The 115,343-nt window shown below is 35.1% G+C and carries 93 protein-coding genes and 1 pseudogene (2 of these 94 cut by a window edge); 74 read left to right on the forward strand and 20 right to left on the reverse strand.

Annotated elements, in window-relative coordinates:
* The 6 genes from HND39_07015 to HND39_07040 all read left to right on the forward strand — a co-directional run.
* A protein-coding gene (locus tag HND39_07015; GenBank protein QKJ96054.1) for a hypothetical protein crosses the window boundary here: on the forward strand, positions 1-1,039 show its 3' portion. Its footprint begins 236 nt before the window's first position; the window shows 1,039 of its 1,275 coding nt (coding positions 237-1,275); the start codon falls outside the window, past its left edge; it ends in the stop codon at positions 1,037-1,039.
* Positions 1,039-2,475 carry a hypothetical protein gene (locus HND39_07020; protein ID QKJ96055.1) on the forward strand — a complete coding sequence of 479 codons (1,437 nt, stop codon included), beginning with the start codon at positions 1,039-1,041 and terminating at the stop codon, positions 2,473-2,475. The genes HND39_07015 and HND39_07020 overlap by 1 nt, the downstream gene beginning before the upstream one ends.
* Positions 2,460-3,800, forward strand: a complete 1,341-nt coding sequence (locus tag HND39_07025; GenBank protein QKJ97914.1) for a hypothetical protein — start codon at positions 2,460-2,462, stop codon at positions 3,798-3,800. The genes HND39_07020 and HND39_07025 overlap by 16 nt, the downstream gene beginning before the upstream one ends.
* A gap of 634 nt (positions 3,801-4,434) precedes the next feature.
* Positions 4,435-5,025, forward strand: coding sequence for a flavodoxin (locus HND39_07030; protein QKJ96056.1), 591 nt, complete (start codon positions 4,435-4,437; stop codon positions 5,023-5,025).
* Positions 5,026-5,036: 11 nt separating this feature from the next.
* Positions 5,037-5,879: an SDR family oxidoreductase gene (locus tag HND39_07035; GenBank protein ID QKJ96057.1), complete on the forward strand. Its 843-nt coding sequence runs from the start codon at positions 5,037-5,039 to the stop codon at positions 5,877-5,879.
* A gap of 4 nt (positions 5,880-5,883) precedes the next feature.
* Complete coding sequence (locus tag HND39_07040) at positions 5,884-7,122, forward strand: MFS transporter (GenBank protein ID QKJ96058.1); 1,239 nt, start codon at positions 5,884-5,886, stop codon at positions 7,120-7,122.
* 4 nt (positions 7,123-7,126) lie between these two features.
* Here the strand turns inward: HND39_07040 and HND39_07045 are convergent.
* A pseudogene (locus HND39_07045) lies at positions 7,127-7,415 on the reverse strand (AraC family transcriptional regulator).
* 317 nt (positions 7,416-7,732) lie between these two features.
* Between HND39_07045 and HND39_07050 the strand changes: the two are divergent.
* From HND39_07050 to HND39_07100, 11 genes are all read left to right on the forward strand, one after another.
* Positions 7,733-10,417 carry a beta-glucosidase gene (locus HND39_07050; GenBank protein ID QKJ96059.1) on the forward strand — a complete coding sequence of 895 codons (2,685 nt, stop codon included), beginning with the start codon at positions 7,733-7,735 and terminating at the stop codon, positions 10,415-10,417.
* A gap of 246 nt (positions 10,418-10,663) precedes the next feature.
* Positions 10,664-11,536 carry an MFS transporter gene (locus tag HND39_07055; GenBank protein QKJ96060.1) on the forward strand — a complete coding sequence of 291 codons (873 nt, stop codon included), beginning with the start codon at positions 10,664-10,666 and terminating at the stop codon, positions 11,534-11,536.
* Positions 11,537-11,651: 115 nt separating this feature from the next.
* Positions 11,652-12,158, forward strand: coding sequence for a cupin domain-containing protein (locus HND39_07060; protein QKJ96061.1), 507 nt, complete (start codon positions 11,652-11,654; stop codon positions 12,156-12,158).
* 17 nt (positions 12,159-12,175) lie between these two features.
* Positions 12,176-12,550: a DUF2255 family protein gene (locus HND39_07065; GenBank protein QKJ96062.1), complete on the forward strand. Its 375-nt coding sequence runs from the start codon at positions 12,176-12,178 to the stop codon at positions 12,548-12,550.
* A 24-nt stretch (positions 12,551-12,574) separates the two neighbouring features.
* Complete coding sequence (locus tag HND39_07070; protein ID QKJ96063.1) at positions 12,575-13,756, forward strand: NAD(P)-dependent alcohol dehydrogenase; 1,182 nt, start codon at positions 12,575-12,577, stop codon at positions 13,754-13,756.
* Between the two features lie 5 nt (positions 13,757-13,761).
* Positions 13,762-14,361, forward strand: a complete 600-nt coding sequence (locus HND39_07075) for an NAD(P)H-binding protein (protein QKJ96064.1) — start codon at positions 13,762-13,764, stop codon at positions 14,359-14,361.
* Positions 14,362-14,471: 110 nt separating this feature from the next.
* Positions 14,472-15,443, forward strand: coding sequence for a DUF362 domain-containing protein (locus HND39_07080; GenBank protein QKJ96065.1), 972 nt, complete (start codon positions 14,472-14,474; stop codon positions 15,441-15,443).
* 27 nt (positions 15,444-15,470) lie between these two features.
* A complete protein-coding gene (locus HND39_07085) occupies positions 15,471-16,364 on the forward strand; it encodes a helix-turn-helix transcriptional regulator (protein QKJ96066.1) in 894 nt (297 codons plus the stop codon).
* 575 nt (positions 16,365-16,939) lie between these two features.
* Positions 16,940-18,967, forward strand: coding sequence for a transketolase (tkt, locus tag HND39_07090; protein ID QKJ96067.1), 2,028 nt, complete (start codon positions 16,940-16,942; stop codon positions 18,965-18,967).
* Between the two features lie 183 nt (positions 18,968-19,150).
* A complete protein-coding gene (locus HND39_07095) occupies positions 19,151-20,272 on the forward strand; it encodes an NAD(P)H-binding protein (GenBank protein QKJ96068.1) in 1,122 nt (373 codons plus the stop codon).
* A gap of 22 nt (positions 20,273-20,294) precedes the next feature.
* A complete protein-coding gene (locus tag HND39_07100; GenBank protein QKJ96069.1) occupies positions 20,295-20,729 on the forward strand; it encodes a hypothetical protein in 435 nt (144 codons plus the stop codon).
* A 38-nt stretch (positions 20,730-20,767) separates the two neighbouring features.
* Here HND39_07100 and HND39_07105 read toward each other — a convergent pair whose 3' ends face one another.
* Positions 20,768-21,226, reverse strand: coding sequence for a hypothetical protein (locus HND39_07105; GenBank protein QKJ96070.1), 459 nt, complete (start codon positions 21,224-21,226; stop codon positions 20,768-20,770).
* Positions 21,227-21,545: 319 nt separating this feature from the next.
* Here HND39_07105 and HND39_07110 point away from each other — a divergent pair, with 319 nt between their 5' ends.
* From HND39_07110 to HND39_07130, 5 genes are all read left to right on the forward strand, one after another.
* Positions 21,546-22,190, forward strand: a complete 645-nt coding sequence (locus tag HND39_07110; GenBank protein ID QKJ96071.1) for a hypothetical protein — start codon at positions 21,546-21,548, stop codon at positions 22,188-22,190.
* Between the two features lie 134 nt (positions 22,191-22,324).
* Positions 22,325-23,584 (forward strand): NAD(P)/FAD-dependent oxidoreductase, encoded by a 1,260-nt coding sequence (locus HND39_07115; protein ID QKJ97915.1) that lies wholly within the window; start codon positions 22,325-22,327, stop codon positions 23,582-23,584.
* A gap of 164 nt (positions 23,585-23,748) precedes the next feature.
* Positions 23,749-24,066 (forward strand): RNA-binding protein, encoded by a 318-nt coding sequence (locus tag HND39_07120; protein ID QKJ96072.1) that lies wholly within the window; start codon positions 23,749-23,751, stop codon positions 24,064-24,066.
* 222 nt (positions 24,067-24,288) lie between these two features.
* The gene (locus HND39_07125; protein ID QKJ96073.1) at positions 24,289-24,741 is read left to right on the forward strand and encodes a hypothetical protein; all 453 of its coding nucleotides are present in this window, start codon (positions 24,289-24,291) and stop codon (positions 24,739-24,741) included.
* Complete coding sequence (locus HND39_07130; protein ID QKJ96074.1) at positions 24,738-25,988, forward strand: hypothetical protein; 1,251 nt, start codon at positions 24,738-24,740, stop codon at positions 25,986-25,988. Before HND39_07125 ends, HND39_07130 begins: the two co-directional genes overlap by 4 nt.
* A gap of 414 nt (positions 25,989-26,402) precedes the next feature.
* On the opposite strand, the gene HND39_07135 is transcribed toward HND39_07130, so the two are convergent.
* Complete coding sequence (locus tag HND39_07135; protein QKJ96075.1) at positions 26,403-27,584, reverse strand: MFS transporter; 1,182 nt, start codon at positions 27,582-27,584, stop codon at positions 26,403-26,405.
* A gap of 262 nt (positions 27,585-27,846) precedes the next feature.
* On the opposite strand from HND39_07135, the gene HND39_07140 reads away from it, so the two are divergent.
* Both HND39_07140 and HND39_07145 read left to right on the forward strand, forming a co-directional pair.
* Positions 27,847-29,166, forward strand: coding sequence for a hypothetical protein (locus tag HND39_07140; GenBank protein QKJ96076.1), 1,320 nt, complete (start codon positions 27,847-27,849; stop codon positions 29,164-29,166).
* A 5-nt stretch (positions 29,167-29,171) separates the two neighbouring features.
* The gene (locus HND39_07145; GenBank protein ID QKJ96077.1) at positions 29,172-30,314 is read left to right on the forward strand and encodes a hypothetical protein; all 1,143 of its coding nucleotides are present in this window, start codon (positions 29,172-29,174) and stop codon (positions 30,312-30,314) included.
* Positions 30,315-30,347: 33 nt separating this feature from the next.
* Here HND39_07145 and HND39_07150 read toward each other — a convergent pair whose 3' ends face one another.
* Positions 30,348-31,499, reverse strand: a complete 1,152-nt coding sequence (locus tag HND39_07150; protein ID QKJ96078.1) for a T9SS type A sorting domain-containing protein — start codon at positions 31,497-31,499, stop codon at positions 30,348-30,350.
* Between the two features lie 220 nt (positions 31,500-31,719).
* Between HND39_07150 and HND39_07155 the strand changes: the two genes are divergently transcribed.
* Positions 31,720-32,559 (forward strand): alpha/beta hydrolase, encoded by an 840-nt coding sequence (locus HND39_07155; GenBank protein ID QKJ96079.1) that lies wholly within the window; start codon positions 31,720-31,722, stop codon positions 32,557-32,559.
* A 122-nt stretch (positions 32,560-32,681) separates the two neighbouring features.
* On the opposite strand, the gene HND39_07160 is transcribed toward HND39_07155, so the two are convergent.
* The 3 genes from HND39_07160 to HND39_07170 all read right to left on the reverse strand — a co-directional run bounded on the left by HND39_07160 (position 32,682) and on the right by HND39_07170 (position 36,084).
* Entirely contained in the window at positions 32,682-33,596 is a 915-nt protein-coding gene (locus HND39_07160; protein ID QKJ96080.1) for a DUF1684 domain-containing protein, read from the reverse strand.
* Between the two features lie 110 nt (positions 33,597-33,706).
* The gene (locus HND39_07165; protein QKJ96081.1) at positions 33,707-34,972 is read right to left on the reverse strand and encodes a T9SS type A sorting domain-containing protein; all 1,266 of its coding nucleotides are present in this window, start codon (positions 34,970-34,972) and stop codon (positions 33,707-33,709) included.
* A 137-nt stretch (positions 34,973-35,109) separates the two neighbouring features.
* A complete protein-coding gene (locus tag HND39_07170; protein QKJ96082.1) occupies positions 35,110-36,084 on the reverse strand; it encodes a site-specific DNA-methyltransferase in 975 nt (324 codons plus the stop codon).
* A gap of 144 nt (positions 36,085-36,228) precedes the next feature.
* Here HND39_07170 and HND39_07175 point away from each other — a divergent pair, with 144 nt between their 5' ends.
* The 3 genes from HND39_07175 to HND39_07185 are packed head-to-tail and all read left to right on the forward strand — an operon-like array spanning position 36,229 to position 39,717.
* Positions 36,229-37,263 (forward strand): glycosyltransferase family 9 protein, encoded by a 1,035-nt coding sequence (locus tag HND39_07175; GenBank protein ID QKJ96083.1) that lies wholly within the window; start codon positions 36,229-36,231, stop codon positions 37,261-37,263.
* A gap of 16 nt (positions 37,264-37,279) precedes the next feature.
* On the forward strand, positions 37,280-38,812 hold the full coding sequence (locus tag HND39_07180) for a glycosyltransferase family 39 protein (protein ID QKJ96084.1): 1,533 nt from the start codon (positions 37,280-37,282) through the stop codon (positions 38,810-38,812).
* Positions 38,809-39,717 carry an EamA family transporter gene (locus tag HND39_07185; protein ID QKJ96085.1) on the forward strand — a complete coding sequence of 303 codons (909 nt, stop codon included), beginning with the start codon at positions 38,809-38,811 and terminating at the stop codon, positions 39,715-39,717. The genes HND39_07180 and HND39_07185 overlap by 4 nt, the downstream gene beginning before the upstream one ends.
* A 32-nt stretch (positions 39,718-39,749) precedes the next feature.
* Here the strand turns inward: HND39_07185 and HND39_07190 are convergent, their stop codons facing one another.
* Positions 39,750-40,508, reverse strand: a complete 759-nt coding sequence (locus HND39_07190) for a PEGA domain-containing protein (protein ID QKJ96086.1) — start codon at positions 40,506-40,508, stop codon at positions 39,750-39,752.
* Between the two features lie 585 nt (positions 40,509-41,093).
* Between HND39_07190 and HND39_07195 the strand changes: the two genes are divergently transcribed.
* Entirely contained in the window at positions 41,094-41,690 is a 597-nt protein-coding gene (locus tag HND39_07195) for a diheme cytochrome c-553 (GenBank protein QKJ96087.1), read from the forward strand.
* A 70-nt stretch (positions 41,691-41,760) separates the two neighbouring features.
* On the opposite strand, the gene HND39_07200 is transcribed toward HND39_07195, so the two are convergent.
* The gene (locus HND39_07200; protein ID QKJ96088.1) at positions 41,761-42,180 is read right to left on the reverse strand and encodes a hypothetical protein; all 420 of its coding nucleotides are present in this window, start codon (positions 42,178-42,180) and stop codon (positions 41,761-41,763) included.
* A 184-nt stretch (positions 42,181-42,364) separates the two neighbouring features.
* On the opposite strand from HND39_07200, the gene HND39_07205 reads away from it, so the two are divergent.
* The 4 genes from HND39_07205 (at position 42,365) to HND39_07220 (ending at position 47,274) form a co-directional block, all read left to right on the forward strand.
* The gene (locus HND39_07205) at positions 42,365-43,669 is read left to right on the forward strand and encodes an insulinase family protein (protein ID QKJ96089.1); all 1,305 of its coding nucleotides are present in this window, start codon (positions 42,365-42,367) and stop codon (positions 43,667-43,669) included.
* Between the two features lie 44 nt (positions 43,670-43,713).
* Positions 43,714-45,117, forward strand: a complete 1,404-nt coding sequence (locus HND39_07210; GenBank protein ID QKJ97916.1) for an insulinase family protein — start codon at positions 43,714-43,716, stop codon at positions 45,115-45,117.
* A 166-nt stretch (positions 45,118-45,283) separates the two neighbouring features.
* A complete protein-coding gene (locus HND39_07215; protein ID QKJ96090.1) occupies positions 45,284-46,690 on the forward strand; it encodes an amino acid permease in 1,407 nt (468 codons plus the stop codon).
* Positions 46,690-47,274: an isoprenylcysteine carboxylmethyltransferase family protein gene (locus HND39_07220; protein QKJ96091.1), complete on the forward strand. Its 585-nt coding sequence runs from the start codon at positions 46,690-46,692 to the stop codon at positions 47,272-47,274. Before HND39_07215 ends, HND39_07220 begins: the two co-directional genes overlap by 1 nt.
* Positions 47,275-47,276: 2 nt before the next feature.
* Here the strand turns inward: HND39_07220 and HND39_07225 are convergent, their stop codons facing one another.
* From HND39_07225 to HND39_07260, 8 genes are all read right to left on the reverse strand, one after another.
* Complete coding sequence (locus tag HND39_07225) at positions 47,277-49,316, reverse strand: T9SS type A sorting domain-containing protein (GenBank protein ID QKJ96092.1); 2,040 nt, start codon at positions 49,314-49,316, stop codon at positions 47,277-47,279.
* Between the two features lie 182 nt (positions 49,317-49,498).
* Positions 49,499-51,160 (reverse strand): T9SS type A sorting domain-containing protein, encoded by a 1,662-nt coding sequence (locus HND39_07230; protein ID QKJ96093.1) that lies wholly within the window; start codon positions 51,158-51,160, stop codon positions 49,499-49,501.
* Between the two features lie 274 nt (positions 51,161-51,434).
* Positions 51,435-52,106, reverse strand: coding sequence for a hypothetical protein (locus HND39_07235; GenBank protein ID QKJ96094.1), 672 nt, complete (start codon positions 52,104-52,106; stop codon positions 51,435-51,437).
* Between the two features lie 210 nt (positions 52,107-52,316).
* Positions 52,317-53,657: an alpha-amylase gene (locus tag HND39_07240; GenBank protein ID QKJ96095.1), complete on the reverse strand. Its 1,341-nt coding sequence runs from the start codon at positions 53,655-53,657 to the stop codon at positions 52,317-52,319.
* Between the two features lie 78 nt (positions 53,658-53,735).
* On the reverse strand, positions 53,736-55,733 hold the full coding sequence (locus tag HND39_07245) for a hypothetical protein (GenBank protein ID QKJ96096.1): 1,998 nt from the start codon (positions 55,731-55,733) through the stop codon (positions 53,736-53,738).
* Positions 55,734-55,973: 240 nt separating this feature from the next.
* Positions 55,974-56,306 carry a hypothetical protein gene (locus tag HND39_07250; protein QKJ96097.1) on the reverse strand — a complete coding sequence of 111 codons (333 nt, stop codon included), beginning with the start codon at positions 56,304-56,306 and terminating at the stop codon, positions 55,974-55,976.
* A gap of 16 nt (positions 56,307-56,322) precedes the next feature.
* A complete protein-coding gene (locus HND39_07255; GenBank protein QKJ96098.1) occupies positions 56,323-56,943 on the reverse strand; it encodes a hypothetical protein in 621 nt (206 codons plus the stop codon).
* A 27-nt stretch (positions 56,944-56,970) separates the two neighbouring features.
* A complete protein-coding gene (locus HND39_07260; protein ID QKJ96099.1) occupies positions 56,971-57,699 on the reverse strand; it encodes an esterase family protein in 729 nt (242 codons plus the stop codon).
* A gap of 201 nt (positions 57,700-57,900) precedes the next feature.
* Between HND39_07260 and HND39_07265 the strand changes: the two genes are divergently transcribed.
* Complete coding sequence (locus HND39_07265; protein ID QKJ96100.1) at positions 57,901-59,424, forward strand: DUF1565 domain-containing protein; 1,524 nt, start codon at positions 57,901-57,903, stop codon at positions 59,422-59,424.
* Positions 59,425-59,461: 37 nt separating this feature from the next.
* Here HND39_07265 and HND39_07270 read toward each other — a convergent pair whose 3' ends face one another.
* Positions 59,462-64,297, reverse strand: a complete 4,836-nt coding sequence (locus HND39_07270) for a GNAT family N-acetyltransferase (protein ID QKJ96101.1) — start codon at positions 64,295-64,297, stop codon at positions 59,462-59,464.
* Between the two features lie 346 nt (positions 64,298-64,643).
* Between HND39_07270 and HND39_07275 the strand changes: the two genes are divergently transcribed.
* The 34 genes from HND39_07275 to HND39_07440 all read left to right on the forward strand — a co-directional run bounded on the left by HND39_07275 (position 64,644) and on the right by HND39_07440 (position 102,459).
* Positions 64,644-65,990, forward strand: coding sequence for a DUF1800 domain-containing protein (locus HND39_07275; GenBank protein ID QKJ97917.1), 1,347 nt, complete (start codon positions 64,644-64,646; stop codon positions 65,988-65,990).
* A gap of 14 nt (positions 65,991-66,004) precedes the next feature.
* A complete protein-coding gene (locus tag HND39_07280) occupies positions 66,005-67,531 on the forward strand; it encodes a DUF1501 domain-containing protein (protein QKJ96102.1) in 1,527 nt (508 codons plus the stop codon).
* A 131-nt stretch (positions 67,532-67,662) separates the two neighbouring features.
* A complete protein-coding gene (locus HND39_07285; protein ID QKJ96103.1) occupies positions 67,663-67,932 on the forward strand; it encodes a DUF1049 domain-containing protein in 270 nt (89 codons plus the stop codon).
* 87 nt (positions 67,933-68,019) lie between these two features.
* A complete protein-coding gene (locus HND39_07290; protein QKJ96104.1) occupies positions 68,020-68,469 on the forward strand; it encodes a ribosome maturation factor RimP in 450 nt (149 codons plus the stop codon).
* 15 nt (positions 68,470-68,484) lie between these two features.
* The gene (gene nusA, locus HND39_07295; GenBank protein QKJ96105.1) at positions 68,485-69,732 is read left to right on the forward strand and encodes a transcription termination factor NusA; all 1,248 of its coding nucleotides are present in this window, start codon (positions 68,485-68,487) and stop codon (positions 69,730-69,732) included.
* Positions 69,733-69,750: 18 nt separating this feature from the next.
* The gene (gene infB / locus HND39_07300) at positions 69,751-72,339 is read left to right on the forward strand and encodes a translation initiation factor IF-2 (protein ID QKJ96106.1); all 2,589 of its coding nucleotides are present in this window, start codon (positions 69,751-69,753) and stop codon (positions 72,337-72,339) included.
* A 31-nt stretch (positions 72,340-72,370) separates the two neighbouring features.
* A complete protein-coding gene (gene rbfA, locus HND39_07305) occupies positions 72,371-72,733 on the forward strand; it encodes a 30S ribosome-binding factor RbfA (GenBank protein QKJ96107.1) in 363 nt (120 codons plus the stop codon).
* Positions 72,693-73,421, forward strand: a complete 729-nt coding sequence (gene truB, locus HND39_07310; protein QKJ96108.1) for a tRNA pseudouridine(55) synthase TruB — start codon at positions 72,693-72,695, stop codon at positions 73,419-73,421. The genes rbfA and truB overlap by 41 nt, the downstream gene beginning before the upstream one ends.
* 90 nt (positions 73,422-73,511) lie before the next feature.
* Entirely contained in the window at positions 73,512-74,450 is a 939-nt protein-coding gene (locus tag HND39_07315; GenBank protein ID QKJ96109.1) for a bifunctional riboflavin kinase/FAD synthetase, read from the forward strand.
* Positions 74,451-74,520: 70 nt separating this feature from the next.
* Positions 74,521-74,784 (forward strand): 30S ribosomal protein S15, encoded by a 264-nt coding sequence (gene rpsO, locus HND39_07320; GenBank protein ID QKJ96110.1) that lies wholly within the window; start codon positions 74,521-74,523, stop codon positions 74,782-74,784.
* A 10-nt stretch (positions 74,785-74,794) separates the two neighbouring features.
* Positions 74,795-76,903 (forward strand): polyribonucleotide nucleotidyltransferase, encoded by a 2,109-nt coding sequence (pnp, locus tag HND39_07325; protein QKJ96111.1) that lies wholly within the window; start codon positions 74,795-74,797, stop codon positions 76,901-76,903.
* A 217-nt stretch (positions 76,904-77,120) separates the two neighbouring features.
* Positions 77,121-78,695, forward strand: coding sequence for an Rne/Rng family ribonuclease (locus HND39_07330; protein QKJ96112.1), 1,575 nt, complete (start codon positions 77,121-77,123; stop codon positions 78,693-78,695).
* Between the two features lie 75 nt (positions 78,696-78,770).
* On the forward strand, positions 78,771-79,853 hold the full coding sequence (gene gcvT / locus HND39_07335; GenBank protein ID QKJ96113.1) for a glycine cleavage system aminomethyltransferase GcvT: 1,083 nt from the start codon (positions 78,771-78,773) through the stop codon (positions 79,851-79,853).
* Between the two features lie 7 nt (positions 79,854-79,860).
* Positions 79,861-80,595 carry a 2-phosphosulfolactate phosphatase gene (locus HND39_07340; GenBank protein ID QKJ96114.1) on the forward strand — a complete coding sequence of 245 codons (735 nt, stop codon included), beginning with the start codon at positions 79,861-79,863 and terminating at the stop codon, positions 80,593-80,595.
* Positions 80,596-83,022, forward strand: a complete 2,427-nt coding sequence (locus HND39_07345; protein QKJ96115.1) for a DNA translocase FtsK — start codon at positions 80,596-80,598, stop codon at positions 83,020-83,022.
* Positions 83,023-83,035: 13 nt separating this feature from the next.
* Complete coding sequence (locus HND39_07350; protein QKJ96116.1) at positions 83,036-83,644, forward strand: outer membrane lipoprotein carrier protein LolA; 609 nt, start codon at positions 83,036-83,038, stop codon at positions 83,642-83,644.
* Positions 83,631-84,686, forward strand: coding sequence for a flippase-like domain-containing protein (locus HND39_07355; GenBank protein ID QKJ96117.1), 1,056 nt, complete (start codon positions 83,631-83,633; stop codon positions 84,684-84,686). Before HND39_07350 ends, HND39_07355 begins: the two co-directional genes overlap by 14 nt.
* A 74-nt stretch (positions 84,687-84,760) precedes the next feature.
* Positions 84,761-85,345 (forward strand): hypothetical protein, encoded by a 585-nt coding sequence (locus tag HND39_07360; protein ID QKJ96118.1) that lies wholly within the window; start codon positions 84,761-84,763, stop codon positions 85,343-85,345.
* A complete protein-coding gene (gene uppP / locus HND39_07365; protein ID QKJ96119.1) occupies positions 85,342-86,190 on the forward strand; it encodes an undecaprenyl-diphosphatase UppP in 849 nt (282 codons plus the stop codon). Before HND39_07360 ends, uppP begins: the two co-directional genes overlap by 4 nt.
* Before the next feature lie 187 nt (positions 86,191-86,377).
* Positions 86,378-86,872 (forward strand): peptidyl-prolyl cis-trans isomerase, encoded by a 495-nt coding sequence (locus tag HND39_07370; GenBank protein ID QKJ97918.1) that lies wholly within the window; start codon positions 86,378-86,380, stop codon positions 86,870-86,872.
* 177 nt (positions 86,873-87,049) lie between these two features.
* Positions 87,050-88,558: a sodium-dependent transporter gene (locus HND39_07375; protein ID QKJ96120.1), complete on the forward strand. Its 1,509-nt coding sequence runs from the start codon at positions 87,050-87,052 to the stop codon at positions 88,556-88,558.
* A 119-nt stretch (positions 88,559-88,677) separates the two neighbouring features.
* A complete protein-coding gene (locus HND39_07380; protein QKJ96121.1) occupies positions 88,678-88,800 on the forward strand; it encodes a MetS family NSS transporter small subunit in 123 nt (40 codons plus the stop codon).
* Entirely contained in the window at positions 88,787-89,797 is a 1,011-nt protein-coding gene (holA, locus tag HND39_07385) for a DNA polymerase III subunit delta (protein ID QKJ96122.1), read from the forward strand. The genes HND39_07380 and holA overlap by 14 nt, the downstream gene beginning before the upstream one ends.
* Positions 89,798-89,890: 93 nt before the next feature.
* Positions 89,891-90,475, forward strand: a complete 585-nt coding sequence (locus HND39_07390) for a sigma-70 family RNA polymerase sigma factor (protein ID QKJ96123.1) — start codon at positions 89,891-89,893, stop codon at positions 90,473-90,475.
* An 8-nt stretch (positions 90,476-90,483) separates the two neighbouring features.
* Positions 90,484-91,212, forward strand: coding sequence for a hypothetical protein (locus HND39_07395; GenBank protein ID QKJ96124.1), 729 nt, complete (start codon positions 90,484-90,486; stop codon positions 91,210-91,212).
* A 129-nt stretch (positions 91,213-91,341) separates the two neighbouring features.
* Entirely contained in the window at positions 91,342-91,602 is a 261-nt protein-coding gene (locus HND39_07400) for a type B 50S ribosomal protein L31 (GenBank protein ID QKJ96125.1), read from the forward strand.
* Positions 91,603-91,715: 113 nt separating this feature from the next.
* Positions 91,716-92,786, forward strand: coding sequence for an efflux RND transporter periplasmic adaptor subunit (locus HND39_07405; GenBank protein QKJ96126.1), 1,071 nt, complete (start codon positions 91,716-91,718; stop codon positions 92,784-92,786).
* A gap of 80 nt (positions 92,787-92,866) precedes the next feature.
* Positions 92,867-95,962, forward strand: coding sequence for an efflux RND transporter permease subunit (locus tag HND39_07410; GenBank protein QKJ96127.1), 3,096 nt, complete (start codon positions 92,867-92,869; stop codon positions 95,960-95,962).
* Between the two features lie 42 nt (positions 95,963-96,004).
* Positions 96,005-97,252, forward strand: coding sequence for a transferase (locus HND39_07415; GenBank protein ID QKJ96128.1), 1,248 nt, complete (start codon positions 96,005-96,007; stop codon positions 97,250-97,252).
* Positions 97,246-98,640 carry a 16S rRNA (cytosine(967)-C(5))-methyltransferase RsmB gene (gene rsmB, locus HND39_07420; protein ID QKJ97919.1) on the forward strand — a complete coding sequence of 465 codons (1,395 nt, stop codon included), beginning with the start codon at positions 97,246-97,248 and terminating at the stop codon, positions 98,638-98,640. Before HND39_07415 ends, rsmB begins: the two co-directional genes overlap by 7 nt.
* Before the next feature lie 20 nt (positions 98,641-98,660).
* Complete coding sequence (locus HND39_07425) at positions 98,661-99,548, forward strand: hypothetical protein (protein ID QKJ96129.1); 888 nt, start codon at positions 98,661-98,663, stop codon at positions 99,546-99,548.
* A complete protein-coding gene (gene ligA / locus HND39_07430; protein ID QKJ96130.1) occupies positions 99,532-101,571 on the forward strand; it encodes an NAD-dependent DNA ligase LigA in 2,040 nt (679 codons plus the stop codon). The genes HND39_07425 and ligA overlap by 17 nt, the downstream gene beginning before the upstream one ends.
* Positions 101,568-102,107, forward strand: a complete 540-nt coding sequence (locus tag HND39_07435; GenBank protein ID QKJ96131.1) for a hypothetical protein — start codon at positions 101,568-101,570, stop codon at positions 102,105-102,107. The genes ligA and HND39_07435 overlap by 4 nt, the downstream gene beginning before the upstream one ends.
* A 1-nt stretch (position 102,108) precedes the next feature.
* Positions 102,109-102,459, forward strand: a complete 351-nt coding sequence (locus HND39_07440; GenBank protein ID QKJ96132.1) for an STAS domain-containing protein — start codon at positions 102,109-102,111, stop codon at positions 102,457-102,459.
* 13 nt (positions 102,460-102,472) lie between these two features.
* On the opposite strand, the gene HND39_07445 is transcribed toward HND39_07440, so the two are convergent.
* A complete protein-coding gene (locus tag HND39_07445) occupies positions 102,473-103,336 on the reverse strand; it encodes a tetratricopeptide repeat protein (protein ID QKJ96133.1) in 864 nt (287 codons plus the stop codon).
* A gap of 273 nt (positions 103,337-103,609) precedes the next feature.
* Here HND39_07445 and HND39_07450 point away from each other — a divergent pair, with 273 nt between their 5' ends.
* The 6 genes from HND39_07450 to HND39_07475 all read left to right on the forward strand — a co-directional run bounded on the left by HND39_07450 (position 103,610) and on the right by HND39_07475 (position 114,511).
* Positions 103,610-104,476 carry an HAD family hydrolase gene (locus tag HND39_07450; protein ID QKJ96134.1) on the forward strand — a complete coding sequence of 289 codons (867 nt, stop codon included), beginning with the start codon at positions 103,610-103,612 and terminating at the stop codon, positions 104,474-104,476.
* Entirely contained in the window at positions 104,469-106,670 is a 2,202-nt protein-coding gene (locus HND39_07455; protein ID QKJ96135.1) for an HDIG domain-containing protein, read from the forward strand. The genes HND39_07450 and HND39_07455 overlap by 8 nt, the downstream gene beginning before the upstream one ends.
* Entirely contained in the window at positions 106,670-107,560 is an 891-nt protein-coding gene (xerD, locus tag HND39_07460; protein QKJ96136.1) for a site-specific tyrosine recombinase XerD, read from the forward strand. Before HND39_07455 ends, xerD begins: the two co-directional genes overlap by 1 nt.
* A 150-nt stretch (positions 107,561-107,710) precedes the next feature.
* A complete protein-coding gene (locus tag HND39_07465; protein ID QKJ96137.1) occupies positions 107,711-109,957 on the forward strand; it encodes a T9SS type A sorting domain-containing protein in 2,247 nt (748 codons plus the stop codon).
* A gap of 2,205 nt (positions 109,958-112,162) precedes the next feature.
* On the forward strand, positions 112,163-113,293 hold the full coding sequence (locus HND39_07470) for a T9SS type A sorting domain-containing protein (GenBank protein QKJ97920.1): 1,131 nt from the start codon (positions 112,163-112,165) through the stop codon (positions 113,291-113,293).
* Between the two features lie 189 nt (positions 113,294-113,482).
* On the forward strand, positions 113,483-114,511 hold the full coding sequence (locus tag HND39_07475; protein ID QKJ96138.1) for a hypothetical protein: 1,029 nt from the start codon (positions 113,483-113,485) through the stop codon (positions 114,509-114,511).
* Here HND39_07475 and HND39_07480 read toward each other — a convergent pair whose 3' ends face one another.
* Positions 114,512-115,343, reverse strand: the 3' portion of a protein-coding gene (locus HND39_07480; protein QKJ96139.1) for a glycosyltransferase family 2 protein. Its footprint extends 26 nt past the window's final position; only the last 832 of its 858 coding nucleotides appear in the window; the start codon falls outside the window, past its right edge; its stop codon occupies positions 114,512-114,514.

Raw genomic sequence — 115,343 nt, forward strand, 5'->3', positions numbered from 1 at the left:
CGGGAATGTTTGCCCATTATTTTGGACGAGAATGGGCAGTTTGTGGAACGACCTATATACCGTGGGAAATTTCTCGGCTGCAAAACAAATTTATGAATTGATACTTTCTATTTCGCTAGCGATTTATGCTTTCAACAATACACAAGCACAGTTCAGCATGAACCCAGCGAATGGTGAAATGCCATTGAAATTTTTACTAAACAACCTTGATGGAAACAATTCTATTTCATTGCAAGAATTTACCTCACTTATTGACGGTAATACAACAAGAGTTGGTAATAACACTTCATATTGGAAAAGAGATTTACTCAATTCGGGTTTATTCCAACAAGCTGGAGAAAATTTAATTTATACAAATAGATACGTTGCTTTTGTGAATGAAATTAGAAACTTCGTTCCTAATCCTATATTAACAGATGCGGACTGGGACACTATCAGGGAAAACCCATTGATTGAAATTTCACCTTTCAAAGATTCACTCCGTGAAATCTTTGAAAGCATCACACAAGAACAGAACATTGAGGAACAAATAACAGACGGAATCTTCACGGCACCGCTTGTTGATGTAATTTCAGAGCAAGAAGAAATTGCAATACCAGAGTTAGATATTTTAAGCACTGATTTGCGTTTTGCAAACAGCACAAGGAGAATTAGAAATCAAACTTGGGCAATAAGGATAAAAAAGAAATACAACTATTTGTGTGCTGTTCCGAATTGTGATGTAAATGGACAAATGTTTTTAGAATCAGCACACATTAAACCCGACAATGTTGCGGAAGATGGAACGCCACACAGGACACATATTCTAAACGGACTTTGTCTTTGTAGACATTGCCATATTGCATTTGACAAGGGATATTTTTCATTAACAGACGACTATAGAATAATTATATCCACAAAGTTTACTGACATCGTAAACCAAAACTTGAAAACCGTAATTATTTCAAGTGCAGATGCTCAAATCAAAAACAGAGTTGATGGCAGGTTCCCTATGGTTGAGTTTATTCAATATCATCGAACAGTTAAATTCAAAAATTAATGACGACAACCGATTTAACATACAAAACTTACTTCGGAGGTTTTGAAGTTGAGCAAATTGCTTCTGAGCCAACTGTCAACTATGGTTTGTTCCAGGAGGAAATCAGAGACACACAAGCTGAACAACTAAAAACTTTTTCAGACCTTGAATCAGGACTAAAAATGCTTAACGCATCTTCATTCGGAAGTCAAGTTCATTTTCAAAACGCTTATCAAACACCTGTGCAAAGATGGTTTCCATATCGTGAAGGATATTCAACACGACTTGTAAATACTTTTCTCAAAGAACTACAAATAACAGGCAATGTCTTTGATCCTTTTTCAGGAAGTGGAACAACGTTGTTAGCATCACGACACAACAACCTCAATTCATTCGGTATTGATGTAAACCCAATTTCAGTTTTGGTTGCAAAAGCAGAAAATGAAAATTACAGTATCATAGATATTGAAAACTTGAATGCAGAAATTATGAAACTGAAATCAGTTTTAAAATCAAAAGTAGTATTTCAAACTTCTTTTGACCTTGCTGACAAAGTTTTCAATTCTGAAATTCTGCAAACGCTTATACAGTTGAAGTTTCATATCAAGGAAATTCAAGACGAGAAAATTCAAAATCTTTTTTTCGTTGCGTGGCTTTCAATTATTGAAGAAGTTTCCAACATCAAGAAAGAAGGAAACGGAATCAAATACAAGAACAGAAAGAGAACTCCAAACGGCTACATTAACATTGAAAAAGATATTTGGGAAAAACAAGTTTTTCCAGAGGACAAATTCAATTTCGTAAAATCAAAACTTGTCAATCATCTTGAAATTATTTTGACTGACATTAAAAACTATTTCGGAGCAAATGAAAAGCAACCGATAATTTTCAAGGGAAGTTGTTTAGAGTTTGACAAACTTTTTTCAAACGAGATTCAATTTACTTTTTTCTCCCCACCCTACTGCAATTGCTTTGACTACTTTGAAATTCATAAAGTGGATTTGTGGCTTGGAGATTTTGTCCACGACAAAGAAGAATTTAGGTTGCTTCGCAATACTGGTTTCCGTTCAAATACAAATTCACTGAACCACAAACCCATAGTTTACAAGAATGAGAATCTTGAAAACTTGATTTCTCTTTTTAACAGCGATAAACTTTGGAACGTAAGAATTCCAAGTGTGGTTAGAGGTTACTTTGACGATACACACTCTTTATTGAATAAACTTTATCAGCAAACGACTCAAGGCGGTTATGTTGGAATTGTGGTTGGTAATTCTGCATATTCAGGGGTGATAATTCCGAGTGATGTTTTGATTGCAGACATTGCAAAAGAGATAGGGTTCAAGATAAAAAATATTTTTGTTACACGACACTTAACAACAAGTTCACAGCAAAAGCAAGAGTTAGAAATACTGAAAAATTATTTACGAGAAAGCATAGTATTACTTCAAAAATGATTGAAACTCCAGAATACAAATTTATAAAAGACACTATCCCTACAGAGATTGAGCAAGACACAATTCTCAATATAGTAACCCGTGATGTGAATACATATACACACGGGTTTCACAAGTATCCTGCGAAGTTCATACCTCATATTCCAAAGTGGGCAATTACAAAATATTTGAACGGCAACAAAAATAAATTTGTATTTGACCCGTTTTGTGGCAGTGGGACAACTTTAGTTGAAAGTGTTTTAGCAGGTTACAATGCAATCGGAGTTGACATTGACCCATTGTCTGCAATGATTTCAAAAGTAAAAACGACAAGAATTGATGAAAGCGAGTTGAAAAATATTTCCAGTTGGTTAGTTAAGGAAATTAAAGCGAAACGAAAAGGCACTTTCAAACCAGATTGCGAAACGATTGAACATTGGTTTACAAATGATGCAATCAAAAAGCTTTCTGCGATTAGAAGTTTGATAAATCAAATTCCAAAAAAATTTGGTGATAGCAAGAAAGTGAAAGACATCCAAGACCTTTTGCTGATTTGCTTTTCATCAATCATTCGCAGAGTTTCAAATGCTGACAATGAATCACAGAAAACTTATGTGTCACATACCAAAGTTAAAGAACCAGATGAAGTGAATTCACTTTTTTTTTCTCAGCTTGATTTATTTGTTGAGAGAGCAACGAAGTTTTCAGAGATTACTTCTGCAAAAGTAAAGAGTAAAATTGTTATTTCATCAAGTGCAACCTCGTTGGAAAAAAAGCTGAATGGACAGCAAATAGATTTAGCAATCACTTCGCCACCTTACATCAAAGCTATTGATTACATCTACAATCAAATGGTAGAATTGTTTTGGATTGGTGATTTGTTTGCGATGCAAACACAAACGAAACAGAACGAAAAGAAGATTAAATACATCGGTAACAAACAGATTTCTAAAATTGAGTTCAGCAACTACACTCCTTACAACACGATTTTAAGTATTGACAAGTTGGATGAAAAACTTCAAGAAGTTTACGACACCGACAAGAAGAATGGACACAAACATTCGTATGTGACTTTCAAATATTTTGCAGAGATGGAAAAACATTTTGCAGAAATGGCAAAATGCTTAAGCAATAAAACTCATTATGTAATGGTGGTTGGCGACAGTAATGTGAGTGAAGTTTTCTTTGACACAGCAGAATTTCTAATTGACATTGCAGAACGAAATGGATTTATGATTACAAATAAGTGGGGCTATAAAATCAAAAATCGTTTTATGCGATTTGACAGAAAAGGTAGAGGAGGAATAATTGAAATTGATTGGGTTCTTGACTTTGAAAGGAAATGACCAACGCACAAAAAAAATACACACTTGTAAGTCACACAAGGCAACGCTAAAACCAAAGTTTGCAAAAGAGCCACCAAGCCAACGCACGCCAGACAAACACGACAGAAATAAAAACGGCTGGTAACAAGGTTTGGCGTAATGCGGGGCGAAGTGCTTCGTATGAAAGTTATTTCTATCTTCCCAGTGTTCGGCTTCGAAGAAAGTGTGTGCTAAAAAGTCCACCCTTCGCAACACACGAACTCTTATCCAAGCGCTTTCTCAACATCCTTTATTAAACTTACCTGTCGGCAGGCTGGTCTTAAACATCTTCAATCCCAGCATAGAAGTAAACTAATACCGTTTGTCTGTTTCACACTCCGGACAAATACAGAAGACAAAACTTAAGAATCAATAAACCAAATTCACAATAATATCCTGAGCAAAACTAAACCGTAATCTGTATCAATCTTCCCGCCTTTTGTATACGTGCTGACAGTATAGCTATAGTATATTTCACTTGTTAATTTTAATCATCAACCTAAAAAATGAAAATTGGTAGTATGAAGTAAATTGAGATAGTTATTTCACGTTGCAATTTATATACAGTATGGTAAACAAAAAGAATTGGATAAAGCAAATAGCATTTTTAATATTTATGTTGTCAGTGTCTTGTACACATACACAGCAGAATGAAATACATACAGGCATTCATTCGAACACAAATCCTGAACGTACACTAATTGTTTACTTATCCCGAACCAATAACACAAAGGTAGTAGCCCAAATCATTCAAAAAAATATTGGCGGTACATTGGTAGCATTAGAATTAGAAAATCATTATCCCGAAGATTATCAGGCAACTGTCGAGCAGGTAAGTAATGAAAACGAAACAGGATATTTGCCACCACTTAAAACAAAGATAGACAGCATACAAAAATACGATGTTGTGTTTATTGGTTTTCCAACTTGGGGAATGCAGTTACCTCCACCGATGAAAAGTTTTTTAAACGAATACGATTTAAGTGGAAAAAAAATAATTCCATTCAACACCAATGCAGGCTATGGTATTGGTAGCAGCTTTCAAACAGTAAAAGAACTTTGCCCCAATAGCAATGTATTGGAGGGCTATTCAACAAAAGGTGGAATAGAAAGAGACGGAATTTTATTTGTAATGGAAGGCGACAAAGAAATACAGGTACAGGCAGAAGTAATAAAGTGGTTGCAGAAAATTAATTTAATTAAATAAATAAAATAAAAATGAAAACTAAAAAAAATATTATCGTATTAACCGGAGCCGGACAGCTCGGAATGGCCATTGTAAGAAGAATGGCGTATGGCAATAAAATATTTGTTGCCGATTGGAAATTGGAAAACGCCCAAGCCATCAGCAGAACATTGGTGGAAGCAGGTTTTGATGCCGTTCCTTTTAAAACAGATATTTCATCAAGAACTTCTGTTTTAGAATTGATCGCAGCAGCAAAAAAAGAAGGTGAAATTTCAATGTTTGTCAATGCTGCTGGACTATCACCAAGTCAATCTACTAAAGAGCATATTTTGGCAGTTGACCTTTACGGCACGGCTATCTTATTAGAGGAGTTTGGTAAAGTCATTAAAGATGGAGGGACTTGTGTTACCATTTCCAGTCAATCAGGTTATCGAATGCCTGCATTAACTGCCGATGAAGACCGATTGTTAGCTACTACACCAACAGAAGAATTATTAAAATTGAAAATGTTGCAACCCGAGAATATCAAAGACACTTTACATGCTTACCAAATGGCAAAGCGTTGCAATGTAAAAAGAGTAATGGCTGAAGCGGTAAAATGGGGTGAAAAAGGTGCAAGGGTAAATTCCATTTCTCCGGGTATCATTATTACACCATTGGCATTGGACGAAATCAACGGACCTAGAGGCGATTTTTACAAAAATATGTTTGCAAAATGTCCGGCTGGTCGTCCTGGAATGGCAGACGAGGTAGCGAATGTTGCTGAGCTTTTATTGTCAGACAAAGGGTCATTCATCACTGGTTCAGATTTTTTAATTGACGGTGGTGTAACGGCTTCTTATTTCTACGGACCCCTTCAACCCGAAAAAAAATAAAACTATGGCTATAGCAAATTCTTTTAAATTTCATTACGGCTACATCATCGTCTTTTGTTGCTGTCTGATAATGGGTGTCATTATTGGTTTGGTAATGAGTTGTGCCGGAATTTTTTATACACCTGTAAGTACCGACCTTGGCGTTTCAAAAGGTAATTTCGGATTGTATATGACTTTTGTATATGCCTGTTCGTTTTTGATGCTTTCCGTTGCCGGAAAAATGATGGACAAATACAGCGCAAGGTGGTTGCTCACGAATTGTTCAGGTGTTGTTGGGTTAGTATATCTGGCAATGACGCAGTTTACATCAGTCTGGCATTTTTATATTGCAGGTGCGGTTATCGGTATTGCGTTGGCATTTCTTCTTTATCTGAGTTATCCTGTTTTAATCAATCGCTGGTTTAATACAAGGGTTGGTTTTTTTATTGGATTATGTAGCGCGGCTTCGGGCATTGGTGGTGTACTGTTCAATCCTTTTGGTGGATATTTAATTGAAACCTATGGATGGAGAAACACTTATTTAATTTTTGGCATCATCATTCTTATAGTAGCTACTCCTTTACTCGGTATCTTGTTGAGAAATTATCCATCGGATAAAGGTGTGAAGTCTTTTGGAGAAAAAGCCGAAACTGCGGAAGTTCAAAAAACCGGAATGGATTATACTGTTGCCATTAAATCACCTGTCTTTTACGTCTTACTGGTTTTTGCCTTTTTTATGATTGCAGTTTCTACCCTCAATTTATTTTTGCCCACTTATGTTACCAGCGTTGGCTTTAGTGTAGAACAATCAGCATTTGTCGCTTCAGCCATTATGCTCGGGGTTACCATTGGTAAAGTTGCTTTGGGTTCAATCAATGATAGAAGCTCGCTGGCAGGGGTGCTTACTTCAACAGGTTTAGGAATTTTAGGTTTTATATTTCTGTTAATGGGAAAAGAAGGAATGGCATGGATGACTATTGGTGGATTTTTATTCGGATGGGCTTATGCTGGTGTTACGGTGGAGACTGCTTTATTGGTACGAACAGTTTTTGGCACAAAAGACTATTCGAAAATATTTTCCAACATCTCAATTGCCCTGGCGCTTGGCGGAGCCATAATGGCTGGTGCTTGGGGTTATCTCGCAGATTTTTTGAATTTCGAAATCATACTGTCAACAGGTATCGTGCTTTTAATCATTTCAGGATTAATTGGATTTTATGCGTTGAGAGTAAGCAAAAGCAATAGTTCCTCTGCCCAACAGTAAAAATTTAACTCAACCTCGCCCTATACTCACTGGGCGTAACACCCAACAGCTTCTTCACATACCTCGTAAAAAACGACCGGCTGCTAAATTCCATTTCATCGGCAATCTCCGATATGTTGAAACGTTTGCTTTGCAGCAGAATAATGATGCGTTCACGGACATGACGTTGTATCCATTCCGATGCGGTAACGCCTGAATGTGTTTTGCAAAGATGGTTCAGGTATTTTGGGGTGATATTAATCTATCAGCGTAAAACTGTACTTCCCTTTGCTGGAGGCAAACTGCTCATAGATGGTTCCTGTTTGTACACTGTGCTTCCCGCTTTCTTAGAGTTTGGCAAACAGGCTCCACATCTCCAGGATGCAGTTTCGAGCAAGTGCTAACTCAGGAACAGAACCGCTCCGTATCTCTATGAAGGAGAGTTTGTTGTTAACAACAATTAATGTAAATTTTATGACTGACCAAACTTAAATAATCAAAAGTTTGAGAAGCTGCATGGCAACATTTTGTACTGGAGGTTTTAAAGAAAATAATAGGTGGATGTGTATTCAGAAATAATGTATTTATTGATTTGTTTATAAAATTCACATTCAATCAAAAGGGCGCTCTTATGGTACTTAAATGTTTTATGTCGAGCCTGTTAGCATTAGTGTTTATCAATACATCTAATGTACAAACTATAAATAAAATGGGAAATAACCACCTTGATTCAAATGCTATTCATGAGCTTGTAAAAGCCATGACGCTTGAGGAGAAAGCCCACTTTGTAATAGGCGGTGGAATGGAAACGGAAAACACAGCTCCTGTTGTGGGCTTGTCTTACGGTGAGGTGAAAGGTGCTGCCGGTACCATAAAAGGCATTCTCCGATTAAAGATTCCTACCATGACCGTTGCCGATGGTCCCGCTGGCGTACGTATAGATGCCTATCGGAATGATGAAAAGAACAAATCATATTTCGCAACCGCCTGGCCTGTAGGTACGCTGTTGGCTTCTTCGTGGGATGTGGATTTGGTAAACAAACTGGGCAAAGCATTTGGACGCGAGGTGAAAGAATATGGCATTGATGTCATTCTCGCCCCCGGTATGAATCTGCAACGAGACCCACTCAACGGACGGAATTTTGAATACTATTCAGAAGACCCCTTGCTGACCGGGAAGATAGCCGCAGCCATTACAAAAGGGCTGCAATCTAATGGCATTGCCGTTTCTGCTAAACATTTTGCTGCCAACAATCAGGAAAGTAACCGGAATAATGTAAATGCAGTTGTAGATGTACGAACGCTCAGAGAAATGTACTTACGGGCTTTCGAAATTGTGGTTAAAGAAGCTAAACCCTTCACCATAATGAGCAGCTACAATAAACTCAATGGTACTTATACCCCTGAAAGCTATGATTTGCTGACTACCATTTTAAGAGATGAGTGGGGATTTGGTGGTTATGTGATGTCTGACTGGTATGGTGGCAAAGACCCTGTTGCGCAAATCCGTTCAGGGAATGATCTGGTGATGCCAGGCACTCCGAAGCAAGCCCAACAAATAGTAGATGCTGTGAAAAAGGGAGAGCTTGATGAAAAGTTATTGGACTTGAGCGTTACCCGTATTTTAACCGTGATGTCGCAGTTGCCAACAATGAATGGCTACGCTTATAGTAATAAACCGGACTTAAAAACCAATGCTCTCATTGCCAGACAAGCTGCAGCAGAAGGAATGGTTTTGCTGAAAAATGAAAAGAAAACACTTCCTCTTTCAGTCGATAAAAAAATACTTCTTTTAGGAACTGCATCGTATGCGCCTATTATCGGGGGTACCGGTAGTGGAGATGTGCATGAGGCTTATACGATATCTACTTTTGATGGTTTGAAAAATGCCGGGTATCAATTGGACAACAAACTTGCTCAGCGATATACAAAACACGCTGCTGAAGATCTTAAAAAGTTTCCCCCACCTAAAATTATCCTGGGTAAACCCCGGATGCTGCCAGAAATTACTTTTTCCCTATCGGAGCTTACTTCGATGGCCCAAGGAATGAACGCCATTGTATTTACCCTTGGGCGGAATGCGGGCGAAGCAGCCGATAGAAAAATTGAAGATGATTTCAACCTGAACGATACAGAACTACAACTCATCAGTTCACTTTCGTCCATAAGCAAACAGCAAAACGTTCCATTTATCATCATCTTGAACGTTGGCGGTGTGGTAGAAACAGCAAGCTGGCGGGATAAAGCCGATGCCATTCTATTGGCATGGCAGGGCGGACAAGAAATCGGTAACGCCATTGCCGACATTGTAAGCGGCAAGGTAAATCCTTCCGGAAAGTTGCCGATGACTTTCCCCATGAAGTATGAAGACGTGTCTTCGGCTTCTTCCTTTCCGGGCTTTCCCTTAGGTGTTCCGTCCACCTCTGTGTATGAAGAGGGCATTTATGTAGGCTATCGTGATTATAACAAGGAAAACAAAAAAGCCGCTTACGAATTTGGATACGGTTTGAGTTATACCGATTTTAAATTTTCGGATTTGAAATTGAGCAAACAACAATTTGACACCAATATCACAGCCACCGTTACCGTTACCAATACGGGTAAAATAGCCGGTAAAAGTGTGGTTCAACTCTATCTCAGCGCACCCGCTACAAAACTGGATAAACCTTCGGAAGAGTTGCGGGCATTCGCCAAAACCAGACTATTAAAGCCGGGCGAACAACAGACTATAACCTTTACACTCAATGCCCGGGACCTCACTTCATTTGATGCCAATCAGTCGGCTTGGGTAGCAGAGAAAGGAGCTTATACCGTTAAGGTTGGATCGTCAAGCAAGAATTTTCAATTTCAGCAACAATTTTCATTGACTGAGGACCGGGTGGTAGAGAAGGTACATAACGTACTGCTGCCGAAAGATTTTGAAAATTCGGTTGCAGAAAGTAAGCTGGAAAGAAGTAAACAACCCGAATCTTCAGAGGTTTATTCATCCATCAATGATTTTTACGCAGGCAAATGGGAATTGACTTTTGTTGGAACTCCCAATGGCGATGCAGTATCTCATTTTGCGTTAAGCAGAAAGGATAGTAAGCTCACAGGCGAAATGACCGACCCAAGTGGAAAAACCAAACCGGTTCCATTTACCAAAATCATAGAAAGTAAAGACGGTGTTGAGTTGTTCTTTTCTTCACAAGGTTATGACGTCTCCGTGATGCTGAATAAAGTAGATGACGACAACCTGAAAGGTTCGTTGATGAATATGTTTGAGGCAAAAGCGGTGCGAATAAAAGATGGAGGAACCTTGCAAAAGAAGAAATAAAATTACTCAAAGATCCAAAAGCCTTTGGGATTGAATCAAGCAGATACTATGGATTTATTGGCGAAGCTGTAAACAAACAATACCTGCAGTTTCGGTTCAAGGAGAAAACCATTGTACAGGTGTTCTTGTTGGGCCAGTGCAAATTATAGAACGATAAAATTTTAAACATTAAAACAATATTCCTAACCGTTTTTTATGCATACCTTCAATCATATATTATCAAAGCATCATTAAAAACTCTTAACTATGAAAACTTCATTCTTAAAAATTATCAATAATTCCGTTAAGCATTGGTATCTACACCTCATTAGCGGCTTACTGTTCATAGCAACGGGGATATACACATTCGCATCACCCCTGGAATCGTATCTTGCCTTATCTGTTATTTTTAGTATTACTTTTCTGGTATCCGGTATAGGTGAAATTGTTTTTTCTATTTCTAATCGCAATGAAATTGATAGTTGGGGCTGGAATTTAGTATTTGGTATATTCACTTTGCTGGTGGGCGTTCTACTCATTGTCAAGCCTGAGATTTCAGTAGCAATGCTGCCACTTTATGTCTTTTACGTCTTACTGGTTTTCGCCTTTTTTATGATTGCCGTTTCTACGCTCAATTTGTTTTTACCCACCTACGTTATCAGCGTTGGCTTTAGTGTAGAACAATCAGCATTTGTGGCTTCGGCTATTATGCTTGGGGTTACCATTGGTAAAGTTCTTTTGGGTTCAATCAATGATAGAAGCTCGCTGGCAGGGGTGCTTACTTCAACAGGTTTAGGAATTTTAGGATTTGTATTTCTGCTACTGGGAACAGCAGGAATGATATGGATGACCATTGGTGGATTTTTATTCGGATGGGCTTATGCTGGTGTTACGGTGGAGACTGCTTTATTGGTACGAACAGTTTTTGGCACAAAAGACTATTCGAAAATATTTTCCAACATCTCAATTGCCCTGGCGCTTGGTGGAGCCATAATGGCTGGTGCTTGGGGTTATCTCGCAGACTTCTTGAATTTCAAAATCATTCTTTCAATAGGAATAGTGCTCTTATTGATTTCCGGTCTTATAGGACTTTATGTACTGAGAGTAAACAAAAATAACAGCTACGCTGTTCAACAGTAAAACTGGTAAGCAAAACTAAACCGCATTCTGTATCAATCTTCCCGCCTTTTGTATACGTGCTGACAGTATAACGATAGTATATTTCACTTGTTAATTTTAATCATCAATCTAAAAAATGAAAATTGGTAGTATGAAAATTATATTGATTACAGCTATTGCTCTTATAGCAATATTAAATTTTAATTGCAATAAAACGGAGATTAAAAATATGCCCGATGATAAATCAGAAAATCAGAATGCAATTTTTGCACAGGGTGATTTAGTGCCCTCAGAATATTTTACCGGGAATGCCTGGAATAAAAGTTTGGTTGCTGATGATTCTATATTCACAACTTCCGTAGGCAGTGTAACTTTTGAAGTGGGTGCACGATCTAATTGGCATTCGCATCCTGCCGGACAAATTTTACTTGTTACTGATGGAGTTGGTTATCACCAGATTAAAGGTGAGCCGATAGAAATTATCAGAAAAGGTGATGTTGTTAAATGTCCGCCTGATGTCATTCACTGGCATGGTGCATCAAGAGACAGCAGTATGACACACATCTATATTGTTCCAAATACAGAAAAGGGAATTGTTAAATGGATGGAAGCAGTAACAGACGAAGAGTATAGAAATTTATAAAGCAAGGAATTTTGAAAATGGCTGAATGGACTAAAGATGAATTAAAAAAAATAAGTGAAACTGACGATTTGCACATCGCACCTTTTCGTGAAGATGGAAAAACATATGGTACACCAACATGGATTTGGTCTGTAGTTGTTGGTGAAGATCTCTTTGTGCGAGCCTACAATGGAGAAAATTCAAGTTGGTATAAATCTGCATTGAAACAAAAAGCAGGAAGAATTAAAGCAGCAGGTTTTACAAAAGAAGTTACATTTAAACCGGTTGAAGAGTCAACAAATGATAACATAGATATTGCCTATAGTAAGAAGTACAAAGGAAGTTCTTATCTCAGTTCGATGATTAGTAAACGAGCACGTTCTGCAACAATCAAAATAATTCCAAAAGATTAAAAAACTTTTTTAGGAGTACATAAAATGGAAAGCCCAAATAACATTTCAAGAAGAAAATTTATTCAGCAATCCGCTGTTGTTGGAACAGGAATTATGATTGCCGGATCTACTGCATTTGGCAAACAAGCTAATGGAGAAGTGAGTATGATAGAAAATATTAAGTCTAAAGGTTATGCAGCAACTGATACTTCAGGTATTTTGAGTCCCTGGGAGTTTGAGCGAAGACCAGTCGGTGATAATGATATTTTAATTGATATTAAATATGCGAGCATCTGTCATTCCGATATTCACCAGATGAAAGGAGATTGGGGACCACAACAGTATCCGCAAGTTCCGGGACATGAGATAGTTGGGATTGTCTCTGCTGTTGGTAGTAACGTAACAAAATTCAAAGTTGGCGATAGAGCCGGGGTTGGTTGTATGGTAGATAGCTGTATGGAATGCGACAACTGCAAACACGGTGAAGAACAATTATGCGAAAATGGTAAAACACTTTTTACCTACGGATATCCTGATAAAACATCGCCTTCAGGAATTACTCAAGGTGGATATTCAACTAACATTGTTGTGAGAGATCACTTTGCAGTTCATATACCAGATCATATCAGTTTTCAGGAAGCTGCACCATTGCTTTGTGCTGGTATTACTACATATTCTCCATTGATGAACGCTAATTTCAAAATAGGAGATAAAGTGGGCGTGGCAGGAATTGGTGGATTGGGACATTTGGCTATAAAATTAGCTGTGTCTAAAGGTGCCGAAGTATATGCCTTTACAACATCTCCGGAAAAAGTAAATGATATTTTGGCGTTTGGAGCTAAAGAAGCAATTGTAGTAAATGATATTTCAAAATTATCTCCCTATAAAGGCAAATTAGATTATATGATTTCAACAATTCCTGTGAACTATGATATTGCTTCTTATACATCAGTTGTAAAGCCCAATGGATTTTTTACACAAGTAGGAATGCCGGCCGCTTTTCAAGAGAAGTTCAACTATTTTGCTTTAGCTGTTTCTCGTGTAAACGTTAATGCTTCACTTATAGGCGGGATACCAGAAACACAAGAGGTTATTCACTATTGTGCTGATAACAATATTCATCCTCAAATTCAAATTATCAAAGCTGAAGAAATTAGTGATGCCTGGAAAAAAGTTATTAACAAAGAAGCTCGTTACAGATTTGTAATCGATGCAGCAACATTTTAACAAATATGAAAAAGATAATTATACTCGGTGCCAGTGGAAGTCTGGCAAAATATGTAATCGAAAAACTTAAAACAGAAAATGATATTCACCTTACTTTGTTTTTAAGGAACAAAAAAAGATTGCATGATTTGGATGTGTCTGGATGTACTGTAGTTGAGGGTGATGTTTTGAATTACAATACTTTGAAAGATGCAATTCAGGGACAGGATATTGTTTATGTTAATCTTGCCGGTGATTTAGGAAAGATGACAACAAATATTGTTAAAGCAATGAACGAAACAGGTGTGAAAAGAATAATCGCCACTAGTTCCATAGGTATTTATGTAACACCGTTAAAACCTGTGTTAGCACCTTACAGAGCATTGGCTGATATTATCGAAGCATCAGATCTTGATTACACAATTCTGCGTCCAACCTGGTTTACAAACCTGCCTGCCGGTCAGGCAGGTAATGATGAAATTGATTATGAAATAACACATAAAGGTGAACCGGAAAAAGGAAGTATAATTTCACGTAAAAGTATCGCTGCATTTGTTTCGGAAATTATTAATAATCCGGATAAATATAGAAAACAGAATTTGGGAATAAATAAACCTGAACCATAATAAGTTTCAGAGAACTTTTAAGAAGTTTATTTTTGTATTATTAAATAAAAGCTTATTTAATGCTAATTATTAGAAAACTCCTAATCATTAATTATATAAGGGGAAGTAGAATGTATAAATATATTCAAACAATATTTCTAGGATTTTTTGTTGTAATTTCATCTGTTGGTATTTGCAGTGCACAACAAAAAACTGATATCAGTGCAAAACCAATTGTATACATGACAAGGGACATTACTTCCGATGGACTGATAGCTATATACAAAGCATTGAACCATAATTTACCCGGGAAAGTTGCTGTTAAAATAAGTACAGGTGAACCAGGTGGAAATAATTTTCTTTCGCCCAATCTGATCAAGAATTTAGTCCAGTCAGTAAATGGAACAATAGTAGAATGTAATACCGCTTATCCGGGTAAACGTGCAAATACTGAAGACCATAAAAAAGTAGCTGAAGAGCACGGCTTTACAGCAATCGCACCAGTAGATATTATGGATGAAGAAGGTTCCATTTCGTTGCCATTTGAACAAGGCGTTAACATAAAAGAAGATTTTGTTGGCTCTCACTTTACGAAATATGATTCATACATAATACTTTCACATTTTAAAGGACATGCTATGGGAGGTTTTGGAGGAGCAATAAAAAATATGTCTATTGGTATTGCTTCAGCAAGCGGAAAAATGTGGATTCATACTGCAGGGCTTACAGATGATTTAAATGATTTTGGTAAAGCATTTACAACACCACAGGATAATTTTCTCGAATCAATGGCTGAAGCAGCAGGAGCTATTATGTTAAGTTTAGGAGATAAAATTGTGTACATAAATGTGATGAATAAATTATCCATTGATTGTGACTGTTCTTCAAATCCAAAAGATCCTACTATGGGTGATATTGGAATTCTCGCATCACTTGACCCGATTGCTTTAGATCAAGCTTGTGTAGATCTGGTTTATAAAGCTCATGACGGACATGATTTAATTAAACGTATGGAAGAAAAAAATGCTGTGCATACTCTGGAACATGGCGAAAAGTTAGGGCTTGGAAGCAGAACATATGAATTAATAAGTATAGATAATTAATTTTGTATTTAAATATTTAGGTGAAATATGAAACACTTTAAAAGTATAAGTGAATTTGATGAGATGGAAGGATTTCCGCCACCGGAACATCCTTTATTCAGTTTAAATGAACTTGAAAGAAAATCAATTCTGGAAAAGAACATGGAGTTTGCTTGCGAATTCTACATAATCGGCTTTAAAAAAGTAAAAGCTGGGGAAATATTGTATGGCAATACAAAATATGACCATAATAAAGGTCATATGTTTTTCATAAAACCAAATCAAAAGCTTTTTGTACGCGGTCTTGAGTTTGCTGAGAAAGGATTTATTCTGCATATTCATGAGGATTTTTTGATGGGGCATCCTTTGTTTACAGAAATTAAGAAGTACAGTTTCTTCGATTATGAAATTAATGAAGCACTTCATCTTTCGCCGAGAGAAAAAGAAGTTATGTGGTCGTTGTTTCATAAAATGGAAAAAGAGTATCATGATAATCCCGATGAGTTTAGTAAATCGATTATTCTCTCTCATCTTGATTCTCTTTTGAAGTACGCACAGCGATTTTATAAAAGACAATTCATTGACCGGAAGCCATTGATTGGAAAAACAATAACAAAATTTAATGAGAACCTGAATTTATATTTTGATAAAGGCGAAGCAGAAGACAAAGGATTACCAACCGTGAATTTTATTGCCTCACAACTTAATATCTCGCCAAAATACTTAAGCGATTTATTGAAGCAGGAAACTGGTAAGACAGCATTAGAGTTGATCCATCTCTATGTAATCTCCGAAGCCAAAAATATGCTCGTTACAGGCGAACAAAGTATTTCAGAGATTGCTTATCGATTAGGATTTGAGAATCCGCCATACTTTTCCAGATTGTTTAAGAAAGAAGTGGGTGTAAGTCCCAAAGAATTTAAACATCAAATTCTTAACTGATTATTAATAAATACAAATCAACTTGGATTTTCCCAAAGGGACTCCTTTGGAGGAAAACCACCATACTTTTCCAGATTGTTTAAGAAAGAAGTAGGCGTAAGTCCCAAAGAATTTAAACTTCAAATCCTTAACTAATTATTAGAGACTTCAGAATTGTTATTGATATGTCACTCTGAATCCGGTAGCTGCCGGATGAAGAGTCTCTTGTTAATTTAAAAACAAGATATTCCACTCCTGCCTTGCCGGCAGACAGGTCGTTCAATATGACAAAATAGAATTTTTCAGAAGTATCTAAAAATAAATGTAAACAGACTTGGATTTTCTCAAAGGGACTCCTTTGGAGGGAAATCCACCAAATCTTTCAAGACTGTTCAAAAACGAAGGTTGGAATTAGTCAGAAAGATTTTAAAAACCAGATTTATAAATAAATTCAATTTTAATTCCTGCAAATAAGCCGTAATTTTACATTCAAGTTAAGCACTGCTTTGAGATGATTACGATGAACTTTTCTAATGCTATATATTTCGAACACCTTCATCTAACTTTACATTTTTTTAGCGATCAAGGAGTAACAAATGTCAAATAAAGATATTAATCAATTATCAATTAATACTATTCGCTTCCTTGCTGTTGATGCTGTTCAGAAAGCTAACTCCGGTCATCCCGGAATGCCGATGGGCTGCGCACCAATTGCATATCGACTTTATACAAAATATATGAAGCACAACCCTGCAAACTCACATTGGTTGAACCGCGACAGATTTATTCTCTCTGCCGGACACGGAAGTATGTTGTTGTATTCAATTCTTCATCTTTGCGGATACAAAATTTCAATGAATGATTTGAAAAGTTTCCGTCAATGGAAGAGTATTACTCCCGGACATCCTGAGTTTGGATTAACAGATGGAGTTGAAACAACTACAGGACCACTCGGACAAGGTTTTTCAAATGCTGTCGGGATGGCAATTGCACAAGAATACCTTGCATCACTTTTTAATAAACCGGAAATAAAAATTCTTGATCATTTTATTTACGGAATTTGCAGCGATGGTGATCTGATGGAAGGAATTTCTCACGAAGCCGCATCACTTGCCGGACATTTGAAGCTGAGTAAATTAATTTTCTTTTATGATGATAATGGAATCACAATTGACGGGAAAACAAGTCTTGCATTTTCAGAAGATATTAAAAAAAGATTTGAAGCTTACCACTGGCAGGTTTTAACTGTCAATGATGTAAATGATATTTCACAAATTGATAAAGCAGTAGAAGAAGCTCAGAAAGAAAAGAACAAACCAACATTAATTATTACAAAAACAAATATAGGGTTTGGCAGCCCGAACAAACAGGACTCAGCTTCTGCTCACGGTTCACCGCTTGGAGAAGCTGAAGTTAAATTAACAAAAAAGAATCTTGGATGGTGGGAAGATAAATTTTTTTATATACCCGATGAAGTGAGTGATCATTTCAATCAGTTGAAAAATAATTTCAGCAATTACGAAGATGAATGGAATAAGCTTTTTGAAACTTATAAGAAAAAATATCCGAATGCTGCCGAACAATTTGTAAAAGTATTCAATTATGATTTTGGTGATCTCTGGATTAATGCTCTTCCGGCATACACAAACTATTCGGAGAAAATTGCTACCAGAAGTGCTTCGGGAAAAGTAATCAATTCTATTGTTGAGTATCTTCCTACACTAATTGGCGGTTCGGCTGATCTCCATCCATCTAACGATACATACATAAATAATTCATCAAACTTCTCTGCAGAGAACAGAGCCGGTAGAAATTTTCATTTTGGAATTCGTGAACACGGAATGGGCGGAGTTTTAAATGGAATGGCTATTTACGGTGGATTAATTCCATACGGCGGAACATTTCTGATTTTTTCTGATTATATGCGACCATCAATTCGGCTTGCATCACTTTCAGGTGTTCGTCCAATTTATATTTATACTCACGACAGTGTCGGACTTGGAGAGGATGGTCCGACGCATCAGCCGATTGAACATCTGGCTTCACTGCGTGCAATTCCGAAATTAATTGTTATCAGACCTGCAGATGCAAATGAAACGGTTGAAGCATGGAAATTTGCAATCGAACATAAAGGAAGTCCTGTTGCAATCGCTTTAACGCGGCAAAAAATTCCGGTGATTGACAGAACAAAATTTGCAACAGCGGAAAATTTATCGAAAGGTGCATACGTACTTAATCAATCAGAAAAAAATCCCGAAGTAATTTTGATGGCTTCTGGTTCTGAAGTATCGCTTGCACTTGAAGCATTTAATGCACTTCAATCTGAAGGAATTAAGACAAGAGTTGTAAGCTTTCCAAGCTGGGAAATATTTGAAGCACAATCAGGAGAGTATAAAGAATCAGTTTTTCCAAAATCTGTTAAAGCAAGAATTTCAATCGAGGCTGGTGTAAAGCAAGGGTGGGAGAAATATATTGGTGATTTCGGTGAAGCAATCAGCATAGAAAAATTTGGTGCTTCGGCTCCTTACGAAATTATTTTTAAAGAATATGGTTTTACTAAAGAAGCAGTTGTTGTTTCTGTGAAGAGGGTTTTGGGGAAAATACAGAGTAAAAATAAAGTATAGCGCATAAATCAAGAAGAAAATGCGAGATTCAAATTCCAAATACTAAAAAACAATTTACAAACAAATTTCAATATTCAAATTTCAATTCTTCAGACATTCTTGAATTCGTTTGGAATTTTGAATTTTGTTTTTGGTGCTTATTTGTTATTTGGAGCTTGTATATTGGGATTTTAGAAAGGTAATATGAAAAAAATAGTAGTTCTCGGTGCCGGATTAGTAGGAAGAACAATTGCTCTCGAACTTTCCAAAGATTATCAAGTCACTGCTGTTGATTCAAATATAACGCCGCTGAAAAATCTTAAGGACAAAAAAATAAAAAAGATCAAAGCAAATCTTTCCTCAGATTCTGAAATTAAAAAAGTGATTAAGAATTGTGATCTTGTAATTTGTGCACTTCCGGGTTTTATGGGATTCAAATCATTGAAGTCAATCATCAATGCAGGTAAAAATGTTGTTGATATTTCTTTCTTTCCCGAAGATCAATTTCTGCTGGATAATCTTGCAAAGAAAAAAAATGTAACTGCAATAGTTGATTGTGGGGTTGCACCGGGATTAGCAAATATCATTCTTGGTTATCACAACCAGAAAATGAAAATATCAAATTATAAATGCCTGGTTGGAGGGCTTCCTTACAAACGCAAATGGCCTTTCGAATACAAAGCATTCTTTTCTCCAATTGATGTGATTGCAGAATATACTCGTCCGGCAAGATTAGTTGTTGATGGAAAGATAGTTGAAAAAGAAGCATTATCAGATTCTGAAATTATTAATTTTGCAAGGGTTGGAAAACTTGAAGCGTTCAATACAGATGGATTGAGATCATTACTGAAGACGATGAAGATTCCGAATATGGTTGAAAAGACAATGCGATATCCCGGACATATTGAACTGATGAAAATTTTCAGAGAAGTTGGATTATTTGGCGAAGACGAAATTGAAATAAAAAATAAAAAAATTAAGCCGATTGATCTGACCGCAAAATTACTTTTTCCATTCTGGTCACCAATAAAAGGTGAAAGAGATTTTACTGTACTTGATATTTTAATTGAAGGAAATCAAAACGGCAGAAAAAATTCTCACCATTATTTTATTTTTGATGAGTATGATCCCAAAGAAGAAAATTCATCGATGGCGAGAACAACAGGGTTTACCTGCTGTGCAGCAGCAAGATATGTGCTCGAAAAGAACTATAGTAGAAAAGGAATTTGTCCGTCCGAATATCTTGGCGAAGATGATAATTGCTTCGATTCCATAATTTCATATTTGAAAACTAAAGGAATTAAAATAGGTCATTCAAAAAAATAGTTGAAAGTTATTAATATCAGATATGACACAAAAATATTATTCGCCTCTGATTTTAATTTTTATCTTTTTGTTCGCTGAATATTGTTTATCACAGCAGGAAAAAGAATTGATAAATAAAAGTGATTCGCTTTATAGATATCAGGGTATTATCCCACCGGTTGAATATCAGTATGACCTTAATGAGTTTTTTATAGAACCACTTTTTAACGATGTGTCTGATGAAATATTATTTGAAGAAAACCCATCTAACATCTGGCTCAGAACAGAATTATTAATTTCAAATAATTCTTATTCAAATTTTAATGAAGTAAATACTTTCTTCACTGCACCATTGTATCAACAATATCTTCGTGATTCAGAATTCGATATGATGCGTTATGTTTTGGGAGCTGTGCAAGCCGGGGCAGTTGGTTATATGGCTTATCGACACATAAAAAAGTATGGTTTCTGGAAATAAAAAAGGCAGGGAAATTCTGCCTTCAAAATAAATATTGACTAGTTAAACCAATATCTTGCACCAATTCCACCATTAAAATCAAAATCTGTTGATGGTGCAAGATCGAGAATAGGAACAAGTTCCACAAAAATATCTACCGGTGCATTTGAAAACATATAATCCAAACCTAATGGAACTCTTACTCCGATAACTGCATCATCTTCCGCGAATACCACACGACCACCAACTCCAACATAAAACGGCAGCTTACCTGATTCAACTGGAATCAGACGAAAGATATGCCACACATAATCTGCCTGAAGTAATAAATGTCCATCACCTTGAAATGACCAGGCTGCTGCAAAATCGAAAGCATTTTCGCTGCTTGTCCAGAGTTTTGCGCTGACACCGGTGGGTTCTCCTAAAATAATTCCAAGTCCGAAACCTTTATCCTGAGCATTAACTGTAAACTGTGAAAAGATTACTAATGCGGACAAAAGATAAAATAATTTTTTCATTCTTTCCTCTAACTATTGATTAAAAACTATCATACAAATATAGAGTGATTAGCAGCAATTATCATCAATCAGAAACAAAAATTATACTTATGTGGTATGTAAATGCAAGTTGATACTTGTTGTGAATTATAGTTTAATTTGAAAGGATATCTGTAACCAAATTTTATCCAACTGAACAGGTTATTTGCCGAATATCAGTATTCGCAGCTTTTTATTTAAGTATTTAATTTTTTATGAAACACTTGAGTTCGTGTGGCGTCTCAATATTTAGTAAAGTAATTTTTAGAAAATAACTAACTAAAAGAAAGGATAATAAAAAATGAAAAATTTTATACAATTGCGAAAACTTTATAGCCTATCCACCAACTTTTCTGCAGTAGTTCTGCTTTTTATTTTTAACTCAATTTTATATGCGGAAACTCCGGGCGATTCATTAAAAAAAGATTCACAAAAATATCTTTCATTTTATGAAACTGTTGATGAAGGAAAAATTCATTGGGAAGTTAATTTTGATGGTGACAAAATAATTTCAATTTATAAAAACGGGAAACAAATTCCTGATGATCTTCTGGATGATTACAAAGATAAAGTTTATAGTCAGCTTGATGAAATGAGATTTGGAGAAAAGAAATTCAGTTTCCAAATGCCGAGGATCGTTGGAGATGAGTTTGATTTTAATTTTGATGAACTGAATAAAGAACTTGAGGAATTGAAAAAAAATCTTCCCGAACTAAAGGAGAATTTCCAGTTCCATCATTTTGATAGCGAAGAATTTAATGAAGAAATGAAAGAGTTGGAAAAAGAACTTGATGAAAACAAATCAAAAATCTATAAGTTCAAATGGAATGATGAAGAATTCAAAAAGCAAATGGAAGAGTTGGAAAAAGAACTGAAAGAAAATTTGCCTAAATTGAAAAAATTTCATTTCTATTATGATAGTGAAGAAGACTTCACGGAAGTCTGATTAATAAAATTTTCAACATTACTCTGCAACTATGGTTAATTCACAGCCGTCTTTTTGGCGGCATATTTTTTATGTGACTTTGCTCAACAGTTAACCTCCTGCAAATTATTAAATTTGTATCAGGAGGTTCAAATATTATGAAAAAGGTTATTATAGTTGGCGCAGGTTTCGGTGGTCTGACTGCCGCAAAAATTCTTTCCAGGTTCGATTTTGACATTACTATAATCGACAAAACAAATCATTTCGTGTTCCAACCACTTCTCTACCAGGTAGCAACTACTGCTTTATCTCCGGCTGATATTGCAATCCCCATCCGTTCAGTTTTTAGTGAATTTAAAAACGTTGAAGTTCTGCTCGGCGAAGTTAAGTTAATAGACAAAGAGAAGAAGAAAGTAATGTTTAATGGTTCCGAACTTGAATTTGATTATCTCATAATTGCAACCGGATCAAATCATTCATACTTCGGAAAAGATGATTGGGAAAAATTCGCACCGGGATTGAAAACAATGAATGATGCTTTGAAAATAAGAGAAATGATTCTTCTTTCACTTGAAACAGCAGAAAAAGAATCCGATCCGGTAATGAGACAAAAGTATCTCAACTTTGTAATTATTGGTGGCGGACCAACCGGTGTTGAACTTGCAGGCGCAATTTCAGAAATAGTGATCGATAATATTATTCATGATTTCAGGAACATTACTACCTTGATGACGAAAGTATATTTAATTGAAGCACTGCCAAAAATTCTTCCCAGCTATCCGGATAAACTTTCTTCTCATGCATTAGAAGATTTAAAAAAGCTTCGGGTTGAGGTAATATTAAATGAAAAGGTTTCTGAAATAAATGAACGGGGAATAAAAGTTGGTGAAAGATTTATTGAATCAAGCAATGTTCTCTGGGCAGCAGGAAACCAGGCATCACCGCTGATTAAAACTTTAGGGACCGAAACAGACAAAACCGGAAGAGCAATTGTCCGTAATGATCTTAGCATAAAGGAAGATGAAAACATTTTTGTTATTGGTGATGCTGCTTCATTAAAAAATGAAAAAGATGAATTTTTTCCTGCGATTGCACCTGTGGCAATGCAGCAGGGAAAATACGTCGCGAAAATTATCTCGCGGAATCTATCAGGAAAATCGAGAAAAAAGTTCAAATACAATGATAAGGGAACAATGGCAACTATAGGGAAAGCCAAAGCCGTTGGAGTTGTTAAAGGCGTGAAGCTCTGGGGTTTAATTGCTTGGCTTGCGTGGTCATTTATTCATATTTTATATCTTATTGGTTTTAGAAACAAGCTTAGAGTTATGGCTGAATGGATTTGGTACTACATAACTAATCGCCCGGGAATCAGATTGATTGTAAAGTATGCAAATGATACCCTTACTAAAATATAATTCACTTGTAAAAACTATTTATTTATTCTAACTTTGAATGTCCGCATAAAATAAAGATACAGCATTTCTTCAAATTCCAGCTTTATCTCTTTTTACAAAGACATGTATCAGGCTGTAAATAATAATCGCCTGACAATTTTTTTTATTTTTTTAAGGAGTTCAAAATGAACATTTACGTAGGCAATCTTTCATCTGACGTTAAAGAAGATGACCTCAATGAGCTTTTTTCGCAGTATGGTAAGGTTAGCAGTGCGAAAGTAATCCGCGATATGTTTACACAAGAATCGAGAGGATTTGGATTTGTTGAAATGCCCGGACAGGCAGAAGCAATGAAAGCTATTGAAACACTCAACACCTTTGAGCTGAAGGGAAAGAAACTGGTAGTTAATGAAGCTCGTCCGCCAAAAGATAGAAAAGGCGGCGGAGGCGGTCGTGGTGCCGGTGGTGCTCGTGGTGGTGGTGGCAGAGGTGGAAGAAGATAAACCACAAACAAATATTTTCTTAAAAGGCGATTCATTTGAATCGCTTTTTTGTTAGATATTACATCACCCATTTTTACTTTTTCTTACCAACGAAGACTAGAACTGGATTCATGTTGATAAAATCAGGGTATAATTCTTTATAATAAAATGAAGGAAAATTCTTCTTATTTTTTCCTCAGCACTTTAATACAGATTTATAACAAACAATTTTTGGGAGAATATATGAAGCAATTACTAATTGTTTCCTCAATCCTTTTCTCATTATTTGCTGGCTGTTCCGTACTAACTTTGCAGCCTGCAAATTTTTCCTGGCCGCTTGAGTCTGTTTTACCCGTTGACGAGAACGGAACTATTTCAGACGACAGATACTCACTCGAAGTTAATACAGTCGGAATGTTCTTTGAGGAGTTTCAGGATTCACTATCTTACAAAGGCAAGGATATCCGGCTAATAAGAGATAACCAGGGATTCTATTATATGACATCCAGTAACTTCAAGAATGTTTATGTTTTTAATACAGATGAAGGGAAGCTTGTTTTAGAAAATAAAATTTTCATTTCCGAGTTTGGTCTTCAAACACCCGCATTTAATCAGAGGGATCCTTACATCGAACTCGCTGACGGAACTAACAAAATGAATCTTACATACAAAGGAGTTGAAGGAGGTTCAAAATGATCAGAAAATATTTCAATCTCGTTTTAGTTTTATTTTTCTTTACTGGAGTAATAAATATTTCAAATGCTCAATCAGACAGAGAGATAGTAGATAATTTTAAAGCTGAATATTCAGCAATCGAAAAAAGTATTAAGGATGCAACCTCACTTCAGGAACTTCAGCCGGTTGCAGACAAAATATCAACTCTCAACAGTAACTATCTTGTTCACAAAGATTTACTCGATAAAAGTCTCTATCCCGATAAATTTGATGAATCAATTGATAAACTGAATAAAGCATACTTGTTAAGGCAAGGAGATTTTTCAACGATTGATGTTTTACAAACTGAAGTCGGAGAGCTTAAACAGCAGGTTGAAGTACTCAACCAGAGAAATAACGAACTTCTTTCACAAGTACAACGACTCGAAGCACAGAGAGATAAAGATGCGAAAACTATCAAGAAACTCGAAAAATTAGTTGTTGAACTTCGCGAGTCAATTCACGAACGTGACAATCTTGTTCTTGCTATGATTGATAGCTTGATGCCGCCCACCATGCGCGATAAAGATGTTTTCTCAACAGAAGATAAAAGCGAAGTTGCAAGCCAGGAGCAGAGGGACAATGTTTTGAACAATGTCAAAACAACTATCAGAGATAATATAAAGTTTATAAAAGCGACGTCACTAAAGCCAGACGATCTTAAAGAAATAAAAGAACAGCAGAAAGATTTTATTAACAAGTGGCAGAAAGTTGGAGTCCGGCTTGTTGAGGTTTATGCTGATAATGATAAAAAATCAGAAGAGTTAAAGCAGATTGATGATTTGTTTAATGAGTGGAATGCAGCCGTTAGACAGGAAGCCTGGGAATCGATTAACGAAGAATTTTCTTTGAATGGAATTGAACTGAGGAGTTTCCGGAACGGTGAAGATTTTACGGCTTCAGTTGAAACTTTCATTGATGACGAATTGAAAAATCTTGGAGTTAAAAGCGAAGAAGAATCAAAAAGAATTTATGCTCAGTTTGCTGACAGCACCTGGTTTAAAACAATCCAGCCGGTTTGGATGACTTACCTTGTTGAAAATAAAATGCTCACCGATGAAAATAAGAACAAAATGGAAAGTAAAATAGGTGAGTGGAAGAATGCATTATATCCATCCAACTGGTGGATTTACGTGGTTATTGCAATTGTAATAATTGCAATAGTTGCTTTCATTCTGACCAAAAGAAGGAAACCGAAATCTGCTGAAAATATCTCTTTGAAAGAGTGACTTATATAATTATGAATCAAAAAGCCCTGATCGTTTCAGGGCTTTTTTGCGGATGTCATCATAATATTTGAACTTTAAAAATTTTTCTCTCCAAATAAATCATAGGTCAACATAACTAATTAAACAAAACTTAATTGTATCTCTACCGTATGGCTTTAATTTTGAGATACAATGTGATGGAAAGACCTATAAGGATCATAGTATAAACCAGCAGCATTTTGACCTCCCAATTGTGTTAGTTTCCAGTGTTGAGCCAACAACTATACCAGCAATTTGATAAAATTAAATTCAATTTTAGTTGTCTCTTGTCTCTTAATGATAATTCGCTTTGAAAATTGAATATTAATAAAACAGCACATACAAACTTGTCGCTAATATTTTCGCTGAATACCAATCCTCACTAAAAGTAGTGTGCTATTTTTTTATTTGTAACATCATCAGGGTAGAAATCAAACCAAACACAAGACAACCAATCCAGAGATTAAACGTACCGTAAAGATCAAGAACAGTTGTTCCAAGCCACGGACCAACCATAAACGCAAAGCTGAATGACATCTGGAAATAACCCATATACTCGCCGCGTTGTTTTTCAGGAGCTATCTTAGCAACATACTCACCGGATGATGGAAAGAAAATCATTTCGCCGAATGTCCAGATAACAATTAAGACAACAATAGGAGGAATTGTATTTGTGAAAGCCATTAAACCAAAACCAACACCACACAAAAGCGCACCAAGCGACAAAGCTTTTTTATCATCCCAATTTCTCATCGAGTCATTAAGAGGCACTTCAATAAAAATTATCAGCACAGTATTTACAGCAGAAAGAAATCCAAACACTGCATTCGAAAAACCAAGTTCAGTTACAATGAAGAGTGGTAAAGCGCCAATATGCTGGAAGAAAACAATCTCAACCGGAATTAATGCAAGCAGGAAATAAAGTAATCTTCTGTCTTTTAGCACATTTACTTTTTTGTGAGCAATGTTTTTTTCAACTGTTTGTTTTTCCTGCTCTGTTGTTTCGTGTTTTTCAAAATGTGAAAAAGTAAGGAATGTTCCCGCCGCAAGCGATGAAAGAGCATTTATATAAAACAACAGGTGAAAATTTATCGTGCTTAATATTCCTCCGATCACTGGACCAATACTCATCCCAAGATTTATTGCCAGCCGCTGAAGTGCAAAAGCAGTTTTCCTTCTATCGGATGTAACTTCATCGGAGATGAAAGCCATACTTGCGGGACGGAAAGCTTCGCTAAGAATTGCCCAGATGAAAGTCAGTGATAGAAATAAAATAAAGTCAGTTATAAAAGAATAAAGAAAGAGAAAAGAACCGGTAGCAAACAATGATATTTTCATCTGACGCATTGTACCGATATTATCGCTTAGCTTTCCTGAAAATGGAGCCGAGATAAAAGCGCCAACGCCATAAACAGCAAGCACCAATCCCGCATCGGCTTTAGAAACTTTAAGAACCTGGTTTGCATAAAGAGCAATGAACGGCAAAACCATAGTGCCTGATCTGTTGATCAGAGTCGCTGCAGCAAGCATCCAGATATTTTTAGGAATATTTTTTAATCCCGCGTATGGGTTTTTCAAGAAGACCCGTTTGCTCGTGAAAGAATTTTTAACTTTTGACCCCGTGATTAACAATTATAAATGTCATCTCCCTGAAGACAGAAATTTAATTTTGAATTATACAGATTTCCGTTTTTGTGGGAATGGCAACACTGCAAAAATAAGTATGACACTAAACATCTCCATTAAAAAAAGTTAGTTATTCTATCCTGGCTTCAAGCAAAGGTTCTCACAATTTCCTATTTTACTTCCTGAAAAATTATCTACTATTATTTTTTAATTTATGAGTGAATCCGGTAACAAAGCTTGGGTCGTTTCTGCAGATATGGGCTACGGACATCAGCGGGCAGTTTATCCCTTAAGAGATATTGCTGAACATGGAATTATTACAGTTGGTTCTTCCGAAGCTGTTTCAAAAGCTGAGCAGAAACTCTGGAAAAGACTTTTGAATGCTTACGAATTTTTTTCGAGAGCAAAGAGTATTCCTTTGGTGGGTCCTCCGCTATTTTCTATGCTCGATTCGCTGATGAGAATTCCATCATTTTATCCGCTGAGAAATTTATCGAGCAGCACTTTTCAGGTTAACCTTCTGGAATCATTAATTAAAAAGGGTCTCTGTAAAGGAATGATTGATAAAACTTCAACCAGGAATCTTCCATTGATCACTTCGTTTTATGCATCCGCAGTAGCCGCTGATAAAAAAGGATTCAACAAGATATTCTGTATAATTTGTGACGCGGATATAAATCGTGTCTGGGTTGCGAAAGATCCCTGGGAAAGCAGAATAGAATACTTTGCGCCCTGTGGAAAATCAGCACAAAGATTAAAAGCCTACGGTGTTCCGGAAGAAAGAATTCACCTGACAGGATTTCCTTTGCCAACAGAATTACTTGGTGATGAAAATCTTTCTGTTTTGAAAAAAGATCTTGCACAAAGATTGTTTTATCTTGATCCGAAAGGAAAATTCAGGACAAGACACGGAATGAATGTAGAATATTTTCTTGGAAAAGAAAATTGTGTTTTTAAGAATGAACGAAAACTTACTATTACTTATGCTGTCGGTGGTGCAGGTGCGCAAAAGGAAATTGGAGGAAAGATGGCAGTAAGTCTTAAAGAAAAAATAAAAGCTGGCGAAGTAAATTTGAACCTGGTTGCAGGAATCAGAAAAGAAGTTTTCAATTACTTCAATGATATTAAAAATAAAATAGATCCTGAAAGCAATCGCATAAAAGTAATTTACTCTGATTCTTTACACGATTATTTTGATTTGTTTAACGAAGCATTGCACACAACTGATATATTATGGACAAAACCAAGCGAATTGTCTTTTTATTGTGCTCTTGGTATTCCAATTATTATGAGTCCAATCATCGGGTCGCAGGAAAAATTCAATAGAAAATGGTTGAGAGAAATTCAGGCAGCGTTCAATCAGGAAACTTCCGAATATACTGACCAATGGTTGTTCGATCTGCTCAACAGGGGAACTCTTGCTGAATCAGCGTGGGACGGATTTTTAAAAGCACGGAAACTTGGCACATTTAAAATCAAACAAGTTCTTGAAAAAGGATTTCTCGATAAAGAAACTCACCCGGTATTGAGGTAATTAAATTGAATAAAAAACAAAAATATTTATTTGTATATCTTAAAACCGGCGGAGGTCATCTGGCTCCTGCACGTGCGATATTCAATTTTATGAATAAATATTATTCAGACACTGCCGAACCAAAATTAATTTATGGCTTTGAAAAAACTCCGAGATGGGTTCAATACATAATTGAAGATGGTTACCGGATGCTGCAGTACACGGGCAAGTGGTTTTTCGAATTTCTTTATGCATTTAATAAAATTCCTTTGATAGCGAGAATAAGTTGTAATTTGCTTGCCCCGTTCATGATTAAATATCTTGAAGAAACGATAGACAATGAAAAGCCTGATAAAATTGTCATCTTCCATTTCTTTCTTAACATCCCGATTTATCGAATTCTCAGGAAGAAAAACCTTTCCATAAAAGTTGAAACAGTAATCACTGATCCGTTTACTCCACATCCAATGTGGTTCCTCAGAAAGAAACAGAATTTTATCGTATTCAGTGATGATTTAAAAGAAAAAGTTCTGAGCAAAAAACGAGGATATAATGTACAGATGTTTCCCTTTGTAATTGATGAAAAATTCTCAAAGCTTGTTTCGGAAGATCAGGTTATTATATTAAAAAAGAAATTTGAATACGATCCGCGGAAAAAAATGCTTTTGATTCTTGGAGGTGGTGATGGTATTCCAAAAGGAGAAAAAATTCTTGAAGAGATTCTTGCTTCAAAACCTGATTACGAAATAGGGATTGTCTGCGGTAAAAATGAAGCATTGAAAAAAGGTTCTGAAAAATTGAAAGAAAAATATCAGGCAGCACATTTAAGAATTTACGGCTATGTTGATTTCATTTATGAACTGATTAGTGTTTCAGACGTGGTGTTGACGAAATGCGGTGCATCGACAATCATGGAGATTTTAAATCTAAAAAAAATTCCCGTTGTTAATGATTACATCTGGGAACAGGAACAAGGAAATGTTGATTACCTTGTTGAAAAAAAACTTGGAATCTATGAGCCAAAAATTAATAATCTGCCTGGCATAATAAAAAAGTTGTTAACTGATAATGAGTTTTATTCGTTTTACAGGAAGAACATTGAGACCGAAAAAATAGAAAACGGTTTGCCAATAGTCGCTCAGTTCATCCTTGATGGAACGACTCTGTAATTTGTATTTAAAATTACAATCAGAGTTTACTCGTTAAAAACCTCCACCGGTCTTAATAATTTTTGTAGTATAATTAACCGCTTCGTTTCGAATGACGAGAATATAAATTCCTGCAGTCAATTCCGAAAAATTTATTGATGCATTTGATGCGTTTTTTGTTATGCTGAGATTAAGTTTCTCTCCAAGAATTGAATAAACTGAAAGCTCCGTCTGATCAAGATCAATATAACTTCCACTAATACTTAAAATATTATTAACCGGATTTGGATAAGCTTTAACTTCTACGAATGAAGAATTCTGTTCTTCATCAACACTTACAACAGTAATGTTTTTGAAATAATATGTGTCACCATTTCCAGATCCAACAAACAAATCTTCTTTCTCATCGTTATCAATATCAACAAAAGTTGGTGTTGCGTTCGAAACAACATTAGATAATTCAAATGGATTTGTCAGCGAAACTCCAAAAGATGGAGTAGTCTTTGTTCCGGTATTTCGGAAGAAGATAATGTCACCACTTTCATTACCAATAAAAATATCATAGTCACCATCTTTATCAATATCACAAAAAGCAGGTTTGGATCTTGAACCCACATCATTCAATCCGAAAGGATTGTTAACAGAATTAGCCCATGAAGGAATAAACCTTGTTCCGATATTTCTGAAGAATAAAATATTTCCATCAAGCTGACCTGTGAACAAATCAAAGTCACCGTCATCATCAATATCTACTAAAACAGGAGCCACATTGCTGCCCAATCCTGAAATTCCAGCCGGATTATCGGAGATGTATGTAAAGTTTGGGTTTGAGGAACTTGAATTTCTTAAAAATACTATCCTGAAACCTGCTTCACCCATATAAAGATCGTAGTCACCGTCATCATCAATGTCTGCAAAGGCTGGTTTTGCACTATTCCCGACATCGAAAATTCCGAAGGCATTCCAGTACCAGATTGCAAATGCAGGTGAACTGATTGTTCCGTTATTCTTATAGTAAGCAGTGAAACCGTTGCCAAGTCCGGCAAAGCAATCGTAATCTCCATCGTCATCTATATCTACAAATGAAGGACTATTTAAAGCATTGGCGTTATCAAGATTGTAGGGATTTATAACAGGAGAGGAAAAGCTTTGTGAGAAAGCAACTCCTGAATATAGGATTAAGATCAGCATTGTTAAACGATTCATTATTGCACCTTTAAAGTAAAATATTCTTTATAAGTTTGTATTGGTTAAAGAACAAGCACCAAATAACTAAGGAATCAATTTTTATACCCAATAAACATAACTATCAAAGGCATAATAATAAATGAAAATGCAAAAATTTTCCGTTACAATGGTTTTAGAGTAATTCTTTCCGTTAGATTTTGTCTGACTGTAAAAAAGTTTTATCATCACGGAGTTAATAATGAAGCAGCTCTCAATTATTTCAATATTGATTGTTTTATCATGGTTACCGGTTTATCAACTGAACTCTCAAACAATATCGGGAGAAATCGGTAATCGAAGTTCTTTCCTTTACAATACAACCGAACAAAACATATATTCAGAATCAGTAAATGACACATTCCGGATTTTGGTTAGCCTTCCGGATAATTATTCATTGAACGAGCAGAAATATCCTGTGCTTTATGTTCTTGATGGTGACATTGCATTCGGAATGGCTGCAAGCATAGCACGTTATCTTCAGATTGGAGATAATATTCCTGAGTTGATTATTGTCGGAATAGGTTATGGGTCGATAGATAAATCAGCCGGAGAAAAACGGAAGCGAGATTACAGACCAACAAGTGCTAACGGAGCAGAAAACTTTTTAAGTTTTCTTGAAGAAGAATTAATTCCTCATATAGATTCGAACTACAGAACAGTTCCAGACGATAGAACAATAAATGGATACTCGATTGGCGGGTTGTTTGGGTTATATTCACTTTTTACCAAACCGGAAATTTTCAGCAGATACATTCTCGGAAGTCCAAGTTTATCCTGGGACGATTATTCGATTTTCAAGTATGAAGAAAATTCACCGGGTAAAATTTCAGATAAAAAGATAAATATTTTTATATCAGTTGGAAGTGAAGAATCTGATGAGAAATATTTTAATCCGATTGATAATCTGGTAACACAGATGCAGGAAAGAAAATATTCCGGAGTAAAACTCGAGGCAAAAGTTTTTGATGGTTCAACACATCTTGCAGGTCCACCGGAATCTTTAACTCACGGACTGCTATCCGTTTTTGGGAAAGAGTAAAACCACTAATTGATAAATTAATCACAGAGAGAAGCGAATAAAAATCTGATGAACAATTAGTTGAAATACTGATAGTAATAGAATTTATCTCACTACTTCTTTCTATTTACTCAATACTACTCTCAGTGATTTTCTCCGTACATCTTTTCGCCCGCAGTAACTTTTAACTTAATATAATTTTGTTTTGGAGGAAGCGGACAGGTTGCGTACTTTGTCAATACACAAGGCGGATTATATGCTTTGTTGAAATCAACGATTACTTTTCCGGTTGAATCAGTTTTACTATCCGTATATAAAAATCTTCCACCGCCATAAGTTTCTTCCCCGCTCGTACCATCAGCAAATATCAGCCAAAATCTGTCACCCGCATCAATTGCATCTAGTTTGTAAGATTGATTGTCTTTTGTAAATACAACGGCTCCGGGCGAAAGTTCTTCATCAATTTGTCCTAAAACATTTGGAACTTCAATTTTCTTCGGTGGATTGTAAACTTCGAAATCAGCAGTTATTCTCCAATCTTCATTGACCGGAAATCGTTTGATTCCGTTAAAGTTTTTTACATCTTGCGATTCAAGATCACGGAAACGAATTCCGTACAGAGTATCACGAACAATCAAATTCCATTTTATCGATCCGTATTGAAAAACAGTCATATCTTTTTTTGTATCACCAATCATTAACATTTCTTTTACTGGTTTTCCATTTAATAAAATTTCAACTCCATCATTTACTTTCATCGTAACAGTTGAATCTTCAAAAACAAAAACACCCATATAATCAGGGACTTTATCTGATTCAATAACAACATCGTTATTTTTTGCAGAGCCGAATTTATTTTCTCCACGATGAAGCCATGTTCTTCCAACAAGATTCAACCAGCCATCATCTGCTTTCAGTCTTTCAATTCTATGCTGATCCCATTTTTTAATTTCGTTTAAATATTCCGGTGATCCTTTGGTTTCGAGTGTTTCTGTATTGCAGGAATAAAAAAATATTATTGAAGTGAATACAAAGATTGAGTATATAAATTTTTTCATCAGTGATTTTCCGGATTTATTTGACGTGTAAAACTACCGTAATGAATAGAAAGTTCAAATGAAAAGTTGCGTTATCTCTGCGGCTAAAATGCTACAGGAGTATAAACAAATTACCTGAGATAAACCATTTTCCTGATTTGAGTGAAGGAGCCAATTTGAAGTTGATAAAAATATATTCCGCTAGCCAAAGCTGAGCCTGATCGGCCTGGTAAGTCAGTTGCGCTGAACTCAATTTCATATTTGCCCGATTGTTTTTCTTCATTCACTAGTGTTACTATTTCATTTCCCAAAACATCATAGACTTTTAGCCTAACAAATGACTGTTCACTAATGAAAAATGATAATGTTGTAGATGGATTAAATGGATTTGGATAATTCTGATATAATTGAAAATCATCAACTGTTTTGGGTTTATCATCAACTGAAACAACAATTGGATAAATTAAGGCAGTTTTATTTTTACCAACTGCTAACCCGGGCCCCCATTCAACACCTCCGCCAGAAATATGAACACGAAATAAATCATTTGTTGTAAGTTGACCTGTATCAAGTATCCATGTTTCTCCTGCGTCAGTCGTTTCCATGATCAATCCGTTATCTCCAACTGTGAAACCAAAGTAACTGACAAGATAAACATCGTTTAAATTTCTATTAATCGGATCAGGATTTTGTTTTTGAATCCATGTAATTCCGCCATCAGTTGTTTTAGCGATGTAACCAGAATTTCCGACTATTAAGCCGTAATATTGATTCCAGAAGTAAACGGAATTCAATTTAACATTCGAAGTAAATTGTTTAGAAAATGTAAATCCATCATAAAGATAAACTGAAGAATCACCAACAAGCCAGACTTTCTCTTCATTATATGGAAAACTTATTTTAACAAAATGTGTTGAATATCCACTTTGTATCACCACTAAATTTGTATCTTCAATTATTCCGATGGTTCCATTGTTTCCACAAACATATCCTTTCGGATTATAAATGTCGTATCCGAAAGCGATGTCATTGATCTGGTCACCCATTGATCCAAGATAATCCCAGCTTTGGCCCTCGTCAGTTGTTTGATAAAGGTTACTATCGGTACCACAAATAAATCCGAAAGAATAATACAAAAAATAAAGTGCTGTAATTGGTGACGGTGTTTGAATTGTTTCCCAAGATCCAGCCCAGAAATAACTTCTGTAAACTTCTGATACCGAACTGGAAGAAACGTAACTTGTCCAGCGATCCACTACGATAACATCTGACAATTTATTTAAGCTATCACCAGGAATCAGAGTACTGATATTTTCCCAAGGCGAGGTTTGCGAATAAAGAAGACCATTAAGGGTCAAAAGAAGAACACTCAACAGTAAGAAGAAATAATTTTTCATTTTTTTTCCTTTCTTTTAGTGTCGATGTTTTAAATCTAACGATTTATGAATGCTAATCCAAATTAAGATGAGCGGAAAAATTTGCATTCTTTCAACAGCTTAATAAGACAAAAGGAAAATTTCAAAATTTTTTACTTTTAAATTTCGATTTCCGGGAACGGATTATTCCACTGCCATCCTGTTTTCTTTGTTTTGCGGTAATGTTCGAGTCGTCGAATGGAAAGTTCAGCGAACAGAGGATCAATTTCCATCGCATAACATTTTCGATTAAGAATTTCAGATGCAAGAAGAGTAACTCCGCTGTGACTGAAAAAATCCGCAACAAGATTATTTTTTTTGCTGCTTGCTTGGATTATTCTTGAAATAGATTTCAACGGTTTTTGAGCATACGCACCGGGAACATTTTCTTCCATTCTGTAAAACACTTGTTGAATATCTACCCAAACATTTCCAGGACGAATAAAGCCAGATTTACTTCGTTCAAAATTGTCAACTACTTTGCCATTAACTTTTTTATAATAACCACCGAGAATTTTTGGAATATCAGTATAAATAACTTTGAAATGAGGATTGCCTTTTGTGTAATAGAGAAGTTCCTGTCTGACTGACATCCAGTTTTTTTGTGTTCCATAACCTCTTTGGTTTCTCATCGTGATGAAACTTCTGCTTTTCAATTCTTCAAACTCTCTCATCATTATCATAAATTCCGGTAATGGCTGAAATCCATCATTCTGATCCGCACCAAGCCAGATATAAAGCGATGAATCTTTATCAAGAACTGATAAAACATTAAAAATCCACTTTCGTGAGAACTCGATGTAATCAATTATACTAATCTTGGAAAGATTTTGAGTGTTGACATTTCCAACAACAACATTGTACGGTGGATCGTTTATAACAAGCTTTGCTTTTTCTTTCCCAAATAGCTTTTTAGTATCTGATATGCTGGTTGCATCAAGCACACCCACTTTGTGCTTTCCTTTCGGATCAATCCAGATATCTCCTCTTTTTAATCTGCAATATGGGAGAATTTTTTTCCTCAATTCATCATTAATATCGAGACGGGTTAATTTTTCTTTTGTGCTTTTTAATTGCGATTTATTCTTTAACATTATTATGAATTAATTGTGTATTTAAAATTAATCAAAAGAGGTTTAAGTCTTTACTAACCATTATTTTTACACTGAAGTTTTTTTGATGTGCAACTAAAGTCGAAACTAAAGCTTCAATTAAATTTTAATTGTATTTTTCAGAAAATGAGCCGCATCCAGAATAAAAATAACCTGCGAATCATAATCGCACGAATTGACCGCATCGGTGATGTTGTTTTATCAACTCCAATCTCACGCGAAATAAAAAGAGTTTATCCGGATAGTTTCGTTTCTGTTCTTGTGAAAAAATACACCAAAGATATTTATCTCAACAATCCTAACGTCGATGATATCATTCTGTATGATGGAGATGATGAAAAAAATCCCAAATCATTCTGGCAATTAGCTGGTGAAATAAGAAGATTAAAATTCACATATGCATTTATGCTTCTGCCCAATGAAAGACTGAACTGGATTTTATTCTTTGCTGGAATTCCGAATCGTATTGGAGTTGGGCATAAGCTTTATCAGTTTTTAAGTTTTTCAAAATACGTTGACAGGAAAAAATATATTCCATTGCGACACGAGGCTGATTACTGTCTTGATATGATTAGAAAAATCGGAATTAAACCAAAAAGTATTAACCCGGAAATCTTTTTATCATCCGAAGAAAAATTGAGAAGAGATGAAATAAAAAAGAAGCTTTCATCTGATTCGCAAATAATAATTGGAATAAATACAACAAGTGGAAAATCGTCACCGAATTTGACCATAGATGAATATAGAAAATTAATTATCAAATTAACTAATGAAAAAAATATTCGGGTTGTTGTAACCGATAACGCTCCTCCGGTTGAAATTCAGAATATTAGTAACGTAATTTATCCCAATGTTGGTTTATCGCTCAGAGATTCAATAATAAATTTCAGTGCTCTGGATGTACTTATCTCAGCAAGTACCGGACCTATGCACATTTGTGCTGCATTAAAAGTTCCTACTATTTCTTTGTTCTGTTCGTTACCAGCATGTTCTCCGAAACTTTGGGGACCGCTTGGAAACAAATCAGAAATAATTTTGCCGGATGAAAATTATTGTCAAACAATTTGTTCAGGAGATCCACACAATTGTGATTTCAGCGGTGAAGGAGGAATTGATTGGGAAATAGTCTATCAGAGAATAAAATCATTTTTGATACAATAATTAGATTTCATTGAAAATGGAAGACAAAAAAATCCCTAATAATCTGACTGTAATTATTGTTTTTATTGCTGCAATGAATCTTCTTATTTACCTGATCACTCAAGTTTTTTTTGCTTATGGAATTTTTCGCGACGAACTTTATTATCTGGCGTGTGCAAACAGACTTGATTTTGGATATGTTGACCATTCGCCGCTATCAATCTGGATACTTGCTTTCTGGAAATTTTTCTTTGGTGATTCAATGTTTGTTATCAGAATAATTCCTGCAATAATCTCTTCCGTTTCTGTTTTTATGATTGGATTGTTTACAATTAGATTAGGTGGAAATAAAATAGCGATCACTATTGCTACGATCCCGTTTATGTTTTCACCGATTTTTCTCGGTATGAATACAATCTACTCAATGAACGTTTTCGATTTTCTCTTCTGGATTTCTTCGTCATATATTTTTCTTAGAATTATTCAAACCAGGGACAAAAAACTCTGGCTGTTGCTTGGAATTGTCATTGGCTTTGGACTACTGAACAAAACAAGCAATCTATGGTTGTGTTCAGGAATTGCGGTGGGAATACTTTTCACTCCATTGAGAAAAGAATTAAAAACAAAATACCCCTATATTGCCATAGCGATTGCATTTTTAATTTTCTCACCATATATATTCTGGAACATCACGCACGACTTTGCCCATCTTGAGTTTATGAGAAATGCGGCCTCCAGAAAGTACGGAGGATTAACTCCTGTTTCTTTTATCCTTGACCAAATATTAATTCTTAATCCGTTATCAATTCTTATATGGTTGCCGGGAATAATTTTTTATTTCTTTAATAAAACAGAGAAGAAATATAGGGCTGTCGGTTTCATCTGGCTTACAACTTTCATTATTCTTTTTATCAATTGGTACAGCAAAGGAGAATACATTGCTGCAGCATACCAAATACTTTTTGCGGGTGGTGCAGTAATGATAGAGAAATGGAGTTTGCAAAAGAGATGGATTAAATATGCAGTAACTGTCCCAGTTATTATAATTGGAATTATGTTCGCACCTTTTGCGCGTCCAATACTCTCGGTGAAAACTTTTCTTGAATATCAGAATGCTATAGGATTAAAACCTCCGAGCAATGAAGGACATGAAACAGTGTTACCACAATTCTACTCAGATATGTTCGGATGGGAAGATCTTGCAAGGAATGTTTCTGATGTTTATCAATCACTTCCTGAAAAAGAAAGAAAAAACACGGTTGTTTATTGCGGCAATTACGGTGAGGCTGGTGCAATTGAATATTACAGCAAAAAATATCCGCTGCCGGAAGTAATTTGTCCGCATAACAACTACTGGTATTGGTGGACTGATGATAATATAAATACAACAATTATAATAATCGGCGGGGAACTTGAGGAACATCTTGAAGCTTTAGAAGAAGTTTATAAAGCAGGTTTTCATCAAACAAAATTTGCAATGCCATACGAAAATAGTTTACCTATTTATATCGGGAGAAGATTGAAGATATCATTGGAAGAAATACGACGAAGTGATAAAATATTTATATGACTAAACCTCATTATCATCTTTCAGCAATTCTGCTTGCACTGCTTGTTACATTTCTCTGGTCAACCTCATTCGTTATAATAAAGATCGGACTTGTTGAAATTCCGCCACTAACTTTTGCAGGACTGAGGTACACAATTGCGTTTATATGTCTTCTTCCATTTGCATTTACAAAAACCAATTCATCAATAATTAAAAAGTTAAATAAAAAAGATTGGTGGAAGCTTATTTTACTTGGGTTTTTATTTTATGCATTTACTCAGGGAACACAGTTTATCGGACTTTCACTTCTTCCCGCAGTTACTGTGAGTTTGTGGTTGAACTTCACGCCTCTCATCGTTGCATTTATGGCAATTCTTTTTCTAAATGAGTTTCCAACAAAACTCCAGTGGATTGGGGTTTTGATTTTCATCATTGGAATCTTCACATATTTCTTTCCGGTTGAATTAAATCAAAATCAGACTACAGGATTAATTGTTATGACAATCGGTGTGTTTGCCAATGCTGCTTCTGCTGTTCTCGGAAGAAATATTAATCGTGAGAATAAATTAAATCCACTCGTTGTAACAGTAGTCAGTATGGGAATTGGTTCAATAATTCTGCTGATAACCGGATTAACGATTCAGGGAATTCCATCCATAAGTTTTCAAAACCTTTTATTCCTTCTTTGGCTTGCCATTGTGAATACAGCTCTCGCTTTTACAATCTGGAACTTTACACTTCGTACTCTATCAGCAATGGAATCAAGCATTATTAACGGCACAATGTTAATACAAATTGCTGTTCTCGCCTGGCTATTTCTTGATGAATTTATTTCATTAAAGGAAGGAATCGGAATGCTGATGGCTGCTGCTGGTGTATTGCTTGTTCAGTTAAGAATCAGAAATAAAAAACCCCCATCGGTTTGAGATGAGGGTTTACATTTACAAATAATATTTTATCATTTAAAACGATTGTCCTGAACTTCTTTATTATAATACCATTGAACATCAACATAAGCCGGATCCCCAGGTCCTGAACCACCACCACGGTTTACAATTAAGAATTTCGAATAATGATCATCATCATCATATAAAAAAACATAATTGTCTTCGGACTTGTCAACGTTATTTGCCCAGGTTTCCGTATTTCTAAGAGGTGAATCCGATCCGTCTAATAGATTAGTTCCCGGGCCAACCAGGAAATCTGTTTCTTTAATTAAACCGGCAAAATGAGAACTTCGAATTAAGTGGGATGAACCAGTAGCATCGCTATAATAGTAAATATCTACAAGATTACTTGAGTCACTACTAATTCCCCATCTATTTCCACTCGAAAGATCTAAACCGCTTGGTAAAGACTGTGAGTTGGCTGATTCATAAATTCTTACAGGATTAAATGATATTGTTTGAATATCTGATTCCAGCTCAATTGGTCCAACGGTAATTCTTTCATCAGCAATAATATTTACTGAGAAAGTAGTGTCCACGTATTCAATTCTTTTTAAAGTGATATCATGAACTCCTTCTTCAATATCGAAAACGGTGTCATTTGTTGTTTGCATAGTATTCATTCCGTCTATCCATATTTGGGCACCATCTGGGAATGAGGTTATTAAAAGATTCCCTTCTGGTAATCGTGGTGAAGCAGGCTCATCCGAACATGAGTTAATTAGTAAAATAACCAATAGAGCTTGCATCAGATAGAACATATTTTTCATTGTGCTCTCCTTATTTTTGTTAAAACAAAAGCAAATTTTGAGCCATTTCAATTCTTGATAAATTAATTATAATATTTATTTGTACTCCTACGAAATTGATTATTCAGCAAAATTTATATTAAAATTTGATGAAAATTTCAGAGGAGCGTATTGTAATGTATTTATATGTTGTTGAAAGTGGGATTTCTAAATGGCTTCTGTTACTCAAAAGTAGTTAATTTTACAATCGATAAATCTGGTCTAAATGCCTTAAAATTTCTATAATGATTAACTCACTTTGAATGTTTAAGAATGTATATCATACAAATGGAAGCTATTTAACTTGTTATATTATAATAGCAGAAAAAATGACGCGGGTAATATAATTGACTATGCAATTTATATACTGCGTAAATTGTTGAATTCCTGTTAAACTTTGTTTTTTAATACATATTAAATAATTTTGAACAGCAATTAAGTGAACCGTTAACTGAACATAATTGTTCAGAAACATCCAATCATCTGGTTCATTAAAAATTACTAATCTCTGCCGCGAAGCTACCGGTCAAAAATTATTATTTAATAACACACAACTGAGGAGTTGCTATGCACAAAAAATTTTTGTATGCAGGGGTTGCAGTACTATTATTTTCTTTCCTGACTTTTACAGGATGTAAACAGGATGATATGCCAAAAGCCAAAACACACGAAGAGATGGTGGCTTTAGGTAAATATATCGTTACTACAGGGGGATGTGAAGATTGTCACTCACCCAAAATTTATACTGAGAAAGGACCGGAGTTCGATACAACAAGAAGTCTTTCTGGTTTTCCAGCCAATGAGACATTGCCAGATATAGATTTGAATATGGTTACACCCGGCAAATGGGTAATGACTGAAAAGAATTTCAGTGCCTGGGTGGGTCCGTGGGGAATTTCTTATGCATCAAACATTACTCCGGATAAAGCAACGGGCATTGGAACATTGACAGAAGAAATGTTTATCAAATCTTTTAGAGAAGGTAAATATATGGGTGTTGGCAGACCACTTCTTCCTCCAATGCCATGGCAAGTTATTGGTAAAAAGACGGATGAAGATCTTAAAGCAATTTATGCATACCTGATGTCCATAAAACCGATACATAATATGGTACCACAACCAACGCCTCCTGATAAAATAATGGAGATGCAAACCAAAAAATAATGTGTAATTAAATCTGAATTAACAAAAAGCACTCTTATAATTTATCGATAGGGGTGCTTTTTATTTTTAACTATACGTGCGAGAAAAGAATAAGCATTACAATAGAAATTATCACACCAAATAAAGCTTGAATTATCACTTGTGTTTTTGTGAGTATCTTTTTTATAAAACCGAAAGGTGTCCATCTTAACCAATGCCAATGTTCTGGCACAGGTTTTTGCAAGAATAAATAGTAGAGAATATCCTGCACACCAAAAATTTTTAACGTTATTCCGGAAAGAGCAGGTATCCATCCAAAAATTAATCCCGCAGCAATGAATAATAGTAAATCAAACATTATTTGATTTATACGATATGCTTTAATAATTTCCTTTTCGGGCATTGTTGTGGTTCTGCGAATCAGAGTGAAATGATATCCGAAAATGTCAAAAAGATTACTTAGAAGTATAAATAATACAGGAACTGCAAAAATTGTATAAAGTGAAAGCAAAGTGAAAAGTAAAACGAGCAGAAAATTTAATCCTGTTAATTTGTAGAAGAATATGTTTTTAAGAGTTTCCAGTTTTACGGATAATATTTAATAAAGATATAACCGATTATAACAAATATTTATCAGATTGCAGTTACTATATGTATTTTTGGAATAGATAAAAACAAATTTCAGAGAAAATAATATGAAAGTAGTCATAACACTTATAATCTTTGCAGCATCACTGTTTGCACAGGTAACGGCAGAAGATGTTCAGTCATTTACATTAAGAAACGGAATGGAAATTTTTGTGCTTGAGAACAGTTCCATCCCGAATGCAAATATGTATTTGTTTTATAAAGTAGGATCAAGAAATGAGCATACCGGAATAACCGGCATATCACATTTTTTCGAACATATGATGTTCAATGGTGCAAAAAAATTCGGTCCAAAAGAGTTTGACAGAACAATGGAAGCGAGTGGCGGTGCTAATAATGCGTATACAACTGAAAACATAACAGCATACACTGATTGGTTTCCGAGTTCAGCACTGGAAATTATTTTTGAACTTGAATCTGATAGAATTGCTCATCTGAATTTTGACAGTTCAATGATTGAAAGCGAACGTGGAGTTATTCTTTCTGAAAGATCAACAGGACTTGAGAATAATCCGATGGAAGAGCTCTGGCAGGAAGTTCAGGCAACAGCTTTTATCGCTCATCCATATATGTGGCCAGTTATCGGATGGGAATCAGATATAAAAAACTGGACGAAGCAAGATCTTGAAAATTATTTTCACACATATTATGCGCCAAATAACTGTGTTGTTGTTATTTCAGGCGATGTAAAATTTGATGACGTTAAAATGTTCGCTGAAAAATATTTTGGATCGATTCCATCAGGACCAGAACCAAGAAAAGTTCACACAATTGAACCACCACAAACTGGTGAGAGAAGAGTATTTGTTCAGAGAGAAGTTCCCACGCCATACTTGATGATAACTTATCACGTTCCTCAATCAGGAAGCGAAGATTATTATGCACTTGATCTGTTAAATTCAATTTTATCACAGGGAAGATCATCAAGACTTTACAGTTCTCTTGTTGAAGATAGTCAGCTTGCGCTTGAAGCAGATTCATATTATGGTGAAGCTTTCGATCCAACACTATTTTATTTACTTGGAGTTTGCAATGATGGAATTAAAGCTTCTGAACTTGAGAAAGCTATGCTGGATGAAATTCAAAAAATAATCGATGAAGGCATTAATGAGAACGAATTACAAAAAGTTAAAAATCAGAAGTTGATGGAATTTTATAAAACGCTGGAAACGATCAATGGCATGTCAAATACAATCGGCACGTATGAATTATTCTTCGGAGATTATAAAAAACTCTTTTCAGCGCCCGATGATTACAAAAAAGTTACTGCTGATGATATTAAAAGAGTTGCTGCAAAATATTTCACCAAAGAAAACCGGACGGTTGGAATACTTAATACGGAGGAAGAATGAAAATGAAATCAATGCAAAATAAAAATGGAAACTTGAATGATTGTATGAGTGTATGGACATACAACTACATACAACCATTCATCCATACAATCATTGTCATAATAATTTTAAGCACAACTGCTTTCCCACAGTTTAAGTTACCTGAATATGAAACGATTACTTTAGATAACGGAATTACAGTTTATTTAATGGAGAAAAAGGATGTTCCGTTAATTTCATTCTCTGCTGTTTTTGATGGAGGCGCAGTTAAAGATGCATCGGTCCCAGGCATTGCATCATTCACAGCAGAAGCAATTCGATTTGGAACAACAAACTTTACGAAATCCCAGATCGATTCCATCTTCAACTTTTATGGCAGCAATATCAGTACGTACGCAACTGCAGATTATTCAGGCTTGTACACTCAGTTTATGAAAGAAAGTACGGAGACACTTCTATCCGTAGTTAAAGAAATTATACTCACACCAACATTTCCTGAAGCTGAAATTGAAAAACGAAAACAGAGATGGATTGCTGAATTAGAACAGGCTAAAGAAAGTCCACGTTCGGTTATTGGAAGTTATTTTAACAAATTTCTATTTGGTGATTCACCTTATGGAAATCCGGTTGATGGCACCAAGTCAGGCATAACCACTATTAATATTGAAAAGATAAAAGATTTTTATTCAACTAATTACAGACCTGAAAGTTCAGCGATTGCAGTTGTCGGAGATTTTAATTCATCCGAAATGAAAAAAATAATTGAAAAATATTTTGGCGGTTGGAAAAATAACTCGCCCAAAATGCTGAGTGATATCAGAATGTGGAATAAAACATTTGACAGTCCGGCAGTTTATCTGATCAATAAAGAAAATGCAACCGAAACAACTTTTATGATTGGCGGTTATGGAATCTCAATGAGCAATCCTGATCAAACTCAATTGGGAGTAATAAACACAATACTTGGTGGAAGATTTACTTCCTGGCTAAATGATGAGCTGAGAGTTAATTCAGGATTAACTTATGGTGCACGAAGTCGCTTTGCACAATACAAAAGCTCCGGAACATTTTATATCAGCACGTTCACAGCTAATAAAAACACAGAAGCAGCAATAGATCTTGCACTTAAAACCTATCAGCGTTTATTTGAAAACAAGATCGACGAGAGAACATTAGCATCAGCTAAAAATTATGTGAAAGGACAATTTCCTCCTGATTACGAAACAATTGGTTCTCTCGCTGGTTTTCTTACGCAAAAATATGTTTACGGACTTGATGATTCCATAATTAATAATTTTGAGAATGAAGTAAATGAATTGACAATTGATAAAGCAAACGAGCTTATAAAAAAATATTTTCCAAAAGATAATCTGCAGTTTGTATTGATTGGAAAAGCAAGTGAAATCAAAGATACTGTTTCCAGATATGGAAAAGTAACCGAAAGGAATATTGAAGAAGATGGGTATTAAAAATTTATAATTTATAATTGATAATGTATAATTAAAAATATCAATCAATTAGTTTGAATTGAAATTATTATTTGTATTTTGATAATGAAAAATAAAATCAGAGATAATTGAATAATTCCTTAAATAATCTTTATAATTTCATTTTGAAATTAATTAATCTCACCGAATGCACGCGCAAAAGCCAGCAACTCAGTTAAAGAAAAGTTTATCACTGATTGCTGCTGTTATGGCTGTAGCCGGCTCGATGATCGGTTCCGGAATTTTTAGAAAGCCATCGACAATGGCTGAACAATTAATGTCACCGGAACTTTTGATAATTGTTTGGATTGCTGCTGGACTTATAACTTTTATTGGTGCATTATCAAATGCTGAAGTTGCCGGAATGATTGAAGCAACTGGCGGACAATATGTTTATTTCAGAAAAATGTATGGAGAATTTACTTCTTTCATTTATGGCTGGTCGGTTCTTTCTGTAATTCAAACCGGAAGTCAGGCAGCAATTGCTTATGTTTTCGGAGAATATCTTTGCTACTTCATAAAATTTCCACCGCTACCGGAATCAATTTCAAGCTTCACTTTGTTTATGCCTTTGGTTGGCAACATTCATCCATTTGCAGAATGGGGACCGAAACTTCTTGCAATCTTATGTATTCTTTTTCTTTCCGGAATAAATTATATCGGAGTTTATTTTGGTGGATTAGTTCAAACAATTGTTACGTTCGTAAAAATTGGTGTGATGATTTTTCTTTCTCTGGCATTATTCATTTTCGGTGATGGCAGTTTATCAAATCTGAGTTCCGGTTTTTCAATTTCACCTGAAACCTCAGCAAATCTTGTAGCTTTAATTGGATTATCACTTTCAGGTGCTTTCTGGGCTTATGATGGATGGAATAATGTTACATTTATTTCCGGCGAAGTAAAAAATCCACAGAGAAATATTCCGCTCAGTTTATTGTACGGTACTCTGATTGTTATAATTGTGTATGTATTAATTAATTTAGCCTACCTTTATGTAATGCCAATTGAAGAGATTGCAAATTCTCCATTAGTAGCAGCAGCGGCAGCAGAAAAAATATTTGGGAAAAATGGCGGAGCGATAATTTCTATTGCAGTAATCATATCAACGTTCGGTGCTGCGAACGGTAGCTTAATGGCAAGTGCAAGAGTTCCTTTTGCGATGGCTCGGGAGAAAATGTTTTTCAACTATCTTGGCAAAGTGCATCCACGTTTTGCAACACCACATACATCACTTGTTGTACAGGGAATAGTTTCAAGTCTTCTCGTTCTATCGGGTTCATTTGATACAATAACTGACTATGTAATTTTCGCGACCTGGTTTTTTTATATGCTCACTGCGTTTGGTGTTATTGTGCTGAGAAAAAAAATGCCGGATGTACCACGACCATATAAAGTGATTGGATATCCTTACACAATCTGGTTCTTTGTCATCTTCTCATTTGTGTTTCTGGTGAATTCAATTATCTCTGATTCAGAAAATGCAGCAATGGGTATGCTGCTGATTATGACCGGATTACCTCTTTATTTCTTCTGGAAATATTTTAGAAAGAATTAATGATGCTCGCAAATAAAATTTCTTTTGCAATTACTATTATTATGTGGATTGTTTTTGCGATTGCATTTCTTTTACTCAAAAGACGTCAAAAGCAAAATGAACAGAAGAAGAACAAACTTGCAATGATTGGAATGATGCTGGAAGGAGTTGGTTTTGCATTTGTATTTACAGTCAGAAGGGAACCCTTCACCAATATTTTTCAAATGAACTCTTCTATACAAATCTTGTTGACAATTTTTTCAGGAATTCTTGCAATTGCATCAGTGTGGTTGGGATTATCGGCTGTAAAAACACTTGGTAAACAATGGAATATTAAAGCACAGATAATTGAAGGTCACGAATTGATAACAACCGGTCCATATAAAATTGTTCGTCATCCAATTTATTCAGCACTGTTCGGTTTGCTGATAGTTACTGGTTACTCAATTACTCAGCTTTGGGCATTTATTATTGCAATCGTTTTTTATTTTATCGGTACAATTTTCAGAACAAGAGTTGAAGAACAATTGCTTATTCAACACTTCGGTGATCAATATGAAAAATACAAAAAGAAAGTTCCGGCAATAATCCCATTCATATTTTAAAACTATTTCATCAGCACAAGTTTTTTAGTTTCGATAAATTTATTTTCAACTTTTAACTGATAAAAATAAATTCCACTCGAGAGACCTTGCCTACCGGCAGGCAGGTTCTGACTTTCGTCAGAATGACTGTTGAATTCAATCTCATAACTTCCTGCAGTTTTTTCTTCATTCACCAATGCTGCAACTTCATTTCCCAACACATCAAAAACTTTTAATGTTACAAAACCGGTTTCCGGCAATTGATATCTGATTATTGTATTTGGATTAAATGGATTAGGATAGTTTTGTTCTAAAATAAATTCTGATGGGATATTTTCATCTTCATTGGCTGAAACCAAAACTGTGTTCGATATTTTAAGAACTATTTCGTTGTTTGGATCGAATACTAATTCAGTGGGTTGTTTGTTAAAATGAAAACTGAATAATCGATTATTTGTATCATTCATAGCTATAAATGTTGTATCAGTTAAATCGAAAAATTTTATTTTGATCTCAACGGGCATTTCAAAGAAAACAGTATTCTGCTGAGTTTGATTAATTGTTAACGCAACATCCCAATCCATATTTGATCCGGAGAAAGAATATGTGTTTTGATATACAGGATGATTTGGACTATAAACCCACTGATCAAAAAACCAATCATAATCTTCACCGGTAACGCTATTAACTTTATCATTTAAGATCGAGGTGTTTACAATATCATATTTATAAATTGGATCGGACGCATACGAATGTAATATTTCAAAGAAAAGTGAATCGCCAACCACATATCTCAACATATGCAGCACACATGAACCTTTCACATAAGTTATTGCAAAATTATAAAGAGTATTTATTCCGGGAGTTACCACTGACCAGGAAGGATTATAAATTGGCCAGCCTGGATTTCCACCAAAATAATTTTGTGCATGAATATTTATTTCCTGTTTATATGCTGAATAGCCATTTGTATATTCAAGCCATAATGCTTCGCAGTAAGTTGCGAATCCTTCGTTAAGCCAAACATCCGACCAGGTTGCTGGCGAAATAAGATCTCCGAACCATTGATGTCCGAATTCGTGTGCAACAAGAGCTTCATCCCAGCAGTTTGGACAAAGATGAATCAATGACTGGTCTTCCATTCCACCCCACGGGAACAAATTGTTTAAAGTCGCGAACCCATTTTTCTCGAAAGGATATTCTCCGAACAGATTTGAATAATGAGTCATCATCGGCATAATTTGTGTTTTGATATTGTTCAGGTTAGAAATGTTTTCACCAGTATTCCAGTAAAATCTAACAGGAATAGAATCGCCCGGTGAAAATGGATTTTGCCAGTAAAGAATATCAAGATTATAATTTACTTTTCCTGAAAGTGTCATAAGATAGGTTGCAATAGGATCCCGGCTTATCCAGTGATGATAAATTGTATCAGCGATTTGAACAGAGTCGGCGAGTCTGCCGTTTGAACCAAACTTCACAGTTGACGGAAACTTTGCTATCAGTTCGAAGGTTGCTTTATCGGAAGGATGGTCAACACACGGAAACCATTTTCTTGCACCTTCGGGTGCATTTGTTGTGAACACAAATCCATTACCAACATAAAATGCCTGATCCGAAACATTCAAATGCCGATAAAATATTTTAACACTAACCGTATCATCTGGCTGATACATATTATCGAGTTGAATATTAATATTGTTATTGGTATGCGTAAAGGAGATTGCAGATAATCCTACTGAATCAATTGTCAGCGAAGTATTAACTGCATCAAGATGAATTGAACTGAGTGCCGTATCAACTCTGAATGTTACTACTTCGGAAGCATTAAATGATCTTGGAAATGGAGTAAGGAAATTATTGTAGAGATCAAAATAAAGTTTGTAATGAACTACATTAAATGGATTATGCGGAGTGATCATTGAATAATTTGGGGAATAATTTTGATTATTTGTTTTTCCCTGAGAACAAACTTCCCATCCGGTTTGTGCGAACGTATTTTTAGTAACAACCGATAATGTAATAAAGTATGAAATTAATATTATCCGGTAATATGATTTCATTATGATACCCTTAAACTTTTAAATTGAAAACTTTAATGTCTTTATTTGAAGTAAACATAGTTTATACACCTTAAATATTCAAGCGAGTGAGCGAAGTTTTCGTATCAGAAAATAAAAAAGCCCCACGAGACTGTGGGACTTATGCGAGAAAACAGTTGATAGAAAAATTTTCGGGCGTTTTTCTATTTCAATAAAACGAGTTTTTTAGTTTCAATAAATTTATTTTCAACTTTTATCTGATAAAAATAAATTCCGCTTGCTATGTCAGGACTGTCCCGCACAGCGGGATGACCTACCGAAAATTCAACTTCATACTTTCCCGCAGTTTTTTCTTCATTAACCAATGTTGCAACTTCATTTCCCAACACATCAAAAACTTTTAATGTTACAAAACCGGTTTCTGGCAACTGATATTTAATTACTGTATTTGGATTAAACGGATTTGGATAGTTTTGATATAATTCAAACTGATTTGGAATAGCGTTGTTATCATTAACACCAGAAGTTTGAGATAATTTAACAGCCATAAAATCCTGGCTACCATTTGATCCTTCACCATCTCCCGCAGCATAAATATTTCCCGAATTATCTGCCCAAACACCAAATGCCCTTGACGAAACATTTTCATCATAAATATAATCCCAACCAGATGATCCGTCAGGATTAAATTTAACGACAATAAATTTAAAATGACTTCCATCGGAATTTGATTCACCACATACATAAATATTTCCGTTTTGATCTAATGCAATGTCTATGGGATCATCATCTAAATTATTTGGACCGTTGTAATATGAAACCCATTGTTGTATTCCTGCATTATCATATTTGATAACTGCAAAATCGTTATATCCCCCTCCACCGGTTCTTCTCACTCTTCCTGTAACATAAATGTTGCCATCACTATCCATAGTCATTGCTTCGGGAATATCCTGATTACCAGCTTCATCAAATTCTTCTCGCCAAACTACATCACCATTTGTGTTGATTTTTAATACTGCAAAATCAGAAGAGCCGGGTGAATTTTGCAACCAGCATAATAAGTAAACATTCCCGGTATCATCAACTGCAATATCAACTGCAAATTCGTTGAATGAATTATTCGATCCATTTATGTGAGAAGTCCAGAGTGTATCAAGGTTGCTGTTGTATCTAATAAGCACAACTTCCATCCCGTAATTTGGTCCACCGTAACAATATCCAGCGGAATAAATATTACCGTCATTATCCAGTATGATATTTGTACCATCAGCACCTGTGTTCATGACTTGTTCGAAATAATCCCAGTCAAGTTCGTTTCCATTCGCATCCAGTTTTATGGTTATCAATTTATAATAACTATTATTCGCTGGTGAACTTCTTCCCGTTACAAACACATTACCAACATTATCAACGTAAACATCATGAGCTTCTCCATCTGATTGACCAAGTGAATCAAAAACACATCTCCACAGCAAACTGCCACCTGCTGAATATTTTAGTGTGACGATTTTATATGCATTAGAATTCCATCTGCTTGTTCCGGTGACATAAACATTTCCATCATCATCGACGAACATTCCATAAGGTCGTTCAGTAGAATTTTGAGCCCCGTTAAAAACATTTTGCCATAATTCAGTTCCGGAAGAATTAATTTTGATTGTTAAAAAATCATTTCCCTGTCCACCAGATACGAAATAACCATAGCCACTCATATAAATATTTCCTGATTCATCGAAGATTACATTCTCAATTGTTTCAGGAATGTTACCGGGTGCATGGAAAAAATTTATCCATTCAGGTGATTGAGCGAAGTTAAAAATAGAAGTTGAAAGAATAATACCAGCTAATAAACTTATCCGCATTAGGAGCCTCCTTAAAAAATTTAAGATAAAATTAAATGGTTGGCATGATAAGTTCCGGAGTTGGCGAAAAATTTTCTTTGCCATAGTCAAACAGCCACAGAGAAAAAATGGCGTTAGTAACTAAATTATAAAAATACCACGAGAAAAATATATTGAATGAAGAATAAAATGCCAAAGGCGATGAGCAAATTATTTATTGATGGATACAGGTTAATGGAAGTTGAATTATTTCATAAGTCAAAAGTTGAATATAAAAATTTATCAACAGTTACTATCAGTTGAAGTAGATAAGTACACCAATCTGAGCAGCTATGAAATTAATTTTTGATTCGTTCACAGCATAAAAAAAATCATTGTTGGCAAACCGGATAGAATTTCTGTCAAGAACACCCACTTCTGATGTCATCAGATATCTACCTTTTAAGTCCAGAAAAACAGATCCATTTCCTTCTTCACCGCCAATTAAAAACTTAAATCCGCCACCAACACCAAAGCTCCATGCCCAGTCATCAACAAAAAGAGATACAGGAAGATAATCCAATGTAAAAACCTGTGAATGTGAGTAAATATAACTTCCCCCGAAAAAAGATTCGATATATGGTCTGACAGTTCCTCCGGTTGGTGCAAGTTGAAAAACCAAATGAAGATTGGAAAAGTTATTAGCCATATTATCACTCAAAATAGTCTCCCCTGTGTAATAATCAGTAGCCCAGAATAACCCCTGTGAAAAAAAAGAAAAACTCAGACCGATGCCAAGCGGGTGTTGTTTGGAAGGAGTAAGTAAAAGTAGCTCCAGATTTCCACCATAACCAGGTTCATCATCAAATAACCTGTATTCATTTATCGGGAAAGCTGTTGTAAAATACAGACTCGCGGAAGGCTGTGCGCTCAGATCAGTTAGCTGAATAAAAATTGTTAACAAAGTGATTGTAAAATATTTTTTCATTGCATTCATCCTTTATCTTCGTGCCGATTTTCAAAATCCTTGCCGGGATAATTGATAAACAATATTTCAACTAACAAATGAAAAGCTTATGTACAGAAAAAAAATAAGGTTATTGAGGAATGATATTAATCACAGGATGGATCAGTGTCTAATGAATAGTTCATTGTCAATTACGGAAAGCAACAGTTTGTTAGAATGCAGCACAAGTCTTTATCTGATATATAGTCTGTATTCCCAGGGATTTAATTTAAACGATTCTCTTTCAGAAAATGTCTCAAGTTTTCCGGAGAAATAGTTTCTGAATGAACCTTGCATGTTCTCTCCGCTTATATCAACTTCAGCAGTATTATTTGTAAGATTAAAAACCGCGAATATTTTATCTTCATTATTGCTTCTTGTGAAAGCAAGTACACTTTTATCATCGCTGCACTCGGCATATATCATTTCACCACCTTCTATTCCATTCCAGAGAGCTTTGTTAACCTTTTTTAATTGGAGTAATTTTGAATAAATATTGAACATTGGATGTTCTTTCCAGTCAACGATATCTTTTTCAAAAAAACTGAGTCGCTTATTATTTCCTGCTTCCTGTCCTGTGTAAACCAGTGGCATATCAGGAATAAGACAAGTCAAAACTGCAAATGTTTCTGCTCCATCACCGAGCCTTTCGAACACAGTTCCGTTCCAGCTATTCTCATCATGATTTGAAGTGAATTGCATCCTGAATGCATTCTCAGGAAATTCCAATTCATTTTTATTTAGATGAGCAATTAAATCTACTACCGACTTTTCTTTTTTTGCTATACCATTCATTACATTAAGCGTACCCCAATCATATGTCATATCGAATGCAAGATGCATTTCAGGTGTATCCCATTCAGCAAGCATAAAAACATTTTTGATTTGCTCCAGTTCAGTTCTTGCTTCAATCCAGAAATCGATTGGAATCATTCCTGCAACATCACACCTGTATCCATCTATATCACATTCTTCAACCCAGAATTTTAATGCATCGATCATTGCTTCCCGGAGTTGTCCGTTGTGGTAATTTAGGTCAGCCACATCTGTCCAATCAGGATTTGGTGAGATAATATTTCCCAGAGAATCAGTAGTATAAAAATCCGGGTGTTCAATAATCCAATGATTATCCCAGGAAGTGTGATTAGCAACCCAGTCGATAATGACATACATACCCATTTTGTGAATCAACTGAACCATGTTTTTAAAATCTTCCAGAGATCCAAACTCCGGATTAACAGCTTTAAAATCTTTTACAGAATAATAACTTCCAAGCGTTCCTTTCCTGTTTTTTTCGCCGATAGGATGAATAGGCATAAACCACAATATGCCTGCTTCAAGTTCTTTTAGTCTTGGTAAATGTTCCTGGAATGATTTAATATTTCCCTGTGCAGTAAATTGTCGTAGGTTTACTTCATATATAGATTTGTTATAACTCCATTCAGGCGGAGTAAAATTTTGCGCAGAAGTATTGAGCGAAATAAATAATAAGCAAAATACATAAGTCAGATTCCGGATAAATTTTTTACACATAACAATTCCTGCTTCTTTTTTAATAATAAGGAATTTATAAAAGTTAATTTATGAAATGTAAAAGTAAACGGATAAAATCTAAAGTTTGATCCAATTAGGATTATGAGTATCGATGATTTTTTCTTTGGTTTTACTTTGATTTGTTAAATTTTGAGTAGTTACAAAATCACGCTTTAACTTTATTAGTTCTTGCTCCTGTCTTATCATTTCTTTAATCTTCGAATACTTATCAACTATTATCTGTTGTTTATTTATTTCTTCAATTAGCTTCTGCTTCATTGACGCAAGTTTGTTGATGGCAACCCTGTGCTCTTCATGTTCAACTTTAATTTTATTTACTGACTCGCGGAGTTCTGACAGATCATTTGCAGAGTCACTGATCTTTTCTTTCAGGTTGTTCAGCACCGAATTATTTTCTTCAACTTCCTGTTCGAGTGCAATCCTGCGATTAATCAAATCTGTGGAATAATCTGTATCACTGTGCAGCAAATCATTCAATGCGTTTTCAAATTCAGTCAGCTTATTTTCAGTAATTTCATTTCTGGTGATTGGGACTGAATCCTGACTATACTCATCAATGAAATTTTTATTGATTAAAAGTAATTTCTTTTGTTCACCTAAAAATTGCATCAGTTCTTCAAACAAAGAAAAATTACTTTTCCCCGCATTGAGCATATTTTCCATTTCTTCAAGCGAGGATTGTTTTTCTTCTATCAACTGTTCTTTCTCAATGATTGTTTTAATGTTTCTGCGAATCTCTTTTTCGAGAGCAGATTTTTTGCTGTTCATTTCGTTGATTGTTGAACTATAATATTGAATAATACCTGTGAATCTTTTTGCAGATTGTCCGCTTCCGTTTTCAATATCATTTTTAAGCTGAGATAAAACGGAAGTTGTTTCTTTTAATTCTTTTATAACCTCTTCAAGATTTTCTTTTTCACCCTGCCTGGAAATTATTTGTGAATCAAGTTCCATTTTTACATGCTTCTTATTCTCGATATCCTGAAACAAATTATTAAATTCTTTGTCAAGAACATTAAGACTATAATCGAGATCCGAAAGCCTTGATGTTGCTATTTCAATTGAGTCAGTTAAATGTTTTAACTGAGTACTTCCGGAATTAATTTTCTCAAAAAGTTCCTCGTTCTCGTTCTTCAAATTATTTAAAGACCACAATTTAGCTTTACAATCCTCATCCAATGATGTCAGCCGAGCTTCTTTTGCTTCTATCTTAATACTCAGTTCGTGAAGAAGCTCTTTCTTTTTTGCTTCCAAAAAGGTTAGCTGTTTTATAGAATTATTAATCTCAGCTTCATTAACGGTCAGATGACTTTTCTCTTCAATCTGTTTCTCTAATTTTTTCAGTTCACTTTTTTTATCGGATAAATGATCAATTATAACTGATTCCTGATTACGCAGCTGGTTTATTTTTATCTGAAGTTCTTCGGCAAATTTTAATTTTTCTTCATTTTGTCTTATCAGTGCAGAAGTTATATCGTCATTCTGCTCCTGAGAAATTGCTTTCTTTCTTCCAATAAGAATACTGATTTCTTCTTTTTTCCTTTCAACTTCCTTCGTAAGAGCATTTTTAATCCGGTTAACCTCTGAAATTTTCGAATTGAGTTCATCCAATCTTTTCCTGAATTTCAAAGTTTCTAATGCCACTTCGTTTTTTCTTTTTTCTGCGGAGTCAATTTCTTTATAGATAATATTTTTTGCTTGTTCGAGATTATCGTTGTTGGATTTCTCAGAAAATTTTTTTGAAGATGCTGTGATACTCTCCAGTGCCAAAAGCTGATTTTGTTCTGAGAGCTTAATATCTCTCAACTCTCTTATTTCTGAAGATATTTTGTGCAGTTCAGTATTTAGCTTTGTCTTCTGGTTTTCAAGAACATCAAGTGTCTGTGCGGTTTGATTCTTTTTTAAAGTAATATTTGCGTATTCAATACGGGATTTTTTGATTAGCTCCTCGAATTGTTTAAGCCGGTTTTCCTTATCAGCAAAACCTTCAAGCAGTTTTTTTAACTCTTCGTTTTCGCTTTGAAGTTCTTTTATCTTTTTGCTATTTAAGATCAAAATTAAATGCCCTCCTGATCCTGCTCAGATATGTATTCAATTTAAGAGTTTCTGCATATAATATTAAATACAGGAACATAATTATGTTGAATGCCTTTTAGAGAAATTTGTTTAAGCGTTGTTTAAACCTAAATACTAAAATGATTATAAGCAATAATGAACATATAAAAGCCAACGGGAAAAAATTCTCGGGATTGAGCAGATGCATAAAACAACTTATTTGTTGAATTATATTTTTGATTACAGTTTCCCTTCCTTGTAGAGTTTTCTGCGATGTAGTTTTTGAATCTGTCTGTCAATTATCATTTGGGCGAGAGAAGCAGGGATAGAATCTCTGTTCTTTCCGGAAAATAATTCATTCAGCTTTCTTTCGTTTATGTCAATGCGGTAAAGTATGTTTACAAGAACATCAAATTTTTCTTCAAGTAGTAGTTTGATTTTTTCCGTGAGATATTTTTTGAATTCTTCAAGCGAATTCAAATCAATTGAAGGTATCAGCGAATTGTCATCATTGATTAAAAAATCTTTTTCGACAAACTTTTCAATTTCATTAAGTGACTGATGGTCTTCCATTGAACGCAATTACTTTTTAATGTTTAGATTGTTTCTGAAGATGCAGCACTTTGATAATTCTAAATGAGCCATAAGCAACAAAAGGTGCTACAAAAACATCAACAGAATAATGAACGTGTTGAAGAAGTACAGCAGAGCCCACGAGAATAGTTGCAGCTAAAAAAATAGTTTTCAAATACTTGTTTTCTACCAGAAGGAAAAGCAAAAACAATGTTCCTGTATGTCCCGAGAAAAACAAATCCTTGGTTAAAATTTCACCCTTTCCAAAAAGTTGTACAAACGGATCATGGAGAAGAATAATTTTATCGGGTGCATTAAACGGAGTTAGATACATTGCAATTCCTCTCAGGAATACCATTAATACATAAGTTTGAATTGCAATCATCAACTTCTCCGGCTGTTTAATTATATTCAATAAAAATAAAATAATTGAAACATAAATCAGCGCAAAGGTCGCCCAGGTCAGATCAATTGGATTAAAAAGCCGAAGTAAAGGATCATTAAGAACAACACCTTCACGCAGTTCAATCAAAGAAAGGAATTGTGAGAATAAAAGTAACGTAGGAATAGTTACAATAATTGTAACAATAAATTCAATTCTGCATTTGCGATCCTGAAAAAAACTACTCCAGCTCATTGTCAGAAATTTTATCGTTAGAAAATGTCAATTAAACTTGCTTAAAAAGAAAGGAAGCATTTGTCTCCAGGTTGGCCAATCGTGTTTTATATCATATCCCCACAGGTCAAGCCAATGGTTAACTCCTTTTGAATGTAAAATTTCTGATAATTTTCTTGATGCATTTGGATCTTCATAATCGCCCTGACCGGAGGCTATTATAATTTGTCCTTTCCTCATTTTTTCAAGCATATAATTATCATTCCAATGTGGTAAGTAATCAACTGGCGAATTGAAATAAACATTGTCATCAAAAAATCCTTTACTGTAAGTTTTCAGGTCATAACTTCCACTCATTGCAATTGTTCCGGAAAAAATATCAGGACGACGGAAAAAATTATTTGCAGCATGCAATGCACCAAGCGATGCGCCCGTTGTAATTATCGGGACTAATCCTTTAGAATGATTGTGAATGAAAGGAACAACTTCTTCGACAATATATTTGTTGTATTGCTGATGGCGCAGAGCTTTGTGAGCCGGATGCATATTGCTGTTGAGCCAGCTTTCGTTGTTAATGCTATTTATTGAATAAGCTTTTACTTTTCCTTCACCGAGAAACCAGCCGATAGAATCAATTAATTTAAATCTTTCATATTCTAAAAAATCTGCTGCTGCTGTAGGAAACATCAATAGTGCAAAACCATAATGTCCGTAAACAACTATTTCCATTTCTTTATTCAGATTCGGGCTGTACCAGCGGTGTATTTCTCTGCTCATAAAATTCCTATAAAATTGAACAATTAATATGAAAGAAAGTCAATTATTTAAAATTAAGCAATCTTAATGAACTTAAGAATATTAAATGATTGCGGACTGTTAATTGATAATTAAATGGTTAAAACATAAATTAAACTGAGAATTTAAAAATAAATGATAAGCTTCAGATTATTAAGATAAAATAAATTCCGGGGATCCAAAATGATATCAAATATTAACAGAGCATTTGTTACACTAACATTCCTTTCTATAATTCTTTTATCTGGATGTGAAGATGATTCAATCTTAAATAGCTCTAATAGTAATTTGTTAGATAAAATATTTGTCGATATTAATTCAAAAACCTTTGAGTTCGGGACAGAAGATTATCCATTCAGGGATATCGATAAGGCACTATCGGTTGCAGTTGAGGGAAGTGTTATTAAAATTGCAAAAGGCACGTACGCATTTTCAGATGGTAAATTGATACTTAAACCAGGTGTTTCCCTTGAAGGAGAAGATCCCTTCAATACTATTATTAAGGGAGATTTGATTGACGAAAATAATTCTTCTCTACCTTTGTATATAAATAATATAACTTTTGATAATCTAAAATTTGATCGTCCGCTTTACTCATCCAACAAATTCAATGAATTTATTATCAGTAATTGTAAATGTAATTCGATAAATGTAAGATTTGATAGTAATGATCCAGCAACTCTTTACTCATTCAGTATAACAAATAATGATGTTGCAGAAAAAATATATCTGCACCATGGCGATGGTTTATGGAACAACTTAAATTATATTAAGAAAAATCGCGTAGCAGGCGGTATATATTTAGAGAACGGAAAAAAATCTATCGTATATGTTGATTCTAATTATGTTGAAGGTGTAATTAAAAATACAAGTGGTGTTGAAACGGAATCCTATTTGCGATTCAATAATGTTCATGGTAGAATAATAGATAGCCTTGAATATTGGACTGATTGGGCTTCAAATATTATTTATAAAAATAAAATATTTTACGAACAATATTTTCCAGAAACCACTCTTTCAGCTATTCAACATTATGGCGCATCAGTAGGAATATTGGATAATCAAATAGATGTAATTTATGGAAGCGCAATAAATGTAGTAGTTGAATCATATGCAGGCTTGGAAAGAAATTCAATTCATATTGAACGGTCTTATCCCAATGCGGATTCCTCAAAAGTTTATTATGGCATGAAAATTATTTCAAACAAATGTGAAATACGGCAGAATTTTATACGGGGCGGTGATTTTGGAATTTACCTCAACTCAGAATCAAGTTTTGTTGATCGTAACCAGATCAACTCTGAATGTGGCATGTATACAAACAGCAATGGCGATTTTTTTGAGAATATTATATTTGCAAGTAAAGAAGAAGCTTTAGTTGTTGATGGAGCAGCAGGAAGGTTTAGTAATAATTCTTTTACAGGACATAGGTCTTCGATAAAAATCATTAATGCAAAAAATCTGGTGACAAATAATGTTATTGATTTTGGAGGCGGATCATTCAACAGCTATGGGAACAATATATTTATTTGTGAACTTGGATTTAATGTAGTTGTGGAATCTTGTTCTTCCACTGTGTCAACAATTTTTGCAAAGTATAATAAATGGAATCACAACACGGAATCGGATATAAATGAATTTGATATTTATGATGGAAATGATCAACCCGGGCTTAGCATAGTAAACTTTATGCCGTTTATCGAATAGTGCTAGGACTTAAAAAAGAAATGAGTAAATAGTATATTTACAATTCCTTCACCAACCCAGAATATTTTTTCTCAACTTTAAATCCGAATTTGTAGAAATATTCCGGTCTGAAAAATCCGGTTGTAACATATTTTATATGTTCGGTTTTTAATCTTTTGAGAAATTCATTCATCAGGTTTTCACTGATACCGGTTTTTCTATAACGTGCGGAAACAACAATCTTATCCATATGAACTGTCTGGTCATCGACCATTTCATAAAATAATCCACCGATAATAAATCCTCTTTCAGAAAGCGCGACTAGAAATTTATGTTCTGGTCTGAAGTTGACATTCAGGTTTGACTCCAGGAACAATGAATGAAGTCTGGAAATTTCTTTCGGCGAAACAGGACTTCTGATAAGGAACGGGTTCCCTTCTTCATCTGTTAATTGAATGACGAGGTTTGATGTGTCACCACCGAAACTTTCTGCACGTATTACAGCAGCCGAGTCTTTTGGTTTCAGATATGGATAATTCAATCTTGTCAAAAAGAATTTTTCCTCTTCTGAAAGATCCGGCAAAGAAAGAAGTTCCGAATAAAGCTGCTGTGATTTTTCAGTACCAATTTCTCCTGAACGTAATTTCTTGATGATATCTTTCAGTGAGTTTTTAATAATTACGGACGAGTCAACAAACGCAGTATCCAGAAAAAATTTTGGTCGGGTTGAAATATGTTCATTCTCATAATCAAATAATTGATAGGTCTCATAAAGTTCATAAAGCATTTGAGCCTGTGCATTGAGGTCAGCATCAGAATTTAGTTTTCTCCAGCGGTGAAATCTTTTTATTGCAAAGAAAAGATTTTTAGGTATGAAACCATCGGCAGTTATACTTTTAATAAATTCTTCTGCTCTGAAAAGTATCTCGCTTTTATTCTCAACTTCATTATCGGTTTTTATTTCAGCGATAAACTTTTTTATCAGATCAACAGATTTTTCTTCTCCTTCGCATTCAGTTATACCGGAAAAAATATAATTCCATATTGATTTCTTATCTAAAAAAGAATATTTCTCAAGAGTGTCTTTAATAAAAAGATTGTAGATGGTGATGAAAAATTCTTTTGGTGATGATGATTTGACTCTTTCTGAAACCGAGTAAAGCAGCGTTCCTGTTTGATAGTCATGTGTTGGCACAGTGATATTTTCAGGTTTGGGATTTGCAAGTTGTATTTTATAATTCGTAACTGTCCAGAAATTCATGTATGCAGCAGAAGTATTCCAAACAAAATAAGGCCAAAGTTCCCGTGCGCGCAGCCTGATCTCATCATCATTTTTTTTATTTTCTTTTTCCAGATAACGTGCAACACTGTCTCTTGATACAAAAGCTTCAGTCCAGATTTCATATTCTTCCCAGTATCCTCCAAAATGAGGAAGAAGTCTTTCGCCCGTTTTGTTCACTCCGGCGAGTATCAGCCATTTGATTTCTTCTTTTACTTTTGCCGGAGGTAGATTTCTGCTAAGATGAATGGTTAAATCAAAAGCTCCCTGAAATCTTGTTTGAATAGTAATTCTGTAAATTGATTTATCTGATCTCGATTCCAGATTGCTAATCCATATTCCTCCCGGCAGAATATCATCGAGCCGAATTAAAAATCCTCTTGAGAACATGAATACTGCTTCCCTCAAAACAGCAGTTTTTGACAGAGCATTTTTAATTCTTTGCCTGTCATCCGGGTCGATACCTTCTTCAAAAGAAATTACATCTTCCCAGTTATATTCATCACCTGTTTCAAGATCGATTGCTATTTTACTATTCGCACCAAGCCATTCTCTGAAACCAACAGTCAGTGAGTCAAGACTTGAATCAGCAAATTTTTTTATTCCTGCGTTATCTTCAAGTGTGGCAATACGCAGCAAAAATCTTCTTATTCTTCTGAATAGCTGCGGATGTGTTACTCCGTAAGCTGTTATCAATTCAAAATAATGAACGAAATTAGTTTGTTCAACCGAATCATCTTTATTTAATGTATTTACTTCACTGGAAATAAAATTTTCGATTGTCTCTAATCTTTTTTCTCCTTTTGAATTAACGGCGATGTGATGTGCGAGTTCAGAGTTAAGAATAAAATTATCCGCAATTAAAAATGAGTTGAACAGTTCGCCGAAATTTCTTTCATCAGACCCCCTGATGATTGATGTGAATTGTTTTCGTTTCAGGTCGGTGCTGTATATCAGATTCGTTCTTGAAAGAAGATTGAGAACCAGGCGGTAGTGCAGATTTTTTGGATCGTCGAGTATCTTGTTAAAATATTCTATTGCCTTAAATGAAATATTCGTATCATCAGACAAAAATAAATTGTAAGCGATGTGTATAGCGAGCAGAGAGTATTCTGAAGATTTTGTGATCTTATGAAATATGATGATATCTTTCTCAACAGCATGAGGCTTTTCAGCCATTGAATGAAACACGATTTGAGTTGTCTCTTTAATTTGCCGGTTCCACTGAACAATATAAACGCCTGTAAAATTTGTCAGTTCGTTGTTCCCGATCCACAGCAAAGGGTCAATAAAAAAAGTTTGAAGATCAATGAAATGAGATTTAATCGAATAATTAAAACTTCCGATTCTGAAAATATTTTTTTCTTCTTTTTTTGAAATCGTCAATGATAAGTTGAGCTTTGGAATGGAAATGCTTCTTTCATCAGAAACAACGTCTCTTCCAAGACATCCTTTTTCCCGTAAAAACCAATTTGGGATTTTAACTTCGGTTGTACCGACATAAACACTCGTTTCATTTTTAACATACATCGAATCGATGAGTTCTAAAAAATTATTTTCGATGACTTTCCTTTTGTATGTATGCTTTGGAGTTAACTCACCGTGTTTATCATCAAACTCACGATCGATCAATCTGAAATCAAGTATTCTCTCAAAAGGTGCAAGAAATTTATTTACAGAAACTATCAGTGAGGAAAAATATTCCTGCTTCTGTTTGTCATCCATATTATTCAGAATTGAACTATCATTTTGAAAGTTTGGATAGATGAGCACTGTGTTGAATGGTCTGTGATCACCAACGAGAAAAACCTGCCTTATGTTTTCAAAATCCCGGAATAGATTTTCAATCTTCTGAGGGGCAACAGTTTCACCCCGGATATTTTTGTATATCTCTTTCTTCCGATCAACGATCTCGATGAAACCATCTTCATCCATTTTCATAACATCGCCGGTAGGAAGCCAGCCATCTTCAGTGAAAGTTTCTTTGTTATCAATATCATAGTAACCAGGCATTACATACGGACCTTTAACAAGAATTTCACCATCATCACCGAGCTTAATTTCTATACCGGGCAAAGCTTTACCGAGTGAATTTGGTTTGTATCTTTTCCATGGTGTCATTGTAATTCCACCAGTTGCTTCTGTCATTCCAAAACCGCTCATCAATTCAACTCCATATTTCTGGAAGAACTGGAAAATATCCGGAGACAAATATCCTGCGGCAGATAATCCCCATTTCAATTCTCCTCCGGTTGCTTTGTCTAATTCATCTTTTATTTTTTGGTGTTCGTCGAGTTCAATATCAACTTTACTTGTGATGTATTCATAAAGCTGCATCCATTTTTTAGGAATACTGATGAATACAGTTGGTTTGGTAAGCTGCATATTTGAAATCATTGCTTCAACCGATGGATTTTCGAGGAAACAATATTCTGCAGCCCAGAAAACACAACCGGTCATTTCAAGATATCTGCCAAAAGTATGATAGAGCGGAAGAAAGCAAATAAATCTGTCTTCATCACCGATTTCAGGAATTGCCATTGCGCGGCAGAATCTTTTATAAACAATATTCATCTGGGAGAACATTATTCCTTTTGGTTCACCGGTTGTGCCCGATGTGTACATAATAGTTGCAAGATCATCAGTTCTACGTTCAAATGTAGCCGATGTTTCTTTAGATGAATCCAGAAATTCTTCAAAACTGATAACCCAATCCTCACTTGAATTTCCTTCGAGAAGTATTACAATTTTCAGTTCCGGCAGTTCATTCTTTATAGATTTAATTTTTGAAAGCTGTTTTTCATCGTGAGCAATTAATACAGAGGCTTTACTTTGTTGAAGTATGAATCGAATATGTTCAGTAACAGAATTTCCGGGAATCATCACATTGACAATTCCACCAGTCAGGCAGGCAAGATCAAGCAAAGCCATTTCAAGACAATTCTCAAGAAGGAAAGCAACCTTCTCTTCTTTTGTTATTATTTGATAAAGGGAATTACGATAAGAGTTTATAATTTTCACTGACGTTTCCCAGGAATATTCTTTTACCGAATTTCCATTTATAACTTTGAAAAGAGTTTTCTTTCCGTAATCTCTTAATCTCTGATCGAATAATATTTTTGTAGTGTAATTGCTTTTAACAATCAATTCGCGTATCAAAGACTCCCATCTTCCGTCAGAGCCGGACCTTAACTGTTTTTCATCGTAGATTCTTCTTAACAGAGAAGGGAAGCGGAAAAGGTTTAAATATTCGTGAATTAGTGGCTTAAGATTTTGATTGTACTTTTCAGACTCATTAACGAGAAATTCTCCAAACAGATAAAATGTTTCAGAATCAACATCACCCATAAATTGTTTTGCAAAATCTGGCTGTGCGGCAGCCACAAAAATTTTATGAAGTGCTTCTGCCTCATCAACACTCAAACTTCTTTTTGCAAGAGGAATTTGTTTTAAAGTTTCGGCAAATGCATCAAGCTGTTCGCTCAAATCTTTTTTATTTCGGTGATCTATCCCTTTTGGTAATGAAGTCAGTACGGATATAAATTTTTCAGCAACTGAAATTATATTATCTAAAATGCTGCCGGCTATTGTGAGAGGATTATGCTTATCTTCCACTATTCTTTAGAACTTAATTATTTGAAATAGTTACATTAAAATATGAATTTTAGAAAGAATAGTTTTGATAGTAAAGACAGTATTTAAGAGGATATTTTAGTCTGCAATAACGTCAAACCTTTCGATGAATACACCGTTTTTGTCGCACGACATTTTACATATTCTGGCAAGTTTAGTCGGAAACAGTTACAGATGTGTAAATTGAAGCGAAATAAAATTTCATATTTGCCAACCCTCAACTATTAGTTGTTGGCATACTATTTACAAATAAGATTTAATTAAAATTATAAATCTGAAAAAAATTAAGCGAGGTATCCAGGTGGAAAACGCTAACAACTTTAATAAGATCAGTGTCTGGGATGAAGATGCAGCAAGACACATTCTTGCACGATCACTGTTTGGTTATAATAAACAGGATGTTGAATTTGCACTTTCGCATACATTAGATGATTTTGTAGATAACTTTCTTCTTGCAAATCAACCCACACCACCGCAGCCTGCTGATTGGGTAAATTATCCTACCAATGAAAACACTACTGAACGAACAAGAGAATTAATTTATTGGTGGTACAACCTGATGATTACACAGGGCTATTCTCTTCGCGAAAAAATGGTTCTCTTCTGGCATAATCACTATGTAAGCGAAGTTTCTAAAGTAAGTTTGCCGCAAAGAATGTACTGGCAGAATAAATTACTTCGTGATTATGCAATGGGGAATCTTATTGATTTTACAAAAGCTGTTACTATCGATCCCGCAATGCTGATTTATCTTGATGGAATACGAAACAGAAAAGGTGCACCGAATGAAAATTATGCAAGAGAGTTGATGGAACTATTTACTCTTGGAATCGGCAACTATACAGAACAGGACATACAGGAAGCTGCAAGAGCGCTAACAGGATGGCAGGTAGATGGTCTTACTTCATATTTTAATGCAACCCGATTTGATGATGGCACAAAAACATTTTTAGGTCAGACTGGAAATTTTATTCACACCGATGTTGTTGATATAATTTTTACTCAGCCTGCTGCCGCGGTTTTTTTCAGCAGAGAGCTTTACCATGAATTTATGCACGTTGCCGTTGATGAACCCAGTGTTCAAACAATGGCGCAGATTCTGCGCGAAAATAATTATGAACTGAAGCCGGTACTTTCCACTTTACTTAAGTCAGTAATGTTTCATACAAACGAAGTAAGGGGTGCAAAAATTAAAAGCCCGACAGAGTTATTGCTCGGTCCGATGCGTCAATTTAATGTGGGAACTCCTGACTTTGTTTATGTCAGACAAGTTGCTTCTCAGATTAAGCAGGAACTTTTCTCTCCACCGAATGTAAGCGGCTGGGATGGAGATAAAGTATGGATTAACACAACATCACTTCCTGCAAGGAATATTTATACAGATGCTGTTATTAATGGTAAGAAACCGGGAGGAGAAGATTTAACATTTCAATTAAACCTTGTTGAATATGCAAGAACTTTTCCAAGCGCTGAAGATGCTGTTCAGCTAATAGCAGATATTTCAAAAATATTTTTACAATATCCGTTAAGTGATAACAGGAAGGAATATCTGTTAACTACACTACTTGATGGTGCAGAGGTTTATGATTGGTCAACTTCCGATCCGCAAGCTGAGAATAGGTTGAAACTATTTTTCAAAGCTTTAATGAGATTATCAGAATACCAACTTTCATAATCAGGAAGACAATTATGGACAGAAGATCATTTTTAAGAAATTTAGGATTAGTTGCAGGTGCCGGTACTGTTTCCATGGCGCTTGGTAATATTCCAATCAGAGCTTTTTCAAGATCGTTTCTGAATATTCAGGCAGTCAACGGAAAAGTTATAGTTTTGTTGCAATTAAGTGGAGGTAATGACGGTCTTAATACAATAATTCCTATGGAGGATAGTTTATATTATAATGCCCGACCTTCTTTAGGAATCAGAAAAGAAGATGTAATTAAATTGAATAATCTTACTGGCATGCATCCATCACTTCAACCACTTAAGGCTATGTATGATGACGGTATGGTAGCAATAATGCAGAATGTTGGCTACGCAAGTCCTGACAGATCACATTTCAGAGCAACAGATATTTGGCTGAGTGCTTCTGATTCAAATGTAGTAATTGATGACGGCTGGGTTGGCAGATATCTGGCAAAAGTTTTGCCAGACCACAATCCGATAAATCCTGAACATCCAATGGCTATACAAATCGGATCTACACAATCAGCATTACTTGAATGTACCTGCCAGGGTACTATGGGAATTTCATTTGAGAGTCCGAATCAATTTTACCAGTTGATAAACGGAAGTACTGCTGATAACGATCCGCCGCCGGATACAATTGCAGGTAATCAACTAAAATATATTAAAGAAATTGCTGCGCTGTCAATTCGTTATGCACAGATAATAAAAGAGAAAGCAGATGCAGTAGAAAACAAAGCCACCTATCCAAACACCCGGTTGGCAAGACAACTTGCAATTGTTGCAGAACTAATTGCTGGCGGGCTTGAAACCCCGGTTTATCTTACTTCAATTGGCGGTTTTGACACACATGCAAATCAGGCTGGCGGACATGCTAATTTGCTTACTACTGTTGCACAGGCTATTGAAGCATTTCAAACTGATTTGAAACTTCTGGGAATTGAAAAAAGAGTTGTGTTGATGACTTTTTCAGAGTTTGGAAGACGAGTTAATCAAAATGGAAGCGGAGGTACTGATCACGGAACCGCAGCACCACTTTTCATTATCGGAAGAAATGTATTCGGAGGTGTTTATGGAAATAATCCTGACCTGGCTGATCTTGATAACAATGGTGATATCAAATTCAAATATGATTTCCGACAACTTTATGCAACTTTGCTTACTCAGCAATTAGGAATGCCGATTGAACGAATGCCGGAAGTACTGATGAGAGATTTTGATACGCTTCCATTAATTTCAGAGAAGGCTGGAAATCTTTCAGGTCCATCAGTCTTTCATCTTGAACAGAATTATCCGAACCCGTTTAATCCAGCGACAACTATTAGCTACTATTTGAGAATTCCACAGGCTGTAAGGTTAGATATATTTTCATCCGCGGGTGACAAGGTAGCAACGCTTGTTAATGCTTACCAGGAAACCGGAAATTATGAAGTTCAGTTTGATGGCAGAAGTTACTCAAGCGGAGTTTATTTCGCACGGCTTGATACCGGCGGAACAAGCAAGACAATTAAGATGATGATGATAAAATAAAAACAACAATATCACTAGTACCCTGAAGGCGATTCAAATGAGTCGCCTTTTTTTATAATAAATTTCATTGAATCAATTCAGATAATAATTATCTATATTAACGCAATTGATTTCCATTTAGTGAGGTCTCTATGAGAATGAAAATAATTGTTATATCCACACTCTTTTTATTGTTCGCAATAATCGCCGTGCAAAATGTAAAAACTGTTGAGTTTAATTTTTTGTTTTGGCCGGTAGATGCGCCATTAATTATAATGCTTGTTGTGATTTTTATATTAGGATTGGTGATCGGATTAATTTTCAGTAGTAATTATGAACGTAAAAAGAGGAAACAAGAAACCACAATTCAGCCCAAAAAAGAAGGAAATGACCCAAAATCAAATAGCTCACTTACTAAATAGGGTAAATAAATAGTTGCTTTTGTAATTGGTTAAATAAACGTATCTTTGAATGTCCTTATTCGCCCTTTTTGGGCGATTTTTGTTTGTATGAATCAGAATATTGAAAATATACGCGAAATTGCACACCGGGTTGCCGAACAGAATAAACTTTTACTGATTGAATTGATTGTTCGTGGTTCTGAATCCAGTCGCGTGATAGAAGTTTTCATCGATGGAGAAAATAATATTACGGCAGATCAATGTGCATTAGTAAGCAGCGAGATAAGTAAACAGATTGATGAAAAGGAATTACTGAAATCTTATCGTCTTGATGTTTCCTCTCCGGGAGTTGATAGACCATTGCTCCATTTGAAGCAATATCCAAAACATCTGAACAGGTTATTTGAAATTGAGTTTGGTTCATCAGCTGAACCAACAAAATTTAAAGGAAAACTTATTTCTGTAGAAGATGAAATTCTGACTTTTCAATCAAATAAAGAAATTAAAATAAAATTCCAGGACATTTTAAAAGCAAAAGTATTAATAAGTTTTAATTAGAGGAGATCTACTTAAATGAATCGCGAAATAGTTGAATCTTTCGCCGATATGGTAAAGATGAAAGGCATTGATAAAGATGTGCTTGCAGGCATACTGGAAGAAGTGTTTACTCTTTTAGTAAGAAAAAAATACGGTGAGGAAGCTCGTTGTGATGTTGTTGTTAATATGGACCGTGGTGATATTGAAATTTATCTCGAAAGACAAATTGTTGATGAAGTAATTGATCCAGGTACTCAGATCAGCATTGAAGATGTAAATAAAAAAGGAAATGAAGATGATCTTGATGTTGGTGAAGATTACGTTGAAAAGATTGCACTTGCTTCTCTCGGAAGAAGATTGATTACACTTGCGAAGCAAAGTCTTAATCAAAAAATAAGAGAAATTGAAAAAGATATTGTTTACAATGAATATAAAGAACTTGTTGGTGAAATTGTTGTTGGAGATATCTATCAGATCAGAAAAAGTGATATTCTTATCAATCATAATAAAAACGAATTGATGCTTCCGCGCGATGAACAGATTCCGTATGAAAAATATAAGAAAGGTGAAACAATACGAGCTATCGTAAAAGAAGTTAGAAAAACCGGAAGCGGTCCTCAGATAATTGTTTCAAGAGCTGATAATATGTTCCTGCGAAGATTATTTGAAATTGAAATTCCGGAAATTTATGATGGCATAATTGATATTAAAGGAATTGCACGCGAACCCGGTGAAAGAGCAAAAGTTGCCGTTGAATCTCAGGATGCAAGAATTGATGCAGTAGGTGCTTGTGTCGGTATGAAAGGAGTAAGAATTCACGCAATAGTAAGAGAATTGAACAATGAAAACATTGACGTTGTTAATTACGCAGAAGATCCTACATTATACATTCAAAGATCATTGGCACCTGCAAAAATTAAGCAGGTAGAGGTGGATGAAGAAACTAAGAAGGCGATTGTTACTGCTGATTCAGATCAGGTTTCATTAATAGTTGGAAGAAATGGTGTTAATATCAGACTTGCGATGAAACTTACCGGCTTCGAGATAGATGTTCTTCGTGAGCAAAAAGCCTTTGAAGAATATGAAGAAGATATCGAGCTCATTGATCTGAAAGAAGAACTCGGCGAAGAGGTTTATACTACGTTGATCAATAACCGTTATGATACTGCTCTTGAAGTATTAACTGCAGGCGCACAGAAACTAATGGAAATTGAAGGCTTTGATGAGGAAAAAGCAAACGGTATAATTGAATTGATAAAAGCTCAATTTGAGGAAGAAGAATAAAAACACTAATCTACATTTATGGCTGATACCAAAGAAAAGAAAATAAGACTTTATAAACTTGCAACAGAATATAATCTTTCCGTTGATTCACTGGTTGAATTTCTGAACAGTAAAGGATTCAAGGTTAAAAATCATATGTCTCTTCTTGAAGAAGATATGATTACTGCTATAAATACAAATTATAAAAAAGAGATCGAGAAAGCCGAGACTCATTATAAAAAGATAGCTGAGTTTCATAAAAAACGTACTGAAAGAGCTAATAAGGATGAAGAAAAGCCAGCTGAAATTCCCGAAGTAACACTTCAAACCGAAGCTGCTGAAGCTGATACAATCATTAAAGCAACAGAAAAAGCAGTTGAAGAAGTTGTACAAATTGAATCCAAAAAGAAAGTTGGAGAGCAAACGGCTGAACTTCCGGAAGAAAAAACAGAGCTAATTTCAGAAGCTAAAGATGAAAAAGAAAAAGAGAATAGGATCCCTAAAGCAAAAGGGTTAACTGTTATTGGGAAAATTGATCTTGATGCTAAGAAAAAGAAAGAACCTGCCAAAACTGAAGAAACTAAACCGAAATCTGAAGCTGAAGGAAAGACAGAAGAAGACACCAAGAAAAAACGAAAACCCAGAATTAAAAAGAAAAAAGTTGAAAGCAATGTTGAGGACACACCGGAAGCTAAAAAGAAGAAACGAGTAAGACGATTTGAAGTAGATGATCGGGAAGTTAAAGAAGCAATAAGAAAAACTATGCTAAGTATGGATGATATTTCAGCACCCGGCAGAGCAATAGTACGAAAAAGAAAGCGAAGAGAAAGAGAAGCTCTTGAAGAAAAAAGACTTGAGGAAAAATCGCTTGCCGGTAAAAAACTGAAAGTGAATGAGTATATCTCTGTTAGCGAACTTGCAAATTTGATGAACGTCCCGGTAAGTGATGTAATTACCAAATGTATTGAACTTGGTTTGATGGTTTCAATCAATCAGAGACTGGATGTTGAAACTATTACTCTCGTTGCTGATGAATTTGAATTTGATATTGAACTGCAGGAAGAGTACACCTCCGATGCAGTTGAAGATAATGAAGATGAACAGGAAGAACTTCAACCAAGACCACCTGTGGTTACGATAATGGGTCATGTGGATCATGGAAAAACTTCTTTGCTTGATTATATAAGAAGAACAAATGTAGTAGCCGGTGAGTCTGGTGGTATTACTCAGCATATCGGTGCGTATAAAGTAGATTTAGATAATGGTCGTTCAATAACATTCCTTGATACGCCTGGTCACGAAGCATTTACAGCAATGCGTGCTCGTGGTGCTCAGTTAACTGATATTGTTGTGCTCGTTGTAGCCGCAGATGATGCTGTTATGCCGCAAACAATTGAAGCGATCAATCATGCACAAGCCGCAGGTGTTCCGATTATTGTTGCGATTAATAAAATTGATAAGCCTGGTGCTAATCCTGAAAGGTTAAAGCAGCAGCTTGCGGATAGAAATATTCTCGTTGAAGAATGGGGCGGGAAATATCAGTCAGTTGAAATATCAGCCAAGCATGGAACAAATATCGAACAATTGATGGAAAAAATTCTGCTTGAAGCCGAAATACTTGATCTAAAAGCAAACCCGGAAAGATTAGCCCGAGGAGTTGTTGTTGAATCTGAACTTGATAAGGGAAGAGGAATTACCGGAACTATCCTTGTTCAAAAAGGAACTTTACGGATTGGCGATCCTTTTATTGCCGGTATATATCAGGGCAAAGTCCGCGCAATGTTTGATGAAAGAGGAAACAAAGTAGCTGAAGCTCCTCCTGCGACTCCAGTTCTTGTTCTTGGTTTTGAAGGCCCGCCGCAGGCTGGTGATTCTTTTGTTGTTGTTGAATCTGAAAGAGTTGCAAGAGACATAGGAATTAAAAGACAGCAGCTCAAACGTGAACAAGATCAAAAACAGATTCATCATCTTACACTTGATGAAGTGGCAAAACAAATCAGCATCGGTGGAGTTAAAGAACTTCCGCTTATTGTGAAAGGTGATGTTGATGGATCCGTTGAAGCACTTGCGGATTCATTGTTAAAACTTTCGACTCAGGAAGTAATTGTAAAAGTAATTCATAAAGGTGTTGGTGGAATTTCCGAAAGTGACGTACTTCTTGCGGACGCTTCGCAAGCAATTATTATTGGTTTTCACGTCAGACCAAATCTGAATGCAAGAAAGCTTGCGGAGAAGCAGCATGTTGACATTCGTCTCTATAGTGTAATTTATAGTGCGATCAACGAAGTGAAATCAGCGTTGGAAGGTTTGTTGTCACCGATTATTTCCGAAGAGGTAACTGCTACACTTGAGGTTAGAGATACTTTCAAGGTACCAAAATTCGGCACTGTTGCCGGATGTTATGTGCTTGAAGGAAAAATAGCACGAAGTAATAAAATAAGACTAATCAGAGAAGGCATAGTTATTTTTGATGGTGATATAGGCACTCTTAAAAGATTTAAAGATGATGTAAGGGAAGTTGATTCAGGTTATGAATGCGGATTAAATATTGCCAATTATAATGATGTAAAAATAGGTGACATAATAGAAGCCTATAAGTTGATCGAAACAAAGAAAACTCTGGCTTAATAATTTAACATTCTGTAAAACCAGCAAAAAAATGTCCTCACATAGAATAGATAAAGTTGAACAATTAATTAAAGAAGAAATAAGCTACATTTTGCTTCATAAAATGCAGGGCGATGATCTTGGCTTTATCACTATAACAGATGTAAAAGTCAGTGCAGATTTAAAGATCGCAAAAATTTATCTCTCCGTACTTCAAAAGGAACGAAGAGATTTTGTCCTGAACAAAATAAACCTGAGACTTGGACACATCAGAACAGAACTTGCTCACAGGATCAGAATTAAATTTGTGCCCGAACTTAAATTTTTTATTGATGATACGCTCGATTATGTTGAAAAGATTGAAGGATTGATAAATGAAATCCACAAGCAGAATAATAACAAATCTAACACTTAATCTTCCTGAGGTTAATTTTTCAGAGGGCGAAATTATTTTAATTGATAAACCATCCGGTCCAACTTCATTTCAGATTGTCAACAGGATCAGAAAAATAATTGATGTGAAGAAGGTTGGTCATTCAGGCACCTTGGATCCGAATGCAAGCGGCTTAATGATCATCTGCACTGGTAAGAAAACGAAAGTAATGGATAGCTTTATAAATCTGAACAAGTCATATTCAGGTATTATTAAATTGGGTTTAACTTCTCCTTCGATGGATATGGAGACTGAATGCACTGAAATTCCGATCCCTGAAAATATTGATGAAAATGAAATTCTTGATGTAAGGAATAGCTTTCTTGGAGAAATTGAACAGATACCACCGATGTTTTCCGCAGTTAAAATAAACGGAAAAAAACTTTATGACTTTGCAAGAAAAGGAAAATCAATCGAGCGCGAACCAAGAAAAATTTTTATTGAACGTTTTGACATCACAAAAATAAAATTACCAGAGATTTATTTTTCGATTACTTGCTCTAAGGGAACTTTCATTCGGGTTATTGCCGATGACTTTGGAAAAAAACTACACACAGGTGCAATTTTGACTGAACTCAGGAGAATTGGTATCGGAAATTTTCGCGTTGAAGATGCAATTACTCTTGAAACATTTTCGAATAATTTTCAGATGAATTCAATATTGAAATGATAACTAATTCATCGGACAAACATCTGGCTAAAGTTTTTATTTCGGATTGGATTAATTTAAATTTGAACCCTTTTTAAAAAGCTGTTTAAGATGAGGATAATAAAAGATTTAGCAGAAATAAAAAGGGACGAAAAGAGTGTGATAACTCTCGGAACATTTGACGGGTTTCATCTTGGTCATCAGCAGATAGTTCAGGAAGTAATCCGGAAATCACGACTAATTGGAGGAAGAAATTTTCTGCTGACTTTTGATCCTCACCCGAGAAAAGTAATTCCGGGAAGAAATGATATTAAACTTCTGAGTACTCTTGATGAGAAAGTTAAAATTTTGGAGCAGCTTGGACTGGAAAATCTTTTCGTAATTAAATTCACGAGTGAATTTTCAAAACAGCCACCCGAAGAATTTGTAAAAAAATATCTTGTAAATGGAATTGGATTGAGCGAAATTGTAATTGGATATGATCATCACTTCGGGAAAGGAAGAGACGGAAACTTTGAAATTTTAAAGGAGCTTGGAAAGAAGTTTAGTTTTCATGTTACTGTCGTACCGGAATTTAGTGTTGATGGAGAAACTGTCAGCAGTACAAAAATCAGGAATGTACTTCTTCAGGGAGATGTAATAACTGCGGCTAAAATGCTCGGCAGATTTTATTCTTTCAAAGGGAAAATTGTCCGTGGTGATGGACGAGGAAAACAACTCGGTTTCCCCACAGCAAATATCTCTATTGATAGTGAGGATAAACTTATACCGGCAAAAGGCATTTATGCTGCTGAATGTATTGTTGAAAACGAAAAACACTTTGGATTGCTGAGTCTTGGAAGCAGACCCACTTTTCACGATAACGGAACTGTAATTCCGGAATTTTATATATTCGATTTTGACAACGATATTTATGACAAAATTATGCAGGTGAATCTGGTGGAAAGAATAAGAGACGAAGAAAAATTCAATACTGTGGATGATTTGATTATCCAGATGAAAAATGATGAAAAAATTGGAAGACAAATTTTAAACAAAATAATTAATTAATTCTGGTTCATTCATTCTGAATGATTGACTCTGGGATTATATCGTATAACTAATATTAAGGATTAATAAAATGACCAAACAAGAAAAAGCCGATATCATTAAACAATATGGCGGGAATCAAAAAGATTCTGGTAAAACAGAAGTTCAGGTTGCTCTTTTAACAAAAAGAATTAATGACCTGACAGATCACTTTAATAAACATGCAAAAGATCATCACTCAAGAAGAGGTCTGATGATGATGGTTGGTAAAAGAAGAAGACTTCTTGATTATCTCACAAAGAAAGATATTGAGAGATACAGAGCGATAATTAAAGATTTGAACATAAGAAAGTAGGAAATTTGAAATGATAATTAAAAAGGAAGTTGAAATAGGTGGTAAAATATTCTCCATAGAAACAGGGAGATATGCAAGACAGGCAAATGGTGCTGTAATGGTTCGTTATGGTGATACTATGGTTCTTGTTACCGCAGTTGCAACAAGCGAAGCGGTTGAAGGTCAGGACTTCTTTCCTCTGCAAGTTGAATACAGAGAAAAAACATCAGCCGCAGGAAAAATTCCCGGTGGATTTATTAAACGCGAAGGAAGACCAACTGAAAAAGAAATTTTAAGTTCCAGGTTAATAGACAGACCGATCAGACCTCTTTTCCCCGAAAGTTTCATGAATGAAACTCAGGTTATTGCTTTTGTGCTTTCGTACGATGGCGAAAATGATGCTGATGTTCTTGCTGCAGTTGGTGCTTCAGCAGCTCTTACAATTTCTGATATTCCATTTGATGGACCAATTGCAGAAGTACGTGTTGGCAGAATTGATGGACAATTTATCGTAAATCCAACTCACGCCGAAATTGAACAAAGCGATCTCGAACTTGTTGTAGCCGGAACCAGTGATTCCATTATTATGGTTGAAGGTGAATCAAAAGAAGTGAGTGAAAATGATTTATTAAGTGCACTTCGTTTTGCTCAGACCGAAATTCAAAAGCTTGTTGATCTTCAAATTCAATTACGAAAAGAAGCTGGCAAAATAAAGTGGGAAATAAAAGAAAACGAAATTGATCCTGAATTAAAAAAGGAAGTGCTGGAAATTGCCGGCGAAAAATTCAGAGATATAGTTCATTCAGTTCTCACAAAAGAAGAAAGATCATCAAAAAACAAACAGCTTCAGGATGAAGTAAATGCAGCTCTTGCGGAAAGATTTCCTGAACAGGAAAAGCTAATCGGTTCAATTCTTCACGATCTTGAAAAAGAATTAATGAGAGAAAGAATTCTGTCTGAAGGAATCCGCCTTGATGGACGAAACACAACTCAAATCAGACCAATAACTATCGAGCTTGGAATATTACCGCGAACACACGGCTCATCATTATTTACAAGGGGCGAAACGCAAAGCTTAACAACTATAACTCTTGGTACAAAAAACGATGAACAGATAATTGATGGTCTTCGTGAAGAATACACAAAACGATTTATGCTACACTATAATTTTCCACCATTCAGTGTTGGTGAGGTTGGAAGAATGACCGGAGTTGGACGAAGAGAAATCGGACATGGCAATCTAGCTGAAAGAGCATTAAAGATGGTTTTTCCGGGTGAAGAAATTTTTCCTTACACTGTGCGCGTCATTTCTGATATTCTGGAATCAAATGGTTCATCTTCTATGGCAACGGTTTGTGCTGGTTCACTTGCTATGATGGATGCAGGAATTGGCATAAGTAAAAGTGTCGCTGGTATTGCTATGGGATTAGTAAAAGAAGGTGACCGTTACGCAATTCTATCTGATATACTTGGCAATGAAGATCATCTCGGCGACATGGATTTTAAAGTCGCTGGAACAACAAATGGAATAACAGCATTCCAAATGGATATAAAAATTCAGGGAATATCTTTTGAGATAATGGAAAAAGCTTTACAACAGGCTCGTGAAGGCAGAGTTCATATTCTCGGAATAATGAATCAGGCTATTGAAAACCCACGCGAACAACTTTCTGAATTTGCACCAAGATTAATTTCTATGAAAGTAGAGCAGGATCAAATCGGATTGATAATTGGTCCCGGTGGAAAAACTATCCAGGGTATGCAGCGTTTGTTCGGCGTTGAGATTAATATTGAAGAAGACGGAACAGTAAATATTGCTTCACCAAATAAAGAAAATGCCGTAAATTGCAAAGAGTACATCAAAAAGATGACTGCTACTCCTGAGATTGGTGAAACATACGATGGTGTTGTTACAAAGCTTATGGATTTCGGTGCGTTTGTTGAAATTCTTCCGGGAAAAGAAGGACTTCTTCATATATCCCAGATTGACAACAAAAGAGTTGAAAAAGTAAGTGATTACTATAAAGTCGGTGATAAAGTAAAAGTAAAACTGCTGAAAATTGAAAATGGTAAATTTTCTCTCAGCAGAAAAGAATTATTAAAAGAAGAAGGCAAGAAGGATAAAGCTCCGGCGAACTGACAGCCTTTAAATATTATTTATTTTCATTTAATGAATTATTTATAATCAATTTTAGTTGAAAAACTCAATATGCAATTTGAAATATTTCTATTCAATTTAGTTATTGCTTTGATCTGTCTGAATTTTTCTATCAGACAGGAACGATTGCATAAGAGCCTCATATTTATTAAAAGATTTTCGATGAAATATATTTTTTCATCAAGCGAGATTATACCAAATGGTAAAAGAAATTATTATCAATTCTGCTTCCACGCAAACACGTGTTGCTATTACGGAAGATGGAAACTTAGTCGACTTCTTTGTAGACTACCCTGAAAACCGCCGAATGGTTGGTGACATATATCTCGGAAGAATTGCAAGAGTTCTTCCCGGAATTCGTGCTGCATTTATTGACGTCGGAATGAAACACGATGCATTTTTGCATTTCTCAGATATTGGCGAACGGACTCAGCAGCTTCAGGATATGCTCGGTGACGAAGATTCAGATACTGACGATGATGACGAAGATGAATCAAACGGATCAGTTCCAGCCAGAGCCAAACCGGAAATAAAAAAAACCGAACCTCAAATCCCCACACTCAAAAAAGGACAGGAAATTCTTGTTCAGATAATTAAAGAACCGGTTAATAATAAAGGAGTGCGTGTAACTTCATCCGTTTCTCTTCCCGGCAGATTTTGTGTGCTTCTTCCGTACGATAATAAAGTTGGAATATCAAAAAAGATTTATGATTTCCGCGAACGAAAAAGATTAAGATCAATAGCAAGACAGATTGTTTCGGATAATTATGGATTGATAATAAGAACAGTAGCACAAAATCAGCCAGAAGATAGTCTTAAAGATGATTTGAAAAACCTGATGAAAACCTGGGAAAAAATTGAGAAAGAATCAAAATCTCAAACACCGCCGGCATTGGTTTATCAGGATTTGAATACGACAGTAAGCGTTATTCGTGATCTTTTCAACTCTGATATTTCCAAAATATTTGTTGACTCAAAAAAACTTCACAGGGAAATTAAAAATTATCTGGAGCTTGTTCAGCCGGCGATAGCTGAAAAAGTTGAACTTTACAAATCCACTTATGGAATATTCAACACTTTCAAAATTGAAGAGCAGATAAAAACGCTGATGGGAAGAAAGGTTCCTCTCCCAAGCGGTGGTTATCTGATTATTGAGCATACAGAAGCAATGGTTGTTATTGATGTTAATAGCGGAAAGTATGCGAAGAGTAAAGATCAGGAATCAAACTCACTCAAAACAGATCTTGAAGCTTCAAGAGAAATTGCACGTCAGTTACGATTACGCGATATCGGTGGGATTATTGTTATTGATTTCATTGATTTGGAAGATGATAAAAATCGAAAAAAAGTTTATGATGAATTAAAAAAAGAATTCAGAAAAGACAGAGCAAAAGTATCAATTTTACCAATGTCAGATTTTGGATTGATTCAAATTACCAGACAGAGAATCAGGCAAAACATTGTTCAGGCAATTAAAGAAGTATGTCCGGAATGTCATGGAACTGGACTGTTAACAAAAAGCTCGCATCTTGTTTACGATCTCGAAAGCTGGTTAAGAAAATTCAGAAGAAAATCTCGTGAACGGAGTATAATCATAAAGAGCCATCCTTCTACTGCTGCAAAAATCAGGGACGGTAAAATAAAGTCATTGTTCAAATTACAGCTTAAATATTTTGTTAAAATAACTATAAAAGAAGATGCTTCAATTTCACCGGATACTTTTGAATTCTTCTCAGCAAAAACAGGACGTGACTTAACACAGGAATTTGATTAGTTTTAAATTATTTATTATTCAAAAATCAGAATAAATTCTGAAAATTATTCCAAAATATTTTGATGGGGCACAAAGATGAAAAAAACTACATTCAATAATATTCATAAAAAACTTGGGGCAAAATTAGTTGAATTTGCTGGCTATGAAATGCCGATTCAGTATTCATCCATTATTGCAGAACATAAAGCAGTGCGTAATTCAGTCGGAGTTTTTGATGTATCGCACATGGGTGAAGTATTCATCACAGGTGATAAAGCTCTTGAGTTTGTTCAGCACATTACCACTAATGACGCTTCAAAATTAATTCCCGGAAGAGTTCAGTATTCAGCAATGTGTTATCCGGATGGCGGTATTGTTGACGACCTGCTTGTCTATAAAATTTCAGACAAAGAATTTCTACTTGTTATAAACGCATCCAATATTGAAAAAGATGTAAACTGGATGAAAGAGAACAACAAGTTTGGAGTAAAAATTGACAATAGAAGCGATGAATATTCTTTGCTTGCTGTGCAAGGTCCGAATTCAGGCGAAGTCATCAAAAAATTAGTTGCAAAAATGCCGGATCTCGAATACTATCATTTCACCAACGGAAAAATAGCAGGTATTGATATGATAATTTCAAGAACCGGATATACTGGTGAACTTGGTTATGAACTTTATTTTATCGGTGACGTTAATCAGGCTGAAAAAGTCTGGGAAGAAATTTTCAGAGCCGGTAAAGAATTCGATATACAACCTGTTGGACTCGCTGCCCGTGATTCGCTGCGTCTGGAAATGGGTTATTGCTTATACGGAAACGATATTGATCAAACCACCAATCCAATTGAAGCCGGTTTAGGTTGGATTACGAAAACTGATAAAGAAAATTTTATTGGAAAAGAAATAATTCAAAAAGTAAAACAAGAAGGTCCGGGCAGAAAATTAGTCGCGATGATTTCTGACGAAAAAACTTTTCCAAGACACGGTTATGAAATAATTTCGGAAGGAAAAAAGGTTGGTCATATTACCAGCGGAACTGTAAGCCCTGTTTTGGAAAAGCCAATTGCACTTGGCTATGTTGATAAACCATTTAACTCTCCGGGAAATAATGTGGTATTTAAAATTCGAGACAAAGAAATTCCGGCTGTAGTAACTAAACTTCCATTTGTAAAAAAGTAAAATAAAAATGAAACTTGACGTTCTGTTTTCACCAGTTCAGGCAGATGAGCTTTACTTTACGGGTAAGACTACTATTGTGATTGATGTTCTTCGGGCATCAACAACAATTACAACAGCACTTTCCAATGGGGCAAAAGAAGTTGTTCCCGTGGGGACTGTTGAATTTGCGGTAAAAGTCTCTGGCGGAATATTCGGTGGGCAAACACTTCTCGGCGGTGAAAGAAACACGAAAAAAATAGAAGGATTTGCATTGGGAAATTCACCGTCGGAGTATAAAAAAGAAATTGTATCGGGAAAATCAATTGTGTTTTATTCAACTAATGGTTCGCGTGCAATTGTAAAAGCAAAATATTCCGCAAACCTGTTTATCTGTTCGTTTAATAATTTGGTTACACTTGCAAAACACCTCAAAAAGTTGAATGAAGATGTAGTTATTCTTTGTTCAGGCAATAACAATTTTTTCAGTTTGGAAGATTCTGTTTGTGCTGGTATGCTGGTAAATGAATTAGTTACAGAAAATAAAAAAGATGAATTGACAGATGCTGCCAGAAGCGCAATTGCATTATTCAAATCCTTTGGAAAAAATATTTTGAAAATGTTAAATGAAACAGATCATGGCAGATTGCTTATCGAGAATGGATTTAAAGATGATCTGAAAATGTGTGCTGAGCTTGATAGTACCGAAGTGATCCCGGTTTATAAAGGTAATGTATTAAAGGTATTAAACGAAGCAATCAATTAAATGACCAGAAGTAAAAGAAATGGTAACGGCAAAAAGAATAATTCAGGGAAGAATTATTTCACATTTTCTTCTGATAAGAAAAGAAGAATTGCCGGCATTTTTCTTTTGCTTTTTTCTGTATTTATTTTCCTTTGCATAGTTTCATACAGCAGGAAAGACGAGGCACTTCTTGAAAATTCAATTTTTTCTGGCGCCGATTCACACAACTGGCTTGGTATAATTGGTGCCCATTTTTCATACTTTTTTATAAAGTCAACTATTGGTTATTTCTCAGTTGTAGTTCCTGCAATTATGTTTTTATGGGGACTTTCTATCTTTAAAAAAATTGCTTTCAAAACTCTTATTCATACTACTAATCTGTTACTAATCTTCGGACTCACAATTGCTTCTTTTTTCGGTGTGTTGAAAGCCGGTCTGGATTTCTTACCCGGTACAAAAGAACTTCGGGGAAACGTTGGTGAATATTTGGGTGCCTGGTTTGTCGGATTATTCGGAACTGCCGGAAGCATCCTCTTTTTATTATTTGTTTCAGCGGTTGTGTTAATATTCGCTTTCGATATTAAAATTGAAAACATATTTCAGTTCATAAAAAATTTGTTTGCTTCTGACGAAGAGACTAAAATTAATATTGGGAAGACGGAAACAGAAGCTGACAATTCAAATCTTGAAAAAATAAAGAAGCTTGGTAAAGAAAAGAAAAAACCTGTTGCAGTGGAAGATGAAGATGTTACGGCTGAAGACCTGATGGATGAGGAAGCAGAAGCACAGACACAAATCCGGATAATACGAAAAGCTGATACCGAAGTAATGGAAGAAGATGAAATCAAAGTCGATGAGAGAAAAAAAGTCGATCTGGAAAAAACCGGTGAACTACCAACTCAGAAAAAAAATGTTGATGATGATGATGAGGAAAAAAATCTTCCAGATCCATGGGAAGAAAATCTCGATTATGAGCTCCCCGGACTCGATCTTCTTCAACCGGCTGCTGCTGAAGACATAAAGGTAGCGGAAGAAGAATTAACCCGGAATGCTGAACTGTTAAAAGATAAGCTCAAGCTTTTTGATATAGAAATTCAAAATATTTCCGTGACACCAGGACCGGTAGTTACGCTTTATGAAATCGTTCCGGCACCGGGAGTTAAAATCAGTAAAATTGTTGGTCTTGAAAATGATATCGCACTTGCCCTTGCAGCCAGAGGAATCAGAATCATCGCACCAATTCCCGGCAAAGGCGCTATCGGAGTCGAAATACCTAATGCTGAGGCTGCTATTGTTAATGCACGTTCAGTTCTTGGAAAAGTTCGCGATTCTAAAATACAATTACCGTTAGCACTTGGAAAGACAATTAGTGGTGATGTTTACCTGACAGATCTTTCTTTAATGCCTCATCTTCTTATTGCGGGTTCTACAGGTTCAGGAAAAAGCGTTGGTATAAACATGATCATCAGCAGCTTGCTTTATTCAAAAGTTCCTGCCGATGTAAAATTTATTTTGGTTGACCCGAAGAAAATAGAACTTTCATTTTATAATAAATTAAGAAGACACTACCTTGCTGTATCACCGGATATAGATGAAGAGATAATTACAGTACCACAGAATTCAGTATTGATGTTAAAATCTGTTGAGATTGAAATGGAAAAGAGATACGATAAATTAGCAAAAGCTGGTGTAAGAAATATTGTCGATTACAACAAAAAGATTGATAATCCAAAAACAAAACCTCACGATTCTGAATCAATTAAACATCATCACTTGCCTTATCTTTGTGTTATCATAGATGAGCTCGCCGATCTTATGATAACTGCGGGAAGGGAAGTTGAAGAACCAATAACACGATTAGCTCAATTAGCTCGTGCAGTCGGAATTCATCTTGTCCTTGCAACACAACGTCCTTCTGTTAATGTTATCACTGGTTTGATAAAAGCAAATTTCAGTTCAAGAATTGCTTATCAGGTTGCGACAAAGATTGACTCACGAACTATTCTTGATATGAATGGTGCAGAACAACTTCTTGGAAGAGGTGATATGTTGTTCCTTCCGACAGGATCACCGAAACCAATCAGAATGCAAAATGCTTTCATATCAACTGATGAAGTAGAAGCAATAACCAACTATGTATATTCGCAACCCGCTTATTCGAAACCATATTATCTGCCGTCAATTTACGATAAGAAAAAGAGTTCGTCTTCAGGATTGTCTGCCGACCTTGATCCGATGTTTGAAGAAGCAGCACGGGTGATTGTCCGGCATCAGCAAGGTTCTGTTTCACTTTTGCAGAGAAAATTAAAATTGGGATATTCGCGTGCGGCAAGAATCGTTGATCAACTAGAAGATGCAGGTATTGTTGGTCCAAACGATGGCAGTAAAGCAAGACAAGTTTTAGTTGAAAATGAAGAACAGCTTGAAGCAGTATTACGATCACTATAAAACAGGAATGAAAATGAAATCAGTAATTACTAGTATATTTTTTATCTCAGTATTATTCCTGAGCAATTCATTGGGACAAGCTAACCCACAGGAATTATTAAAAAATATTCAGGACAAGTTCAATTCGATCAATGATCTTTCAGCAGATTTAGCTCAATCAGTTAACGGGAAAATTAATCTGAAAGGTAAAGTTTTTTATAAGAAAGATAATCATTTGAGATTTGAATTTGAAAATAATGTTATTGTATCCGATGGCGAAACTTCCTGGAACTACAGCAAAAAACAGAACAAAGTTATTATTAGTGACTATGATAGTGAAGGAAATAAAATTCTCTCAATCCGTCAGTTGATTTATGAATATCCCGAAGATTGCAAGCTATCGATGAGTGAAGTTGATGGAATAAAAACGCTCGAGTTGATTCCGCAGGATGACACATTCACTTTTAATTCTATTAAATTGTTCGTGGATTCAGAAAATCTGATTATTAAAGTACTGATTGATGATCCTGCAACGGGAAATATTCAAGTCAATTTATCAGATATTCAGATTAATAAAGGATTAGCAGATAGTTACTTCCAATTTTTACCACCCGAAGGAAGCCAGATTATTGATCTCAGATAATGTAAAAAAAATACCGGCATTGCGTGGACTAATAAATTTTTTAGTTTCAATTGCTCTTGCTGCAGTCTTTCTTTATTTGGCATTTGCTGATATTAACTTAAGTGAAGTCATCCATCTTGTTTCAGAAGCTTCTATCTTCTGGATATTAATCTTTTCGGTTCTGATTATGCTCGGGCACTACATACGAACAGTCAGATGGAAAATTATTTTGCACTCGGTTAAACCCACAGTTAAAATGTGGAATCTTTTTGGAGCGTTGATGATTGGATATGGAGTAAACTGTGTTACTCCAAAGCTTGGTGAAGTTACCCGTGCAATTATGATTGGCAGATATGAGAATCTTTCACGTTCATCAATGTTCGGGACTGTAATAGTTGAAAGAGTAATCGATATTATTTCGATGGGTGCTGCAGTTTTAATTTCAGCTTTCATTTGGGGCGAAAATCTATATGAAAGTTTTCCATGGCTGGAAGCATCACTTTATATTTCAGCAGCACTACTAATATTTGTTCTGATATTGATCTACCTGTCGGTAAAATTTAAGGAAAGATTTTATGGATATGTTCTGAAATTAATTGGTAAAGTGTCAAATAAAGCTGCGGAGAGACTCGGATATATTTTCGAAATGTTAATACAGGGATTTACTGCTTTAAAGGGAACAAAAAATTACTTACTAACTTTTATTACGACTGTAGTAATGATTTTAATTTATGCACTTACTTCATACTTCGGATTTTATATGCTTCACATGCAATCGCTAAGTGATGTAACGCTGGCAATGGGTTGGATTGTAATGAGTATCAGTTCGATAGGTGTTGTTGTTCCAACACCGGGCTCTACCGGTTCGTATCACGCACTGGCGATAAATACTCTGGTTTTGTTGTTTGGATTTGGGGAAGCGATTAGTGCAGCTTATGCATTTCTTACCCACATCATTTCTTACATTTTATTCATTGTTACTGCGCTTGTAATGTATTTTGCATTGAACAAACAGCATATCAGCTTGCTAAATATTTTTAAAACTAACTCAGAAGAAACATGAAAAAATCTTGTATCCTTTTTTTTATTATACTAATTAACTGTGCTGGATTTGCCCAGACTGAGTTAAAAGGAACAATGGGGATTAATTTTTTAAGTGTGCCATCAATGCAGGATTATATAAATGAAAACTATGCACCATCAGGCTCACTATTAGGGACCTTCAGTTCTGCAATAATATTTACTGGTGAAGCCGGAATGTTTTTGAGCAAATCATTTGAACTTGGAATTGAATTACCTTATCAGATATATTCTTACACAGAAAATGTTGGTTTAGGTCAGTACGAATTAGCATACAATTCAGTCTTACCATCGGTTATGGCATATTATGTTCTGATGGGTGACGGTTATAATTTTAAATTTGGTGGAGGAGCCGGAGTAAGATTTGTGAGTGTTACAGAAAGCAAAAAATGGCAGGGAACAGACGAAGCGTTCAATGCTTTTGGTTTCGGCGGATTGCTTCGGGTAGAAGCAAATACTGCACTTGCTGAAAATGTTTATGCGAATCTTGGACTCGATATGCGTTACGATATAAACGGTGAACCTGAAGACAATGAGGGTAAAACATTAATCAACAATGTTCAAAATGAAAACGTAAACTTCGATACTTTTTCGCTCGGTGTTAAACTCGGTATTTCATATTTGTTTGGAGTCAGCAATTGAATTTACTCGAAGCAATCATTCTTGGTATAGTTCAGGGACTTACAGAGTTTCTGCCAATCAGCAGTACGGGACATTTAACTCTTGCAGGTAAATTTATGAATCTTATTTCAGAAGAACATCCCGAACAATGGACAGCATTCATTGCAGTAATTCAGCTTGGCACTATGCTGGCAGTACTGGTTTACTTTTGGAAAGATTTGATTTCTATTATTAAAGACTTTATCAATGATAACATCATTAAAAGAATAAGCTATTCAAATCAGCAAGTTAACTCAAAGCTTGGCTGGCTGATAATCATCGGAACTATTCCGGTAGTTATAATTGGTCTGACATTCAAAGATGTAATTGAAGGGGCAATAACTAAAAATTTATACATTATAGCAGCCAGTTTAATCGTTCTTGCATTAATTTTAGCTCTCGCGGAGAAGACAGCAAAGTTCAAAAAAAATATAGAGAATGTTACAATCCTGGATTCAATAATTATTGGGGTTGCTCAAGCATTATCACTCATCCCGGGATCATCAAGATCCGGTACAACAATCACAGCAGGATTGTTTGTCGGGCTAAACCGTGAAGCAGCAGCAAGGTTCTCATTTTTATTAAGTATTCCTGCTGTGCTGGCAAGCGGAGTTTTACAACTTTACGAAGCTGTTGAGTTTTTAGATAAAGCTATGGCTGTTAACATTATTGTTGCAACTATAGTATCAGGAATAAGTGGTTATCTCGCCATAGATTTTCTTTTAAAATTTTTAAAGAAGAATTCAACCTTTCTGTTTATTTATTACAGGATAGGATTGGGTATTATTATTTTCATCTTATTATTTAACAACATTATTAAACCATAAAGGAGTAAAAACAATGAAACAATTATTGATTGCTTTCATAACAATGTTTACAGTCTGGGCTTGTAATGGTCAGGACGATTCAAAAGTTGAAACCAAACAGGAAACTGTTAAATCAGAACAAACAAAAGTACAGCAAACAGAAACTGATCAAGTACAAACTGAAAAATTTAAACTGGGAGAAAATGAAATGGCAGTTGCAGTGATTAAAACTAATATGGGGACAATCGAAGTACAATTAAACAGATCCAAGGCACCAATTACTGTGGATAATTTTGTAAAGTATGTAAACTCGGGATTTTATGATGGGTTAATATTCCACAGAGTAATAAGTAACTTTATGATTCAAGGAGGTGGATTTACTCCAGATGGAAATCAAAAAGCAACAAATGCTCCTATCACATTAGAATCAAACAATGGACTAAACAATGATGTAGGAACTATTGCAATGGCTAGAACAAATGTCCCTAACTCAGCGACATCTCAGTTTTTCATAAACGTAGCCGATAACTCCTCATTAAATTATGCACCTGGAAACCCAGGATATGCTGTATTTGGAAAAGTAATTTCAGGAATGGATGTTGTTTATGCAATCAGCAAAGTGCAAACAAGTAAACCTGGAGATAAACCACTCAAAGATGTAGTAATGGAAACTGTAACGATAGAAAAAAGAGAAAAGAAATAACAAGGCCTCCCCCGGCCCCTCCGAAGGAGGGGAGAATAAAAAGAGAAAAACATTTTTCAAATAAAGCACTATTCATTGAATGAGAATGCTAGTTAATCTTTCTGACAAATCTATTCGTTATAAATTATTACATTCTAAAGCCCTCTCCTTTGGAGAGGGTTTGGGTGAGGCCTGACTTTGAAGCAGCAAGAATTTTTTTCTTCACGCTGGACATTAATTATTGCGACTCTGGGAATCGCAGTTGGTACCGGTAACATCTGGAGATTTTCACGAGTAGTTGCTCAAAACGGCGGCGGTTCTTTTCTTATTCCCTGGGTAATATTTTTATTGATATGGTCAGTTCCATTAATCATTGCTGAATTTGCAATCGGTAAATCAGCACGAATGGGACCAGTCGGGGCAATAACAAAAGTTGCCGGAAAAAGTTTTGGATGGATGGGGGCATGGATTGTATTTGTTTCAACTGCGATAATGTTCTATTACTCAGTTGTAACTGGTTGGTGCATGAAATATTTTTTTTCGGCTGTCTCGGGCGGCTTGTTTAACACTTCTGATCATTTACTTTATTGGAATGAATTTTCTTCCAGCTATCAGCCATTACTCTTTCATTTTATTGTAATAGTTTTTGCGGCAGTAATTATTGTGAAAGGAGTAACGAACGGAATTGAGCGAACCACAAAGCTGATGATGCCAGCTTTATTAATTATTCTCTTCATATTATTTGTGCGAGCAATTACTCTTCCTAATGCACTTGAAGGAATAAAATTTTTTTTCACTCCCGATTTGAATGTGATACTCGATTACAAAGTCTGGTTGAATGCATTGACACAAAATGCATGGGACACGGGTGCCGGATGGGGATTGATTTTAGCTTACGCAATCTATATGAAAAGGAAAGAGGATATTTCACTCAATGCAGCACTTATCGGTTTTGGAAATAACAGTGTATCACTACTTGCAGGCATAACCATATTTTCAACAGTATTTGCACTTGGTTCAGTTGACCTGTCTACCGGACAGGCAGATGCAATGCGACAGATTTCGCAATCCGGTCCGGCAAATACGGGAATAACATTTATATATCTTCCGCTTCTTTTCACGAAGATATCCGGGAGTAATTTAATTAATACTTTATTCGCATCCGGTTTTTTTATTGCATTGTTTTTTGCTGCATTCACTTCACTTATTTCAATGGTTGAACTTTCAACGAGAACAATGATAGATTTTGGATACGAAAGAAAAAAAGCGATAGTTATAATAGCAGTGCTTGGATTTATTCTTGGAATTCCATCTGCTATTGATTTGAAGTTTCTTGTTAACCAGGATTGGGTTTGGGGAATGGGATTAATTCTAAGCGGTGCCTTTATATCTTTTTCAATAATAAAGTTTGGTGTTAATAAATTCAGAACTGAAATAATTAATAGTTATGGAAGTGATGTGAAGATTGGGAAGTGGTATAATTTTGTAATTGGAATTCTTGTTCCGATCCAGGTTGTGGCATTGTTGAGCTGGTGGCTGATTTCATCAATTGGCTGGGATGCAGAATGGTGGAATCCTTTTCATTCAGAAAATTTAGGCACTGTAATTTTTCAATGGACAATCGTGCTGGTGGTATTCGTTTTATTAAATAAGTATATGGTAAATAAATTGGCTTTTAATATCGAAAGTAGAGAAAGCACCAAATAACAAAAATAAAATCACAAAGAAATTTCAAGCATCAAATTCGAACGTATTTGGATTTTTGAAAATGGAATTTTGGATTTGTTTGGTTTTTGTAATTTGAGTTTTGGAATTTCAAAAACGATATGAACACATTAACAATCATTACAGCGTTAATAGTTATCGGAATAGTCTGGGGCGGATTAACTTTTTTTCTCAGCCGTGCCTTGAAATATGAAAAAATGAAGCAGGAAAATGGCAAAGAGTAAAGCTCCATCAATACTCGAAGCAATAACTGCAATCAAAAAGCGTAAGTTTAAACCGATTTACTATTTCTTTGGTGAAGATTCTTATAATCTTACTGCTGCGCTTCACACTCTTGAAGAAGCATTTAAACCTCTGCTGCTTTCTGAGTTTGATAAAGAAACTATTTATTCCGAAGATAGATCGATCATCGACATACTCGGACTTGCAACTGCATTTCCATTTGGTTCGGAGAAAAAATTAATCATTGTAAAAGAAGCAGAAAAAATAAAAGACAAAAAGCCGCTGAAAGATTACGCTTCTTCTCCAGCCGAGTTTACGGTTATCGCATTCTTCCACAACGGCTCGATCACGAATCTGAACAGCGAACCATTCAAATCTCTTGATACTAATGAGTATTTATATGAGGCAAAGGAGTTGAAAGGAAAGAACTTGATTGATTGGCTGATTGGTTTGGCTGAAGAAAAAGGGAAAAAGCTATCAGAGGAAAATGCACAAGTGCTGGTTGATATTGTCGGCGAAAGCAGGAATATGCTTGAAGATCAATTAGAAAAGATTTGCATCTTCTTAAATGAAAAGAAAGAAATTACCCTGGAAAGTATTCAGCAAGTTTCATCAGAACTGAAGCAGTTTAATATTTTCGATCTGCAGAATGCAATTGGAGTAAGAGATAAAACAAAATCTCTATTGATTGCAAACAATCTGCTTGATAACGGAGTTGAGCCGACTTTTATAATTACAATGCTTACGAGATATTTGATGGGACTTGCAAAAATCCCGGAGTTACAATCTAAAAACACTCCGGTGCAGGAAGCTGCACGAATCGTTGGCACACATCATTTCTATTATCCAAATTATGTTAAAGCAAAAAATCTCTTTTCTGATCAAAAGCTTGTTGAAGTTTTCCGAGCTTTGTTGAAAGCTGATGTTTCTGTTAAAACTACTTCAACAGATGAAAAAACAGTTATTACTCTCCTTATTGCTGAAATCCTTCACAATTGATATTGCATTTTTCTGTAAAACATTCATTTTGGTTAATTTGACGCTGTCAATTTTGAAACAAATTTCAACTAACACAGGTATAAAAGCGGATTAATGAATAAGAATTTCCGTGAACTTTCGGATGAAGAGCTGATTCTTGAGTTCCAGAAGAACAACACGGAAGATGCTTTTAACATACTTGTTCAGAGGTACAAAAATCCGTTAACCAATTTTGTGTTCAGATTTCTCGGTGATTATGAAGCTTGCAATGACGTTGTTCAGGAAACGATGATAAAAGTTTACAGGTATAAAGATGCGTACAACTCAGTGGCAAAATTTTCAACCTGGATTTATACTATTGCAGGAAACTTAGCAAGAACAGAATACAGACGGCAGAGAAGACAAAATATTTTTTCAATCAGCGATTACGGAGAAGAGCATCAGACATACGATTTGCCGGATGAAACTTACAGACCGGATATTGCAACTGATAGCGGAATAAAGGATGAAATAATTCAGAAAGCATTATTGAAAGTGAAAGAGACTTACCGAGAAGCTGTGATCTTGCGAGATATTCAGGGATTAAGCTATGAAGAAATTTCTGAAATACTTGGAGTGAATGAAGGTACAGTTAAATCGAGAATTAATAGAGGAAGAGCTCAATTGCAAAAACTATTGAAAGGCATTTATAAAGAATAGGTTGTATTGTGGAAAATGATGAAAAGAAATATGAAGATGTGATAAAAACTTTAAAAGGTTTACAGGAAGTAAAAGCTCCGGTAAACTTCGAAGCTAATCTTCAGAGAAAAATTAATTCGGAAAAGTTTCAAAATGAAGAAAAGAAAAGTTTCTGGGAAAATATTTTTATCCCAACAAGATTAATTCCTTCTCTCGGATTAATTGCAACAGCGATTCTAATAATATTTGTTGTTGAAACAAATTCTGAAGAAATTGATAATCCATTTCTTATCCAGCCAAAATTAAGGGAAGATCTGGGTAAAGTAACTGATTATAGAAGTTTGGGAAATAGTGAAAACGAGGAAGTTAAAGAAAAGACAGTTGTAAAAGATGTTCCGGTTATTGAGGAAAGAAAAAAAGAAAATGAGTTAAAAGCGAGTGATGACAAAATGATGAGAAGTGATGAATCATCAGGAAAAATGGAGGGTATGTCAGTTGAAAAAAACTATGCGCTCGATCAAAATGCTGCCGAAAGTTTTGAAACAGTTGTTGATTCAGTATCGGTAGCTTCAAATATTGTTGAAGTTAATGCACCAACCGCAATAGTAAAAAGTAAGATTGATTCAACAGCAGGACAAATTTCAAAGGATGAACTTAATTTCAGACAAATCCAGTTAACCGAAGAACAACAAAAAGTTGTGAACGAATTAAAGGATCAGGTTCAATCCTTAAACAAATCAAACAAAGAGCAAAAGTAGCCTGAAATCAGAGCTGATTTTTTAATTTAGCCTTAATTTTATTCAAGATTTCATCTTTTTATTTCCTTATAATCTTTCTATATTTAGCCCTCAAATTTGAAGAAAAAGATAAAAATCGAGGATTTAAAGATGAAAAAAGGAATTCATCCGGATTATAGACCAATTGTTTTTCAGGACCCTTCTTGTGAATTTGCTATTCTTACAAGATCAACAATGAAATCTTCTGAAACAATAAAATGGACTGACGGAAACACATATCCGCTTGTTAAATTGGAAATATCAAGTGGTTCACACCCGTACTTTACAGGAAAACAAAAACTTGTAGATACAGCAGGTCGTGTTGAGAAATTTCAGAAGAAGTATTCTGCTAAGAAATCAAGTAAAAATTAATTTAGAAATTAAGGTTTTACTATAAGCCAGTTCGACTGGCTTTTTTTATTTTTGGCATTGAAATTTTTCTGGTTTTCAATTAGTGTTTATTAACTAATAAAATTTATTAATAGATGAATAAAAAGTTTAAATCATTAGTAATCGGTCTGGCAATTCTTGCTATACTACTTATAATAATTTTACCTAAAATTTTTTCTTCCGGAAGTGAAAATATTGCCGGGAATAATTCAGCAGGGATGAACCAATCAATTCCGGTTATAGCTCATATCGTTTCGTATGAAAGACTTGGTAACAATGTTTATACAACCGGGACAATTCTGGCAAATGAAGAAGTAGAGTTGCGAAGTGAAATTGCCGGGAAAGTCATTCAAATATTGTTTAAAGAAGGTGCTTACGTACACAAAGGAGACCTTCTTGTTAAAATTAATGATGCTGATCTTCAGGCTCAATTAAGAAAAGCAGAATCCAAAGTAAAACTAATTCAGGATAGAGAAGCAAGACAAAAACAGCTTGCTCAAAACCAGATGATAAGTCAGGAAGATTATGAAAGTACACTGAACGATCTTGAATCGAGTAAAGCTGAATATGATTTGATAAAAGCACAAATTGACAAGACAGAAATCAGAGCCCCGTTCAATGGTGTTATTGGTTTGCGCGAAGTGAGTGAAGGAAGTTTTGTTACTACTAATACTGTGATTGCAAGACTTCAGAATCTATCGAATCTGAAAGTTGATTTTGCAATCCCACAAAAGTATAGCTCGATGGTAAGGATAGGCGACGAATTGACTTTTAAACTTAGTGGAAAAGATTTTCAATATAAAGCAAAGGTTTATGCAATCGAACCAAAGATTGAATCTTCAACCAGAACATTACGGCTTCGTGCAATTTGTTCAACTAATTATAAAGATTTATTCCCCGGTGCTTTTGTGAATGTTGAATTGAATCTTAAAGAAACTGAAGATGCAATCCTGATTCCCACAGTTGCTGTTGTTCCCGAATTGAAAGGTCAATCAGTGTTTTTGTATAAAGGAGGAATTGTCAATTCTCAAAAAGTTGAAATAGGTTTGCGGGAAGAACAATTTGTTCAAATACTTTCTGGTTTAACCGAAGGTGATACAGTGATTACTTCCGGAATACTTCAGATGAGACCAGGTATAAAAGTAAAATTAACGGATTTTAATTAACATTTTTTTATGAGATTAAAGATGACATCTTTTTAAATAAATGTCATCTTTTAGAAGCTTTGAATTAATAATATTATTTTATGAGTTTATCATCAACAAGTATCCGAAGACCTGTACTTGCGATTGTAATGTCAATCGTGATTGTCGTGTTTGGTGTAATTGGGTACACATATCTTGGAGTGAGAGAATTTCCTTCAGTTGACCCTCCGGTGATTACTGTTTCAACCAATTATGTTGGTGCAAATGCTGATGTAATTGAAAGTCAGATAACAGAACCTCTTGAGGAATCAATAAACGGAATAGCAGGAATTAAAAGTTTAACTTCGGTAAGCAGAGATGGAAGAAGTACAATCACTGTTGAATTTGATATTGATGTTGATCTGGAAGCCGCAACTAATGATGTGAGAGACAGAGTATCACAGGCTTTAAGATTCTTACCGCCGGATGTTGATATACCAATCGTTGCAAAAGCAGATGCAGATGCAACACCGATTGTGTTTCTGGGAATTCAAAGTAATACCAGGAATTTACTGCAGCTTTCTGAAATGGCAAATAATGTTTTTAAGGAAAGAATGCAGACAATCCCAGGGGTCAGCAGTGTTCAGATCTGGGGAGAGAAAAAATATTCAATGCGTCTCTGGCTTGACCCAAATAAACTTGCTGCATTCAGCCTTTCAGCAGTTGATGTTCGCAATGCTTTGAATCGTGAAAATATTGAATTGCCTTCAGGAAGAATTGAAGGCGATAACACAGAACTTTCTATCAGAACGGTTGGAAGATTATCAACCGAGGAAGAGTTCAACGATCTTATCATTAAAGAAGATGCCGGTGGAATTGTAAGATTGAGAGATCTTGGTTATGCAGAACTTGGTGCAGAAAATGAAAGATCAATATTAAAGTGGAATGGAATTCCGATGGTTGGTGTTGTTCTTATTGCACAAGCCGGTGCTAATAATATTGCAATCGCAGATGAATTTTATAAACGACTTGAAATCCTTAAGAAAACTCTCCCTGCTGATATATCTACTGTAATCGGTTTTGATGTTACAACTTTTATAAGGGAATCCATCACTGAGGTTGAACAAACAATTATCGTTGCGTTCGCGCTCGTTGTATTAATAATCTTTCTGTTTCTGAGAGACTGGCGATCTACTATTATTCCTGTAATTGCAATTCCAATTTCGCTTATCGGAGCTTTCTTTGTAATGTATATTGCTGATTTCACGATCAACGTTTTAACATTGCTTGGAATAGTGCTCGCAATCGGAATCGTGGTTGATGATGCAATTATCGTTCTTGAAAATATTTATGTAAAAATTGAAAATAAAATGGAACCTATTGAAGCGGCGAAAAAAGGTGCTTCGGAAATTTTCTTTGCTGTTGTTTCAACAACAGTTGCACTTGCTTCAGTATTCATGCCTGTAATTTTTCTTCAGGGGTTAACAGGAAGATTGTTCAGAGAATTCGGTATTGTGATTGCAGGAAGTGTAATCATTTCCGCTTTCGTGGCGTTGACACTTACACCAATGCTTAGCTCAAGAATATTAAAACATAGGGAAACTCATAACTGGTTCTACAATATTACCGAACCGTTCTTTGTAAAACTGAATGCAGTTTACAAACATCATCTGACAAGTTTTATGCAGCACAGATGGCTAACACTTCCCGGTATTGGTGTTACCCTTATATTAATTTGGATTTTATTCGCGAACATTCCTTCTGAATTAGCACCAATTGAAGACAGAAGTCGTCTAAATGTTAATGCAGTTGCACAAGAAGGAGCTACATTCGAATATATGGATCATTATATGGATCAACTCATCCAGATAATGAAAGATAACATAACTGAAGCTGAGGGAATTTTTTCGGTCACATCACCGGGTTTTGGTGCATCAAGCTCAGTTAATTCAGGATTTGCCGGCGCAATTTTAGTTGAGCCTGATAAAAGAAAAAGAACTCAAATGCAAATTGCGGATGACATTACTCCTGTTGTTAATAAACTAACAGGCGCAAGAACATTCGTAACACAGCAGCAGACAATCGGAGGAAGAAGAGGTGGATTACCGGTCCAATTTGTAATTCAGGCACCAAACTTTGATAAGCTTGAAGAATATCTTCCAAAATTTTTAGATGAAACAAGGAATTATCCTATCTTCACTGTAGTTGATGCAAATTTGAAATTCAATAAACCTGAATTGAAACTTAGTATTGACAGACAGAAAGCCAGAGCACTCGGTGTGTCAACGGCTGATATTGCTCAAACAATTCAGGCAGCGTTCAGTGGTCAGAGATTTGGTTTCTTTATTAAAGACGGAAAACAATATCAGGTAATTGGTCAGTTTTCAAGAGAGAACAGGGATGCACCGATCGATCTGAAATCAACTTATGTGAAAAATAACAAAGGCGAATTAATACAACTTGATAACGTTGTATTCACGGAAGAACAAAGTGCCCCTCCTCAGCTTTACAGATTCAATAGATATGTTTCTGCAACAGTTTCTGCCGGATTAGCTCCGGGTAAAACTCTCGGTGAAGGGATAGAAACAATGTATGAAATTGCTGATAAAGTTCTGGATGAATCATTCGCAACATCACTTGATGGTCCTTCAAAAGATTTCCAGGAAAGTTCATCGAGTTTATTGTTCGCATTTATTCTTGCACTCGGATTAATCTATCTTGTTCTCGCTGCTCAGTTTGAAAGTTTCAGAGATCCGTTTATAATTTTATTTACAGTGCCGCTTGCTCTGGCTGGTGCGTTAATTTCTCTTTGGTATTTTGACCAGACGATGAACATATTTAGTGAGATAGGAATTATTATGTTGATTGGACTTGTAACTAAGAACGGAATTTTAATTGTTGAATTTGCAAATCAAAGAAAAGCTGCAGGAATTGAAAAAACTGAAGCAGTTATCAGTGCAGCAATTTCAAGATTAAGACCAATCTTGATGACAAGCTTGTCAACCATACTTGGAATATTACCAATTGCACTTGCTCTCGGTGCCGGTTCTGAAAGCAGAGTTTCAATGGGTATTGCCGTTGTTGGCGGATTGATTTTCTCCACATTCCTCACTTTGTTTATTGTACCTGCAATGTATTCTTATTTATCAAGGAAAACTGCAACAGTCAGCAATGTTACCGAAACGGAGATTTTGCAAGCTTCAGTTCAAAAATCTTAACTCAAAAAGTATTAAATTTCAAAAAATTAAAAAGAAATTTATATGCCCATCTGCATTTTTGAGGACGAACAATATCTCGATTTCGAACCGCTGATCTACTCAAGACCGGTTTATGATTTAATCTGCGGAATGACATCTCTCAAAGAGAAAATTATACGAGCATTCCCTAAAGAAAAAATTGTTCTCAAATGCCGGCACTATCTTGAGCCATTCATAAAAACTGAAAATCCAAAATGCAAAGTAAATCAATTTGATAACGATGATTATTTATTCATCAACGGAAGAATTGTTGCTCCTTCAAATCTGAAAAATATTTTATTTGTAAAACCCGGGGAAGAAAAAGTTTTTGTTTCTGGTGGTGTTATTATTGCGGCAAAAGTATCTGCTAAAAGGATTAAAGAATTTTCTCTCGACAAAGTTGAATTCATCAATACACAACTAATCAGTAATTTCCTCTCAGTTGAAGTTGATATCCCGGTTGCAAATTATTTGTGGGATCTTAGTTATCTGAACGGAGAAGAAATTCAGAATGATTTCAAGATTTATACAAAAGGAAAATCATCTGCGAAGAAAAAATACCCCGGAGTAAATTTTGTAAATAAGAAAAATATTTTCATCAGTAAAGATGTTGAAATAAAGCCTGGCGTTGTGCTCGACGCATCAACGGGACCGATATTTATTGAAAAGAATGTAACAATATTTCCGAACGCAGTTATTCAGGGACCTTTTTACGTGGGCGAATCTTCAAGAATAAAAAGCTGTGCAACAATTTATCCGAATGTAAGTATTGGAAAAGTCTGCAAGATTGGTGGTGAAGTTGAGGATACTATCATTCAACCTTACACAAATAAACAGCATTCAGGTTTTCTTGGTCATTCATATCTTGGAAGCTGGATAAATCTTGGTGCTGATACAAACAACAGCGATCTTCAAAATAATTACGGACCGATCACAGTTCAGGTAAATAGCAAACGAATAAATTCAGGGAAACAATTTGTTGGATTGATGATGGGAGATCATTCAAAGACAGCAATTAACACTATGTTCAATACAGGAACAGTTGTCGGATTTTCAAGCAACGTTTTTGGTGCTGGTTTTCCTCCAAAATATTTTCCATCTTTTGGATGGGGTGGAAATGAATCTATGCAGGAATACAAACTTGCGAAAGCTATTGAAACAGCAAAAGCGGTTTTTATAAGAAGAAATAAAAGTTTTACAATTGAAGATGAAATGCTTTTTAGAACAATATTTAACCTAACAAAAGAAGACAGAACGAAAAGAGGATATTAGTGGATCAGGAAACGAATAATTCAGAAATAAAAATTGAAACGCACTCAATAACAGATTTATATCAGGGAGTTCGCGGATTAGCAATCAAAATTTTAAATAGAATTGACAGGACGGATGCTTATCTGGAAAGACTTCTCGACAACGAGATGAAAAGCACGGATATGAGCGGACCTGATAAAGCCTTGCTCTACGAAATTGTTCATGGTGTTGTCAGATGGCAGGGCAGACTTGATTGGATTTTAAATGGCTTTTATAAAGGAACATTTTCAAAAGCAATCCCAAATTTGAAAAATGCTCTTCGTGTTGCTCTTTACCAGATATTATTTTTAGATAGAGTACCGGATTACGCTGCTGTAAATGAAGTTGTTGAGTTCGTAAAAAAACTTCAGGGGCAGAAACCTGCTGATCTTGTAAACGCAGTCCTCAGAAATATTATCAGAAGCAAAAACACAATAAGATATCCTGATCCGGAAGAAGACCTCGTTGGTTATCTTGCTGCATACTATTCGCATCCATCCTGGATGGTCAAAAGATACGTGGCAAGATTCGGCAGGGAAGAAACAGAAAAACTGTTAGCTGCTAATAATGAAAAACCATATTTAACTTTAAGAATCAATGCTTTAAAAACAAAACCGGAAGAATTTAAAACACTTCTTGAAAAAGTGAACTTAAAATATCATCAGGGAAATTATTTGCCTGAGTTTTTCAAGCTGCATAATCTTACAAACATAACTGCCTGGGAATATTATATAAAAGGATATTTCAATATTCAGGATGAGAGTGCGGGATTAGCGTGCAGGCTTCTTGATGTTAATGAAGGTCAACGTGTTCTTGATATGTGTGCGGCACCTGGCGGTAAAACTGCATATATATCTGCATTGATGCACTCAAGAGGTGAAGTTGTTGCAATTGACCGGTTTGAAAGCCGGTTGAAACTGCTACAAAAAAATATGACAAGGTTAAGTGTTGATTGTGTCAGAATTATTGAAGTTGATGCTCTGGAGTATAAAAGTCTGCCGTTCGACAGAGTGCTTGTTGATGCACCTTGTTCCGGCAGCGGAACTTTTTCTAAAAAACCAGATATCAAATGGAAGAAGAATTTGTTTGATATACGTGATCTGAATGTTTTGCAGTCAAAACTCCTTGCAAAAGCTACATCCTTAGTGAAAGTTAATGGGGTAATAGTTTATAGTACATGCTCGATTGAACCTGAAGAAAATTTTGAAATCGTAAAAAAGTTTCTGAATGAAAATCCAAATTTCAAATTTGAAAGTGCGCGGGGAAAAGTACCTGATGAAGTAATCGACGAGAATGGCTGCATCCAAACTTTGCCTCATATTCATAAAACAGATGGAGCCTTTGCAGCAAGGTTTGTAAGGATTTCATGAAATTATAATTAGTTATTTAAATGCTTGATAGATTTGCAGAACAATTAAAAAAGGCGCGGCTGAAAAAAGGACTTTCTCTTCAGCAAATAGCTGCTAAAACCAGGATAGATATAAAGTTTCTTGAAGCAATAGATAACGGGAATTTTGGTTTTTTACCCGACTTATATGTAAAAGCATTCATTAAACAATTTGCTAAGTCAGTGGATCTTGATGAGAATGAAACGATCAAGAAATATGAAGATGCACTTGCAGGCAAAATTATTGACGATGACGAACCTAAATCTCTCCTTGAACAAAAAATAGAAATAAACAGACCTGAGCCCAAAACTGCTGACGAAAAGCCAACAATCGTTTTTAATAGTGCGCCTCCGGAAAATAAACCATCATTAAAACCAGATGATCTTAATAAAAAACTCAGAATATTAATTTATATCTCAGGAGCAGTATTTGTTGGCGTCATCATTTACTTTGCGTTGGTGAATCGAACATCCACGATAATTGTTGAAGAAGCACCATATGAAAAGATTCTTGAAGAAACCAGAAACCGTTACGAGACAAAAGAGGAAAAGATTGATTCAGAATTTGTTCCTTTAAGTACGGATAGTCTTGTTTTGCAATTTGTTAATACTGATTCTGTGGACTCTGCCTGGGTCATGGTTATTCATGATGATTTGACAAAAGAAGATTTCCTGCTTTATCCTGGAAACTCAAAAACAGTTCGTGCAAGGGAGAATCTGAAATTTACTTTGGGTAACTCTGGTGTGATTTTTCTTAAATTGGATAATCAGCAGTTGAATTTTGAAGGCAGAAAAGGATCGGTAAGACATTACGAAGTGACGAGGAAAGGTATTCAAAGATTAAATTCACCCCCCGTAATTAAGGTTGAGCAAAATGTCAACCTCAATTGAAAAAAGAATCGAAGCACTCCGTGAAGTGATCAGGAAACATGATCATAACTACTACATTCTTGCTCAGCCAACTATCTCAGATTTCGAATATGACAAACTCATCAAAGAGCTAGAAATTCTGGAGAAACAACATCCGGAATTAATTACTACTGATTCGCCAACTCAACGGGTAAGCAGTGATCTTACCAAAGAATTCAAACCAGTTGAACATAAAATTCCAATGCTTAGTCTTTCAAACACTTACTCAGAGGAAGAATTATATGATTTTGACAGAAGAGTAAGAGAATCGTTTACTGCCGGAGAAAAGGTAGAATACATTGTAGAGCTGAAAATAGACGGTGCTTCTGTAAGCATAAATTATGTAAATGGAAAGTTGCAAACTGCTTCTACACGCGGCGATGGTACTGTTGGTGAGGAAATCACAGCTAATGTTCGCACAATAAAAGCAGTTCCTTTGAAAATTAAAAAAGACAGTTCAATCCCGTTCAAACTTAATGACTTCGAAGTACGTGGTGAAATATTTATGAAGATCGAAGAATTTGAAAAGTTGAATAAAGAACGGGAACAGAAAGGTGAAAAAACTTTTGCGAATCCACGAAATTCCACAGCGGGCACTTTAAAATTACAGGATCCCAAAATAGTTGCACAAAGACCTTTAAATATTTTTACTTATAGTTTGATCAGTCTTGAGGAAGAATTCAAATCACAAGGAGAAAACCTTTCGATACTAAAAAAACTTGGTTTTAAAGTGAATGAACATTACAAGAAGTGTAAAAATATCGAGGAAGTTATTAAAGTTTGTGAAGAATTTGAACTTCTGCGGGAAGATTTGAAATATGAAATTGATGGTGCAGTAATAAAGGTTGATTCAGTCAAACAGCAGAACGAATTAGGAAACATAGCCAAAGCTCCACGATGGGCTGTTGCTTTTAAGTTTAAATCGAAACAGGCAGTAACAAAAATAAAAGATATTGTCTGGCAGGTTGGTCGAACAGGTGCAGTAACTCCGGTTGCAGAACTTGAACCGAAATTTCTTGCAGGCTCAACTATAAGCCGTGCAACTCTTCACAATTTTGATGAGATAATAAGAAAAGATATTCGTGTTGGAGATATTGTTGTAATTGAAAAAGGTGGAGATGTAATTCCGAAAGTAGTTCAGGTAGATTTGAGTAAAAGAAAGTCAGGAACCAAAAAAACCAAACCACCAGAAAAATGTCCTGCCTGTGGCTCCAGATTATTCAAGCCTGAAGGTGAAGTCGCATTCTATTGTGAAAACACAGAGTGTCCTGATCAGGTTAAAGGAAGATTGGAACATTTTGCATCTCGTGGTGCTATGGATATCGAGGGTTTGGGAGAATCACTAATCGATTTGTTTGTTGAAAAAGGATTCTTAAAGACATATAGTGACATCTACAAACTGAAAAACTTTAAAAATGACTTGGTAGCCATTGATCGGCTTGGAGAAAAAAGTGTTTCAAACCTTCTGGAAGCAATTGAAAAAAGTAAAGAAAAACCATTTGATAAAGTACTATTTGCATTAGGAATTCGTTACGTTGGTTCTGGAGCTGCTAAAAAACTGGTCTCCCATTTTAAATCACTTGATGAATTAATGTCAGCAAATGAAGTAGAAATAACAAGTGTTCACGAAATAGGTGAAAGTATTAGCAAAAGCATACGTAAGTTTTTTAGTGATAATCATAACAAAAAAATTATTGAGGAATTGAAAAAGGCTGGCTTAAAGTTTACATTTACTGATGCTAAAACTACTTTTGTTGGAGATAACTTCTTTAAGGATAAAAAATTTGTTTTAACGGGCACTTTAACTACTCTCACACGGGAAGCGGCGGAAGAAAAAATATCAAATCTTGGCGGGAGTACGTCTTCGAGTGTTAGTAAAAATACAGATTATGTTTTAGCAGGTGAAAAAGCCGGATCAAAACTGGAGAAAGCAAAATCATTGGGTATTAAAATTATAAATGAATTTGAATTTATAGAAAAAGTAAGCGAAGCAGAATTGAAATGATTGCAGCATTAAAAGAACAGGCAGCGAGATTTGTAGTTCGGAAAAAAACTCCGGTTGTTGAATTTAGTCAACGGAATTTTGCTTCTATTTTATCTAGGACCTATTCCTTCCTGGTAATGATGCCAGCAAAAGAGAGTGACTTCAGATTTGTTTTTCCGATTCTTGAATATCTTAGAGAACAACGAAAAAATATTGTTGTGATGACTTATGATTACAGAGTTAGTTTGCTTCAGCCGTATTTTAAAACAAATGCAGTTGAACATGGTGTAAAGGATGAAACTAAACTAAATCTCCCATCAAAAAAATTACTTGATAAGTTGACGAATATACGTTTTGATGTAATTATAGATGCTAACAGGGAAGAAGTTCTTTTTTATAATTACATTGCCCGATCGCTTAATTCACAGGTAAAAATTGGTTTTTCCAGATCAGACTCGGATAAATATTTTAACTTGCAGGTTGTCAATAAGCAGAATGATCCGGAAACATCATACAAAAATCTCATCGATTGTTTAAAAATGTTTCAAGGACATTGAGATGAATTTTGAAGTAAAAAAAGAAACAGGGATAACAATTTTTAAATTGAACGAAGCAAGACTCGATACGAACATATCAGGTTTGCTCAAAGGTGAGTTTACTATGCTCTTAAAGGTTGAAGGTGCAAAAAAATTTATTCTTGATTTATCTTCCGTTGAAAGCTGCGACAGCTCAGGTCTCAGCGCTATTCTTGTTGCTAATAGAATTCTCAATTCTACAAATGGGCAAATGCGAATTGCGTCGCCATCAGAAAAAGTGTATGCACTTATTAAAATTACTCAGTTAGACAGGGTGCTTCCGGTTTGTCAGACAGTTGATGAAGCGTTTCAGGATTTGAAAAAAGTAGATTAAATACAATTAATTTTTACGAATCTTCTTTCTTACACAATTCATTTACATAATAAAAAGCACCAAGGTAACCCAAATCAAGAGCCTTTTTCAAATCTGCGCACCCACCATCAACATCGTTCATTTTGTGTTTTAAAAGTCCTCTTTCAAGGTATGCAACTTCATACTTTGGATTAATTTCTATTGCCTTCGAAAGGTAATTGATTGCTTCTGAAGTATTTTCCTTTTGTTTCAAACAGAGCGCAAGATCAAAATAAGCTTCCGGAGAATCGCTAACAGAATTTATATAACTTTTGAGATTAAGAATCGCATTATCCATATCGTCGAGAAAAAAGTAGGACAATCCTTTGTAATAGAATGCATTTGGTTCTTTCATTTTTAAGTTTATACATTCTGTAAAATCACTAAGTGCACTCTCGTGATTTTTTAGTTGAAACTTTGTTAGCCCACGGCAGTAAAATCCGGTAATTTCGTGCGGATTAGTCTCAATAGCAAGACTGAATTCTTCTAAAGCTTTCTTGTAATCCAGATTATTAAAATTTTCTACGCCGTTCCTTATTGAATTCTGCACTTTCAAGTTATTAAAATCAATATATGTAGCATACCTGTTTATTTCAGCATTAATATCTTTTGATGGAAAAATAAGTTCTTCCTTTGGAAAGAGATCCTCTGATTTCTGAACTTCTACAGGAATTTCCTTTTCAGGAACTTTTTTATCCACTGCCTGTTCTTCATTAACCTGCTTTTCAAGTATTTTTTCAAGTTCGGTTTTTTCGCGCAAAGATAATTTTGCCTCGAATTCTTTATTTCCTCTTTTAAAGAAAAGTATTAATCCATAAACAATTATGAGTAACGCTATTGCGCCAATCAGATACAGCATACTAAGTTTACCATTATTGATCTATTCCTTGAACTATTTGTATTTAGTATAAAATATTCTACGACAAATTTAGACAAAAATCCATATTTTTTCATTAATGAAAAGTTAAAAGTTCTGATAATCTCAGCGTGCTTTAATAAACATAGCGCAATAAGGGTTGATTATCTCTAACTATAAGTAATAGTGGTATTTTGAAGAGTAATTCAAATTTTATTTGAGTGAAAAATTTTCCCGGGTGTTCATTATAGACGCTATTGAAAAAGGGTTCGGTTATTGTTGAAAGAAATTGACATTACATCTCTGAAAAATTTAAAGCTTATCGTATCAGATATTGACGGAACTCTTTTGAATGATAATGGGGAAATAGGATCTGAAAGTAAAAAATTAATCCGGGAGCTGATGAAGGAAAATGTAATCATCTCACTGGCAACAGGCAGACTTCATTCTGCAACGATAGAGATTGCAAAACAACTTTCGCTGAACGGATATATTATATCGCTTGATGGTGCTCTGATAAAAAGTTATATCAGTGATAAAAGAATATTTGAATCATACCTTAAAAAACGACACTTACAAAAAGCCATCAAGCTATCGGAAGAATTGCTTATTAATATTGCACTTTGTCATGGAGACACTATTTATTATACGGAAAATAATTCTATATTACCTTCACTGCTCAGCAAGTATGGTGCGATCTATACGAAAGTAGGTTCTTATTCAGATTACATTGCAGATACGCTTGAAATTGTCTGTTCAAGCGATATAAAAAATTCAATTAAAAGAATGGAAAATAAATTCAGATTTCCGAATACAATTGGCTGCAGCACTTCATATTTTCGAAGTAAGAAAAATGAAAATATTTTTTATCTTGAGATCAGAAAAGCAGGCTGTTCAAAAGGAAAAGCGTTTCGCAGATTGTTGAGGCATTTATCGCTGAAGCATCAACAGGCAGCAGTTTTAGGTGATTGGTACAATGATCTGCCGATGTTTCAAACAAATGGAATTAAAGCAGCAGTTGCAAATGCAATCCCTGAATTAATTAGTGCTGCAGATTTCATAACAACCAGGTCAAATAATGATGATGGAACTGCTGAGTTTTTTGAGATGGTTTTAAAATCGAAGAGAGATAAAAATGGATAATCCCGGAAATAAAAAAAGTGGAAAAGGGTTGTTCACAAAATTCTTATTGGGTTTTGTAACAATAATTTTAATCGTAATTATGTTTCCCAAAGGTGAGTCTATCGAATTTGAAGTCTCCGAAGGTGCTATCTGGTTGTATGATGATCTGATTGCACCATTCAGCTTTCCGATAAAAAAAAGTGATGAAGTTTATAGCAAAGAAGTCAATGCTGCAAAAAGAAGTGTTTATCCGGTGTTCCTGGATGAAAGCACAAACAAACAAAAAAGTATAGAAACGTTAAAGAATTACAATGCTTATTTGATAAAAGCAATAGATGAAAGCATTGAAACCAAATCAACAGTTGTTACAAATCCAACGTTCCTCAGCACCCCTTCATTTTTAATTCTTCAAAATCTGAGAATAAAAGAAAGAAATCTGATCCGGTCAGGTAATCAATTGAAAAATTTTTTTAATGCTGCTGTTGACGCACTCTCTTCGATCTATGTAACAGGAGTACTTAGCATAGATACAGGCACTCAATTAAGAGACAGTATTGCTCTGAGAAAGGGAAACTTTGATACGATTGAACCTATCAGCGAATATTTATTTCTTGATCAGGTAAAGAAAGAAATCGCTGAGAGAGTTGAAAGAACAGAATTTACTGAAGAAATAAAAACCGCGTTGCTGGAATACACAACACACTTTCTGCTGCCGACCATCGTGTTCAGCAGCGAGCTGACCGATGAGGAAACAACCCAGGCTCAAAACAACGTTTCCCGGTATTCCGGAATTGTGAATGAAAATGAAAGAATAATAGCAAAGCATGATCGTATTACAAAAGACATTAAACTAAAAATTGAATCTTATAAAGAAGCCAAGGGTGATCTGATTGGTCAGGGTGCGTCGATACTCCAGTCAGTTGGAAAATTTTTTCATATTGGATTAATTCTATCGCTGCTAGTTACCTATTTATATCTGTTCAGGAAAAAAATATTTTATGATAATCAAAAGCTGCTGATGTTTGTCATAATAATTCTATTTGTTTCGTTCGTTACATTCCTTATCAACCAGGTAAAAGTTCAGGCACCACTTCAATATATGATTTTTATCCCCGCTGCGTCGATGCTGCTTACAATTATGTTTGATTCAAGAATCGGGTTTTATTCCACTGTAATTATGACTTTAATAACGGGTGCTTTAAGGGGAAATGATTATACTTTTATGACTATGAATCTGATAGCAGGCGGCATTGCAGTTTATTCGGTTCGTGATATTAAAAACCGATCACAAATATTCAGATCGTTTCTTTTCATTTTACTTGGATACATACTTTCAATCTTTGCATTCGGGTTTGAGAGGTTTGCTACTGTAGATAATATGCTTATTGAATCAGCGTTTGCTGCTACAAATGCTTTGATTAGTCCTGTTCTCACTTATGGTTTATTAATTTTCTTTGAAAGATTTTTCAAAATAACAACAGACCTTACATTGCTCGAGTTATCGAATTTTGACAGACCATTATTAAAAGAACTTGCCCGAAAGGCACCCGGAACTTTCAATCATTCTATGACGATGGGAACCCTGGCAGAAGCTGCTGCAGAAAAAATCGGGGCAAACCCATTACTTGCAAGAATTGGTGCGTACTATCACGATGTAGGAAAAACAATTTCACCTCAGAATTTTGTGGAGAACCAATTGAATAACCAGAACGTTCATGAAAATCTGACACCCGAAGAAAGTGTAAGTATGATAGTTCAACACGTTAATGAAGGAATTGAACTTGCAAAAGAGAATAAACTTCCAAAGGAGATAATTGATTTTATCCCGATGCACCACGGGCGGATGGTTATGAGTTATTTCTATGAACGCGCTAAAAAGATTTATGGTGAGGAAAAAGTAAAAGTTGATGACTTCCGATATCCAGGTCCGAAACCGAACACAAAAGAAACCGCTATTGTTATGCTTGCAGACGGATGTGAATCCGCTGTCAGGTCAATCGAGAATCCGGATCCAACAAAAGTCGAGAATGTTATTGATAGTATATTTAAATCGAGGATTGATGATAGGCAGCTTGAAGATTCTCCTGTCAATTTCAGAGATATAAAAATTATGAAAGAAGAATTCCTTAATATACTTCTCGGACAGCATCACCGGAGAATAAAATACCCGAAGCAGGAAGAAGCAGAAAAAGGAATTCAAACTGAAAACAAATAATGGATGTTTTTTTAAGAGAATACCTGGCATCACTGAAACTAGAAAGAAATCTTTCCGAAAATACAATCGCATCCTATAAAAATGACCTCACGTCGTTACTGAACTTTTTGAATGATTCAGGAGTTGATGATCCTTCGCAGATAAATTCAAAAATGCTGAATGACTTTTTTATTTTATTGACTAAACTCGGATTGAGCAGCAGGTCATCTGCAAGATATTATTCATCGTTGAAAGGTTTCTTCGGCTATCTAATTGCAAGCAGTTACATTGAAGCAAATCCGATGGAAAAAATATCCGCACCGAAAGTGAGTAAAGGATTACCGAACGTTCTAAACATCAATGAAATTGAAGCGATACTTTCCCAGCCGGATACGAGTAAAAAACTTGGATTGAGAGATAAAGCACTTCTCGAAACATTTTATGCCTGCGGACTTCGTGTTTCCGAGCTTATTAATCTTAAAATATCAGATCTTTTTTTGAATGAAGAGATGATAAGAGTTTTTGGCAAAGGCTCGAAGGAAAGGTTTGTACCGATTGGCTCTTCTGCTATTAACTGGATTACCGAATATCTGAAAAACAGCAGACCATTGCTTGAGAAGAAAGCAAAAAGTCAGCACGTTTTATTTTTGAACAGCAGGGGAACGAAACTATCACGAATGGGGGTCTGGAAAATTGTTGACAGCAATGCAAAGTTAGCGGGAATAAAAAAAGAAGTTCATCCGCATACGTTCAGACATTCATTTGCAACTCACTTGCTTGAAGGTGGTGCTGATCTGCGTGCTGTTCAGGAAATGCTTGGTCACGTTGATATTTCCACAACGCAGATTTATACTCATATTGACAGAGATTATATAAAACAGGTTCACAAAGATTATCATCCGAGGGGTTAAAATTATTTTATAGAAAATCTGTGAAAACAAGAATTCGAAAAAAATTAACACTGTCCAATTTTTACATTCTAAAATCTATTTATTATGTTTCATCTGAAATTTATTTTAATGAAAACCTAATGTTTATTTATGTGAAATAAGGTAAAACAAATGATACCGGAAATTTTGAAAATTAGGAAAAGAACGCTACGTATTTGGTTGATTTTAATCTTATCTAATTCATCATTCCTCCTTTCTCAACCGCAAAATATTACAACACCAATGAATGAAGGAGTTACTCCTGAAAGAGATTTTAGTTACTACAAGAATTTGTATTCTGAGTTTAACTTAAATCAATCAGTTGACAGCAACTTAACACAACTAAGCCATTTTGCAATCGGGCCCTGTATGGATGTAGTAGTTGAAGGTAATTTGGCTTACGCTGGCAATGGAGGATACTTTCAGGTTATAAATATAAGTAATCCTTCTGAACCAATAGTGTTGGGTGAAGTCTTATTGCCTGAAGGAATTGTTTATGATATCGAAATTAATGGAAGTTATGCTTACCTCCTTGCACCATTTACAGTTATTGATATTACAGATCCATATAACCCAGAAATTATTTTTTTTGAATTAATTAGTGGTGGTTTGGATGAAATTTATATTCAAGGAAATCATGCTTACCTGGGAGGATTCTCATCGATTAGTATAGTGGATATTGAAGACCCCCACAATCCTGATGTGTTAGGTTACGCTGGAACATCGGGGGAGATGGTAAATTCAATTGCCATTTATGATAACTATTTATATGCAACAACATACGATGGTTTAGTGATTGATATTTTTGATATTACTGATAAAAACAACCCTGTCTGGGTTAATGGTAAATTTATTGGATATGTTGGAGGAGGTTTATTCGTTAAAGATACACTGTTATATGCAGGCTGCCTTTCTCAACCCCAATTTAGAATTTATAATATTTCTAACCCTTTAAACCCAAATTTATTAACAGGTTTGAAGTTTGAGGATGTGCCCATTGAAATATCAGTTAAAGATACAATTGCATTTGCTTCTTTGTATACTAAAGGGTTTTCTATAATTAATATAACAAATAATAATCCTGTAGAGATTGAGCATATAAATACAAATTATTCTCCATTTACTTTTAATCATTCAGTTGGTGAAAATAATCTTCTAATTTCTTTCTATTCAGGTTTTGATATTGTAAATATTGAGAATATTGACTCAACATTTTATTTGGGGTCATTTTTTACATCAGATTTTATCACAAGGATTGATAAAATAAATAATTTATTATATAGCGCTTCTTATTATGGCGGATTAAAAATTATTGACTATTCTAACCCTGTAAAATTGAAAGTCATTGGACAATATCAGGATAAATCAGCTTATAAAGATTTAGAAGTAAGTGATAGTATAACCTACGTTCTAACCGATCATTCCTTAGTTATTATAAATACAAAAAATCCTTTAAATCCATTTTTTATCTCGGAGTTAGAGTTTAATAAATCATTTAGGGATGCGGGAGCATTGCTTTTAATTGATACAATTCTAATAGCTTCAATGGATAAAGATTATTTTGGTATTATTAATATTGAAGATCCCTATGTACCTGCCTTAATTGACAGCTTTTCAGCAATAGGATTTATTATGGATTTAGGATTTAAGGATGGAATTTTATTTAGTTCTGAAAAACATATGGGGACACAACTTTATGATTTAAAAACTAAGCCACCTATTAATATTACTTCTCTTACAGAAGGATTATCACTTTCTCTATTAATAAAAAACAATCTGTTATTTTGTTTTATGGGTGGACTTTATATATATAATATAGAAAATCCATCATCACCATTATTAATAAAAAATTATTTCCCTTTCAGTTCGGGAATTGGGTCAGCTGACATAACCATAATAAATGATTTTTTATTTTTAGGATTAAGCAGGAATTTAGAAGCAATAAATATTTCTGATTCAACTGATCCATACTTAGAAGGATATATAAGAGAAGTTGATGTCTCTGCTGTAGCCGCATCTGGCAATCTGGTTTTTGTGGGAAACAGAAGCAGAGGAATAATTGTGTATAAGGCAGATTTTATAACTTCGATTGAAAATGAAATTTTTACATCACTATCGGAATTAACTTTTTTCCAGAACTATCCAAATCCATTTAACAGCAGTACAAATATCTCCTATTATTTGCCTCAATCAGGAACTGTTACATTAAAAGTTTTTGATATACTTGGCAGGGAAATAGAAACTTTGGTTGATGAATATCAATTTGAAGGGAGAAGAGAAATACAATTCAACTCCCCAAAATTAGCTTCAGGAGTTTATTTCTTACAATTGAGCACTGAAATGGGTGTAATTAATAAAAAAATTATATTAACGAAGTAAGTAATAAAGGTAATTAAATTTTAATCACTTCAATAACAGGAGGAAAAAATGAAAAAAATTATCTTTTTAATTATGTTATTTATTTCCTTTAATAATTTTTGTCAAACTTATAAGGTTGACAATATTAATATTACAAACAATTCTGAGGAACAATACGAAACTGCTATCGCAGTCAATCCGAACAACCCAAATCATTTGTTTGCTACGTGGATGGATTTTAGCGATGGTGTTAATAATAAACCAGGGTATGGGATCTCAACAGATGGAGGAATAACTTGGTCCAATAATTTAATACCTCTTCCTACAGGTTTAACAAGAGGGGCTGATCCTTCATGTATATTTGACTTAAATAACAACTTGTATTATTCTTATATGGCTTATATTCCAAGTAGATTCCCTTATGTTGCAAATTCAACAAACAACGGTATTGATTGGAATAACATAGAGGTTAGTAATCACTCTTATATTGATAAACCGTATATATCTTTTGATCCTGAAATTAATAGATTTTATTTAGCATACATATTATTAACAGGTGAGTCAAATGAAGTTTATTTTACCTACTCAGACAATGCTTCAAATTGGCAAGGTTTACAAAAACTTGATGAAGTTTTAGATAATTATTTATTACCGGAATTTATTAATGAATATACATCGTTCTCATATTTTGCTGGGACAGTACCTGCTGTTTCCCCCAATGGCGATGTTTATGTAGTATGGCTTCAAGGTGAACAGTATAATGATTCCGGTAGTTCAATAAGAATCCGAAGATCAACTGATAATGGGATAAGTTTTGAACCTTTAATTATTGCAGCACCAAATATTAGAGTCTCCACCAATCAAAAATTTGGAGCACTTAGAAATTATAGTAATCCGACCATTGCATTTAAACCAGATGGAGACATATGCATAGTTTTTGTTCAAAAAGATATTGGTGAAGATTTAAACATCTATTATATTATTTCTGAAGATGATGGAGAAAATTGGACTAGCCCTGAAATTGCTACTGAGTTGACTTCGGGACATCAGCTTTTTCCATGGTTAAGTACAGATTCTAATGGGAACATTCACTTGGCTTATTACAACCTTGAAGATTGGGAATTAAATGTCTATGTATCAGAATTATTTAAAGATGAAAATTCATTTTATTTACATGATTATAAAATTACTAATTTTACCAATTCCATAAGTGACCCAAGAAATTGTAATCTTTGCAGTAATAATGATTATTTAGGTATTACATCTAGTGTAGGAAACAGAGTGTTCCCAATTTGGACTGATTATAGAGATAATAATCCAGAAGTTTACATTGCAAAATATGAAAGTGATTTAAGATTTGCTTATGAAAATAAATCACTAGATCATACCGCAACATCTTTAAACGGTCAAAGAAAATTAGTGAAAGACAATGCTGGAAATTATCACATCGTATTTACTTCAGGTGGAGAAATTTTTTATCGTAAAAGTACTAATAACGGAAATAGCTGGCAGGCACCTGTTCGTTTAAGCGATGGCACCGGTGAAAATAAATTTCCAAGTATAACCACAATGGATAACTATTTATACATAACCTGGCAGCAATACTTAGGTTTAGACGGGAGTCAGCATAAATACAAAATTAAAGGAATGTATACGTCAATGACAGGCTGGTCTCCAATGACAATTAATGATGATGAAGTATATTTTTCTTCTCCAACAGATCCTCTGCCAGTAATAGTTGCTGCTGAAAATATTGATAATAATTATTCAAGCACTGATGGTTTACCTGAAGTTATGATCGCCTATAGAAACTCCGATGGAATATATCATATAAACTTATTCGCCTGGACACCTGATTCTCAAATTTATTATTATAGTCAACAGGGTTCAGTTCATAAAATACCTAATACTTCGACAGGGTACAGGAACTCGAGCATAACTGTAAACGGGCTTGGGGAGATATTGCTTACGTGTGATTATATGGGCAACATTTATGCTTTTTTAACGGCAGGAGGAAGTTGGTCTGCTATCTCATCTTCAATTTTTCAGTCTGCATATATTTCAAGCAGTACGAAAAGTTCTGTTACAAGCGATGCATTGAATTACTTTCATATCTCCTGGCAAGGAGAGAATTGGGTATATCAAACAAACTCAATACTTCATAAAAGAATATCAACATCCGGTGGGATTGGAACACCAATTACAGAATTCAGAAATAATCAGTATATGAGTTTTCAGCCGTCAACATTTGGACACCTTGATACAAACGGAGGTGTTACACTTTATTGGTATACTGGTGATGACCTGGATATTAAGAAAGTTATTAATGACGGCACACGGTGGGATCATTCGTCTACTGAGTTTATTCCTTCTATACAGACAAATGCAAGATTTGTTAACTCCATTGATAAAGATTTACCATATGATTTTGCTTATTTCTGGACTTCTGCGGGTGATGCACCATACGATTGTAATACTTGTATCGGTTGTGAAGAAAATCAGGATGATTTTGGAGACGCCGATTCACTTGAGACGTTCAGGCGAGCAGAATTCAGTAACTCAGCACTTGACGCCATTCTCTCTTTGCAGCTCGGTAATTTTCAATTAAAAGACATTAACAATAACAGTTATCCTCTGGAACCAGAAGAACTTGATGCAAACTTTACTTTTCAGAATTTTAGTGATGTGCTTAACGTTTTATTCAGTGATTCTATTCCGCGGTCAAATTTGTATAAAAAAATCGCATTTGAGTACGAAGCTGTAATAAAGAACTTGTCTAAAATAAAAGCAATCAATACAAACGATGTTTCCTTAAAATTAAAATTAATTGACAGAACAACAGGAAATACTTTATATACTTCTGATTCTTATACACTTCCATTGGATTCAATAAAAAGAACAATATCAGGTAACCTGACAATCCCATTTAATAGGTTAAATCAGCGGTACGATTTAAGTGTTAAATTGATACTTGAAGGTGTTGCTGAAGAATATTTCAATCAAACTGAAAACATAAATCTGGTGAATACATATTTATCTTGTAGTGAGTATTTAGGTAAGGAAAACAAAACGAAAAATAATATTAGTCCTTTGACTGATTATAAATTGGAGCAGAATTACCCAAATCCTTTTAATCCTAGCACTCAAATCAAATATTCTATTGCTAATAATGGTTTTGTTGCAATGAAAATATATGATATTCTTGGAAGGGAAGTTGAAGTGCTTGTTAATGAAGAAAAACCAGAAGGCACATATACAATAAATTTTAATGCCAGTCATCTATCGAGCGGTATATACTTTTATCAAGTGAAAACAAATAATTTTATTGACACAAAGAAGATGATCCTGCTAAGATAATTCTTCGAAGATAGTACCACTAAAAGAGTATTTTCCTTTAGCAGTGACAAGCGGTCGGGCAAAACAACCCGGCCTTTTTTATTAGTCTCGCAGAAAATAATTTGTTCAAAAAATATAACACATCAATTCTTTAAACAGCACTTTTATTATTTTTAATATACTTAAACCAGAAATTGAGCTAATAATCTGATGGCTTTATTCTATATAAAAATATCATTAACAGTTCTTTTACTTATTCTTATTACTTCCTGCAAAGACGCAGGCAAAACGGAACAGCAAACCGGCACAACTGGAATTTCAGATACTTTAACTTCAAACGACCATAAAAATTTTCTATTTTTAACTGAGTGGTTCGATAAAGTTGGTGTTAATCAATATGATTTGAGAAAGAAAAAATACAAACCTGTTTGGTGGCACCCTCGTGAAAATGTTGTTATGCTGATTTATAAACCCGGGAATTTCGCGGCATATTTTCTTACTGCAGATAAAATTATAAATACTGAAAATATTCCTTCGTTCAGCGGATTAAAGCTGTTTATAATTTCAAACGATCTTTCCGAGATAAAACAAATTGATGATATCGGAGATGGCGTTCAGTTCACAGCACGATGGAATGATGATGAAAACCTGGAGTTAATATTTACTGCTGTGGATAAAACAATCGCAAATTATGTTAATCAATACACAAAAGTTTTTGACCATTACGGCAAGCTGGTTGACAGTGAGATCAGGACAATTGACATTCTTAAAAACGGTTTCCCTCAAATATTACCACCTGGAAATTCAAGTTTATCTCCGTCCGGGAAATTTGGAGTTTCATTCAAACAAGACACTGTATTTTTAAAAAAAGCGGACGGCGATTCACTTGAATTTATCTCAGTGATGAAGCACAAACTGAATAAACTCAACTGGAGCGAGGATGAAAAGTATTTATTCATCTCAACACTTGATCTGCAAAATGAAACGGTTAAAACTAAAAATCCCGAAACCTCAGAATTATTTATCTACTCGATGGAAGCAGATTCATTAATTGGTGCATTCAGCGGGGCAGGGCTTAAGAACTTTATCAGCCTGAATGATTTGCTGATTTTTGATGATGGGTTTGATAACAGTTCTGTGATAAACATTTTCAATCTGGATAAAAATAAAGTTATAGATATTATTAAACCCAGACAGGGATGCGGTCTTGTAACGATGCCACTACTGGCAGACAAATAACTACTTTTGAAAGTTTAATATTTTTTTAAGTCTCTTCGTGAGTGGGAAAAGAAAAACCAGGATTCTCCTGATCCAATCAGGTCGCTGCTGATCGAGCTTTGCATCAAATTCCCAGTTAGTCATTTCAATTCGGGTTTTCATTACTTCAGGATGAGTACCTTTAAACTTTATCAGATTTCCGAGGTCATCAAATTTAAGCGAAGTAAGTGGAGATTGGTTTATTTCTTCGTCTGTGTGATAAAGTTTGTGAAAGTCTTTTCTTTTCATCATCATTGTATCCGGTGGTCTGACCCAACCGTAATGATATATTTCAGCATCTATGTCAACAGAATTTATTGATGAGCCGACTTTATGTTTAAAGTTCGTTGCATCGCCCCACGACACAATATCTTTGTTAAGTTTGATGACCCGGCTTTCTTTGAAATACCAATTTCTGTAGTTATCCTGAACGTAATCATAGCTTCCGTAGAAATGTTTGTATCTGAATCGTAATCCTTCAACATTATCGTTACTGAAATATTTCTTCATAGCGATCATTACTGTATCAAGATACTTTTCGTGGAGAATTTCATCTGCCTGGATATAAACTCCCCAATCACCAGAACATTCTGTTAAAGCTGCATTTGTTTCAACAGATAATAACTTTCCCCCTTCGCGCAATGTCATATCCCATGTTCTGCTGATTATTTTGATCTTGTTACTATCAATCGATTTTACTGCTTCAAAAGTTTTATCTTCAGAGTCACCGACATTTACAATCAGCTCGTCACACAGCGGAAGAATACTTAGAATAGCTTCACGGAAAGGATAAAAATACTTTATACCATTTCTT

Source organism: Ignavibacteriota bacterium (assembly GCA_013285405.1).
Classification (GTDB): Bacteria; Bacteroidota; Ignavibacteria; order Ignavibacteriales; family Ignavibacteriaceae; genus IGN2.

Excerpts from the sequence above, each read along its gene's own strand:
- holA (QKJ96122.1), top strand. The coding sequence starts at position 88,787 with ATGGCAAAGAGTAAAGCTCCATCAATACTCGAAGCAATAACTGCAATC.
- rpsO (QKJ96110.1), top strand. The coding sequence starts at position 74,521 with ATGACCAAACAAGAAAAAGCCGATATCATTAAACAATATGGCGGGAAT.
- HND39_07035 (QKJ96057.1), top strand. The coding sequence starts at position 5,037 with ATGAAAACTAAAAAAAATATTATCGTATTAACCGGAGCCGGACAGCTC.
- HND39_07030 (QKJ96056.1), top strand. The coding sequence starts at position 4,435 with ATGTTGTCAGTGTCTTGTACACATACACAGCAGAATGAAATACATACA.
- HND39_07475 (QKJ96138.1), top strand. The coding sequence starts at position 113,483 with ATGGCTTTATTCTATATAAAAATATCATTAACAGTTCTTTTACTTATT.
- HND39_07340 (QKJ96114.1), top strand. The coding sequence starts at position 79,861 with ATGAAACTTGACGTTCTGTTTTCACCAGTTCAGGCAGATGAGCTTTAC.
- HND39_07260 (QKJ96099.1), bottom strand. The coding sequence starts at position 57,699 with ATGAGCAGAGAAATACACCGCTGGTACAGCCCGAATCTGAATAAAGAA.
- HND39_07020 (QKJ96055.1), top strand. The coding sequence starts at position 1,039 with ATGACGACAACCGATTTAACATACAAAACTTACTTCGGAGGTTTTGAA.
- HND39_07175 (QKJ96083.1), top strand. The coding sequence starts at position 36,229 with ATGAGCCGCATCCAGAATAAAAATAACCTGCGAATCATAATCGCACGA.
- HND39_07140 (QKJ96076.1), top strand. The coding sequence starts at position 27,847 with ATGAGTGAATCCGGTAACAAAGCTTGGGTCGTTTCTGCAGATATGGGC.
- HND39_07195 (QKJ96087.1), top strand. The coding sequence starts at position 41,094 with ATGCACAAAAAATTTTTGTATGCAGGGGTTGCAGTACTATTATTTTCT.
- truB (QKJ96108.1), top strand. The coding sequence starts at position 72,693 with ATGAAATCCACAAGCAGAATAATAACAAATCTAACACTTAATCTTCCT.
- HND39_07470 (QKJ97920.1), top strand. The coding sequence starts at position 112,163 with ATGAGTTTTCAGCCGTCAACATTTGGACACCTTGATACAAACGGAGGT.
- HND39_07080 (QKJ96065.1), top strand. The coding sequence starts at position 14,472 with ATGTATAAATATATTCAAACAATATTTCTAGGATTTTTTGTTGTAATT.
- HND39_07110 (QKJ96071.1), top strand. The coding sequence starts at position 21,546 with ATGAAAAATTTTATACAATTGCGAAAACTTTATAGCCTATCCACCAAC.
- HND39_07205 (QKJ96089.1), top strand. The coding sequence starts at position 42,365 with ATGAAAGTAGTCATAACACTTATAATCTTTGCAGCATCACTGTTTGCA.
- HND39_07380 (QKJ96121.1), top strand. The coding sequence starts at position 88,678 with ATGAACACATTAACAATCATTACAGCGTTAATAGTTATCGGAATAGTC.
- HND39_07155 (QKJ96079.1), top strand. The coding sequence starts at position 31,720 with ATGAAGCAGCTCTCAATTATTTCAATATTGATTGTTTTATCATGGTTA.
- HND39_07185 (QKJ96085.1), top strand. The coding sequence starts at position 38,809 with ATGACTAAACCTCATTATCATCTTTCAGCAATTCTGCTTGCACTGCTT.
- gcvT (QKJ96113.1), top strand. The coding sequence starts at position 78,771 with ATGAAAAAAACTACATTCAATAATATTCATAAAAAACTTGGGGCAAAA.
- HND39_07405 (QKJ96126.1), top strand. The coding sequence starts at position 91,716 with ATGAATAAAAAGTTTAAATCATTAGTAATCGGTCTGGCAATTCTTGCT.
- HND39_07105 (QKJ96070.1), bottom strand. The coding sequence starts at position 21,226 with ATGAAAAAATTATTTTATCTTTTGTCCGCATTAGTAATCTTTTCACAG.
- HND39_07400 (QKJ96125.1), top strand. The coding sequence starts at position 91,342 with ATGAAAAAAGGAATTCATCCGGATTATAGACCAATTGTTTTTCAGGAC.
- HND39_07215 (QKJ96090.1), top strand. The coding sequence starts at position 45,284 with ATGCACGCGCAAAAGCCAGCAACTCAGTTAAAGAAAAGTTTATCACTG.
- HND39_07120 (QKJ96072.1), top strand. The coding sequence starts at position 23,749 with ATGAACATTTACGTAGGCAATCTTTCATCTGACGTTAAAGAAGATGAC.
- HND39_07285 (QKJ96103.1), top strand. The coding sequence starts at position 67,663 with ATGAGAATGAAAATAATTGTTATATCCACACTCTTTTTATTGTTCGCA.
- HND39_07255 (QKJ96098.1), bottom strand. The coding sequence starts at position 56,943 with ATGAGCTGGAGTAGTTTTTTTCAGGATCGCAAATGCAGAATTGAATTT.
- HND39_07280 (QKJ96102.1), top strand. The coding sequence starts at position 66,005 with ATGGACAGAAGATCATTTTTAAGAAATTTAGGATTAGTTGCAGGTGCC.
- HND39_07425 (QKJ96129.1), top strand. The coding sequence starts at position 98,661 with ATGCTTGATAGATTTGCAGAACAATTAAAAAAGGCGCGGCTGAAAAAA.
- HND39_07265 (QKJ96100.1), top strand. The coding sequence starts at position 57,901 with ATGATATCAAATATTAACAGAGCATTTGTTACACTAACATTCCTTTCT.
- HND39_07445 (QKJ96133.1), bottom strand. The coding sequence starts at position 103,336 with ATGCTGTATCTGATTGGCGCAATAGCGTTACTCATAATTGTTTATGGA.
- HND39_07290 (QKJ96104.1), top strand. The coding sequence starts at position 68,020 with ATGAATCAGAATATTGAAAATATACGCGAAATTGCACACCGGGTTGCC.
- HND39_07040 (QKJ96058.1), top strand. The coding sequence starts at position 5,884 with ATGGCTATAGCAAATTCTTTTAAATTTCATTACGGCTACATCATCGTC.
- HND39_07370 (QKJ97918.1), top strand. The coding sequence starts at position 86,378 with ATGGCAGTTGCAGTGATTAAAACTAATATGGGGACAATCGAAGTACAA.
- tkt (QKJ96067.1), top strand. The coding sequence starts at position 16,940 with ATGTCAAATAAAGATATTAATCAATTATCAATTAATACTATTCGCTTC.
- HND39_07130 (QKJ96074.1), top strand. The coding sequence starts at position 24,738 with ATGATCAGAAAATATTTCAATCTCGTTTTAGTTTTATTTTTCTTTACT.
- HND39_07085 (QKJ96066.1), top strand. The coding sequence starts at position 15,471 with ATGAAACACTTTAAAAGTATAAGTGAATTTGATGAGATGGAAGGATTT.
- HND39_07240 (QKJ96095.1), bottom strand. The coding sequence starts at position 53,657 with ATGTGTAAAAAATTTATCCGGAATCTGACTTATGTATTTTGCTTATTA.
- HND39_07165 (QKJ96081.1), bottom strand. The coding sequence starts at position 34,972 with ATGAAAAATTATTTCTTCTTACTGTTGAGTGTTCTTCTTTTGACCCTT.
- HND39_07250 (QKJ96097.1), bottom strand. The coding sequence starts at position 56,306 with ATGGAAGACCATCAGTCACTTAATGAAATTGAAAAGTTTGTCGAAAAA.
- HND39_07190 (QKJ96086.1), bottom strand. The coding sequence starts at position 40,508 with ATGAAAAATATGTTCTATCTGATGCAAGCTCTATTGGTTATTTTACTA.
- HND39_07150 (QKJ96078.1), bottom strand. The coding sequence starts at position 31,499 with ATGAATCGTTTAACAATGCTGATCTTAATCCTATATTCAGGAGTTGCT.
- HND39_07455 (QKJ96135.1), top strand. The coding sequence starts at position 104,469 with ATGGATAATCCCGGAAATAAAAAAAGTGGAAAAGGGTTGTTCACAAAA.
- HND39_07350 (QKJ96116.1), top strand. The coding sequence starts at position 83,036 with ATGAAATCAGTAATTACTAGTATATTTTTTATCTCAGTATTATTCCTG.
- HND39_07065 (QKJ96062.1), top strand. The coding sequence starts at position 12,176 with ATGGCTGAATGGACTAAAGATGAATTAAAAAAAATAAGTGAAACTGAC.
- infB (QKJ96106.1), top strand. The coding sequence starts at position 69,751 with ATGGCTGATACCAAAGAAAAGAAAATAAGACTTTATAAACTTGCAACA.
- HND39_07235 (QKJ96094.1), bottom strand. The coding sequence starts at position 52,106 with ATGAAAAAATATTTTACAATCACTTTGTTAACAATTTTTATTCAGCTA.
- HND39_07180 (QKJ96084.1), top strand. The coding sequence starts at position 37,280 with ATGGAAGACAAAAAAATCCCTAATAATCTGACTGTAATTATTGTTTTT.
- pnp (QKJ96111.1), top strand. The coding sequence starts at position 74,795 with ATGATAATTAAAAAGGAAGTTGAAATAGGTGGTAAAATATTCTCCATA.
- HND39_07435 (QKJ96131.1), top strand. The coding sequence starts at position 101,568 with ATGATTGCAGCATTAAAAGAACAGGCAGCGAGATTTGTAGTTCGGAAA.
- HND39_07465 (QKJ96137.1), top strand. The coding sequence starts at position 107,711 with ATGATACCGGAAATTTTGAAAATTAGGAAAAGAACGCTACGTATTTGG.
- HND39_07220 (QKJ96091.1), top strand. The coding sequence starts at position 46,690 with ATGATGCTCGCAAATAAAATTTCTTTTGCAATTACTATTATTATGTGG.
- HND39_07225 (QKJ96092.1), bottom strand. The coding sequence starts at position 49,316 with ATGAAATCATATTACCGGATAATATTAATTTCATACTTTATTACATTA.
- HND39_07055 (QKJ96060.1), top strand. The coding sequence starts at position 10,664 with ATGAAAACTTCATTCTTAAAAATTATCAATAATTCCGTTAAGCATTGG.
- HND39_07170 (QKJ96082.1), bottom strand. The coding sequence starts at position 36,084 with ATGTTAAAGAATAAATCGCAATTAAAAAGCACAAAAGAAAAATTAACC.
- HND39_07125 (QKJ96073.1), top strand. The coding sequence starts at position 24,289 with ATGAAGCAATTACTAATTGTTTCCTCAATCCTTTTCTCATTATTTGCT.
- HND39_07075 (QKJ96064.1), top strand. The coding sequence starts at position 13,762 with ATGAAAAAGATAATTATACTCGGTGCCAGTGGAAGTCTGGCAAAATAT.
- HND39_07210 (QKJ97916.1), top strand. The coding sequence starts at position 43,714 with ATGAGTGTATGGACATACAACTACATACAACCATTCATCCATACAATC.
- HND39_07050 (QKJ96059.1), top strand. The coding sequence starts at position 7,733 with ATGGTACTTAAATGTTTTATGTCGAGCCTGTTAGCATTAGTGTTTATC.
- HND39_07060 (QKJ96061.1), top strand. The coding sequence starts at position 11,652 with ATGAAAATTGGTAGTATGAAAATTATATTGATTACAGCTATTGCTCTT.
- ligA (QKJ96130.1), top strand. The coding sequence starts at position 99,532 with ATGTCAACCTCAATTGAAAAAAGAATCGAAGCACTCCGTGAAGTGATC.
- HND39_07230 (QKJ96093.1), bottom strand. The coding sequence starts at position 51,160 with ATGCGGATAAGTTTATTAGCTGGTATTATTCTTTCAACTTCTATTTTT.
- rbfA (QKJ96107.1), top strand. The coding sequence starts at position 72,371 with ATGTCCTCACATAGAATAGATAAAGTTGAACAATTAATTAAAGAAGAA.
- HND39_07410 (QKJ96127.1), top strand. The coding sequence starts at position 92,867 with ATGAGTTTATCATCAACAAGTATCCGAAGACCTGTACTTGCGATTGTA.
- HND39_07100 (QKJ96069.1), top strand. The coding sequence starts at position 20,295 with ATGACACAAAAATATTATTCGCCTCTGATTTTAATTTTTATCTTTTTG.
- HND39_07315 (QKJ96109.1), top strand. The coding sequence starts at position 73,512 with ATGAGGATAATAAAAGATTTAGCAGAAATAAAAAGGGACGAAAAGAGT.
- HND39_07345 (QKJ96115.1), top strand. The coding sequence starts at position 80,596 with ATGACCAGAAGTAAAAGAAATGGTAACGGCAAAAAGAATAATTCAGGG.
- HND39_07415 (QKJ96128.1), top strand. The coding sequence starts at position 96,005 with ATGCCCATCTGCATTTTTGAGGACGAACAATATCTCGATTTCGAACCG.
- HND39_07360 (QKJ96118.1), top strand. The coding sequence starts at position 84,761 with ATGGGGATTAATTTTTTAAGTGTGCCATCAATGCAGGATTATATAAAT.
- HND39_07330 (QKJ96112.1), top strand. The coding sequence starts at position 77,121 with ATGGTAAAAGAAATTATTATCAATTCTGCTTCCACGCAAACACGTGTT.
- xerD (QKJ96136.1), top strand. The coding sequence starts at position 106,670 with ATGGATGTTTTTTTAAGAGAATACCTGGCATCACTGAAACTAGAAAGA.
- nusA (QKJ96105.1), top strand. The coding sequence starts at position 68,485 with ATGAATCGCGAAATAGTTGAATCTTTCGCCGATATGGTAAAGATGAAA.
- HND39_07390 (QKJ96123.1), top strand. The coding sequence starts at position 89,891 with ATGAATAAGAATTTCCGTGAACTTTCGGATGAAGAGCTGATTCTTGAG.
- HND39_07095 (QKJ96068.1), top strand. The coding sequence starts at position 19,151 with ATGAAAAAAATAGTAGTTCTCGGTGCCGGATTAGTAGGAAGAACAATT.
- HND39_07160 (QKJ96080.1), bottom strand. The coding sequence starts at position 33,596 with ATGAAAAAATTTATATACTCAATCTTTGTATTCACTTCAATAATATTT.
- HND39_07440 (QKJ96132.1), top strand. The coding sequence starts at position 102,109 with ATGAATTTTGAAGTAAAAAAAGAAACAGGGATAACAATTTTTAAATTG.
- HND39_07070 (QKJ96063.1), top strand. The coding sequence starts at position 12,575 with ATGGAAAGCCCAAATAACATTTCAAGAAGAAAATTTATTCAGCAATCC.